The 115,343-nt window shown below is 72.4% G+C and carries 93 protein-coding genes, 1 tRNA gene and 4 pseudogenes (2 of these 98 running past the window's edge); 35 read left to right on the forward strand and 63 right to left on the reverse strand.

What is annotated here, in order from left to right:
• Positions 1-152, forward strand: the 3' end of a protein-coding gene (locus ACQP03_RS24430) for a hypothetical protein (RefSeq protein ID WP_433458627.1). It extends 337 nt beyond the left edge of the window; only the last 152 of its 489 coding nucleotides appear in the window; the start codon falls outside the window, past its left edge; the stop codon is at positions 150-152.
• A gap of 72 nt (positions 153-224) precedes the next feature.
• A complete protein-coding gene (gene recQ / locus ACQP03_RS24435; RefSeq protein ID WP_433458629.1) occupies positions 225-2,066 on the forward strand; it encodes a DNA helicase RecQ in 1,842 nt (613 codons plus the stop codon).
• A gap of 52 nt (positions 2,067-2,118) precedes the next feature.
• On the opposite strand, the gene ACQP03_RS24440 is transcribed toward recQ, so the two are convergent.
• The 5 genes from ACQP03_RS24440 to rsgA form a co-directional block, all read right to left on the reverse strand.
• Positions 2,119-2,793 carry a C39 family peptidase gene (locus ACQP03_RS24440; RefSeq protein ID WP_433458595.1) on the reverse strand — a complete coding sequence of 225 codons (675 nt, stop codon included), beginning with the start codon at positions 2,791-2,793 and terminating at the stop codon, positions 2,119-2,121.
• 1,543 nt (positions 2,794-4,336) lie between these two features.
• Entirely contained in the window at positions 4,337-6,391 is a 2,055-nt protein-coding gene (uvrC, locus tag ACQP03_RS24445) for an excinuclease ABC subunit UvrC (protein WP_357399183.1), read from the reverse strand.
• A 158-nt stretch (positions 6,392-6,549) separates the two neighbouring features.
• Entirely contained in the window at positions 6,550-7,032 is a 483-nt protein-coding gene (locus ACQP03_RS24450) for a Rieske (2Fe-2S) protein (protein ID WP_357134869.1), read from the reverse strand.
• A 153-nt stretch (positions 7,033-7,185) separates the two neighbouring features.
• A complete protein-coding gene (gene uvrA / locus ACQP03_RS24455) occupies positions 7,186-10,131 on the reverse strand; it encodes an excinuclease ABC subunit UvrA (RefSeq protein ID WP_433458632.1) in 2,946 nt (981 codons plus the stop codon).
• Between the two features lie 249 nt (positions 10,132-10,380).
• Positions 10,381-11,451 (reverse strand): ribosome small subunit-dependent GTPase A, encoded by a 1,071-nt coding sequence (gene rsgA, locus ACQP03_RS24460; protein WP_433458634.1) that lies wholly within the window; start codon positions 11,449-11,451, stop codon positions 10,381-10,383.
• A 258-nt stretch (positions 11,452-11,709) separates the two neighbouring features.
• Here rsgA and ACQP03_RS24465 point away from each other — a divergent pair, with 258 nt between their 5' ends.
• Positions 11,710-12,363 carry an MBL fold metallo-hydrolase gene (locus ACQP03_RS24465; RefSeq protein WP_357134874.1) on the forward strand — a complete coding sequence of 218 codons (654 nt, stop codon included), beginning with the start codon at positions 11,710-11,712 and terminating at the stop codon, positions 12,361-12,363.
• A gap of 303 nt (positions 12,364-12,666) precedes the next feature.
• On the opposite strand, the gene ACQP03_RS24470 is transcribed toward ACQP03_RS24465, so the two are convergent.
• Together ACQP03_RS24470 and ACQP03_RS24475 are read right to left on the reverse strand one after the other, a co-directional pair.
• Complete coding sequence (locus tag ACQP03_RS24470) at positions 12,667-13,275, reverse strand: DedA family protein (protein ID WP_357127295.1); 609 nt, start codon at positions 13,273-13,275, stop codon at positions 12,667-12,669.
• A 101-nt stretch (positions 13,276-13,376) separates the two neighbouring features.
• Positions 13,377-14,072: a class I SAM-dependent methyltransferase gene (locus ACQP03_RS24475; protein ID WP_357127292.1), complete on the reverse strand. Its 696-nt coding sequence runs from the start codon at positions 14,070-14,072 to the stop codon at positions 13,377-13,379.
• A gap of 185 nt (positions 14,073-14,257) precedes the next feature.
• On the opposite strand from ACQP03_RS24475, the gene ACQP03_RS24480 reads away from it, so the two are divergent.
• Positions 14,258-14,461, forward strand: a complete 204-nt coding sequence (locus ACQP03_RS24480) for a cold-shock protein (RefSeq protein WP_007072071.1) — start codon at positions 14,258-14,260, stop codon at positions 14,459-14,461.
• Between the two features lie 48 nt (positions 14,462-14,509).
• On the opposite strand, the gene ACQP03_RS24485 is transcribed toward ACQP03_RS24480, so the two are convergent.
• The 5 genes from ACQP03_RS24485 to ACQP03_RS24505 form a co-directional block, all read right to left on the reverse strand.
• Positions 14,510-15,790, reverse strand: a complete 1,281-nt coding sequence (locus ACQP03_RS24485) for an MFS transporter (RefSeq protein WP_433458637.1) — start codon at positions 15,788-15,790, stop codon at positions 14,510-14,512.
• Entirely contained in the window at positions 15,787-16,362 is a 576-nt protein-coding gene (locus ACQP03_RS24490; protein WP_357392809.1) for an ArsR/SmtB family transcription factor, read from the reverse strand. The genes ACQP03_RS24485 and ACQP03_RS24490 overlap by 4 nt, the downstream gene beginning before the upstream one ends.
• 110 nt (positions 16,363-16,472) lie before the next feature.
• Positions 16,473-17,345 carry a hypothetical protein gene (locus tag ACQP03_RS24495; RefSeq protein ID WP_357392808.1) on the reverse strand — a complete coding sequence of 291 codons (873 nt, stop codon included), beginning with the start codon at positions 17,343-17,345 and terminating at the stop codon, positions 16,473-16,475.
• A 159-nt stretch (positions 17,346-17,504) separates the two neighbouring features.
• Positions 17,505-19,178: a CocE/NonD family hydrolase gene (locus ACQP03_RS24500; RefSeq protein ID WP_357392807.1), complete on the reverse strand. Its 1,674-nt coding sequence runs from the start codon at positions 19,176-19,178 to the stop codon at positions 17,505-17,507.
• A 2-nt stretch (positions 19,179-19,180) separates the two neighbouring features.
• Positions 19,181-19,696: a MarR family winged helix-turn-helix transcriptional regulator gene (locus tag ACQP03_RS24505; protein WP_357127345.1), complete on the reverse strand. Its 516-nt coding sequence runs from the start codon at positions 19,694-19,696 to the stop codon at positions 19,181-19,183.
• Between the two features lie 123 nt (positions 19,697-19,819).
• On the opposite strand from ACQP03_RS24505, the gene ACQP03_RS24510 reads away from it, so the two are divergent.
• Positions 19,820-21,946: an MMPL family transporter gene (locus ACQP03_RS24510; RefSeq protein WP_357392806.1), complete on the forward strand. Its 2,127-nt coding sequence runs from the start codon at positions 19,820-19,822 to the stop codon at positions 21,944-21,946.
• A 49-nt stretch (positions 21,947-21,995) separates the two neighbouring features.
• On the opposite strand, the gene ACQP03_RS24515 is transcribed toward ACQP03_RS24510, so the two are convergent.
• Complete coding sequence (locus ACQP03_RS24515; protein ID WP_433458641.1) at positions 21,996-22,892, reverse strand: transglycosylase SLT domain-containing protein; 897 nt, start codon at positions 22,890-22,892, stop codon at positions 21,996-21,998.
• A gap of 33 nt (positions 22,893-22,925) precedes the next feature.
• Positions 22,926-24,338 carry a DedA family protein gene (locus ACQP03_RS24520; protein ID WP_357127271.1) on the reverse strand — a complete coding sequence of 471 codons (1,413 nt, stop codon included), beginning with the start codon at positions 24,336-24,338 and terminating at the stop codon, positions 22,926-22,928.
• Between the two features lie 133 nt (positions 24,339-24,471).
• Here ACQP03_RS24520 and typA point away from each other — a divergent pair, with 133 nt between their 5' ends.
• Both typA and ACQP03_RS24530 read left to right on the forward strand, forming a co-directional pair.
• Positions 24,472-26,340, forward strand: a complete 1,869-nt coding sequence (typA, locus tag ACQP03_RS24525; protein WP_357127268.1) for a translational GTPase TypA — start codon at positions 24,472-24,474, stop codon at positions 26,338-26,340.
• A 107-nt stretch (positions 26,341-26,447) separates the two neighbouring features.
• Positions 26,448-27,287 (forward strand): serine hydrolase, encoded by an 840-nt coding sequence (locus tag ACQP03_RS24530; RefSeq protein WP_357127265.1) that lies wholly within the window; start codon positions 26,448-26,450, stop codon positions 27,285-27,287.
• A gap of 11 nt (positions 27,288-27,298) precedes the next feature.
• On the opposite strand, the gene ACQP03_RS24535 is transcribed toward ACQP03_RS24530, so the two are convergent.
• Complete coding sequence (locus tag ACQP03_RS24535; protein ID WP_357170818.1) at positions 27,299-28,096, reverse strand: tyrosine-protein phosphatase; 798 nt, start codon at positions 28,094-28,096, stop codon at positions 27,299-27,301.
• Positions 28,097-28,140: 44 nt separating this feature from the next.
• Between ACQP03_RS24535 and ACQP03_RS24540 the strand changes: the two genes are divergently transcribed.
• Both ACQP03_RS24540 and ACQP03_RS24545 read left to right on the forward strand, forming a co-directional pair.
• The gene (locus ACQP03_RS24540; RefSeq protein ID WP_433458644.1) at positions 28,141-29,238 is read left to right on the forward strand and encodes a mandelate racemase/muconate lactonizing enzyme family protein; all 1,098 of its coding nucleotides are present in this window, start codon (positions 28,141-28,143) and stop codon (positions 29,236-29,238) included.
• Between the two features lie 60 nt (positions 29,239-29,298).
• Positions 29,299-30,216: an NlpC/P60 family protein gene (locus ACQP03_RS24545; RefSeq protein ID WP_357170814.1), complete on the forward strand. Its 918-nt coding sequence runs from the start codon at positions 29,299-29,301 to the stop codon at positions 30,214-30,216.
• Positions 30,217-30,242: 26 nt separating this feature from the next.
• Here the strand turns inward: ACQP03_RS24545 and ACQP03_RS24550 are convergent, their stop codons facing one another.
• The 3 genes from ACQP03_RS24550 to pnuC form a co-directional block, all read right to left on the reverse strand.
• Positions 30,243-31,241: a TerC family protein gene (locus tag ACQP03_RS24550; protein ID WP_357127253.1), complete on the reverse strand. Its 999-nt coding sequence runs from the start codon at positions 31,239-31,241 to the stop codon at positions 30,243-30,245.
• A gap of 288 nt (positions 31,242-31,529) precedes the next feature.
• A complete protein-coding gene (locus ACQP03_RS24555; RefSeq protein ID WP_357127249.1) occupies positions 31,530-32,627 on the reverse strand; it encodes an AAA family ATPase in 1,098 nt (365 codons plus the stop codon).
• Positions 32,624-33,280: a nicotinamide riboside transporter PnuC gene (gene pnuC, locus ACQP03_RS24560; RefSeq protein WP_357127246.1), complete on the reverse strand. Its 657-nt coding sequence runs from the start codon at positions 33,278-33,280 to the stop codon at positions 32,624-32,626. Before pnuC ends, ACQP03_RS24555 begins: the two co-directional genes overlap by 4 nt.
• 84 nt (positions 33,281-33,364) lie before the next feature.
• On the opposite strand from pnuC, the gene ACQP03_RS24565 reads away from it, so the two are divergent.
• Positions 33,365-33,658, forward strand: a complete 294-nt coding sequence (locus ACQP03_RS24565; protein WP_357127243.1) for an antibiotic biosynthesis monooxygenase family protein — start codon at positions 33,365-33,367, stop codon at positions 33,656-33,658.
• 102 nt (positions 33,659-33,760) lie between these two features.
• Here ACQP03_RS24565 and ACQP03_RS24570 read toward each other — a convergent pair whose 3' ends face one another.
• The 4 genes from ACQP03_RS24570 to uvrB all read right to left on the reverse strand — a co-directional run bounded on the left by ACQP03_RS24570 (position 33,761) and on the right by uvrB (position 38,881).
• Positions 33,761-34,618: a helix-turn-helix domain-containing protein gene (locus ACQP03_RS24570; RefSeq protein WP_357127240.1), complete on the reverse strand. Its 858-nt coding sequence runs from the start codon at positions 34,616-34,618 to the stop codon at positions 33,761-33,763.
• A gap of 238 nt (positions 34,619-34,856) precedes the next feature.
• Entirely contained in the window at positions 34,857-35,225 is a 369-nt protein-coding gene (locus tag ACQP03_RS24575) for a VOC family protein (RefSeq protein ID WP_357392799.1), read from the reverse strand.
• A 432-nt stretch (positions 35,226-35,657) separates the two neighbouring features.
• Positions 35,658-36,497 carry an AraC family transcriptional regulator gene (locus ACQP03_RS24580; protein WP_357170810.1) on the reverse strand — a complete coding sequence of 280 codons (840 nt, stop codon included), beginning with the start codon at positions 36,495-36,497 and terminating at the stop codon, positions 35,658-35,660.
• A gap of 275 nt (positions 36,498-36,772) precedes the next feature.
• Positions 36,773-38,881 carry an excinuclease ABC subunit UvrB gene (gene uvrB, locus ACQP03_RS24585; protein WP_357170808.1) on the reverse strand — a complete coding sequence of 703 codons (2,109 nt, stop codon included), beginning with the start codon at positions 38,879-38,881 and terminating at the stop codon, positions 36,773-36,775.
• A gap of 443 nt (positions 38,882-39,324) precedes the next feature.
• On the opposite strand from uvrB, the gene ACQP03_RS24590 reads away from it, so the two are divergent.
• Positions 39,325-40,857: a hypothetical protein gene (locus ACQP03_RS24590; RefSeq protein ID WP_357392798.1), complete on the forward strand. Its 1,533-nt coding sequence runs from the start codon at positions 39,325-39,327 to the stop codon at positions 40,855-40,857.
• Positions 40,858-40,864: 7 nt separating this feature from the next.
• Here the strand turns inward: ACQP03_RS24590 and ACQP03_RS24595 are convergent, their stop codons facing one another.
• From ACQP03_RS24595 to rpsA, 4 genes and pseudogenes are all read right to left on the reverse strand, one after another.
• Complete coding sequence (locus tag ACQP03_RS24595) at positions 40,865-41,095, reverse strand: GrpB family protein (RefSeq protein WP_433461212.1); 231 nt, start codon at positions 41,093-41,095, stop codon at positions 40,865-40,867.
• 152 nt (positions 41,096-41,247) lie between these two features.
• Positions 41,248-41,364 (reverse strand): annotated as a pseudogene (locus ACQP03_RS24600) (GrpB family protein); the annotation flags it as partial.
• A gap of 91 nt (positions 41,365-41,455) precedes the next feature.
• A pseudogene (gene coaE, locus ACQP03_RS24605) lies at positions 41,456-42,025 on the reverse strand (dephospho-CoA kinase); the annotation flags it as partial.
• A 196-nt stretch (positions 42,026-42,221) separates the two neighbouring features.
• A complete protein-coding gene (rpsA, locus tag ACQP03_RS24610; RefSeq protein WP_357127222.1) occupies positions 42,222-43,721 on the reverse strand; it encodes a 30S ribosomal protein S1 in 1,500 nt (499 codons plus the stop codon).
• A gap of 442 nt (positions 43,722-44,163) precedes the next feature.
• On the opposite strand from rpsA, the gene ACQP03_RS24615 reads away from it, so the two are divergent.
• The 4 genes and pseudogenes from ACQP03_RS24615 to ACQP03_RS24630 form a co-directional block, all read left to right on the forward strand.
• Positions 44,164-44,970 (forward strand): class I SAM-dependent methyltransferase, encoded by an 807-nt coding sequence (locus tag ACQP03_RS24615; RefSeq protein WP_357127219.1) that lies wholly within the window; start codon positions 44,164-44,166, stop codon positions 44,968-44,970.
• Between the two features lie 102 nt (positions 44,971-45,072).
• The gene (locus ACQP03_RS24620; protein WP_357127216.1) at positions 45,073-45,612 is read left to right on the forward strand and encodes a Uma2 family endonuclease; all 540 of its coding nucleotides are present in this window, start codon (positions 45,073-45,075) and stop codon (positions 45,610-45,612) included.
• 35 nt (positions 45,613-45,647) lie between these two features.
• On the forward strand, positions 45,648-45,866 hold the full coding sequence (locus ACQP03_RS24625) for a DUF2945 domain-containing protein (RefSeq protein WP_357127213.1): 219 nt from the start codon (positions 45,648-45,650) through the stop codon (positions 45,864-45,866).
• Between the two features lie 46 nt (positions 45,867-45,912).
• Positions 45,913-46,200, forward strand: a pseudogene (locus ACQP03_RS24630) (DUF3140 domain-containing protein); the annotation flags it as partial.
• Positions 46,201-46,498: 298 nt separating this feature from the next.
• On the opposite strand, the gene polA reads toward ACQP03_RS24630, so the two are convergent.
• The 8 genes from polA to ACQP03_RS24670 all read right to left on the reverse strand — a co-directional run bounded on the left by polA (position 46,499) and on the right by ACQP03_RS24670 (position 56,392).
• A complete protein-coding gene (gene polA, locus ACQP03_RS24635) occupies positions 46,499-49,198 on the reverse strand; it encodes a DNA polymerase I (protein WP_433458650.1) in 2,700 nt (899 codons plus the stop codon).
• Between the two features lie 101 nt (positions 49,199-49,299).
• The gene (locus ACQP03_RS24640) at positions 49,300-50,010 is read right to left on the reverse strand and encodes an ABC transporter ATP-binding protein (RefSeq protein WP_357127204.1); all 711 of its coding nucleotides are present in this window, start codon (positions 50,008-50,010) and stop codon (positions 49,300-49,302) included.
• On the reverse strand, positions 50,000-50,869 hold the full coding sequence (locus tag ACQP03_RS24645; protein WP_396832920.1) for an ABC transporter ATP-binding protein: 870 nt from the start codon (positions 50,867-50,869) through the stop codon (positions 50,000-50,002). Before ACQP03_RS24645 ends, ACQP03_RS24640 begins: the two co-directional genes overlap by 11 nt.
• A gap of 43 nt (positions 50,870-50,912) precedes the next feature.
• Positions 50,913-52,103: a branched-chain amino acid ABC transporter permease gene (locus ACQP03_RS24650; RefSeq protein ID WP_357127198.1), complete on the reverse strand. Its 1,191-nt coding sequence runs from the start codon at positions 52,101-52,103 to the stop codon at positions 50,913-50,915.
• Positions 52,100-53,050 carry a branched-chain amino acid ABC transporter permease gene (locus tag ACQP03_RS24655; protein WP_357127195.1) on the reverse strand — a complete coding sequence of 317 codons (951 nt, stop codon included), beginning with the start codon at positions 53,048-53,050 and terminating at the stop codon, positions 52,100-52,102. The genes ACQP03_RS24650 and ACQP03_RS24655 overlap by 4 nt, the downstream gene beginning before the upstream one ends.
• A gap of 111 nt (positions 53,051-53,161) precedes the next feature.
• The gene (locus ACQP03_RS24660; protein ID WP_357127192.1) at positions 53,162-54,328 is read right to left on the reverse strand and encodes a branched-chain amino acid ABC transporter substrate-binding protein; all 1,167 of its coding nucleotides are present in this window, start codon (positions 54,326-54,328) and stop codon (positions 53,162-53,164) included.
• 208 nt (positions 54,329-54,536) lie between these two features.
• Complete coding sequence (locus tag ACQP03_RS24665; RefSeq protein ID WP_357392797.1) at positions 54,537-55,718, reverse strand: hypothetical protein; 1,182 nt, start codon at positions 55,716-55,718, stop codon at positions 54,537-54,539.
• Positions 55,719-55,768: 50 nt separating this feature from the next.
• Positions 55,769-56,392, reverse strand: coding sequence for an ANTAR domain-containing response regulator (locus ACQP03_RS24670; RefSeq protein WP_355049623.1), 624 nt, complete (start codon positions 56,390-56,392; stop codon positions 55,769-55,771).
• Positions 56,393-56,489: 97 nt separating this feature from the next.
• Between ACQP03_RS24670 and ACQP03_RS24675 the strand changes: the two genes are divergently transcribed.
• Together ACQP03_RS24675 and ACQP03_RS24680 are read left to right on the forward strand one after the other, a co-directional pair.
• A tRNA-Leu gene (locus tag ACQP03_RS24675) sits at positions 56,490-56,566 on the forward strand.
• A 31-nt stretch (positions 56,567-56,597) separates the two neighbouring features.
• Entirely contained in the window at positions 56,598-57,347 is a 750-nt protein-coding gene (locus ACQP03_RS24680; RefSeq protein WP_357127185.1) for a helix-turn-helix domain-containing protein, read from the forward strand.
• 6 nt (positions 57,348-57,353) lie between these two features.
• Here the strand turns inward: ACQP03_RS24680 and ACQP03_RS24685 are convergent, their stop codons facing one another.
• Entirely contained in the window at positions 57,354-58,205 is an 852-nt protein-coding gene (locus tag ACQP03_RS24685; RefSeq protein WP_357392796.1) for an alpha/beta fold hydrolase, read from the reverse strand.
• 96 nt (positions 58,206-58,301) lie between these two features.
• On the opposite strand from ACQP03_RS24685, the gene ACQP03_RS24690 reads away from it, so the two are divergent.
• Positions 58,302-58,970 carry an NAD-dependent epimerase/dehydratase family protein gene (locus ACQP03_RS24690; RefSeq protein WP_357127179.1) on the forward strand — a complete coding sequence of 223 codons (669 nt, stop codon included), beginning with the start codon at positions 58,302-58,304 and terminating at the stop codon, positions 58,968-58,970.
• Here the strand turns inward: ACQP03_RS24690 and ACQP03_RS24695 are convergent, their stop codons facing one another.
• Positions 58,971-60,149 carry a trans-sulfuration enzyme family protein gene (locus ACQP03_RS24695; RefSeq protein ID WP_357392795.1) on the reverse strand — a complete coding sequence of 393 codons (1,179 nt, stop codon included), beginning with the start codon at positions 60,147-60,149 and terminating at the stop codon, positions 58,971-58,973. It abuts the gene before it with no gap.
• Positions 60,150-60,232: 83 nt separating this feature from the next.
• Here ACQP03_RS24695 and ACQP03_RS24700 point away from each other — a divergent pair, with 83 nt between their 5' ends.
• Positions 60,233-60,712 (forward strand): Lrp/AsnC family transcriptional regulator, encoded by a 480-nt coding sequence (locus tag ACQP03_RS24700; protein WP_357127173.1) that lies wholly within the window; start codon positions 60,233-60,235, stop codon positions 60,710-60,712.
• Positions 60,713-60,745: 33 nt separating this feature from the next.
• Positions 60,746-61,768 (forward strand): LLM class flavin-dependent oxidoreductase, encoded by a 1,023-nt coding sequence (locus ACQP03_RS24705; protein ID WP_357127170.1) that lies wholly within the window; start codon positions 60,746-60,748, stop codon positions 61,766-61,768.
• A gap of 199 nt (positions 61,769-61,967) precedes the next feature.
• Here the strand turns inward: ACQP03_RS24705 and ACQP03_RS24710 are convergent, their stop codons facing one another.
• Positions 61,968-64,268, reverse strand: coding sequence for a cellulose binding domain-containing protein (locus ACQP03_RS24710; protein ID WP_357392793.1), 2,301 nt, complete (start codon positions 64,266-64,268; stop codon positions 61,968-61,970).
• A gap of 240 nt (positions 64,269-64,508) precedes the next feature.
• Between ACQP03_RS24710 and ACQP03_RS24715 the strand changes: the two genes are divergently transcribed.
• A complete protein-coding gene (locus ACQP03_RS24715) occupies positions 64,509-65,948 on the forward strand; it encodes a pyridoxal-dependent decarboxylase (RefSeq protein ID WP_357392792.1) in 1,440 nt (479 codons plus the stop codon).
• A gap of 352 nt (positions 65,949-66,300) precedes the next feature.
• On the opposite strand, the gene ACQP03_RS24720 is transcribed toward ACQP03_RS24715, so the two are convergent.
• A complete protein-coding gene (locus ACQP03_RS24720; RefSeq protein WP_357127161.1) occupies positions 66,301-67,311 on the reverse strand; it encodes a sulfite exporter TauE/SafE family protein in 1,011 nt (336 codons plus the stop codon).
• Between the two features lie 132 nt (positions 67,312-67,443).
• Positions 67,444-67,908, reverse strand: a complete 465-nt coding sequence (locus ACQP03_RS24725) for an RrF2 family transcriptional regulator (protein ID WP_030334362.1) — start codon at positions 67,906-67,908, stop codon at positions 67,444-67,446.
• A 256-nt stretch (positions 67,909-68,164) separates the two neighbouring features.
• On the opposite strand from ACQP03_RS24725, the gene ACQP03_RS24730 reads away from it, so the two are divergent.
• Positions 68,165-68,794, forward strand: a complete 630-nt coding sequence (locus ACQP03_RS24730; protein WP_433458658.1) for a YceI family protein — start codon at positions 68,165-68,167, stop codon at positions 68,792-68,794.
• 9 nt (positions 68,795-68,803) lie between these two features.
• Here the strand turns inward: ACQP03_RS24730 and ACQP03_RS24735 are convergent, their stop codons facing one another.
• The 3 genes from ACQP03_RS24735 to ACQP03_RS24745 form a co-directional block, all read right to left on the reverse strand.
• Positions 68,804-69,688, reverse strand: coding sequence for an acyl-CoA thioesterase (locus ACQP03_RS24735; protein WP_357170780.1), 885 nt, complete (start codon positions 69,686-69,688; stop codon positions 68,804-68,806).
• Positions 69,685-71,133, reverse strand: a complete 1,449-nt coding sequence (gene pyk, locus ACQP03_RS24740; RefSeq protein WP_355049534.1) for a pyruvate kinase — start codon at positions 71,131-71,133, stop codon at positions 69,685-69,687. The genes ACQP03_RS24735 and pyk overlap by 4 nt, the downstream gene beginning before the upstream one ends.
• A 369-nt stretch (positions 71,134-71,502) precedes the next feature.
• A complete protein-coding gene (locus ACQP03_RS24745; RefSeq protein WP_355049533.1) occupies positions 71,503-71,868 on the reverse strand; it encodes a YciI family protein in 366 nt (121 codons plus the stop codon).
• A 227-nt stretch (positions 71,869-72,095) separates the two neighbouring features.
• On the opposite strand from ACQP03_RS24745, the gene ACQP03_RS24750 reads away from it, so the two are divergent.
• Both ACQP03_RS24750 and ACQP03_RS24755 read left to right on the forward strand, forming a co-directional pair.
• The gene (locus ACQP03_RS24750) at positions 72,096-72,410 is read left to right on the forward strand and encodes a hypothetical protein (protein WP_357127151.1); all 315 of its coding nucleotides are present in this window, start codon (positions 72,096-72,098) and stop codon (positions 72,408-72,410) included.
• Positions 72,407-72,865, forward strand: coding sequence for a hypothetical protein (locus ACQP03_RS24755; RefSeq protein ID WP_355049531.1), 459 nt, complete (start codon positions 72,407-72,409; stop codon positions 72,863-72,865). Before ACQP03_RS24750 ends, ACQP03_RS24755 begins: the two co-directional genes overlap by 4 nt.
• 21 nt (positions 72,866-72,886) lie before the next feature.
• Here ACQP03_RS24755 and ACQP03_RS24760 read toward each other — a convergent pair whose 3' ends face one another.
• Positions 72,887-76,879: a CHAT domain-containing protein gene (locus tag ACQP03_RS24760; RefSeq protein WP_433458662.1), complete on the reverse strand. Its 3,993-nt coding sequence runs from the start codon at positions 76,877-76,879 to the stop codon at positions 72,887-72,889.
• Positions 76,880-77,076: 197 nt separating this feature from the next.
• Between ACQP03_RS24760 and ACQP03_RS24765 the strand changes: the two genes are divergently transcribed.
• Positions 77,077-77,949: an aldo/keto reductase gene (locus ACQP03_RS24765; protein WP_357127143.1), complete on the forward strand. Its 873-nt coding sequence runs from the start codon at positions 77,077-77,079 to the stop codon at positions 77,947-77,949.
• Positions 77,950-77,973: 24 nt separating this feature from the next.
• Here the strand turns inward: ACQP03_RS24765 and ACQP03_RS24770 are convergent, their stop codons facing one another.
• The 3 genes from ACQP03_RS24770 to ACQP03_RS24780 all read right to left on the reverse strand — a co-directional run bounded on the left by ACQP03_RS24770 (position 77,974) and on the right by ACQP03_RS24780 (position 81,555).
• Positions 77,974-78,366, reverse strand: coding sequence for an effector-associated constant component EACC1 (locus ACQP03_RS24770; protein WP_357127140.1), 393 nt, complete (start codon positions 78,364-78,366; stop codon positions 77,974-77,976).
• A 14-nt stretch (positions 78,367-78,380) separates the two neighbouring features.
• Entirely contained in the window at positions 78,381-80,609 is a 2,229-nt protein-coding gene (locus ACQP03_RS24775) for a M48 family metalloprotease (protein WP_433458665.1), read from the reverse strand.
• A gap of 172 nt (positions 80,610-80,781) precedes the next feature.
• Positions 80,782-81,555, reverse strand: coding sequence for an esterase/lipase family protein (locus tag ACQP03_RS24780; protein ID WP_357170770.1), 774 nt, complete (start codon positions 81,553-81,555; stop codon positions 80,782-80,784).
• Positions 81,556-81,788: 233 nt separating this feature from the next.
• Here ACQP03_RS24780 and ACQP03_RS24785 point away from each other — a divergent pair, with 233 nt between their 5' ends.
• Positions 81,789-83,150 carry a pentapeptide repeat-containing protein gene (locus ACQP03_RS24785; protein WP_357170768.1) on the forward strand — a complete coding sequence of 454 codons (1,362 nt, stop codon included), beginning with the start codon at positions 81,789-81,791 and terminating at the stop codon, positions 83,148-83,150.
• A 6-nt stretch (positions 83,151-83,156) separates the two neighbouring features.
• Here ACQP03_RS24785 and ACQP03_RS24790 read toward each other — a convergent pair whose 3' ends face one another.
• Positions 83,157-83,735, reverse strand: coding sequence for a TetR/AcrR family transcriptional regulator (locus tag ACQP03_RS24790; RefSeq protein ID WP_433458668.1), 579 nt, complete (start codon positions 83,733-83,735; stop codon positions 83,157-83,159).
• Positions 83,736-83,952: 217 nt separating this feature from the next.
• Between ACQP03_RS24790 and ACQP03_RS24795 the strand changes: the two genes are divergently transcribed.
• The 3 genes from ACQP03_RS24795 (at position 83,953) to ACQP03_RS24805 (ending at position 87,153) form a co-directional block, all read left to right on the forward strand.
• Positions 83,953-85,419: an MFS transporter gene (locus ACQP03_RS24795; RefSeq protein ID WP_357127124.1), complete on the forward strand. Its 1,467-nt coding sequence runs from the start codon at positions 83,953-83,955 to the stop codon at positions 85,417-85,419.
• 95 nt (positions 85,420-85,514) lie between these two features.
• A complete protein-coding gene (locus tag ACQP03_RS24800) occupies positions 85,515-86,492 on the forward strand; it encodes an SEC-C domain-containing protein (RefSeq protein ID WP_357127121.1) in 978 nt (325 codons plus the stop codon).
• A 250-nt stretch (positions 86,493-86,742) separates the two neighbouring features.
• Positions 86,743-87,153 carry a hypothetical protein gene (locus ACQP03_RS24805; protein WP_396832879.1) on the forward strand — a complete coding sequence of 137 codons (411 nt, stop codon included), beginning with the start codon at positions 86,743-86,745 and terminating at the stop codon, positions 87,151-87,153.
• 102 nt (positions 87,154-87,255) lie between these two features.
• Here ACQP03_RS24805 and ACQP03_RS24810 read toward each other — a convergent pair whose 3' ends face one another.
• On the reverse strand, positions 87,256-87,519 hold the full coding sequence (locus ACQP03_RS24810) for a DUF6244 family protein (protein ID WP_007462863.1): 264 nt from the start codon (positions 87,517-87,519) through the stop codon (positions 87,256-87,258).
• 269 nt (positions 87,520-87,788) lie between these two features.
• On the opposite strand from ACQP03_RS24810, the gene ACQP03_RS24815 reads away from it, so the two are divergent.
• The gene (locus ACQP03_RS24815) at positions 87,789-88,838 is read left to right on the forward strand and encodes a phosphotransferase family protein (protein WP_433458672.1); all 1,050 of its coding nucleotides are present in this window, start codon (positions 87,789-87,791) and stop codon (positions 88,836-88,838) included.
• A 26-nt stretch (positions 88,839-88,864) separates the two neighbouring features.
• Here ACQP03_RS24815 and ACQP03_RS24820 read toward each other — a convergent pair whose 3' ends face one another.
• Together ACQP03_RS24820 and ACQP03_RS24825 are read right to left on the reverse strand one after the other, a co-directional pair.
• Positions 88,865-89,830 (reverse strand): hypothetical protein, encoded by a 966-nt coding sequence (locus ACQP03_RS24820; RefSeq protein ID WP_433458673.1) that lies wholly within the window; start codon positions 89,828-89,830, stop codon positions 88,865-88,867.
• A 2-nt stretch (positions 89,831-89,832) separates the two neighbouring features.
• Positions 89,833-92,388 carry an FtsK/SpoIIIE domain-containing protein gene (locus ACQP03_RS24825; RefSeq protein WP_433458674.1) on the reverse strand — a complete coding sequence of 852 codons (2,556 nt, stop codon included), beginning with the start codon at positions 92,386-92,388 and terminating at the stop codon, positions 89,833-89,835.
• A gap of 188 nt (positions 92,389-92,576) precedes the next feature.
• Between ACQP03_RS24825 and ACQP03_RS24830 the strand changes: the two genes are divergently transcribed.
• Positions 92,577-94,109: a M1 family metallopeptidase gene (locus ACQP03_RS24830; protein WP_396832881.1), complete on the forward strand. Its 1,533-nt coding sequence runs from the start codon at positions 92,577-92,579 to the stop codon at positions 94,107-94,109.
• A 466-nt stretch (positions 94,110-94,575) separates the two neighbouring features.
• Here the strand turns inward: ACQP03_RS24830 and ACQP03_RS24835 are convergent, their stop codons facing one another.
• The 4 genes from ACQP03_RS24835 to gltB form a co-directional block, all read right to left on the reverse strand.
• Entirely contained in the window at positions 94,576-95,091 is a 516-nt protein-coding gene (locus ACQP03_RS24835; protein ID WP_357127103.1) for a hypothetical protein, read from the reverse strand.
• Positions 95,092-95,149: 58 nt separating this feature from the next.
• Positions 95,150-96,535 (reverse strand): MFS transporter, encoded by a 1,386-nt coding sequence (locus tag ACQP03_RS24840; protein WP_357127100.1) that lies wholly within the window; start codon positions 96,533-96,535, stop codon positions 95,150-95,152.
• A gap of 172 nt (positions 96,536-96,707) precedes the next feature.
• On the reverse strand, positions 96,708-98,228 hold the full coding sequence (locus ACQP03_RS24845; RefSeq protein WP_357394851.1) for a glutamate synthase subunit beta: 1,521 nt from the start codon (positions 98,226-98,228) through the stop codon (positions 96,708-96,710).
• Positions 98,221-102,924, reverse strand: a complete 4,704-nt coding sequence (gltB, locus tag ACQP03_RS24850) for a glutamate synthase large subunit (RefSeq protein ID WP_357127094.1) — start codon at positions 102,922-102,924, stop codon at positions 98,221-98,223. The genes ACQP03_RS24845 and gltB overlap by 8 nt, the downstream gene beginning before the upstream one ends.
• Positions 102,925-103,078: 154 nt before the next feature.
• Between gltB and ACQP03_RS24855 the strand changes: the two genes are divergently transcribed.
• Positions 103,079-103,915: a GNAT family N-acetyltransferase gene (locus tag ACQP03_RS24855; RefSeq protein ID WP_357127342.1), complete on the forward strand. Its 837-nt coding sequence runs from the start codon at positions 103,079-103,081 to the stop codon at positions 103,913-103,915.
• A 43-nt stretch (positions 103,916-103,958) separates the two neighbouring features.
• On the opposite strand, the gene ACQP03_RS24860 is transcribed toward ACQP03_RS24855, so the two are convergent.
• The 5 genes from ACQP03_RS24860 to trpC all read right to left on the reverse strand — a co-directional run bounded on the left by ACQP03_RS24860 (position 103,959) and on the right by trpC (position 109,449).
• The gene (locus ACQP03_RS24860; protein ID WP_357127090.1) at positions 103,959-105,146 is read right to left on the reverse strand and encodes an NAD(P)/FAD-dependent oxidoreductase; all 1,188 of its coding nucleotides are present in this window, start codon (positions 105,144-105,146) and stop codon (positions 103,959-103,961) included.
• Positions 105,147-105,160: 14 nt separating this feature from the next.
• Positions 105,161-106,327 (reverse strand): prolipoprotein diacylglyceryl transferase, encoded by a 1,167-nt coding sequence (gene lgt / locus ACQP03_RS24865; RefSeq protein ID WP_357170754.1) that lies wholly within the window; start codon positions 106,325-106,327, stop codon positions 105,161-105,163.
• A gap of 237 nt (positions 106,328-106,564) precedes the next feature.
• Positions 106,565-107,368 (reverse strand): tryptophan synthase subunit alpha, encoded by an 804-nt coding sequence (gene trpA, locus ACQP03_RS24870; protein WP_357127084.1) that lies wholly within the window; start codon positions 107,366-107,368, stop codon positions 106,565-106,567.
• 1 nt (position 107,369) lies between these two features.
• On the reverse strand, positions 107,370-108,608 hold the full coding sequence (gene trpB, locus ACQP03_RS24875) for a tryptophan synthase subunit beta (RefSeq protein WP_396832883.1): 1,239 nt from the start codon (positions 108,606-108,608) through the stop codon (positions 107,370-107,372).
• A gap of 37 nt (positions 108,609-108,645) precedes the next feature.
• A complete protein-coding gene (gene trpC, locus ACQP03_RS24880; RefSeq protein WP_039906616.1) occupies positions 108,646-109,449 on the reverse strand; it encodes an indole-3-glycerol phosphate synthase TrpC in 804 nt (267 codons plus the stop codon).
• Positions 109,450-109,935: 486 nt separating this feature from the next.
• On the opposite strand from trpC, the gene ACQP03_RS24885 reads away from it, so the two are divergent.
• Positions 109,936-110,235 carry a hypothetical protein gene (locus ACQP03_RS24885; protein WP_433458679.1) on the forward strand — a complete coding sequence of 100 codons (300 nt, stop codon included), beginning with the start codon at positions 109,936-109,938 and terminating at the stop codon, positions 110,233-110,235.
• On the opposite strand, the gene ACQP03_RS24890 is transcribed toward ACQP03_RS24885, so the two are convergent.
• The 4 genes and pseudogenes from ACQP03_RS24890 to ACQP03_RS24905 all read right to left on the reverse strand — a co-directional run.
• Complete coding sequence (locus tag ACQP03_RS24890) at positions 110,236-110,802, reverse strand: Trp biosynthesis-associated membrane protein (protein ID WP_433458681.1); 567 nt, start codon at positions 110,800-110,802, stop codon at positions 110,236-110,238.
• A complete protein-coding gene (locus tag ACQP03_RS24895) occupies positions 110,799-112,352 on the reverse strand; it encodes an anthranilate synthase component I (RefSeq protein WP_433458683.1) in 1,554 nt (517 codons plus the stop codon). The genes ACQP03_RS24890 and ACQP03_RS24895 overlap by 4 nt, the downstream gene beginning before the upstream one ends.
• A 46-nt stretch (positions 112,353-112,398) precedes the next feature.
• Entirely contained in the window at positions 112,399-112,830 is a 432-nt protein-coding gene (gene hisI / locus ACQP03_RS24900) for a phosphoribosyl-AMP cyclohydrolase (protein ID WP_363660754.1), read from the reverse strand.
• Between the two features lie 228 nt (positions 112,831-113,058).
• Positions 113,059-113,697, reverse strand: a pseudogene (locus tag ACQP03_RS24905) (phosphoribosyl-AMP cyclohydrolase); the annotation flags it as partial.
• 193 nt (positions 113,698-113,890) lie between these two features.
• On the opposite strand from ACQP03_RS24905, the gene ACQP03_RS24910 reads away from it, so the two are divergent.
• Together ACQP03_RS24910 and ACQP03_RS24915 are read left to right on the forward strand one after the other, a co-directional pair.
• On the forward strand, positions 113,891-114,631 hold the full coding sequence (locus ACQP03_RS24910; protein ID WP_433458685.1) for an ABC transporter ATP-binding protein: 741 nt from the start codon (positions 113,891-113,893) through the stop codon (positions 114,629-114,631).
• Positions 114,628-115,343: the 5' portion of an ABC transporter permease gene (locus tag ACQP03_RS24915; protein WP_433458687.1), read on the forward strand. 40 nt of this gene lie beyond the right edge of the window; 716 of the gene's 756 nt are visible here — the first part of the coding sequence; its start codon is at positions 114,628-114,630; its stop codon lies off the right edge, out of view. The genes ACQP03_RS24910 and ACQP03_RS24915 overlap by 4 nt, the downstream gene beginning before the upstream one ends.

The following is a 115,343-nucleotide window of genomic DNA, read 5'->3' on the forward strand; positions in this document are numbered from 1 at the left end:
ACGCCTGGCACCACGTCGAGCCGGTGTTCTGCGGCCGGAGCGGCCCCGACAACGAAGTCTGCATGGACGTCAACGGACACCCCGGCTTCCACAGCGCGGCCGGCATCGGCGGGCTCTGCTGGGGCGACGGAGACGGCACGTCGGCGCAGTGACCGTCGCGGCGCGGCGGACGCGCCGGCCGCCGTGCGGGCGATGCTGTCGGGGAGGGCTCGTAGACTCCCCGGATGGCTTCCCCGACCGACCTGCGGACCGACGACGCGCTGGCGGCGCTGCGCCGGGTGTTCGGCTACGACGCCTTCCGCGGCTTCCAGCAGCAGGTCATCGACCATGTCGTCGCCGGCGGCGACGCGCTGGTGCTGATGCCCACCGGTGGCGGCAAATCGCTGTGCTACCAGATCCCGGCCCTGGTCCGCGACGGCGTCGCGGTCGTCGTGTCGCCGCTGATCGCGCTCATGCAGGACCAGGTGGACGCGCTCACCGCGGTCGGCGTACGCGCCGGCTTCCTCAACTCGACGCAGACCCTCGACGCCCGCCGCCGGGTCGAGGCGGCCTTCGTGGCCGGCGAGCTGGACCTGCTTTACCTGGCGCCGGAGGCGCTCGGCGTCCGGTCCACCCTCGCCCTGCTGGACCGGGGGCGCATCTCCCTGTTCGCGATCGACGAGGCGCACTGCGTGTCGCAGTGGGGGCACGACTTCCGGCCCGACTACCTGGCCCTGTCGATGCTGCACGAGCGGTGGCCGCAGGTCCCCCGCATCGCGTTGACCGCCACCGCGACGAGCGCCACCCGCCGCGAGATCGCCAGCAGGCTGGGCCTCGACGAGGCGCGACACTTCGTGGCCAGCTTCGACCGGCCCAACATCCAGTACCGGATCGTGCCCAAGCGGGAGCCCCGCAAGCAACTGCTCGCCCTGCTGCGCGACGAGCATCCCGGTGACGCGGGCATCGTCTACTGCCTGTCCCGCGCCTCGGTCGACAAGACCGCCGAGTTCCTGACCGCCAACGGCATCGCCGCGCTGCCCTACCACGCCGGCCTCGACGCGGCGACCCGCGCCGCCAACCAGCACCGCTTCCTGCGCGAGGACGGCCTGGTCATGGTGGCCACCATCGCCTTCGGCATGGGCATCGACAAGCCCGACGTCCGCTTCGTGGCCCACCTCGACCTGCCCAAGTCGGTCGAGGGCTACTACCAGGAGACCGGCCGCGCCGGCCGCGACGGGCTGCCGTCCACCGCCTGGCTGGCGTACGGCCTGCAGGACGTGGTGCAGCAGCGCAAGATGATCGAGACGTCCGACGGCGACCTGGCCCATCGCCGCAACCTCGCCGCGCACCTCGACGCGATGCTCGCGCTCTGCGAGACGGTCCGGTGCCGCCGGGTGCAGCTACTCGAATACTTCGGCGAGAGCGAAACCTCGGCCTGCGGCAACTGCGACACCTGCCTCAACCCGCCGGAGTCCTGGGACGGCACGGTCGCCGCCCAGAAGCTGCTGTCCACCGTGTTCCGCCTCGACCGCGAACGCAACCAGCGGTTCGGCGCCGGGCACTGCGTCGACATCCTGCTCGGCAAGCAGACCGACAAGATCAGCCAGTACGGTCACGACGCGCTGACCGTCTTCGGTATCGGCACGGAGTTGAGCGAGGCCGAGTGGCGGGGCGTGGTCCGGCAGCTCCTCGCCGAAGGGCTGCTCGCCGTCGAGGGCGACTACGGCACGCTCGCGCTGACCGAGGCGAGCGCCGACGTGCTGGGCCGTCGTCGTACCGTCACCATGCGCCGCGAACCGGAGAGGCCGGCGTCGAGCCGCTCGTCGAAGCCGCGCGGCTCGTCCACCGTCGTGGCCGAGCTGACCCCGGCCGCCGCGTCCGTCTTCGAACGGCTGCGCGCCTGGCGGGCGGCCACCGCCAAGGAGCAGGGCGTTCCGGCGTACGTCATCTTCCACGACGCGACGCTGCGCCAGATCGCGAGCGACGAGCCCACCTCGCTGGCCGAACTGTCCCGCGTCAACGGCGTCGGCGAGAACAAACTCGCCAAGTACGGCGAGCAGATCCTGGCCGTCCTCGCCGGCGAGTGACCTTATGCCGAAAGGGCCGGACCCCGTGGGGTCCGGCCCTTGTCGTTGGTTGTCAGCTGGTGGCGTAGCCGCGGGTGGCGATCCAGTCCGCGAGGTGCTCGACGGTGATGTCGTAGGCGGCGGTGTTCGCATCGGCGGAGTCGGCGATCCGCACGGTGTTGCCGGCATCGCGGTAGCCCACGACGCTGATGTAGTGCCCGCCCTCGAAGGAGTGCGTGTTGCCGTCGGTGTCGACGCTGGTGCCGGCGATGTTCGCGACCACGGCCCGACCGTCATCAACGGTCTTGACGATGTCGGCGCGCAACCGGTCGGTCTGGGTGGCGTCGGCGTCGGGCTTGCTGATCTCCACGCTGTGGTAGGCGTCCGACTTACCGGTCTCCTTGTTCAACACCGGCGTGATGTCGTTAATGCTGTTGGTCCCGGCCTCGGTGGTGCCCATCTCCTTGGCCATCGCGTCCACGCTGATGTCCTTGCCCTGCACACTCAGCGCGTTACGGGTAGCGGCCGGACCGCAGTAGTAGAAGTTCGGCTGCGCCTCATACCGCACACCCAACTGCCGCTCACCATGACCCTTACGCTCAGACTGCGACTGCGACTGCGACTGGGACGTCGGCTTGGCGGTGCTCTCCGCGGCGAACGCGGCCGTAACGGGACCAGCGATAGCGCCGCCGGTGAACGCGAGACCAGCAGCGGTCAGAGCGGCCTTACGAATCAGATCGGTACGCATGATGGCGTGCTCCTCTGCGTCGGGGGAAACGCGCACTCGGCACACGGGGGCGCGCCAAGGCGGGGAAAGATCGTGGGGGGATCAGCCGGCGGCCCAGCAGGGGCCTGCTCGGATGTTCCGGAGGGTGGTCCAACGGTCCGGGTCAGCGGATCATTCCCCCGCTGGTGGACCGGGGACGGCCGGTGGTGCTCGGCCGTGCGGGGATGTAACGACACCGGCCCGGAGGGTGTTCCCGGCCGCGGCTACCGGCTCTGGGCCGGCGAGCTACTCGGCCGTGCGGGGGATGTAACGACACCGACCCAGCGGGTGTTCCCGGCCGTGACTACCGGCCTGCGCTGGCGTGCTGCTCGGCCGTGCGGAGGGTGTAACGACGCCGACCCGGCGGATGTTCCCGGCCGTGACTACCGGCCTGCGCTGCTGTGCTGCTGTGCTGCTCGGCGGTGCGGGGGATGTAACGACGCCGCCCAGCGGGTGTTCCCGGCGGCTGTGGCGCACTGCGACCGGTGTCGTGCGGCTGTGACCCGAGGGTCGCGGCGGCGTGCCAGATACAACGACCCGACCCGGCCCGCGATTTCCGCCGCCTGAATGCGGCCCGTCACGGCACCCACCCCTGAACAGGACAAACCGCCCAGGCGGGACAGACAGTCAAGCCCCACCGAGGATGATCGACTCGACATCGCCGAAGTGGCGGCATCTACGCACAAAGGATGCCCCCACATCGGCGACCTGGAGTCGATCGCGGCGCGGGCACGATCGACCCGAGTACCCAAGCGCCACCCGACCACCAAAACCAGACAAATCGTGACGCCCGACCCGACCCGAGGCGACCCGACCCGACCCGAGGCGACCCGACCCGACCCGACGCGAGCCGAGCCGACCCGACGCGACCCGACGCGACCCGAAGCCGAGCGGACGCGAGCCGACCCGACGCGACCCGACGCGAGCCGAAGCCGAGCGGACGCGAGCCGACCCGAGCCGAGCCGACTCGACCCGAGCCGAGCCGATGCCGACGCCGACAGGCCACGCCTGGGCGGGTCCGATGATCTGCGCAATATCGGGGATGTTGCTGCCTCAGCCCGTCGTGAGGCAGCAACATCCCCGAAAGTGTTGTCTCACCGACCAGGGCGCACCAGCCCAACTGAGGGTGAGACGGCGCACGCGGGGCAAGATCGTGCTCGAACTAGGAAAGAGGCCCCTCGCCGCGCGGCCGAGGCCACTACAACCAGGATCGAGCACGATCATGGGGTCTGCGGCGGCGGCGCGTTCCGTATTCAGGTAGGTGGACAGGCAGCTGCTCACGGGCGACACCGCGAGCAGGCGTGCGGAGCAGCGCCCAGGCCGGCAAAGTGCCGCTCTGCCCCGGTGACCCCACTATGCCGGCCCGACAGGACGGGCCCGGATCGTCGCCTATATCAGGTTATGTCGCCCATACGGCGCGCGGCAGGAGCATGCGCGCCCCGGGCGAGGTGGTGATCCACACGACTTCGGCGATAGCGCGCTATACCAGCCGGTTGATAGCCCGATATCGCCGAAGTCGAGTCGATCATGGCGAAGGCAAGCCCTCGACCGCTGGCTCAGCGGCAGAAGCCGCCCCCGCAGGGGGTGCGCTCCCCGCGTCGGAGGTCGCCTCCGCGCCGGTGTCGGCCGGCACCCCCGTCTCCAGGGCGGCCAGGATCGCCTCGGCGGTACGACGACCGACCCCGGGTACCTCGGTGATCTCGTCGACGGTTGCCGTGGAGAGCCGCTTGAGCGAGCCGAAGTGGCGTAGCAGCGCCTTGCGGCGTACCTCGCCCAGGCCGGGGACATTGTCCAGCGCCGACTCGGTCATCCGCTTGGAGCGGCGCTGGCGGTGGAACGTGATGGCGAAGCGGTGCGCCTCGTCGCGGACGCGTTGCAGCAGGTAGAGGCCCTCGGAGGTGCGCGGCAGGATGACCGGGAACTCGTCGTCCGGGAGCCAGACCTCCTCCAGCCGCTTCGCGAGGCCGCAGAGCGCGACGTCGTCGATGCCCAGGTCGGCGAGGGCCTGCGCGGCGGCCGCGACCTGCGGGGCGCCGCCGTCGACGACCACCAGCTGCGGCGGGTACGCGAACTTTCGCGGCCGGCCGGTGGTCGGGTCGATCAGGACACCGACCTGCGGATCGACGGGGTCGACCGGGGTGGACGGGTCGTCGGCCGACTCCACACCCACCTCGCCCGTCTCGGCCCGCGCGTCGAGGTAGCGGGCAAAGCGGCGACGCAGCACCTCGGACATCGCGGACAGGTCGTCGGTGGCGCCCCGGACGATGAACCGCCGGTACTCGCTCTTGCGGGGCAACCCGTCCTCGAAGACCACCATGCTGGCCACCACATCGGTGCCCTGGATCTGGGAGATGTCGAAGCACTCGATGCGCAACGGCGAGGTGCGCATGCCCAGCGCCTCGCTGATCTCGTCGAGGGCCTTGCCGCGGGTGGTCAGGTCGCCGGAGCGTTTGAGCTTGTGCCGGGCCAGCGCGTCCTTGGCGTTGCGCTCGACCGTCTCCAGCAGGGTGCGCTTGTCGCCGCGCTGCGGCACGCGCAACGACACCCGGCTGCCGCGGTGGCTGGTGAGCCAGTCGGCGAGCGCGTCCGCGTCGGCCGGCAGCTCGGGCACCAGAAGCTCACGGGGTACGTCCGCCTCGCCGTGCTCGCCGCCGTACACCTGGGTGCAGAAGTGGTGCACCAGGTCGCCGGTGGTCAGGTCCTCGGTCTTCTCCACCACCCAGCCGCGCTGGCCGCGGACCCGGCCGTCGCGGACGTGGAAGACCTGCACGGCCGCCTCGAGCGGGTCGTCGGCGAACGCGACCACGTCGGCGTCGGTGCCGTCGCCGAGCACGACGGTCTGCTTCTCCATGGCCCGGCGCAGGGCGGCCACGTCGTCGCGCAGGCGGGCGGCCCGTTCGAACTCCAACGCCTCGCTGGCCTCGGTCATCTCGCGTTCGATCTTGCGGACCATGGTGTCGGTGCGGCCGGCCATGAAGTCGCAGAACCCGTCGACGATGGCACGGTGCTCGTCGGCCGAGACGGTGCCGACGCACGGGGCCGAGCACTTGCCGATGTAGCCCAGCAGGCAGGGGCGGCCGACCTGGCCGGCCCGCTTGAACACGCCGGCCGAGCAGGTCCGCGCGGGGAAGACCCGCAGCAGCAGGTCGAGGGTCTCGCGGATGGCCCAGGCGTGCGAGTACGGCCCGAAGTAGCGCACACCCTTGCGTTTCGCGCCGCGCATCACCTGGAGGCGCGGGTACTCCTCGTCGAGGGTGACGGCCAGATAGGGGTACGACTTGTCGTCGCGGTAACGGACGTTGAACCGGGGATCGTACTGCTTGATCCAGGTGAACTCCTGCTGGAGCGCCTCGACCTCGGTGCCGACGGTGATCCAGTCCACCGACTCGGCGGTGGTGACCATCTGGCGGGTGCGCTCGTGCAGGTTCCAGACGTCGCCGAAGTAGGAGTTGAGCCGGCTGCGCAGGTTTTTCGCCTTGCCGACGTAGATCACCCGGCCGGTGCCGTCGCGGAAGCGGTAGACCCCCGGTGACTCCGGGATGGTGCCGGGTGCGGGACGGTAGGTCGAGGGGTCAGCCACACCGCCAAGCCTAGTCCGCACCCCCGACACCCCACCGCAGGCGCGTGATCCACCCCGGCTTCCCGGAAGCCGGGGTGTCGGAGAGCCGCAGACACCCCGACTTCCGGAAACGCGAGTTGATCAATGGCCGACCGGCGCGACCGGCGCGCCCAGGTGGGTCAGGCCAGCGAGATCTGGTCGCCGGTGACCTTGATGTCCTTCGGCGGCAGCGGCTTCTTCGCCGGACCGGCCTTCACCGAGCCGTCCTCGATCGAGAACTTGCTGCCGTGGCAGGTGCAGTTGATGGTGCCGCCATCAACGTTCGACACGGGGCAGTTCTGGTGCGTACAGATCGGGCTGAAGCCCTTGAACTGGCCGGCCGCGGGCTGGGTGATCACCACGCCCTCGGCGGCGAGGATCTTGCCGCCGCCGACCGGGATGTCGGCGGTGGTGGCCAGCGACTGGGCGTTCTGCCGGTTGCCGCCGCCGGCGTCCCCGGTGCTGGGCACGGCGGGGCCGCCACTGGTGGGTCCGTCGCTGCCGCTGCCGTCGTCACTGCCGCAGGCAGCCAGGACGACGGCCGCGCCGACCGCCCCGACGCCGGTGAGCAGGGTACGACGGGTCTGCGTACCCGGTCCGGTCAGCGCCTGATCGTCGCTCATGCCTCGCCTCTCTCTCGCCCAGTGCGCCGGTCCGAAAGCCGGCCACACTTCCTTCCACGCGCAACTGTGCCGGATAGTTCACCCCGGCATCCGGGCGACCCCGGCAAAAGGGGCGGGTCGTCAGCCGACCCGCCCCGAAGAGATGCGGGAAAGTCAGCGCGCGCCGGCCGGCACCTTGCGGGTCGCCCGCGTCTTGGTCGCGCCGTTGGCCTTGGCGGCCCGGGTGGTGGCCGCCGCCGCGCCCTTGGCCTCGCCGTCGAGCTTGAGCACCTGGCGCAGGAACTCGCCGGTGTGGCTCTCGGCGACCTCGGCGACCTCCTCCGGGGTGCCGGTGGCGAGCACGGTGCCGCCCCGGTGACCGCCCTCGGGGCCCATGTCGACGAGCCAGTCGGCCGTCTTGATCACGTCGAGGTTGTGCTCGATGGTGATCACGGTGTTGCCCTTGTCGACCAGTCCCTCGAGCACCATCAGCAGCTTGCGGATGTCCTCGAAGTGCAGACCGGTGGTCGGCTCGTCGAGCACGTAGACCGTGCGCCCGGTGGAGCGCTTCTGCAGCTCGGAGGCGAGCTTGACCCGCTGCGCCTCGCCGCCGGAGAGCGTCGGAGCGGGCTGCCCGAGGCGGACGTAGCCCAGGCCGACGTCGACGAGGGTCTTGAGGTGCCGGTGGATGGCGGGGATGGCGGAGAAGAACTCGGCGGCCTCCTCGATCGGCATCTCCAGCACGTCCGAGACGGTCTTGCCCTTGTAGTGCACCTCCAGGGTCTCCCGGTTGTACCGGGCGCCCTTGCAGACCTCGCAGGGGACGTACACGTCGGGCAGGAAGTTCATCTCGATCTTGATGGTGCCGTCGCCGGAGCACGCCTCGCAGCGGCCACCCTTGACGTTGAACGAGAACCGACCCGGCCCGTACCCCCGGACCTTGGCCTCGGTGGTCTCGGCGAAGAGCTTGCGGACGTGGTCCCAGACACCCGTGTAGGTGGCGGGGTTGGAGCGGGGCGTACGGCCGATCGGCGACTGGTCCACGCCGACGACCTTGTCGACGTGCTCCAGCCCGGAGACCCGGGTGTGCCGGCCGGGCACCAGGCGGGCGCCGTTGATCTGGTTGGCCAGCACCGCGTACAGGATGTCGTTGACCAGCGTCGACTTGCCCGAGCCGCTGACGCCGGTGACCGCGATGAGCTGGCCCAGCGGGAACGAGACGGTCAGGTTGCGCAGGTTGTGCTCCCGCGCGCCGTGCACCACCAGCTCACGGTCCTTGGTCTGCGGACGGCGGCCGGTCGGCGTCGGGATCGACCGCCGACCGGAGAGGTAAGCCCCGGTGATCGACTCCTTGTTCTTCAGCAGCGCCGGCACCGAGCCGCTGTGCACGATCTTGCCACCGTGCTCGCCCGCGCCGGGGCCGATGTCGACGATCCAGTCGGCCACCCGGATGGTGTCCTCGTCGTGCTCCACCACGATCAGCGTGTTGCCCAGCCCGCGCAGCCGGATCAGCGTCTCGATGAGCCGGTGGTTGTCCCGCTGGTGCAGCCCGATCGACGGCTCGTCGAGCACGTAGAGCACCCCGACCAGGCCCGAGCCGATCTGGGTGGCGAGCCGGATGCGCTGCGCCTCACCGCCGGAGAGCGTGCCGGCCGGCCGGTCGAGGGAGAGGTAGTCCAGGCCGACGTCGAGCAGGAACCGCAGCCGGGCGTTGATCTCCTTGAGGACGCGCTCGGCGATCAGCTTCTGCCGGTCGGTCAGCTCGATGCCGGCGAGCAGGTCGGCGCACTCCCCCACGGACAGGTTGCAGACCTCGGCGATGCTCTTGCCCGCCAGGGTGACGGCGAGCACCTCGGGCTTGAGCCGGGCGCCCCCGCAGGCCGCACACGGCACGTCCCGCATGTAGCCCTCGTACTTGTCGCGGGACCACTCGGACTCGGTATCGGAGTGCCGGCGCTCGATCCACTGCACCACGCCCTCGAAGCCGGTGTAGTAGGAGCGCTCACGGCCGTACTTGTTGCGGTAGCGCACGTGCACCTGGTCGTCGGAGCCGTGCAGGATCGTCTTCTGCGCCCGTGCCGGCAACGCCCGCCACGGGGTGTCGATGTCGAAGTGCTGGGCCTCGCCGAGGGCCTCCAGCAGACGCAGGAAGTATTCCAGGTTGTGCCCGGTGGACCAGGGCTGGATGGCGCCCTCGCGCAGGCTGCGCTCCGGGTCGGGAACCAGCAGCTCCGGGTCGACCTCCTTCTTGGTGCCCAGGCCGGTGCACTCCGGGCAGGCGCCGTAGGGCGCGTTGAAGGAGAACACCCGGGGCTCGAGATCCTCGATAGCCAGCGGGTGGTCGTTGGGGCAGGCCAGGTGCTCCGAGTAGCGGCGCTCCCGCTCCGGGTCGTCCTCCGGCAGGTCGACGAAGTCGAGCAGCACCAGGCCGCTGGACAGCCCCAGCGCGGCCTCGACCGAGTCGGTCAGTCGCTGCTTGGCGCTCGGCTTGACGGTGAGCCGGTCGATCACCACCTCGATGGTGTGCTTCTCCTGCTTCTTGAGCTTGGGCGGCTCGGTCAGCGGGTGCACCACGCCGTCGACGCGGGCCCGGGCGTAACCCTTGGCCTGCAGCTCGGCGAAGAGGTCGACGTACTCGCCCTTGCGGCCCCGGATGACCGGGGCGAGCACCATGAACTTGGTGCCCTCGGCCATCGCGAGGACCCGGTCGACGATCTGCTGCGGGCTCTGCTTGGAGATCCGCTCGCCACAGACCGGGCAGTGCGGCTCGCCGATGCGGGCGAAGAGCAGCCGCAGGTAGTCGTAGACCTCGGTGATGGTGCCGACGGTGGAGCGCGGGTTGCGCGAGGTGGACTTCTGGTCGATCGAGACGGCCGGGCTCAGCCCCTCGATGAAGTCGACGTCGGGCTTGTCCATCTGACCGAGGAACTGCCGGGCGTACGACGACAGCGACTCCACGTAGCGCCGCTGCCCCTCGGCGAAGATCGTGTCGAAGGCCAGGCTCGACTTGCCCGACCCGGACAGCCCGGTGAACACGATGAGAGCGTCCCGGGGCAGGTCGAGACTGACGTCACGCAGGTTGTGCTCGCGCGCGCCACGGATGATGAGTCGGTCGGCCACGGTACGTGTACTCCCGGGTGAAGGTGAAGCGGAGGGTCTGTCCCGCTCTGTGCTGTTTCCGAGCGGTCGTAGCTGCTCATGAGCGGTCGGTACGGGCGCGGAAAACACGCCTCGGCAACTCTAGCCCCGAGGTACGACAGTTTCCCCCGCCCGCACATTCCCCCAGCTCAGCCCGGTCGGCCGCGCCGGCCGCGAGCCTTTGGCACCGGCCGTTGCCGCCGGGCACGTACCCCGACGGCAAAGCCCCGGTCAGTAACCCCCGGGCGACGGCGGGCGTGCCGCCCGGCGTCGCGCCGAGCGCCAGCCGCCGCGTCGCTCGGCGGCGAGGCGGGCGGCACGCCGCCCACTCTCGTGCGCCACCTCGCCCTGCAGCCGGCGCCAGCTCTCCCAGCGGCGGGCGGACAGCTCACCGGTCCGCAGCGCGTCCCGGACCGCGCAGGCCGGCTCGCCGTCGTGCCGGCAGTCGGCGTACCGGCAACCCTCGGCCAGCCCCGCGATGTCGGCGAACGCCCGGTCCAACCCGGCCGCGCCGTCGAGGAGACCGACCGCGCGTACGCCAGGCGTGTCGATCACCGCGCCGCCGCCCGGGATGGGCACCAGGGCCCGCCAGGTGGTGGTGTGCCGGCCCTTGCCGTCAACCCGGCGGATCGCCTGGGTCGGCATCATCATCGCGCCGGCGAGCGCGTTGACCAGGCTCGACTTGCCCGCGCCGGACGGCCCGAGCAGCCCCAGCGTGCGACCCGGCGCGACCTCGGCGCGCAGCGGCGCCAGCCCGGTGCCGTGCTCGGCGCTGACCGGCAGCACCGGCACACCGGGTGCGACGGCGGCGAGTTGGCGGGCCAGCGCGGCCGGGTCGGCCGCGAGGTCGGACTTGGTCAGCACCACGAGCGGCCGGGCCCCGGACTCGTGGACCAGGGACAGCAGCCGCTCGATGCGGGCCACGTCCGGCTCCGGGTGCACCGGCTCCACCACGGCGGCCGTGTCGAGGTTCGCGGCCAGCACCTGGCCGCTGGCGTCCTTGCCGGCGGTACGGCGGATCAGCGCGGCTCGCCGGGGCAGCACGGCCCCCACCGTGATCCGGCGGTCCGGCCAGTGTGTGAGCAGTACCCAGTCTCCCGCGCAGGGCAGCGCGGAGGGGTCCTGGACGGCGGCGGCCAGCACGGACGGGCCGAGGCTGGCGCGGACCGGGCCGTCGACGGTGAGCACCGTGCAGACTCCCCGGTCCACCCGGGCCACCCGGCCCGGGTGGCGCTCGCCACGTCGGGCGGCGTACGACGCCCGGTCGGCGTCCCAGCCGAGGGCGGTCAGATCGATGGTCATAGCATCCTCATCGGTGTCGAGCTGGTGATGGCGGAACACGCGTGCCACGTCCGGCATGAACTCCACCTCCGTCCGACGTCCGAGTGCCGCTTGTGACGCCGACGGTAGGGCGCGACGCGCCGTGCCGAAAGCGATTTCCGCGACGACGGTGCGGCGCCCGCCCGCTAGGGTCGACGCGTGCGCACCGCCGCGCCGCCCGCGCGACGCCACCGCACAGCCGCCGAGCGCCTCCTCCACCGGAATGGATGTCGACACGTCATGACCTACAGCGGAGATGTCACCCACGGCGGCCCGCCGGCGGTCCGCGAGTTGTCCGGGCTCACGATCAGCAAGCTGTCGGTCGGCCCGATGGACAACAACGCCTACCTGCTGCGGTGCTCCGGCACCGGCGACCAGGTGTTGATCGACGCCGCCAACGAGGCGCCCCGGCTGCTGGAGCTGATCGGTGACGACGGCCTGACCGCCGTGGTCACCACCCACCAGCACATGGACCACTGGGTGGCGTTGGAGGAGGTGGTCGCCAAGACCGGCGCGCGGGCGCTGGTGCACGCCGACGACGCGTCCGGGCTGCCGATCGAGGCGGAACACCTGGCCGAGGGCGACACCGTCGCGGTGGGTGACTGCGCGCTGGAGGTCATCCACATCAAGGGGCACACGCCCGGGTCGATCGCGCTGCTCTACCGCGATCCGGCCGGCACCGCCCACCTGTTCACCGGCGACAGTCTCTTTCCCGGCGGTGTGGGCAACACGGACAAGGACCCGCAGCGCTTCGCCGCGTTGATCGACGACGTCGAGCACAAGCTGTTCGGCCAACTGCCGGACGACACCTGGTTCTACCCGGGCCACGGCAAGGACAGCACCCTGGGCGCCGAACGCCCGGCCCTCCCCCAGTGGCGAACCCGAGGCTGGTAACCCACCCACCTGTCAGCCACAGGGCGAAGCCACCGGCCCGCGCAACCCCCACCAGGCCACACCCAGAGGCACCCACCCGGGCCCGAGATGCCACCCACCCGGGCCCCCAACCCGGGCCACCAAACGCTGACCAAGAGCCACTGAAGGTCGAACAACCCGACGGAAGACCGCGACCCGACCGGCGGACCAAGACCCCGACGGGGGCGGGGGCCTGCCGTGCCCGGCGCAGGGATCAAGCCTGACCGCCCGGAGCCGGGCACGGCAGGCCCCCGCCCCCCACCGCAACCACAGCCAGCAAGAAGCTCAGCCAGCCAGAGCGAACAGCCGCCGCCGCGCCCCCAGCAACACCACGGTGGCCAGCACCAACCCCACCCCCATGGTCACCAGCAACGGGCTGGGCGCGCCCGGCAGCAGCGCGGCCAGCGACCGTGACGCGATGCCCAGCGCCAGGTAGAGACCGGCCCAGGCCGCCGCGCCGAGGGCCGCGCAGCCGAGGAACCGCCGGTACGACATCCGCAGTCCGCCGGCGGCCAGCGGCAGCAGGGCGTTGAACACCGGCAGGAACGGCGCGACCATCACCATCCGCCCGCCGCCACGGCTGAGGATCCCTTCGGCCGCACTCCAGCGCGACTCGCCGATCCAGCCTCCGATGCGACTGCGGCGCAGCGGTTCGGCGTACCGGCGACCGATCAGGAAGCTCAGCGACCAGCCGGCGAGGCATCCGGCGAGCACCGCGGCGAAGGTGGCCAGCCCGGTGGCCGGGCGGCCCACCCCGACCGCGGCCAGGATCGCCACGTCGCCGGGGACGAGGACGCCGAGCAGCGGTACGGCGTCGAAGAGCATCACCAACCCGAGTACGCCCATCAGCACCAGGATGGGTAGCTCTCCGACCTGGGCCAGCCAATGCGTCATGCCTCGTACGCTATGGCCGTCGTGCCACCGTGGACATCCGGTCGCAGCCCTTACCGCCCCCTGGTGTCCACCTCGGGGTCACCCCTGAGATGGCCGGCGGGTCAGGCGGGTCGCAGCACCCGCACCCGACGCGGCGACGGGTCCACCGACGGCTCGGTGGTGGGCACCGGGTAGTCGGCCAGCACCAGCAGCCCGTCGACCGGCAGGTGCGCCCGGCCGGGGTCCCCGACCAGCACCTCGGCGCCGGAGGCGACGGCCCGTCGCAGGAACGGCAGCATCCGGGCGGCCATCGGACGGCTGTAGAAGACGTCCCCGGCGACCACCAGGTCCGCGTCGGCGCTGTCGCGGTCGAGCAGGTCGTCGCCGTTCACGTCGACGGTGACCCGGTTGGCGCGGGCGTTGACCGTGACGGCCGCCACAGCGTACGGGTCGATGTCGTTGGCGACGACCTCGGCGGCGCCGGCCAGCGCGGCGGCGATGCCCACGAGTCCCGAACCGGCGGCGAGGTCGAGGACGCGACGCCCGGCGGCCAGCTCGGGGTGGTCCAGCAGGTGTCGGGCCAGGGCCTGACCGCCGGGCCAGACGGAGGCCCAGTACGGCGCCGTCAGGGGGTGCCCGGCGAGCGCCTCCATCCGGGCCCACCAGACGATCGCGTCCTCGGCGAGGTGCAGGCGCACCTCCGGGACGAACGGGGTGGGGACCAGCCGGAGCCGGTCCAGGCCGGCGCCGGGCGCGTCGATCTCGCGCTCCAGCTCGGACAGCGCGGTGGCTGCGGGACCCCTCATCGGCGCAAGCATGCCGCACGACGAAGCGGTCGGGGCGGCTTTGGCACGCGGGCGACGCGGAGTGTTCATCTGAGTTCGAGAAAAGACCTACGGCACTTCGGCCGGCGGATCGGGGTTTTGCCCGTTACTGTCGAACAGGTACGGGCGACCATCGGCCTCGAGGCCGGTGGTCCGCCGCTTTGAACAGGGAGAGATGCATGGCAACCGGCACGGTTAAGTGGTTCAACTCGGAAAAGGGCTTCGGCTTCATCGAGCAGGATGGTGGAGGGCCGGACGTGTTCGTCCACTACTCCGCCATCGCGACGAGCGGCTACCGGGAGCTCAACGAGGGCCAGAAGGTCGAGTTCGAGGTGACCCAGGGCCAGAAGGGCCCGCAGGCGGACAACGTCCGCCCGATGTAGCTCCGTGCCGGTGACGGCGGTCGGTTCCCGGCCGCCGTCGCAGTGCACTCACGACGCTGCCGGGGCGGCGGGCAGGTCCCGCCGCCGCCGGAGCGGTCCGATCAGCAGGATCAACGGGGTGAGCGCCGACCAGGCGGTCATCACGGTGATCGCGGTGCCGACGCCGTAACGCGCGCCGAGCGCCCCGGCCAGCACGGCTGCCAGCGGGATGGTGCCGTAGTTGAGCAGGTGCATGCTCACCGTCACGCGCCCGAGCAGGTGGTGCGGCGTGTACGTCTGCCGGAACGCGCCCTTGACCACGTTGCCGATGGCGACGCCGAGGCTGACGAGCACGCCGCCGAGCGCCGGCCAGAGCAGGCCGACTCCGGGCCCGGCCAACGGGATGAGCAGGGCGGACGGGCCGGTGAGCGCCGCCGCGACGAGCAGGGCACGGGCGCTGCCGAAGCGCCGGGCGACCACGGTCGCCAGCAGCGCGCCGATGATGCCTCCGACGCTCATCACCCCGACGAGCACGCCCACCAGGCCCGGCGCGAGTCGTAGTTCGCGGACCAGGAACACGACCAGGACCGCCTGGTAGCCGGTCAGACCGATGTTGCTGGCCGCGCCGTAGAGCGTCAGCACCCGCAGGTACGGGTCACCGATGACGAAGCGGAGCCCGTCGGCCATGTCCCGGCGCAGCGATCGGGAGTGGTCCCGCCGTTCCGGACGCGTTTCGGCGGTGCGGATCCGCAGCAGGAACACCGCGGAGAGCAGGAACGTCAGCGCGTCCAGCAGCAGCGCGGCGACCGCGCCGGCGAGTTGGGCGATCAGACCGGCGATGCCGGGCCCGACGACGTAGCTCATCGTCTGGGTGGCCTGGAGCTTCGCGTTGCCGTCGGGTAGTTGCTCGGGTCGCAGCAGCACCGGCAGGTAGACCTGGTCGGCGGTCTCGAAGAAGACCCGCGCCACGCCCGCGCCGAGCGCCACCAGCAGGAGTTGCGCGACGGTGAGGCGGCCCAGCAGCGCCGTCACCGGCACGCTGACGAAGGCGAGCGCGCAGATCAGGTCGCAGACCACCATGAGCGGCCGGCGTGGCAACCGGTCCACCCACGCGCCGGCCGGCAGGCCGATCAGCAGCCAGGGCAGCCAGGCGGCGGCGGCGAGGACCGCTACCTGGAAGGTGCTGGCGTCGAGTACGGCGACCGCCACCAGCGGGAGCGCGACAACGGTGACGTTGCTGCCGATGCTGCTGACCGTCTGGCCGGCCCAGAGCAGGCGGAAGTCGCGGTGGCGCAGCAGCCCACCGGCCGGTCGGACCGGCGTGGGACCGGTCCGGGTGGCCGCCGTCACGGCCGGGCCGGTACGCCGTGGACGAACACGAACACCGGGTGCCGCTCGACGCCGTCGTCGGTGCGCTCGCGGTCCTCCCAGCGGGCCAGCAGGGCGTTGATGTCGGCGCCCAACTCGTCCAGTTCCTCGGGCGTCAGGTGCAGCCACCGGTCGGAGGAGAACGGCGCGTCGCCCCAGGCGGCCTGCGCCGTCTCCTCGGCGGCGTGCCAGGCGCGGGCCAGCGCGACGTGCCGGTCCAGGTTGAGCGAGGTGGCGGCGTCGGCGACGGCCCGGTCGGCGGGGTCGGTGTCGAAGTCGGCCGTGGACCAGCGCACTCCCCGGGTGACCAGTTTCCACCAGCGTTCGCGGCGGTCCCGGGCCAGCTCGGGGGCTTCGGTGACCAGGTCGGCGGCGGCGAGGACCTTGAGGTGGTGGCTGACGTTCGCCGGTGCCTGGTCGGTGCGTTCGGCGAGCATGCCGACGGTGGACGGCCCGTGCACCTTGAACACGTCCATCATTCGGCGGCGCAGCGGGTGTGCCATGGCCGCGAGGACCCGCGAGTCGGTGACCTGGCGTACGTCGGGCTTCTCCATACCGGCAGCATGGCATCGGCAAGAGATATTGCGCAACTGTTATTGCTCAACATCCATTGCGAACCGCCGGAAGGGTGGGGGCGGCCCGGTGGGGTCGGGCCGCCTCCCGTTCAGGCGACGAGCCGGCGGGCCAGTTCGTCGGCGACCTGCTTGGCGATGGTGGGCGGGATGGCCGCGGCGATCTCTTCCGGCGTCAGCCCGGCCAGCACGCCCTGGATGATCGCCTCCTCGTCGGTGAAGTCCTTCCCGGCCAATGCGTTGAGCGTGTTCTGCAGGGCGGTGAGTTGCGCCGTCATCGCTCGCAGGTTCCAGTTGCCGGTCACCGGGACACCGGTTTCGTCCCGGCCCTCCGCCATTCGGGTGTAGATCTGCCCGATCGGATTGCGGCCGTCCAGCACGGTCAGGTTCTTGTGAACGGTGGCCAGCCAGTTGTGCTCTTCGGGGGTCATGTCGTCGTCCTCCAGGAGTCCGATGGAGCTGAGGTAGCGGCGGAACAGGGGCCGCTGGTCGCGGCCCGCCTTGATGGCGTCGCGGAAGAAGCTGAAGTGGGTGTGCCAGCGGTGCGAGCTGTCGCCGCTGGTGCGTTTGCCGAGCCGGTCCCACCGCTTCACGGTCGTACCGTCGGGGCTGTAGATGATCTCGCGGATGTCCCGGGTGTCGGCCGCGTTCGCGGCGCACTGACCCACACACCACACCGAGAAGCTGGCCAGGGTGTGGCTACCGCCACCGGAGCGGACGTCGAACTCGCCGACGTCGATCGCCGCCGCGTCCAGGGTCAGTCCGGACCGGTCCCGGGGTGACTCGACCACCGAGTAGTCGTTCGGGACCACCCGGTCCGAGCCGCAGTGATAGCCGCCCCGGTGGGCCGGGTCGCCGACGATGCCGACCTCCGCCGGATCGAGGTCGTCCGGGCCGGGCGCGTTGTCGAGGTGAGTGAGGAGCAGACGTCGAAGGTCCAACAGATTGTCCGGGGCCCGCGTCATGGGGTCCCCCTTTCGGCTGGGGCGGGGACCGGGCGCGACGTCACACCGCGTACGCGGTGGTGGGCTGTGGGCGAGCCCGGTCTGGTACTGCACGGCGCCGGGCGTTGACCCAACCATAGCCCGCAGTTCCGATGAATGCCCAGCTCAGAGGCGCTTTGTTCAGATTGGAGGCAGAGCCGGGGCAGAGTGGACGATCGGCAACAGCAGCGCCGAGGGGTGAGCCGGGCCAGAAAGCACCTGCCGCCAACCGGCACGCAGCGTCACCGCAGTACCGAGAGGTTCGCCGGTGCCGGGGTTGCGTGCCCACCGCGGATGGGCGCCACCGGCGACCTGCACCCGCAGCCGGTGCCCGGTGGCGAACCGGTACGCGGTCGGCCAGAGCGTCACCGGCACCCGCAGCACCCCGGACGAGTCGGTGGGGAAGCGTTCGGGCGTCACCCGCACCAGACCGTCGCACACGTTCCACGACCGACCGCGCCGGTCCACATCGCACAGCCGCACGAAGACGTCCAGATGCGGCAGTTCGCTGCGGACGTGCAGCTCGGCGCGGACCGGGCCGATCACCTCGACCGGCTCGACGAGCGGCGCGCTGGTGTAGGTCAGCACGTCGGGGCGGGCTTCGACCTGCCGGTTGTCCACCGGACCGGCTCGCTGGGCGACCAGCAGCGGCCCACCCAGCGACGGGGTGGGGTCGGCCGGGTCGTACCGAAACCCGTCGGCCGTCGACGCGACCGGGGGACGTACCGCCAGCTCACCGCCCGGATGCAGGTGCCAGGCGGTCCCGACGGTCGGCGGTGGCCAGTCCGGCAGGTCCCGCCAGCCGCCGCCGGGACCCCCCACGTGCAGCCGGACGGGGGCGGCGCGGGGCGGAGGTTCGTCGTCCAGCGGCCCGTCGAGGTGCTCGTCGAGCCAGGTCAACCCCTCCCGCAGGGCCGCCACGAACAGCCCGGGGCTGCCGTGGGTCCAGGGCCCGATCACCAGGCGCGGTCGAGCGCCGGTGGCGCGCAGGGTGGCGTAGTCGTCGAGTTGGGCGGGCAGGAAGATGTCGTGCCAGCCGGTGACCATGACCACCGGCGCCCGCACCCGGGCCACCCGGTCGGCGAAGACCCGCTCGCGCCAGTACGCCGCCTCCGGGGTGTGGTGGCGCAGCCACTCCTGAAAGAACGGGATGCGGACACCGGTGGCCACCCGGTCGGCGTCCGCGAGCGGCAGATGCGCCAGCGCGGCGGCCAGCCGGGGCTGGCCACGCTTGAGTTCCCACTGCCGGGCCAGCCACGGCACGGTCTGGGCGTGTAACAGCTCGGCCCAGGTCAGCACGGTGTCGAGGGCGAACGACTCCCCCGCGTACGTCGAGTCCCGGGTGGCCGAGGCGGTCACCACCGCGACCATCGCGCGCAGTTCCTCGCCGGCGTCGGCGGCCAGCGCCCACTGGGCGAAGCCCTGGTAGCTGACGCCGAACATGCCGAACGCCCCGGACCACCAGGGCTGGCGGCGCAGCCAGTCGAGGGTGTCGACCCCGTCGTCGCGCTCGTGCACCAGTGGGGCGAAGGTGCCGCCCGAGCCGCCGGTGCCCCGGCACGACTGGATCACGGCGTGCCGGCCCCGCGCGGCGAGCAACCGGCCGAGCAGCCGCAAGGGACCACCCCGGCCGTACGGGGTGCGGATCAGCACGGCCGGCGCGGATGCGCGGTGCGGCGCGTAGTGGTCGGTGCGGAGCACCACGCCGTCCCGGGCGCGGACCGGGATGCCCCGGGTGGCCCGGACCGGGCCGGGAGGCGTCACGGGCAGCCGCAGCGCGGCGGCGGCGAGGCGGGCGACGAGCCGGCCGGGCACGGTCAGCCCGTCGTCCGGTGGGGCGCGCCGGGCCGGGCGGCGCGGACCGCGTCACGGTGCGCCCGCAGCGACTCGCCCATCTCGCCCAGGAACCGGTGCACGACCTCCAGCTCGTCGTCGTCGAAGCGGTCCATCACGGTGTCGGTACGGGCGCCCAGCGGCCGGAAGAACTCCATCGCGAGGGCGGCGCCCTGGTCGGCGTAGTGCAGCAGCACCTTGCGCCGGTCGGTGGTGTCCCGGTCGCGGCGGATGTGCCCGGCCCGTTCCAGGCGGTCGATCAGGGCGGTGACCGAGCCGGAGGACAGGTTGAGCTGCTCGCCGAGGCGGCCGGGGGTGATCGGGTCGCCGAACAGTTCGGCGTCCATGACGGCGATCAGCGCGTTCAGGTCGGTCGGGTTGAGGCCGTGCAGGGTGGCGAAGGCGTGACCGACCTGCTGGGCGTCCACCGCGTACCGCCGGAGGTTGTTGGTGATCTCGGCGACCAGCTGCTCGCGGCGCGTGTCGCGCCGCCGGTACATGCCGTGAGTCGCCACGTCGCGCCGCTTCTCCCCGTCGTCGGTCTGCCGGGTTGCAGCATAGAGCAGCCGCCGATAATCTCGGCCATCAAGATACTTGTCTTTCGAAAGACCTAGGGGTCAGTGATGTCCGTCTTCAGCAGGGTCGCGCGGGGTCGGCTGGCCGCCTGGCTGACCGTCGCCGCCGCGCTCGTCGTCGCCGCGGTCGTCTTCGGTGTCCCGCGGCCGGACAATCCGACGCCGGTCTCCGCCACCGGCCTGGACGCCACCTGGCAGTCCACCCAGGTGCAACGTCTCCAGGACCAACTGCCCACCAGCGACGTCCAACCGGCCATCGTGGTCGTCAGCCGCGAGGGCGGCGGAGCGCTGAGCGACGCCGACCGGGCCGCCCTGACCTCCCGCTCCGGCGACCTGGGCCGGTTCGCGGTGGGCGGCCGGGTGAGCCCCCCACAGGTCTCCCCGGACGGCACGGTCGCGCTCGTCGCCGTCCCGCTGGACACCTCCGGCGGTCAGCAGGAGGTCGCCACACGGGTCGCCGAGCTGCGCGACGCGCTGTCGGACCTGCCCGACCCGCTGGCCGCCGAGGTCACCGGCGCCCCCGCCCTCACCGCCGACCTGTCGTCGGTCTTCGAGGGCGCCGACGTCACCCTGCTCGCGGTGACCGCCGCCGTGGTCGCCCTGCTGCTGCTGGTCACGTACCGCAGTCCGTTCCTGTGGATCGTGCCGCTGGTCGTCGTCGCCGCGACCGAACAACTCACCCTGCGCGCGGTGGAGACGATCGTGCCGGCCGTCGGCATCAACCTCCAGCAGGGCCAGGTCACCGGCATCGCCAGCGTGCTGGTGTTCGGCGCCGCCACCGACTACGCCCTGCTGCTCATCGCCCGCTACCGGGAGGAGCTGCGGCGCGAGCAGGACCGCTTCGCGGCGATGCGGGCCGCGCTGCGCCGTACCGCCGAGCCGATCCTGGCCAGCGGCGGCACCGTGGTGCTCGGGGTGCTCACCCTGCTGCTCAGCGAGCAGGAGACGAACCGGGCACTGGCCGTGGCCTGTGCCACCGGGGTGGTCTTCGCCATGCTCTCGGCGCTGTTCGTGCTCCCCGCCGTGCTGGTGCTCTTCGGTCGCGGCCTGTTCTGGCCGTTCGTACCCCGGGTCGGCGGCCCGGCCCGGGAGGGCCGGCTCTGGGGCCGGCTCGGCGGCCTCGTACGACGCCGGCCGGTGGTGGTCGCGGCGCTGTCGACCCTGCTGCTCGGCGGCCTGGCCCTCGGTGGGCTCGGGATCCGCACCGGCCTGTCCGAGACCGAGCAGTTCCGGGCCGCGCCCGAGGCGGTGACCGGCGCGCAGACCCTGGCCCGCGCGTTCCCCGCCGGCAGCACCCAACCGGTGGCTGTGCTCACCACCCCGGCGGCGGTACGGGCGGTCACCGACGTCGCCGCCGCCGTACCCGGTGTCGCCTCGGCCCGACCGGGGGACGCCGGCCAGGCCGTCGCCCAGGTCGACGTGGTGCTGGACGCCGAGCCCGGCACGCCCGCCTCGGATCGTGCGATCGAGGCGCTGCGCGACGCGGTCGCCGCCGTTCCCGACTCCGCTCCCCCGGCCGTCAGCGGCGTCGAGTCGCCCGCCGGGGCGATCGTGGGCGGCTCGGTGGCCGCGACGTACGACTCCGACGAGGCCAATGACCGGGACCTGCGGCTCATCCTGCCGATCATCCTGCTGTTGGTCGGCGCGGTGCTGGTGCTGCTGCTGCGGGGCCTGGTCGCGCCGGTGCTGCTGGTGCTCACCGTGATCGCGTCGTTCTTCGCCAGCCTCGGCGCGGCGTGGCTGCTCTTCGACCACGTGCTGGACTTCCCGGCGCTGGACAGCGGCGTGCTGCTGCTCGCCTTCGTGTTCCTGGTGGCGCTCGGTGTGGACTACAACATCTTCCTGGTCACCCGGGCGCGCGAGGACGCCCGCAGCGCCGGCACCCGCGACGGCATGCTGTCCGCGCTGCGGGTCACCGGAGGTGTCATCACCAGCGCCGGGGTGCTGCTCGCCGCGGTGTTCGCCGTGCTGGGCGTGCTGCCGCTGATCACGCTGACGCAGATCGGCATCATCGTCTGCATCGGCGTGCTGCTGGACACGCTGCTGGTCCGTACGGTCCTGGTGCCGGCGCTGGCGTTCCTGCTGGGGGACCGCTTCTGGTGGCCGGGCCGCGTCGAGGCCGAGCCGGCCGTCGACGCCCCGGCAACGCGGGAGCCGGTGGCCGTCCGCGACTGACGCGCACGGAAAAGGGGCGGGGGTCCACCCCCGCCCCTTTTCGTCGTGTTCAGTAGCCCAGGCAGACGCACTCGGTCATCAACGCCCGCACGTTACGCACGTACGACGGATTCGGGATGGCCAGCGGCTCGCCCTCCTGCGCCACCGCCCCGTGCCCGAAGTTGTACGCGGCGATGACCGCGTTGAGCAGGCAGGAGTCCAGTTCGGCGGTGCACAGGTCCGCGTCGAGCCGGAAGTCGGACTCGAAGTACATGTCGCCGATGTACTTGGTCAGCCAGGCCAGGTAGTTGGCGCCCAGGTACGCGTTGTCCTGGTAGGCGGCGATGTCGTAGCTCTGGTCGAAGCGCTGGTTCATCCAGGTCGCGGTGGCCGGCATGACCTGCATCAGCCCGACGCCGCCGTCGCAGGCGTAGATGTTGGACTGCCAGCCGCTCTCCTGCCAGGCCGTGGCCTTGAGCAGGTTGAGCGGGATCTTGAGGTCAGGGGCGGAGCTGGGCCAGTAGGTGCGGGCGGCGGCCGCGGACAGCGCCGTCTTCACGTCGGCACGGCTCGCCTGCGTGCCCTTGTAGCTGGGCTTGCAGGACGAGGGGGCGGGCTTCGGTGGGGCCGGCGGGACCTTCGTCTCGGTGGGCGCCTTGGCGACCACCCGCGGCTTCGTGGGCGGCGACGTACGCGTCGGCTTCTTCGACGGCTTCGGGGAGGCCGACGCGCTGCGACTCGGGGCGGCGCCCATCGCCGCCACCCCGCTCGCTGAGGGGCTCGCCTCGACGGACGGCTCGTCGACCGGCTCGTCGACCGGCTCGTCGGTCGGCGCGTCGGTGACCGAGACGGGGGCGGCGGCCTGGTCCTGCGGGCGTTCCCCCTTGCCGGCACAACCCACGGTGCCGCCGGCGATCAGGAGGCCGGCGAGCACGAGCGCGCCCACCCGACCGGCTCGTTGACGCATGGTGATCCTCCCCCGTCGAACAGTCGCCGCAGATTAGCAAGGTTCGACGGGCCGGGGTTGCCCCTGCGACGGGCGGACCGGACCGCTCGACGGCTCCCGTCCGCCGACCGCACGGTCCCGGGTGGCCCAGGCGACCATGAACACCACCGTCCACAGCACGCCGAGCAGCACCGCCGCCGCCGTACCGCTCGCCGTGTCCAGGCCCAGGTACAGCCGGGCGACGCCGACCCCCAGCACGCCCGCCGCGGCGGCCGTCCACGCGGCCACCGCCACCGGCCAGCGCGCGTTGCGCGACACCAGCCAGGCGAGGGTGCAGAGGCTCGCCGCGACCACGGCGTTCTGGGTCGGGAACGGGACGGCCTCGTTCCCACCCGGGCCGCCGTGCGTGCCGGTCAACTCGGCCACCCCGGCCAGCACCACCAGCGGCACGAACGCGCCGACCGTGCCCACCACGCTCAGCAGGTCGGTACGCAGCGGGCGGCGACGCCACGCCAGTACCGCCGCCACCATCGCCACCAGCACGATCAGCGCCCACCCCCGTACCAGTGACACCACGACCAGGGTGGCGTCGGCGGCGTCCGGAGTGCGGCGGGCGGTGAACCAGACGTCGATCGCCCCGTCCAGGGCCGCCAGTCCGCTGTTGCGCACCACCACGGCGAGCAGGCCGGCGATGGCCAGCCCGGCGGCGAAGAGCAGCAGCAGCCCGACGGCCAGGTTGAGCAGCAGCGTCCAGGTCGGTCCGATCCGCATGGCCACCAGGAAGAACAGCACCCCGTAGCGGGCGCTGAGCCAGCGCACCGGCGGCAGCGCGGCGGCCCGCGACAGCAGCGCGCGCGCCGGGTCGGGGTTGCGCCCGAGCCACCGGCCGGCGAGCACCACCCCCAGCAGTCCCGCCAGCAACGCCAGTGCCGCGCCGGTGGCCCGACCGAGCACCCGGGAGACCGTGTCGTACGACTCACCGGCGAGGTGGCCGAGCAGGATCGAGCCGCCCACCCAGGTCGCCACCCCGGCCAGGTTCCAGACGGCGAACCGCCGGTACGGCATGCCGGCCGCGCCGGCCAGCCGGGGCACCAGGGTGCGGGCGAAGGCCACCCACCGCGCGGCGAACACGCCCCGCCCACCGAGGCGGGCGAGCATCGCGTCGGCCCTGCTCCACCGCTCGGGCCCGACCCGGTGACCCAGCCCGGCGCGCAGCCGGGGGCCGTAGCGCCGACCGGCGCGGAACGCCAGCGCGTCGCCGGCCAACGCCGAGACGATCATCGCGAGCAACGCCGGCCCGAGGCGCAAGGTACCGTTGTAGGTGAGGAAGCCGACGAGCAGCAGGGTAGCCTCACCCGGCACCAGCAGGCCGAAGATCACCGCGGTCTCGCCCGCCACGATCAGCGCGGCGACCAGGTAGATCCACAGGGTGGGCAGACCTTGCACCCAGGTCAGCAGGTCGTGCACTCAGGCCCCCGGGACACGGGAGCCAGCATGCCAGCCGGGGGAACCACCGGCACAGCGGTTTCACCATAGATCAGGGGCACCTGGGGGTGACCCCGACGCAGCCTGCGCGAGCGCAGGCGGAAGGATAGAGGGTATGCAGCTTCGCACCGACCTCCGCAATGTCGCCATCATCGCTCACGTCGACCACGGCAAGACCACCCTGGTCGACGCCATGTTGCGGCAGGCCGGCGCGTACGGCGCACGAGGCGAGAACACCGAGCGGGTGATGGACTCCGGCGACCTGGAGCGGGAGAAGGGCATCACGATCCTGGCGAAGAACACCGGCGTGCGGTACCTGCCCGCCGATGGTTCGGACCCGGTCACCATCAACATCATCGACACCCCGGGCCACGCCGACTTCGGCGGCGAGGTCGAGCGCGGCCTGACCATGGTCGACGGCGTGGTGCTGCTCGTCGACGCCAGTGAGGGCCCTCTCCCGCAGACCCGCTTCGTGCTGCGCAAGGCGCTGCGGGCCCGGATGCCGATCATCCTGGTGATCAACAAGGTGGACCGTCCGGACGCCCGGATCAAGGAGGTCGTGGACGACACCTACGAGCTCTTCCTCGACCTGGACGCCGACGAGGAGCAGATCGACTTCCCGATCGTCTACGCCTGCGCCCGGGACGGCATCGCCTCGCTGACCCAGCCGGCCGACGGCTCGGTGCCCGACGACAGCGACTCTCTGGAGCCGCTGTTCCGCACCCTGCTGGACACCATCCCGGCCCCCGCGTACGAGGACGACGCGCCCCTGCAGGCGCACGTCACCAACCTCGACGCGTCGCCGTTCCTCGGCCGGCTCGCGCTGTGCCGCGTCCGACAGGGCACCATCAGCAAGGGCCAGACCGTGGCCTGGTGCCGCACCGACGGCAGTACCCAGCGGGTCCGCATCTCCGAGATGTTGATGACCGAGGGTCTGGAGCGCAAGCCGGCCGAGACCGCCGGGCCGGGCGACATCATCGCCGTCGCCGGCATTCCGGAGATCATGATCGGTGAGACGCTCGCCGACGTGGAGAACCCGGTGGCGCTGCCGCTGATCACCGTCGACGAGCCGGCCATCTCGATGACCATCGGCACCAACACCTCGCCGCTGGTCGGCAGGGTCAAGGGCTCCAAGGTCACCGCCCGGATGGTCAAGGACCGCCTCGACAAGGAGCTGGTCGGCAACGTGTCGCTGCGGGTCCTGCCGACCGAGCGGCCGGACGCCTGGGAGGTGCAGGGCCGCGGCGAGCTGGCGCTGGCCATCCTGGTCGAGCAGATGCGCCGGGAGAGCTACGAGCTGACCGTCGGCAAGCCGCAGGTCGTCACCCGGGAGATCGACGGCAAGACCTGCGAGCCGGTCGAGCGGCTGACCATCGATGCCCCGGAGGAGTACCTGGGCGCGATCACCCAGCTCCTCGCGACCCGCAAGGGCCGGATGGAGCAGCTGGTCAACCACGGCACCGGCTGGATCCGGATGGAGTGGTTGGTGCCGGCGCGTGGCCTGATCGGCTTCCGCACCGAGTTCCTGACCGACACCCGGGGCACCGGCATCCTGCACCACGTCTTCGAATCGTACGAGCCGTGGTTCGGCGAGCTGCGCACCCGCAACAACGGGTCGCTCGTCGCCGACCGCTCCGGCGTGGTCACCGCCTTCGCGATGATCAACCTGCAGGAGCGCGGCCAGATGTTCGTCGAGCCGACCACCGAGGTGTACGAGGGCATGATCGTCGGCGAGAACTCCCGCTCCGACGACATGGACGTCAACATCACCAAGGAGAAGAAGCTCACCAACATGCGGGCCTCGACCTCCGACGAGACCGAGAAGCTGATCCCGCCGCGCAAGCTCTCGCTGGAGCAGGCGCTGGAGTTCTGCCGCGAGGACGAGTGCGTCGAGGTCACCCCGACCTCGGTGCGCATCCGCAAGGTGGTGCTCGACCAGCAGCAGCGCGGCCGGGCCGCCGCCCGCCGCAAGCACGCCGGCTGATCGACAACCGCACCGGGCGCGTCGGCCGCTTGCGGCCGGCGCGCCCGTGCGCTTCCCCGCCGGGGTACGTCCGCCCGACGCCGTCCTCCTCGACTACGGTCACCGGCATGACCTGGGATGATCTCGACGCCTTCCTGGACGCGGTGCCGGGCACCGTCTCGGCGTACGTGGGTCGACTCGACGCGCCCCCGAGCTGGACCCGCCACGCCCACGCCGGCCACTACGCCGCCAGCACCATGAAGGTGGCGGTGCTGGCGGCGCTGCACCGCGCCGCCGAGGCCGGCACGCTGGACCTGGACGCCGACGTCCCGGTGGTCAACGAGTTCGACTCGGCCCAGCCCGGCGCGCCCCGGTTCTCCTGCGCCCCGCACTACGACAACGACGACGCGGTCTGGGACCGGCTCGGCCGCACGGCGTCGCTGCGCTGGCTGGCCGAGCGGATGATCGTGCGGTCCAGCAACCTGGCCACCAACCTGGTCATCGGGCACGTCGGGCTGCCCGCGGTGGCGCAGGTGTGGGCCCTCGCCGACGCCCGCGACAGCGTCACCGGCCGCGGCATCGAGGACTTCGCGGCCCGCGACGCCGGCATCACCAACACCGTCACCGCCGCCGACCTGGCCGCCCTGCTGGGCGCGCTGGCCAGCGGCGTCACGACCCCCGGCCGTCTCGCCTCGCCGACCGGGTGCGCCGCCATGCTGGACGTGCTGCTCGCGCAGGAACACCGCGAGGACCTGGCCGCCGGCCTGCCCGAGGGCACCCGCATCGCGCTGAAGAACGGTTGGGTACGCGGTGTGCGGCACGGTGTCGGCGTGGTGCTGCCCGACGACGCCCCGCCGTACGTGATCGCCGTGTGCACCACCACCGACCTGGACGACGGCGACGACGACGCCTGTCGGCTGATCGCGCGCGTCTCGGCCCAGGTGTGGGCCGACCGGCACCGCCTCTGAGCCCGACGCCCTCACTCCAGCAGGTGCGCCCGCAACGCCTCGACCACGTCGTCGGTCAACCCCAACCCGTCGCGCAGGTACGCGTCGAACGAGCCGTGCACCCGGCGGACCTCCTGGTAGCCGGCGTCGAGGTACGCGGGGCGGACCTCCAGTACCGGCAGCACCGCGTCTACGTCCAGCGCGGGCTCGCGGCGGCGCATCGCCTCGACGATCACCGCGCGCAGGCTCTCGGTCAACGCGTTGTTGCGAAGGTAGTCGGCGCGGATCGCCTCCTCGTCGACTCCGAGCGCGGTGAGCAGGATGACGGTGAGCCAGCCGGTGCGGTCCTTGCCGGCCGAGCAGTGGTACAGCAGCGGCAGGTTCTCCGGGTCGGCGGCCAGGCGTACCGCCGCGCCGAAGTTCCGCCGGGCCGACTCGCCGGTGACGAACCACCGGTAGATCTCGGCCATCGCCCCCGCCGTGCCCTGCCGGGCCAACTCAGCGTACGCGTCGAGGTCGTGCCCGAGCAGCACCGCCGAGACGTACGTGAAGACCGGGTGTTCCGGATCGTGCACCGGCAGGTGCGCCACCCGGGGCTCGCCGGCCAGCCGGTCGGGCGGCGCGACGTCGATCTCCGTGCCGTCGCGCAGGTCGACCACGCAGGCCGGCGCGAGTGTCGCGAGCACCGGCAGGTCGGCGTCGGTGAGCCGGCCCAGCGCCGGGGTGCGGACGAGCTGGCCGGCGCGCACTCTGCGACCATCGGCGCCGACCAGGCCGCCCAGGTCACGGGCGTTCGGCGCGCCCACCAGTTGCCAGTCCCGTACGACCATCCGGCCCGCCCTCCCGCCGTGTTCCTGCGTATAGGGTGCCCCATATGACGATCTCGGCGGTACGCACCCACCGGGTTTCCGCCCCCTTACACACCCCGTTCGTCACGGCGCTGCGCCGCACCACCACGGTGGACACGTTGATCGTCGAGCTGGTCGACGCCGACGGTCGGTCCGGTTTCGGCGAGGCGCCGCAGGTGTGGCAGGTCACCGGCGCCTCGGTCGCCGGGGCCGAGGCCTGCGTCCGCGAACTGCTCGGTCCGCTGCTGTCCGGACGCGACCCGGACGACCTGGTGGCCCGCTGCGCCGAGGTGCAGCGGGCGGTGGTGGGCAACGAGGCGGCGAAGGCGGCGGTGGACGTCGCGCTGCACGACCTGGCGGCGCGGCGTTTGGGCGTACCCCTGGCGCGGTTGCTCGGCGGCACGACCCTGCGGGTCCCGACGGACGTCACCCTCGCCGCGGGCGACGCGGTCGACCTGGCGGCGGCCGCGCGCCAGCGGCGGGCCGACGGCTTCGGCGTGCTGAAGCTCAAGGTCGGCACGGACGCGGCCGGCGACCTGGACCGGGTACGGGCGGTACGCGCGGCGGTCGGCGCGGACGTGCGCATCCGGCTGGACGCCAACCAGGGCTGGACGCCGCGCGAGGCGGTCCGGGTGATCCGTGGCATCGAGGACGCCGGGCTGGACGTGGAGCTGGTCGAGCAGCCGGTGGCCCGCTGGGACCTGGACGGGCTGGCATGGGTCAGCGACCGGGTTTCGGTGCCGATCCTGGCCGACGAGGCGGTCTTCGGGGTCCGCGACCTGGTGGAGGTGATCCGCCGCCGGGCCGCCGACCTGGTCAACGTCAAGCTGGCCAAGTGTGGCGGGCTGCACCCGGCGCGCACGCTCCTGGAGTTGGCCCGCGCGCACGGGCTCGGCACGGTGGTCGGGTCGATGATGGAGAGTCAGGTCGGCATCGGCGCGGCGGCGAGTCTGGTGGCCGCGTACGGCACCACGGCGGTCGCCGACCTGGACGCCGCGAGGTGGCTGGCCTGGTCGCCGGTGCAGGGCGGGATCCGCTACGAGGGGCCGACAGTGGTGTTGCCCAACGCTCCTGGCCTGGGCATTTCCGGTCTGGCTGAAGTAAAGATGCAGACTCGTGGTTGAGCGCTGGCGGTTTTCTTCATAGGGTTGCCCCCAGACAGCCGACACGAGCTGGGGGTCGATGTGGAGCTTCAACCGGGCCGCGAGGCCGTCGTCCGGGTCGCGGTGGCGACGCTGTGGTCAGCGCCCGAGGCGGTCCGGACGGTCGACGGTCCCGCGCTCACGGCCGGCGTCGACATCCCGACCTGGGTCTCCGGCCTGGACACCGACCAGCAGGTCGGCGACTGCGTGTTGAGTCAACTCCTGCTCGGCGAGCGGGTGCTGATCGACGAGCTGCGCCCGGACGGCTGGGCCCGGGTCGTCGCCGTCGAGCAGCCGGCCGCCAAACTCGATCCCCGCGGCTACCCGGGCTGGCTCCCCGCCGACCAGCTGACCCCCACCGATCCCACCGTCAGCGGCGACCCGCTCGTCGTGGACGCCACCGTCACCGGGCTGCACGCCACCCCGGACGGGCCGGTCGTGCTGCCGGGAGTCGTCGTCGGCACCCGTCTCGTCCCGGCCGGTCCCGCCCGCGACGGCTGGCGGGCGGTCCACGTCCCGGGCCGGGCCGCGCCGCTCTGGCTGCCCGACGGGCACCTCGTCCCGCCGTCGAGCGGGCCAGCCAGCGCCGCCGACGCGCTCGCGGTGGCCCAGCGGCTGCTGGACGTGGCCTACATCTGGGGCGGGCTGTCGGCGTACGGCATCGACTGCTCGGGCCTCGTCCACCTGGCCTGGCGCCGGTTCGGGGTGCTCCTGCCCCGCGACGCCGACGACCAGGCGGTGGCGACGACCCCCCTCGACCTGGGCGCGGAGCGCCCCGGCGACCTCTACTTCTTCGCCCGTCCCGGCCGGAAGATCCACCACATCGGCATCGTCACCGCCGCCGCCGACGGCTCGACCGACCGGCGGATGCTGCACGCCTGCTACCGACGGCGGCGGGTGATCGAGGAGCCCTTACCGGCGGACCGGACGGCCACCCTGGTGGGCGTGCACCGGGTCTGACCGGCCGGCCCGTCGCGGCGCCCGCCTCAGCGCCGGGCCGCGGCCAGCTCGCGACGCCGGTCCCGGGCGGACTTGACCAGGCTCGCGACAGTGGCGACGCCCAGCGTGCCGATGATGACCAGCAGGGACAGCCAGATCGGGATGTGCGGCGCCCACCCGACGTGCTCCCCGCCGTTGATGAACGGCAGGTTGTTGTCGGCCAGCGCCTCCAACACGAGTTTGACGCCGATGAAGCCCAGGACGACGGCCAGTCCGTAGCTCAGGTAGATCAACCGGTCGAGCAGGCCGCCGAGCAGGAAGTAGAGCTGGCGCAGACCCATCAGCGCGAACACGTTCGCGGTGAAGACCAGGTACGGCTCCTGCGTGATGCCGAAGATCGCCGGAATCGAGTCCAGCGCGAAGATCAGGTCGGTGGTGCCGATCGCGATCATCACGATCAGCATCGGCGTGAACAGCCGTCGCCCGTTCTCGTGGGTCGTCAGCTTCGCGTCGTCGTAGCCCTTGGAGATCGGCAGCGCCCGGCGGCTCCACCGGATCAGGAGGTTCTCGGAGAACTCGTCCTCGTCCGGCTCACCCTGGCGGGCCAGGTTGATCGCCGTGTAGATGAGGAACGCGCCGAAGATGTAGAAGACCCAGGAGAACTGCGAGATCAACGCCGCTCCTGCGGCGATGAACCCGCCACGCATCACCAATGCCAGCACGATGCCGATGAGCAGCACCTTCTGCTGGTACTGCCGGGGCACCCCGAACCGGGCCATGATGATGACGAAGACGAAGAGGTTGTCCACCGAGAGGCTGTACTCGGTGAGCCAACCGGTGTAGAACTGCCCCGCCGAGCTGGCCCCGGAGGCCAGCCAGACACCGGCGCCGAACAGCAGGGCGAGGCCGACGTAGAAGGCGACCCAGAGGCTCGACTCGCGCACGCTCGGCTCGTGCGGACGCCGACCGATGATCAGCAGATCGACGAGCAGCACCGCAGACAGTGCGACGAGGGTCCCCGCCCACACCAATCCGGACACGTCCAACGTTCATTCCTCCGGCAGACACGCGGCGTCGGGCACACCGTACGCCCCTGGCGGGGCCGGCGTGCCGCTGTCGCTCACTCTGGTGACTGTCGGAGGTCTCTTCCGCCCCCGACCCGCGAACGGGACGGCGACCGACGGAGCCGGGTCGGTCGCCGAGAATCCGGCGATCGTCCGTGCTGACGACTTCGTCGCGGGGGAATACTCCCCTCCTCGCGGACCATTGTTGCCCACCACGCGCCGTGATCACACCTGGGGCCCGGGGTGCCATCGCACACCCTCTTAGCCGTCCTAGGAGGCTAGCGTGTCGGGTGCGCTGATCGGGTCGGTGAACGACCAGCCGGACGCCAGCAGGTCGTCGCAGACCCGCACGGCCCGCGCCAGCCGCTCGGCGTGCGATCCGGTCAACTCCACCACCGGCACCCCCGACCCGGCCAACTCGTCGCGGAACCGGTCGGTCATCCAGGCCCGCAGGTGCTCACCGTCGCGCAACCCGTCGTCGGCGAACGGCACGCCCCGGTGGTCGGTCAGCAGGTACCGCGCCGGCCGGCGGGCCGCCGCCCGCACCTGCGGCGACGCGCTACCCAGGTAGCGCTCCTCCCAGACCGCGGTGGCCCGCGCGTCGGTGTCGCAGAACAGCAACGGCCCCGACGACCGGGCCGCCGCGTCCTCGGCGGCCTGCTGCTCGCGGACCACCTCGCGAAAGTCGTCGCGGTTCCAGCCGACGTCGAAGATCGTCGCCTCGGGCGAGCGCTCCCGCAGCCGGGCGAGCTTGCGGGCCGTCAACTCCCGGCCGTACTCGGGAACCCAGACGGTGCCGTAGTGCGCGGCGAGCGCCTCGGCCATCGTGGTGGTGCCCGTCGACTCGGCGCCGACCACCACCACCCGCCGCACGAGAGCGGCCCGCACCGGCGGGCTCAGCCACCGCCAGTGACCCGCCGGGTCCGCGCGGACCGCCGTCCCGGAGACCGGCACGGTCCGCCGATCCGGATCGACCGACACCGGCACGGCCCCGAATCGGCGGGCCAACTCCGGTCCGTACGCCTCGGAGGAGAAGACGGCGTCCACCTGCTCCGGTCCGACCGCCTCGCGGAACACCGCGCAGTGCGCGTCCCAGACCGCCGGGTCGTCGTAGTCCACCGGATGGTCGTCGTACCGGCCGACGAACCGGACCCACGGTGTGTCCGCGTGCGCCTCGCGCAGCCAGTCCAGCCGGGCCGCGAGCGGGATGGACTCCCGACGCGACGGCGCCACCACCACCGTGACGGTGGCGCAGCGGGCGGCCGCCGCCGCGATCAGGGCATGGTGCCCGGCGTGCGGCGGATAGAACTTCCCCACCACCATCCCGTGCCCGAACTCGGGACGCCGCGCCTGCGCCGTCTCGCTCACGCGGTCACCGGGGTCGGGCCGGGCGGCGCCGGGGTAGCCGGGTCGAGTCGGCGCTCATCGGCCCGCCAGGCCCGCAACCCGACCACGCACAGCGCGAGGAAGACCAGGTACAGCACGGCCGTCAGGTGCAGCCCCTTGTAGGCGTACAGCGGGATGTAGATCAGGTCGGCCGCGATCCAGAGCCACCAGCTCTCCACCCGCTTGCGGGTCTGCCCGTACGTCGCCAGCAGGGACAGCGCCGTGGTCAGCGCGTCCGGCAGCGGCACCGTCGAGTCGGTGGCCCGGTCCAGCAGGACCCAGAGCCCGCCGGTGAGCAGCACACCCACGACCGCCAGCCACACCCACTCCCGTCGGCCGGTCCGGCTCACCGTCAGCCGGGTCCGGCGTTCGCCCCCGAACAGCCAGTGCCACCAGCCGTAACAGCCGAGCGCCACGTACACGACCTGGAGCCCGGCGTCGGCGTACAGCCCGGCCGTCCAGAACAGCAGCATGAGCAGCAACACGTTGGCGATGCCGATCGGCCAGTTGGCGACGCGCTGCCGGGCCACCAGCCACACGTTGAGCACTCCGGTGGCGAACCCCAGCAGCTCCGCCCAGGTCGTGCCGACGCCCCCGACCTGGAACGCGGTACCGGTAAGCCAGTCGATGATCATGTCGTCAGACCTTAGGACGTGTGTCGACGGCGGAACAGACCCCGCGGCACCCGCACGACCCCGGGCCGTGAAAGGCTTGCCGGCATGGTGCTTGAGGTCGCGCTGATCGACGTACTGCCCGGACACGAGGACGCGTTCGCCGCCGCGTACGGCGAGGGTCACCCGGTGCTGGCCGGCACGCCCGGCTGCCGCTCGGTGCGGATGACCCGGGGCATCGAGTCGCCCACCCGGTTCGTGTTGTTGGTGGAGTGGGACTCGGTCGAGGCGCACGAGAAGAACTTCCGGGACACCGACCGGTTCGCGCGGTGGCGCGCGCTCATCGGGCCGCACTTCGCCGGACCGCCGCTGGTCGAGCACTTCCTCGACGTACCGGCCTGAGTGGACCTGTCGTACCCCGCGGTTACCGTGCCTCCCGCACGCGCGGGTCGCCGGTCCCGACGGGCTCGGGGGCGCCGGGCCCGGTGGCCGCGCGGGCGAGTCCTACTGCCCGACGCGGCGGGCCAGGACGGTGACCGTCTCCTCCGGTGACAGCGCCGCCGCCAACAGCGCCTCGGTCATCCGCTCGTACCTGTCGACGTCGAGCACGGTCGCCAGGCGCACGTCGGTGGTCAACGCCTCCAGCATCACCGTCCGCGGGTCCTCCGGGTCGGGAAAGGCATACCAGGAGTACGGCGTGAGCGGGTGCAGCCCGCCGCCGGCCAGCCCGCGTGGCAGCAACCGCACCGTCACGTGCGCCAGCCCGGTCACCGCCACCAGGTGCCGTAGCTGCTCCCGCCAGACGTCGACCGGCAGGTCGCCCGGGTCGCATACCGCCTCGGCCAGCACCGCCGTGTAACGCGGCGGGTCGGCCCGGCGCAGCACCTCCTGGCGCAGCGCCCGCGCCCGCACCTCGGCCTCCACGTCGACCTCGGGCGTGAGCAGGACACCGGCGGCGACCCGCGAGCGCGCGTACGCCGCCGTCTGGAGCAGACCCGGCACGAGCGCCGGCTGGTACTCGACGATGTCGGCCGCGCCCGCCTCCAGCTCGGCGTACACGCGCTGCCGTTCGCTCATCTCGCCGAGCGCCTTCCACCAGCCACGGCTGGTGGCCGCGTCGCGGGCGATAACGATCAACGCGTCCCGGACCGGGTTGGGCACCTGGTAGACGTCGAGCAGATCCAGCACGTCGGCGAGATCCGGACGGCTCTGCCCCAGCTCGATGCGGGACAGCTTCGACGTCGAGGCCCAGCCCAACCGGTCGCAGACCTGTTCCAGGGTCAGCGCCTCGCGTCGGCGTAGCTGACGCAGCTCAGCGCCGAGGCGCGCGCGTCGAATGACAGGACTTGTTGGCAACGGCATCCCCGCCTCCCCATCGAGGGAGCGTACGCAGGACGATCACCCAGTGCAATAGCGCGGTGGCGCACCGCAACTGAGGCGGTCGCGCCATGCGGGGAATCCGATGCCGTCGAAGCCTCCCTTCCCTGCTCAGGGCTCAGGCCGGTAGGCGCGGTCAAGCCGGAACTCAGCTCAGGGCCGGTAGGTGGCTCAGGGCCGGTAGGTGGCTCAGGCCGGTAGGTGGCTCAGGCCGGTAGGTGGCTCAGGGCCGGTAGGTGCCGAACGACCAGTGGATACCGGCGAGGTCACGGGCGGCGTAGTCGCGGGACCCGTAGTCGGTGTCGAACGGCTCCCGGGTGATGTCCGCTCCGGCGGCACGCGCTTGGGCGCAGTGGGCGTCGACGTCGGGCACGGCCACGTAGACGGACCAGTCGTCCTCGGCCGCCGGAGACGCCGGGCCCACCCGAGGACCCAGCATGATCATGCCGGTGTCGAGGACGAGTTCGGCGTGCGCGACCGTGCCGTCCGGCGCCTCGTGCACGGCGTGCACCTCGAAGCCGAACGCGGAACAGAGCCAGTCGATCGCGGCACGCGGATCGGGATAACGAAGGATCGGATAGACGGTTCGCATAGCGACAAGTCTCCGACCCGGAGTCGACCCCCCGATTGGACGAATGTGACCCGGGCAGCCCAACCTGCGCCGGGATCGCCGCGCTGGAGCGGCCCGACCCCCAGGTTCCCGCAAACCGGGCCGTCGGCGCGCTCAGGACGCCCCCACTTCCCTGAACCCGAGTCGATCGTGAACGTTGATCCACACCAGGTCGCCGACGTGGCGGCAACCGGGCGGTCGGACACCGCCAGATCGGCGATCTGGAGTTGACCATGCGCGGTTTCAGTGGCTGTCCGTCCGTCTCACGCGCCGACGACGTCACGTACCGACGGCGTCACGCGCCGACGACCTCACGCACCGACGGCCCCACGCACCGACGGCCTCACGCGGCGACGACGTCAGGTGCCGACGGCCCCACGCGCCGACGGCCTCACGTGCCGACGGCGTCTGACGTCAGACGGGGGAGCGTGCGGCGAGCAGCGCCGCCGGTGTGGCGCCGGCGAACTGGTGGAAGTCCCGGATGAGGTGCGACTGGTCGTAATAGCCACATCGGACGGCCACCTCGGCCCAGTCGACGGCCCGTCCACGTCCGGGCGGCGATCCGGTCGCGGCGGCATCGCGCAGCGCCGCGCGCGCGTGTTGGAAGCGCATCAACCGGGCCGCCGTCTTCGGTGGCAGGCCGACGTCCTCCCGGAACCGGGCCGCCAGATGTCGCCGGCTCCACCCCAGCTCGGCGGCGAGCTCGCCGACAGCGCCGCGCCCACCGCTGGCCGTGAGCCATCGCCAGGCCCAGTCGAGGCGGGCGTCGACGGGTGGGGACGCCGCCAGGCGGTCGGCGAGTGCCGCGTCCAGGAGCGCGAAGCGCTGCGGCCAGCCCCCGGCGTCGGCGAGCCGGCCCCGCAGCCGGTCGAGCCAGCCGCCCGGGAGCTGATCGAGGCCCACCGCCCGGTTGGTCAGCTCGACCAGCGGCAGCCCGAGGACACGCCGGGCGGTCAGCGGCGTCAGCAGCAGCTCCACGCCCTCCCCCACGCCCACCGTGCGGGTGGTGCACCAGCCGTCGAAGGTGCCGGCCACGAACGAGTCCACCCGCTCGACCCCGCGCTCGGCGCCGCGCGGATCGGCCACGTCCAGCGGCGCACCCCAGCCCAGGATCAGCACCACGAAGGCACCAGCGGTCTCCCGGCGGACCAGGGGGACGTCCGCGCGTTCCCGGTAGCCGATGTACCGGTCGACGAACGGACGCAGACGGAGCTCGGGCACTCCGAGGACCAGTTCGTCGTCGATCGGCGTCATCGCACCCGACCGCCCTTCCCGCTCGCCGCACGAACCAACCACCCGGCGCGTGGCCGAGACACGCCCGCCCATGCCGGTCAAGGGTGACCAGCTCGGCACGGAGATCAACCGCGAGCGGCTGCCGGGCGCTCCACACCACAACCACGCGCGGTCACACCGGGGCCGCCCGCGCCGAGCGCCAACCGTGCCACACCCGCCCACACCAAGCGCCAACCGTGCCACACCCGCCCACGCCGCTCGTGACCGTGTCGGTCGTGCGTGGGCGGGCCCGGCTGTCACTTCACGCCGGCGGCGTCCATCCCGCGTAGCTCCTTCTTCAGGTCGGCGACCTCGTCGCGGATCCGCGCCGCCAGCTCGAACTGCAGCTCACGGGCGGCGGCCAGCATCTGGTCGTTGAGCTCCTGGATGAGCTGGGCGAGGTCGGCGCGGGCCATCCCCTCCCGCGACGTGGTGGCGGCGGTCGACCGGCTGCGACTGCGCGTCTCCTTGACCGGCGCCTTACCCCGGGAAAGCTGGCGGACCGCACCGCCGACCCGGGAGCTCTCGGTGTCCTCCGCCTCGCGGTAGATGTCGTCCAGGATGTCGTGGATCTTCTTGCGCAGCGGCTCCGGACTGATGCCGTGCGCCTCGTTGTGCGCGATCTGCTTGGCGCGACGCCGGTCGGTCTCGTCGATCGCCGCCGCCATCGACGGCGTGATCTTATCGGCGTACATGTGCACCTGGCCCGAGACGTTACGGGCGGCCCGCCCGATGGTCTGGATCAGGGACCGGCCGCTGCGCAGGAAGCCCTCCTTGTCGGCGTCGAGGATCGCCACCAGTGACACCTCGGGCAGGTCCAGACCCTCACGGAGCAGGTTGATGCCGACGAGCACGTCGTACTCACCCTTGCGCAGCTCACGCAGCAGCTCGACCCGGCGCAGCGTGTCGACCTCGGAGTGCAGGTAACGCACCCGGACGCCGTTCTCCAGCAGGTAGTCCGACAGGTCCTCGGCCATCTTCTTGGTCAGCGTCGTGACGAGCACCCGCTCGTCCCGGTCGGTCCGCAGCTTGATCTCGTGCATGAGGTCGTCGATCTGGCCCTTGGTCGGCTTGATCACGACCTCCGGATCGACCAGACCGGTGGGGCGGATGACCTGCTCGACGAACTCGCCCTGGGCCTGCTCCAACTCCCACGTGCCCGGGGTCGCGGAGAGGCAGACCATCTGGCCGACCCGCTCCAGGAACTCGTCGAACCGCAGCGGCCGGTTGTCGGCCGCGCTGGGCAGCCGGAACCCGTGGTCGATGAGCATCCGCTTACGGGAGGCGTCACCCTCGTACATGCTGCCGATCTGCGGGATCGTCACGTGCGACTCGTCGACCACGGTGAGGAAGTCGTCCGGGAAGTAGTCGAGCAGGCAGTGCGGTGGGCTGCCGGGCAGCCGCCCGTCCATGTGCATCGAGTAGTTCTCAATGCCGGAGCAGAAGCCCACCTGGCGCATCATCTCGATGTCGTACGTCGTGCGCATCCGCAGTCGCTGCGCCTCCAGCAGCTTGCCCTGGCGCTCCAGCTCGGCCAGCCGCTCGGCCAGCTCCGCCTCGATGTCGCGGATGGCCCGCTCCATCCGCTCCGGGCCCGCCGCGTAGTGCGTCGCCGGGAAGATCACCAACTGGTCGACCTCGCGGACCACGTCACCGGTCAGCGGGTTGAGGTAGTAGAGCTTCTCCACCTCGTCGCCGAACAGCTCGATGCGGACCGCCAACTCCTCGTACGCCGGGATGATCTCCAATGTGTCACCGCGGACCCGGAACGTGCCTCGCTGGAAGGCCATGTCGTTGCGCGTGTACTGGATGTCGACGAGCCGGCGCAGCAACTGGTCGCGGTCGAGATCCTGACCGACCTTCACCTTCACCGCCCGGTCCAGGTACTCCTCCGGGGTGCCCAGGCCGTAGATCGCCGAGACGGTGGCGACCACGATCACGTCACGCCGGGTGAGCAGCGACATCGTCGCCGAGTGCCGCAGTCGCTCGACCTCCTCGTTGATCGAGGAGTCCTTCTCGATGTAGGTGTCGGTCTGCGGGATGTACGCCTCGGGCTGGTAGTAGTCGTAGTACGACACGAAGTACTCGACCGCGTTGTGCGGCATCAGCTCGCTGAACTCCTTGGCGAGCTGCGCGCAGAGCGTCTTGTTCGGGGCGAGCACCAAAGTCGGGCGCTGCAGCCGCTCGATGAGCCACGCGGTGGTGGCGCTCTTGCCGGTGCCGGTCGCGCCGAGGAGCACCGAGGTCCGGTCGCCGCGCCGCACCCGGCGCTCAAGGTCGTCGATGGCGGCCGGCTGGTCGCCGGCCGGCTGGTATTCGCTGACGACCTGGAAGCGGCCGTCGAGCCGAGGAATGTCGAGCGCCATGACATCAACGGTACGCCGAAGGTCCGACATGTTCGGCCGTCGCGCAGGGTACGTGATCGGCTTCAATATTCCCATTGTGTGGCCCATGTCACCGGGACTACCCTCTTCGTGTAGGCCGCTCGCGGCGGCCGACCGGGCCGGTGGCCAGGCCGTCACATCACGGCCGGCCGCCCCCGGCACAGCGGTCGCAGCACCCGGCTCGTCCGGCGTGCGCACCCGTGTGGTCGCGCTCACGGCGCAGACCGGCCGCCGCGAGCGCCCCTGCTCCGCACTCCGGGCTCGTCACCCGATGCCGTCCCACCCGTTTCACATCCGTGGACACCTCTGGAGCCCCGGCGCCCTCCCCCGACACCACCCGGGCCGGCGCCCCGGACCGCAGGGCTCGGCACGGCGTCAGGGACGGCCGGCCCAGCCGTGCCGAGGTCAGGGACCGGAGCACCCCCGTGCCCGATACCGGCCGCGGCGTCGGGTCGGCCCGGGCCAGGCGACGCCGGCGTACGCTGCTGCTCCTGCTCGCCCTGACCGCCGTGACGTCGGCGGCGGCGCTGGTGCTCGGGCTGCTGAGTTGGGCGCCCGACCCACCCGCGCCGGCCCGGCCGCTGACCGTCGCCGAGGCCGAGCGGCTGGCCGCCATGCGGGTCACCAACCTGCGGGACCTGCGCGCCGGTGTGCGCGTCACCGCCGGCGAGGGCGCCGCCCGTACCGAGCTGGTGGGCTGGGTGGACTGGTCGCGTTCCCTGCTCTACCTGGACGTCGGCGGGCCGGGGGCGGGCGCCGACCGGGGCCTGGTGCAGAGCGCCGGCCCGGTCCTGGTGGTCCGGCCGGACCCGACGGCCGTACCCACCCCGGCCGCGCCTCCGCTGGTGCCGCCGACGGACCGCTGGCGGCTGCGTCACCTGACACCCGGCACGCGCCTGGCGTCGGTCCTCGACCTGCTCCTCGGCCTCGCCGCCGACCGCCCGGACCCGATCCCGACCGCCGGTGACGCGCGCTGGATCGCCCAGGAGGTGGTCACGGCCGGGACGCTGGACGTCCTCCAGGCGTCGCTGGGCGCCGCGACGCCCACCGCCGCCAGCACCGCGGCAACCGCCAGCACCGCGGCAACCGCCAGCACCGCGGCAACCGCCAGCACCGCGGCAACCGCCAGCATCGCGGCAGCCGCCAGCATCGCGGCCGGCACGCCGGCGGCCGGCAGCCCCGAGGCCCGGTACTGGCTCGACCGGGACGGCCGACTGCACAAGCTGGTGACACGTCTACCCGGCGTCGGACCGCTCACGGTGCTCCTCGACCGGATCGACCGTCCCACGCTGCATCCGGTGGACGCGCTCGGCGGCCGACCCGGCCTGCCCCGGGCGCTCACGGAGACCGAGCAGCGGAGGTGGAACGCGCTGCCGGCCCGGCTGCGCGGCCAGGGCGGCGCCACGCTGACGCTGGCCGCGCCGGTGGGCGTCGAGGTCAACCTGCGGGGCGCCGGTTGGCTGGGCTGGTCCGCCCGTACCGCCTACCTGGCGGTCGCCGACCTGGGCGTACCCGATCGCCGGACCCTCCTGCACCGCGACGCCGCCGGCCTGTCCCGTACCGACGTGCCCGCCGACGCCGGTGGCGGTGGCACGGCCGAGACGCCCGGTCGGCCGCCGTTCCCGGTCCCCGCCGGCACGTGGCGGACCACCCGGTCCGCCCGCGACGACCTGGACCTGCTGGTCGACGCCGCGGTGGCCGCCGCCGACCCGGCGGCCCGGCGTGGCGCCCCCGTGCGCCTCCGTGAGGACCTCGCCGACGGGCGGACGGTGGACGTCGTGGAGTTCCGCAGCGGCGCCGCGCGGCTGCGCTACTGGATCGACCGGGACGGGTTGCTGCGCCGGGTGGAGCTGCTCACCGGCCCCGGCGCGTGGGCACAGCTGGACCTCTCTCCCGCCGTGGTGCCCCGCCTCCCGCCGCCACCGCGCGCCACCGGTCGACCGCCCGCAACACGCTGACCAGGGGTCAGGGCCGCCAGTCGGTCTGCGCGGCCCACCGCTCGGCCCGCAGGTGCTCCTCGTCGAACCAGGGGTCGCGGGCCGTGCCGGAGTCACCGACGTGCGGCGCCGCGTCCACCAGATCGCGCTTGAGCAGCAGGTACGCCGCCCGTCGATCCGGGTCGGCGCGCAGGTGGTCCCGCACCAGCAACGCGTACCGCCAGCCGGGCGAGTCCGCCGCCCGTACGTGCAGCCGCACCGGGCGACCTGGGTCGGCGCTGCCGTGCAGCCGCTTCTCCCACCGCCCCCGGCCGGCCGGACGCGGATCGTCCCACCAGTGCCCCGGGACCCGGGGAACCCCGCGCCCGCCAGCCGCTCGGCCAGCGGCCCGTCGGCGTCCGCGAGGCTGGGCACGGCGAGCTGCACGTCGATGACGTCGGCGGCGGCCAGGCCGGGCACCGCCGTCGCGCCGATGTGGTCGATCCGCAGGTCCGCCGGGGCGACCGCGTGGCGGATCCGGGCGGCCAACCGCGCGTACTGCTCGGGCCAGCTCGCGTCGGCCTCCGCCGCGTCGCCGCCGCTGCCGCAGATTGTGCTCGTAGGGTCGCAGCCGCTGCCGCCACAGCGTGTCCACGGCGTCGTGCAGCGCCGCCAGACTGCCGTCGTTGGTCACCACCACGTCGGCGACCGCCCGCCGGCGATCGTCGTCGGCCTGCGCGGCGATCCGCCGCTCGGCCTCCGCGCGGGTCATGCCCCGGTCGCGCGTCAGTCGCTCCAGCCGGGTCCGCACGGCCGTCTGCACCACGACCACCAGGTGGTACGTCGGCGCGAGCCCCACCTCCACCAGCAGCGGTACGTCGTTGACGACGATCGCGTCCGGCGCCGCCGCCGCGACCAGCTCGGCGGTACGCGCCCGTACCCGCGGGTGGGTGATCGCCTCCAGCCGGCGGCGGGCGGCCTCGTCGGAGAACACCAGCGCGCCCAGCGCGGCGCGGTCCAGCGCGCCGTCGGCGTCCAGTACCCCGGCGGAGAAGGCGGTGACGATCTCCGCGAGGCCCTCGGTGCCCGGCGCGACGACCTCCCGGGCGACCTGGTCGGCATCGACGAGCACCGCGCCCAACTCCACCAACCGCGCGGCCACCGCGCTCTTGCCCGACCCGATCCCGCCGGTCAAACCCACCCTCAGCACCAGGACAGTCAACCGGATCGCGGGCCACCGGCCAAACAGGCCCGTCCCGCCCGGTGCCGCCGCACACCCCGGGCCAGACCCCGCGCCGCTCGCGAGAGCGCGGCGCCACGTGCGACACGGCCGGTGGGTACGACGAAGGCCCCGCCTCCGGCGATCCGAGGATCGCGGGAGACGGGGCCTGCCGTCGTTCAGCGGGTCACTTACCGCCGGCGAGCTTCTCCCGCAGAGCGGCGAGCGCCTCGTCGGTGGCCAGGGTGCCGGCCGGCTCCTCGTTCTGCCGGCTCGGGGCCGGGCTGGACGAGGAGGTGGTGCCGCCAGTGGCAGCCGGGACGGCGGGGGCCGGGTTGGCAGCGGCCTCGGCGTCGGCGGCGCGAGAGGTCTGCACCTGCTTGGTGTGGGCCTCCCAACGCTGACGGGCCTCGGCGTACTGGTTCTCCCAGGTCTCGCGCTGCTTGTCGTACCCCTCGAGCCACTCGCCCGTCTCCGGGTCGAAGCCCTCCGGGTAGATGTAGTTGCCCTCGGTGTCGTACGTCGCGGCCATGCCGTAGAGGGTCGGGTCGAAGTGCTCCTCGCCCTCGACGAAGCCCTCGTTGGCCTGCTTGAGCGACAGGGAGATCCGGCGACGCTCGAGGTCGATGTCGATGACCTTGACCATGACCTCGGAGCCGACCTGGACGACCTGCTCCGGGATCTCCACGTGGCGCTCGGCCAGCTCGGAGATGTGGACCAGGCCCTCGATGCCGTCGTCCACCCGGACGAAGGCACCGAACGGAACCAGCTTGGTGACCTTACCCGGCACGATCTGCTGGATCGCGTGGGTGCGGGCGAACTGCCGCCACGGGTCCTCCTGCGTCGCCTTCAGCGACAGGGAGACACGCTCGCGGTCCAGGTCGACGTCCAGGACCTCGACCTCGACCTCCTGGCCCACCTCGACGACCTCGGACGGGTGGTCGATGTGCTTCCAGGACAGCTCGGAGACGTGCACCAGACCGTCGACGCCGCCGAGGTCCACGAAAGCGCCGAAGTTGACGATCGAGGACACGACGCCCTTGCGGACCTGGCCCTTCTGCAGCTTGTTGAGGAACTCGGTACGCACCTCGGACTGCGTCTGCTCGAGCCAGGCACGGCGGGACAGCACCACGTTGTTGCGGTTCTTGTCCAGCTCGATGATCTTGGCTTCGAGCTCACGCCCGACGTACGGCTGCAGGTCACGCACGCGCCGCATCTCGACCAGGGACGCGGGCAGGAAGCCGCGCAGGCCGATGTCGAGGATGAGACCACCCTTGACGACCTCGATGACAGAGCCGCGGACGACGCCGTCCTCGTCCTTGATCTTCTCGATCGTGCCCCAGGCCCGCTCGTACTGCGCCCGCTTCTTGGAGAGGATCAGACGCCCCTCCTTGTCCTCCTTCTGGAGGACCAGGGCCTCGATGTGGTCGCCAACCGTCACAACCTCGGCGGGGTCCACGTCGTGCTTGATCGACAACTCACGAGAGGGGATGACACCCTCGGTCTTGTAGCCGATGTCGAGCAGGACCTCGTCCCGATCGACCTTGACGACGGTGCCTTCGACAATGTCGCCGTCGTTGAAGTACTTGATGGTCTCGTCGATCGCGGCGAGGAAAGCCTCCTCGGAACCGAGATCGTCGTGGGTGACCCGGGTGGCGCTCGAGGGGGCCTCGATGCTGCTCGTCATGTGGGCGGTTGCTCCGGTCGGTGGGTTGTCACAGCAGGCTGGTGTGTCGCAGTGACCTGTTCGCGCCAGCGGATCCGCCGCCGGGCACACCGAACGATCGCCTAGTGAGATCATGATGTGGCTCCGACGACCGCGCACCTGCTCCCTGCCGAGGCAACGCGATCCGCGAGCGCATCGTCTAGCCTACCGTGCGCATTACCACAGCGTGCAAGCCCTCCCGCCTCCTCGCCGCGCGATGACCTGCGAAAGCCGAACAATCGCCCGGAAATGACCCCTGCTGTCTCGTAGGTCACAGCGGACCCAGCCGTCGGCTGGTCGGACCCGGTTTGACCGACTCGGCTTCCTGGAAACCGGGCCATCCCGCCGCCCCGGAGACCCCGATTTCCCCGAAGCCGGACGCGCCGCCGTACCCAATGGGGTGGGTGGGGCCTAGCGTGAGCGGGTGGATGACGACAGCCGGGTGACCCGGCGCGGCGTGGGTGACGCCGAGGTCCGGCGGGCCAACCGTGGCTGGTGGGACACCGACGCCGACGACTACCAGGCCGAGCACGGCGCGTTCCTCGGCGACGTGGACTTCGTCTGGTGCCCGGAGGGGTTGCGCGAGGCGGACGCCCACCTCCTCGGCGACGTGTCGGGACGACGGGTGCTCGAGGTGGGTTGCGGCGCCGCCGCGGCCGCCCGCTGGCTCGCCACCCAGGGCGCGCGGCCGGTCGCCTTCGACCTGTCCGCCGGCATGTTGCGGCACGCCGCCAAGGCGGCCGAGGCCACCGGGGTACGCGTCCCGCTGGTGCAGGCCGACGCGCTCGCGCTGCCCTTCGCCGACCGGTCGTTCGACGTGGCCTGCACGGCGTTCGGGGCGATCCCGTTCGTGGACGATTCGGCGGCCCTGCTCGCCGAGGTGCACCGGGTGTTGCGTCCGGGCGGCCGGTGGGTGTTCTCGGTGACCCACCCGATGCGCTGGATCTTCCTCGACGACCCCGGCGAGGGCGGACTGAAGGCCGTGCACTCGTACTTCGACCGCTCCCCCTACGTCGAGCAGGACGAGAACGGCGTGGCGACCTACGTCGAGCAGCACCGGACCCTCGGTGACCGGATCCGGGAACTGGTCGGCGCGGGGTTCCGGCTGCTGGACCTCGTGGAGCCGGAGTGGCCGGAGGGACACGAGGGCATCTGGGGGCAGTGGAGCCCGCTGCGCGGGCGGCTCTTCCCCGGCACCGCCATCTTCGTCACCGAGAAGCCCGCGGGGTGAGCGCGTCGCACCCGCGGTCCGACCTGCAGTCCATCGATCGCCGGTAAGCTCGACCCCATGAGCGCCGAGCCGACATCACCTGGCCCCTGGTGTCCGGACCCGATGCGGCAACAGCGTGCCGACTACACGCTGGAGGACCTGCTCACCCTGCCGGACGACGCCCCCCGCGTCGAACTCGTCGCCGGAGTTATCCAGGTGACACCCTCCCCCACCCTGGGCCATCAGAACATCTCCAGCCTGCTGTGGCTCTGGCTACACAGCCACGCGCCGAAGCACCTCGGCGCCGCCCAGGCCATCGGTGTCAGGCTCAGCCACAACACGAGCCGACAGCCCGACGTGCTGTTGCACCGTGCCGGAGTGGCGTCCGCCCGTTCCATCCTGCGATCAGACGACGTCGTACTCGCCGTGGAGATCGTTTCGCCTGGCACCCGCCGCATCGACCGGTTCGCCAAGCCTGGTGAGTACGCCGCTGCCGGCATTCCCTTCTACTGGCGGATCGAGCAGGACCCGGTACACGTGTACGCGTACCGGGTCGGTCCGGGCGGTGAGCGGCAGTACGAGCTGGTCGCCGACGGTGCCGACGTGATCGAGCTGACCGAGCCGTTCGACATGAAGCTGTCGATCGCCGAGATCAGGCCGTAGCCGTTTCGCCCCGGCGGGGTCGGGTAGCCGGGGGCATGGCCGAACAGAGATTCCACCAGGGCGACCGTGTCTCCTGGTCGGCCCATGGCAGCCGCGCGTACGGCGTGGTGCAGGGCACGATCACCGAGCGGACGCGGATTCGCGGGCGGGCGGTGAGCGCGGCCCCCAACGACCCGCAGTACCGGGTCCGCAGTGACGGCACGGGCCGCGACGTGGCCCACCGCCCGGAGGCGCTGCGCCATGAGCAGAGCTGACGAGCAGGGCCGGGACACCTACCGGGAGTTCACCGACGCGGTGAACATGAAGCCCGGCGAGCTGTCGACGTGGCTGGAGACCGACGAGTCGAAGCAGGTCGGCTGGCACAAGGGTGGCCGTACCGGTGGCGGCGAGTCGGTCGGGCACGAGTCCGGCCGGAAGATCATCAACCTGCTCCGCCGCAAGCGCGCCGACCTCTCGGAGGCGGACTACAAGCACATGCGCAAGGTGGTCGGCTACGTCCGCCGGCACATGGCGCAGCGCCCGTCCGGCAACGTGCGCGACACGAAGTGGCGCTGGTCCCTGATGAACTGGGGCCACGACCCGATGAAATAGCGACCCCGACCGCCTCCCGCGGACTTCCTGCCACAGGATCCGCACCAGGCGCCGCCAGGATCCGCGCAACTTCGGCGACGTTGCTGCCTCAGACGTCCCGGATGCAGCACTTTCCCCGAAGTTGCGCGGATCATCGCGCATGCCCACCTCGTCGGGTGCGGGTGCCGCGAGAGCGGACGGGCAGCATGCAACCCGACGGGTATGGCTGCGAGAGAAGACGGACAACGACGGGACTACGCCGACCAGGTCGGGGGTTCCGGGGCAGCCCCACGGCGACCAGCGGACAACCGGAAGATCAGTGATCCGCGCTGTTCCAGTCCCGGCCCACGCCGACCGACACCTCCAGCGGCACCGACAGCGGGTACGCCCCGCCCATCTCGCGCCGTACCAGCGCCTCAAGGGCCTCCCGCTCACCGGGCGCGACCTCGAAGACCAGCTCGTCGTGCACCTGCAACAGCATCCGGGAGCGCAGACCGGCGTCGGCGAGCGCGGTGTCGACGTGCAGCATCGCCACCTTGATGATGTCGGCGGCTGATCCCTGGATGGGGGCGTTGAGCGCCATCCGCTCGGCGATGTCGCGGCGCTGCCGGTTGTCGCTCACCAGGTCGGGCAGGTAGCGGCGGCGGCCCAGGATGGTCGAGGTGTAACCGTCCTGGCGGGCCTTGCCGACCACCTGCTGCAGGTAGTCGCGCACCCCGCCGAAGCCCGCGAAGTAGTTCTCCATCAGCCCGCGCGCCTCTTCGGTGCCGATGCTGAGCTGCTGGGACAGGCCGAACGCGCTGAGCCCGTACGCCAGGCCGTAGTTCATCGCCTTGATCTTGCGCCGCTGGTCCGGCGTGACCTCGTCGACCGGCACGCCGAAGACCGACGAGGCGGTGGCGGCGTGGAAGTCGGCCCCGGAGTTGAACGCCTCGATGAGCGCGTCGTCCGAGGAGAGGTGCGCCATGATCCGCATTTCGATCTGGCTGTAGTCGGCGGTGAGCAGGCACTCGTACCCCGCGCCGACCACGAAGGCCCGGCGGATGCGTCGGCCCTCCTCGGTACGGATCGGGATGTTCTGCAGGTTGGGCTCGGTGGAGGAGAGCCGGCCGGTGGCCGCGACCGTCTGGTTGAAGGTGGTGTGGATCCGAGCGTCGTCGGAGACGGACTTGAGTAGACCGTCCACTGTCGACTTGAGCTTGGCGACGTCGCGGTGACGCAGCAGGTGGGCCAGCACCGGGTGCGGCTGCTGCGCGTAGAGCCACTGCAGGGCGTCGGCGTCGGTGGTGTAACCCGTCTTGATCTTCTTGGTCTTCGGCAGGCCCAGCTCGGTGAAGAGGATCTCCTGCAACTGCTTGGGCGAGCCGAGGTTGAACTCCCGGCCCACCGCCTCGTACGCGCCCTGGGCGGCGGCCTTCACCTCGGCGGCGAAGTGCGCCTCCAACTCGGAGAGGTAGTCGGTGTCGGCGGCGATGCCGGTGCGCTCCATGCCGGCGAGCACCCGCATCAGCGGCAGCTCCACCCCGGCCATCAGCCGCGCGGACTGCTCGCCGTCCCGGGACAGCTCGGCGTCGATGGAGTCGGCGAGGTCGAGGGTGGCGCGGGCCTGGAGCATGAGGTTCTGCTCGGCCACCCCCTCTTCGCCCAGCCCGTCGAGGGTGAGCTGGCCGGTCTCGGGCACGTCCACTCGCAGCTCGCGGTGCAGGTAGCGCAGGGCCAGGTCGGTCAGGTCGTAGGACCGTTGGTCGGGGCGGGCCAGGTACGCGGCGATCTGGGTGTCACGGGCGATGCCGGCCAGCTCCCAGCCGTGCGCGGCGCAGGCCAGCACCGCGGGCTTGCTGTCGTGCAGCACCTTGGGCCGCTGCGCGTCGGCGAGCCAGGACGCGAGGGCGCTCTCGTCGGCGGCGTCGAGCCGGCTGGGGTCGACCCAGGCGGCCGCGCCACCGGCGCTGGCCAGCGCGAGCCCGGTGATTGAGGCGGTGTGCCGGCGGTTGGGGCCGGTGTCGAGCTTGACCGCGAGCCCGACCGGGGTGCCGGTCGGTGCGTGGGCGTCCAGCCAGGCGGCGAGCGCGCCCGACTCGGTGAGCACCTCGCCGGTCAGGTCGAAGCCCGACTCGGCCTCCGGCTCGACGGCCTCCAGGTACTGGTAGAGGCGGTCGCGCAGGATGCGGAACTCGAGGGTGTCGAAGACCTGGTGCACCGCCTCCCGGTCCCACCCTGTCCAGCGGGTGTCCTCCGGGCGCAGCGGCAGCTCCAAATCGGAGACGAGCCGGTTGATCTCGTAGTTGCGGATCACGTCGGCGAGTCGCTCCCGCAGGCTGTCACCGGCCTTGCCCTTGATCTCGTCGGCGCGGGCGATCACGCCCTCCACCCCGCCGTACGTGGTGATCCACTTGGCGGCGGTCTTCGGGCCGACACCGGGCACGCCGGGCAGGTTGTCACTGGTCTCGCCGACCAGCGCGGCGAGGTCCCGATACTGCTGCGGGCCGACGCCGTACTTGGTCTCGATCGCGGCCGGGTCCATCCGGGCCAGGTCGGAGACGCCCTTGCGCGGGTAGAGGACGGTGATCTGGTCGTCGACCAGCTGGAACGCGTCCCGGTCACCGCTGCTGATCAGCACCGACATGTCCTGGTCGCGGGCCTGGCAGGCGAGCGTGGCGATGACGTCGTCGGCCTCGAAGCCCTCCTTCTCCACAACCGGGATCTGGAGGGCGGCCAGGACCTCCTTGACGAGGCTGACCTGGCCCTTGAAGTCGTTGGGGGTCTCGCTGCGGCCGGCCTTGTACTCCGCGTACTGCTCGGTGCGGAAGGACCGCCGGGAGACGTCGAACGCCACGACGATGTGGGTGGGCTGCTCGTCGCGCAGCACGTTGATCAGCATCGAGGTGAAGCCGTACACCGCGTTGGTCGGCTGACCCGTCGTGGTGGAGAAGTTCTCCACGGGCAGGGCGAAGAACGCCCGATATGCCATGGAATGTCCGTCGACGAGGAGCAGGCGCGGCGTCGTAGCTGTCACGGCAGCGACTCTAGTCCGTCGCACCGACAACCCTCGTCGTCGCCTCGCAGACGCGACGAAACGGCCGGCGATCGCCCGCCGGCCGTTTCGTCGTCGGTGACTCAGGCCACCCCGAGGTACGCCTCCTTGACCGCCGGGTCGTGCAGGAGTTCCTGGCCGGTGCCCTCTTTGACGATCCGGCCGGTCTCCAACACGTACCCCCGGTGGGCCCGGGACAGCGCCTGCTGCGCGTTCTGCTCGACCAGCAGGATCGTCGTGCCCTGCTCGTTGATCCGCGTGATGATCTCGAAGATCTGCTGGATCAGCTTGGGCGCCAGCCCCATCGACGGCTCGTCCAGCAGCAGCAGCTTCGGACGGGTCATCAACGCCCGACCCACCGCCAGCATCTGCTGTTCACCGCCGGAGAGCGTGCCACCGGCCTGCTTGCGACGCTCGTGCAGCCGCGGGAACAGCTCGAACACCATCGCCAGGTCCTTGGCGATGTCGGCCCGGTCCTTGCGGGTGTAGGCCCCCATCTCCAGGTTCTCCAGCACGGTCATACCGGGGAAGACGCCGCGCCCCTCGGGCGACTGCCCGATCCCCCGGATCACCCGCAGGTCGGCGCGCAGCCGGCTGACATCGGCGCCGTCGAACTTGATGCTGCCGCCGGAGATGGCGTGCAGCCCGGAGATCGCCTTCATCGTCGTGGTCTTGCCGGCGCCGTTCGCACCGATCAGCGCCACGATCTCGCCCTGGTCGACGTGCAGGCTGATGCCGTGCAGCGCCTCGATACGGCCGTAGAGCAGCTTCAGGTTGTCGATCTCAAGCAGCATCCTCGACACCTCCCAGGTACGCGGCGATCACCTTCGGGTCGTCGCGCACCTCGGCCGGCGACCCCTCGGCGATCTTCTGCCCGAACTCCAGCACCACCAGCCGGTCCACCACGCCCATGACCAGTCGCATGTCGTGCTCGATCAGCAGGACGGTGACGCCCGAGTCGCGGATCTTGCGGATCAGCTGGAGCAGGGCCACCTTCTCCGCCGGGTTGAACCCGGCGGCCGGCTCGTCCAGGCAGAGCAGCGTGGGATCGGTCGCCAGCGCTCGGGCGATCTCCAGCCGACGCTGGTCACCGTACGACAGGTTACGGGCCAGGTCGCCGGAGCGACCCTGGATGCCGACGAAGTCCAGCAGCTCAAGGGCCTTGGCCTTGCCCTGCCGCTCCTCCCGCCAGTGCCGCGGCAACCGCAGCAGGGCGCTCGGCACGCTGGTCCTGTGGTTGGCGTCCGCGCCGACCTGCACGTTCTCCAGCGCCGTCATCTCCGGGAAGAGACGGATGTTCTGGAAGGTACGCGCGATCCCGAGCTTGGTGATCTGGAACCGCTTACGGCCACTGACCTTCTCGCCCCGGAACCGGATCTGGCCGGTCGTCGGGGTGTAGACGCCCGTCATCGCGTTGAAGCAGGTCGTCTTGCCCGCGCCGTTCGGCCCGATCAGCCCGAGGATCTCCCCCTCGTAGAGGGTGAAGTTGACGTCGTTGAGGGCAACCACGCCACCGAACCGCAGCGTGACATGGTCGACCTCCAGCAGCGGCTTGCGGCCGTCGACCGGGGTGGCCGGCTCGCTGACGGCCTCGTCCGGCGTCGACGAGGTCTCCGCCGGGCTGCCCACCGTCGTCCGCGCGTCGATCGCCATGTCACGCTCGCTGGTGACGTCGCGCTCGCTACCCATCCGTGGCTCACTCAACGACAGCCACCTCCTTCTGCCGGTCCTTGAGCTCGGCGGCACGCCGCCGGTTCGGCCACAGACCCTGCGGGCGGAAGATCATCACGATGATCAGCAGGACCCCGAAGATGAAGTACCGCAACGACGTCGGGCTGACGTCGAAGTCGTTGCCGAAGACGGTGGCCGTCTCCGGCAGACCGAAGACGTCACCCACCGACCGCAGCCACTCCGGAATGTAGATGACCAGGAAGCCGCCGAGGATCGCGCCACCGATGCTGCCGGCGCCACCGAGCAGCACCGCCGCCAACACCAGAATCGAATTCTCCAGGGAGAACGTGGACGAGTTGACGAAGTTGGCCTGACCGGCCCACAACGTGCCGGACAGTCCGCCGACCGCCGCGCCGATCGCGAACGCCCACAGCTTGAACCGGAACGTCGGCACGCCCATCAGCTCCGCCGCGTCCTCGTCCTCACGGATCGCCACCCAGGCGCGACCCACCCGGCTGTTGGCCAGGTTCCGGATCAGGAAGACCGCACCGATGATCACGGTGAGCAGCAGCCAGTAGTACGGCTTGAACTCGAACTGGAAGATGGCCGTCCCGTCCGGGTACTTGCCCGGCGGGTGTCCCACCTGCGGGATGCCCCGGTCGCCGTTCAGGACCCAGTCCTGGTTCTTGGCGACGATCCGGATCATCTCCGCGAAACCGAGGGTCACGATCGCCAGATAGTCACCCCGCAGCCGCAGCGTCGGAGCGCCGAGGAGCACACCGGACAACAGCGCCAGCGCGATCGCGATCGGCACCGTGACCAACCACGGCCACGGGCTCTCCAGCCAGTTGTACTCGGTGATGAGCTTGCTCTCCGGCGACGTCAACAACGCCACCGTGTACGCGCCGACGGCGAAGAAGCCGAAGAACCCCAGGTCCAGCAGACCCGCGTAGCCCACCACGACGTTGAGACCGAGCGACAGCAGCACGATCCACGCGCAGTAGAACAGCACCGCCGCCATGTCGTTGCGCGTGGTGTACAGCGGAATCCACAGACCCGGGATGTTCAGGTACTCGTAGAACCACTTGTTCGGCAGGATGTAGAGGAAGGCGAGGAAGGCCAGCAACCCGGTGATCCGGGCGGACTTCGGCAGCCCGTCGACCCGCCGACCGATGGCACTCGAAGCGGAGTGCCAGCGCTCTCGCAGAGCGGTCATGCCCGCGCCCTCCCCAACGACTCGCCCAGCAGGCCGGTCGGCCGGAACATCAGCAGGACGATCAGCACCACGAACGCGATGAGATCCCGCCACTGCGAGCCGAAGAGCGCCGACCCGTAGTTCTCGACCAGACCCAGCAGGATGCCGCCGATCGCCGCACCCCGCAGGTTGCCGATACCGCCCAGCACCGCGGCGGAGAACGCCTTGAGCCCGAGCAGGAAGCCGATGTTGTAGCGGGTGTTTCCGCTCTTCATGTCACTGAAGACGGCGGCGACGCCGGCCATCAGACCGCCCAGCACGAAGACCAACGCGATCACTCGGCTCTTGTTGACACCCATCAGCGCGGCGGTGTTGGCGTCCTGCGCCACGGCGCGGATGCCCTTGCCGAACCGGGTCTTGTTAACGAACCAGTCCAGCCCCACCATCATGATGATGGCCACGCTCAGCGTCAGCATCTGGACCGGCGTGACGCTCCAGCCACCGATCTTGAACAGCGTGTCGGCGGGCAGCAGGGCCGGGGCGCCGATCTGACGCCGCTGGGTCAGCGTTCCCATCAGCTCCATCAGCGCGTACGAGGCGCCGATGGCCGTGATCAGGAAGGCCAGCGGCGGCGCGTTACGCCGTCGCAGCGGCCGATATGCGGTAACCTCGATGAGCAGAGCGACACTGCCGGACAGCAGCGCCGCGACGACGATCGCCAGCGCGATCAGCAGCAGCGAGCGGCCTACCGACGGAGCGCCGCTGTTACTGTCGAGCCCGAAGGCCGCCCAGGTCCAGATGGCACCGAACGTGCCGATCATGAAGACCTCGGAGTGCGCGAAGTTGATCAGGCGGAGTACGCCGTAGACGAGGGTGTAGCCGAGGGCGATGAGCGCGTAGATCGCGCCTTGCACCAACCCGGTTGTGGTCAGTTCCGGGAAGCCCCGGACGAGTTCTGCAAAGTCCACCGATGCTCCGAAGGGTGTTGCGTTGAGCCAATGCGGCCGGGATTTCGCAACCCCGGCCGCATTGAGACAACTCTTATCGTCACGCCCTCAAACCTGTGACCCTGGCGGGGATCAGGCCTTCGGGATCTCCACGTCCGGAGCCCACGCGCCGGCCTTCGCCTTGAAGGCCCACACCTTGACCTGGGCCGGGTCCAGCTCGCCGGTCGGCTCCCACTTGTAGGTCACGCCAGAGGCGGAACCGGCCTTGTTGTAGGTCGAGAGGAAGGCCTGGATGTCGGCGCGGGTGGTCTTGCCGGCCTTGATCGCCTCAAGGTAGATGTTGGCCAGGTCGAACGAGACGTCGGCGTACACGCCCGGGTCCACGCTGTACTTGGCCTTGAAGTCGGTCACGAAGGTGCCCTTGGCAGCGGTCGCCGGGCCACACGGGCAGGTGGCGATGGTGCCCTCGACGTCCTTCTGACCGGCGACCGACAGCATGTTCGCGTCGTTGATGCCGTCACCACCGATGAACGTGCCGGTCCAGCCCGCAGCCCGCAGCTGCTTCAGGAACGGCGCCGCCTCCTCGGTGTAACCGCCGTAGAAGAGAACAGCGGCACCGCTGGTCTTGACCTTGGAGATCTGCGCACCGAACTCCTGCGCGTTGTCGACCACCTTGTCGGTGCCGATGACCACCGAGCCGAGGCCCTTCTTGACCTCGTCGGCCAGACCCGCGCCGTACGCCGACTGGTCGTCGATGACGAACGCCTTGTCAGACTTCAGCACGTTCTTGATGTAGCTGGCGACGGCCGGGCCCTGGGAGAAGTCGTTACCCACACCGCGGTGGAAGACCTTCCAGCCCTTCGTCGACAGGCTCGGTCGCGTGGCCGACGGGCTGATGACGGACAGACCCGCGGTGTCGAAGATCGGCAGCGCGACCTCGCTCTCACCGGAGAACGCCGGCCCGACCATCGCCACGATCTTCGTGTCGGCCGCCGCGCTGGTCGCGAGACCACCCGCGAGGTCGGCCTTGCCCTGCGAGTCGAACGCCTGAACGGTGACCTTGCAGTCCGCGTTCTCCGCGTTGTACTTCTCCACGGCCAGGTCGGCACCCTGCTTCATCGGGGTGACCAGGCCGGCGTCGGCGCCCGAGAGCGCCCCGAAGAAACCGATCTTGAGGTCGCACGCCTTGCTGGCGGAACCACCCGACGTGCCCTCGTCCTTCTTACACGCGCTGGCGCCGCCGGCAACAAGCGCCACGATGGCGACGCTGCCGAGGACGCGCACGAAGTTTTGCCTCAAGGCTGGAACCCTCCTCCGTCCAGAAGCCCGGTGGCGCCTCGTAGAACGCCAAGGCCACACCGGACCGGACCGTTCACCCGGTCTGGGGCGGGACGTTATCCCACAACCACTACTCCCCGTAAGGTGTCGTAGGCGGCGTTGACTCAACCGTTACCAGAAGCGGAAAAGCTCGCGTTTAGATGTCACATCGGCGCCTGTCGACAACTCGTCAAACGGGCCCAGAAGGCCCGAACCACACCCGCGCCGCCACCCCGTCGTCGACGGTGACCACCATCCGACCGTCCGCTGCCGCGACCGCCGCCGACGTGTCCCCACCAGCGGAAACGTGACCTGGCAGGGTCACCGGCACCCACGACGAGGCGTCCTCGGCGGACCGCCACAGCCGGTGCCCGTCGCTCGCCACCGTCATCGCCAGCACCACGCCGCCGTCGCCGGCAACCGCCTCCACCCCCGCCACCGCGCCCGCGCCCGTCGCCCCGAAATCCGCGACGGCCCGCCATTCTTCGGCGCCAACCGTCGCCCCAGGCGACCATTTCCAGGCCTGGAATGCGCTCCCCCGCACCCCCAGGGCGTACACCACGGCACCCACCCGGACGAGACGCTGCGCGACCTCGTCCGCACCCGTCGCCGGCAACGCCGTCCGCGTCCACGCCCGGCCGTCGGCCGACGACCAGACGTACGGATCACGGTCCGCCCGACCCGCCGGCCGACCCCCGCCCGCGACCAGCCAGCCATCGGGCGCCGCCACCACATCCGTGGCGATCGTCGTCAACCCCGCGTCACTGGCCAGCGCCGGAGCATCGTCGACCAGCGCGAAGTCGGTCGCGTCCGCGGAACGCCACACCGCCGCCCCACCCGTGCGGGCGCCCGCGATCAGCCACCCGCCAGCGCCACCCGCGATACGACTCGCGCTGACCGCCTCCGGTCCGCCGTACAGCTCGAACTCCGCCGGCACCTCGGACAGACCACCGTCGGCGTCCTGCCGCCACGTCCGCACCCGCGGATTGCCGTGCGCGCCACCCGACCGTGCCCCGATGACGGCGATCCGACCCTCGTGACAGCCGACCGCGTACATGATCGCGCGCTCGCCGTAGTAGCTGATCGGCCGCAACGGCAACGACGTCCACCCGCGACCGTCCACACTCCGCCAGGCGGCCGGCCGGGTTCCACCATCGGGCGCGCCCACCGCGCCGACGGCGTACCACCGACCCGCGCAGGCGGTCACATCACGTGCGATGAGCCGACCCGGCGCACCCGGGGGCACCGGCAGATCGGCCATCTCCCACCGTGGACGCACCGGTTCGGGGAGCCGCCCGTCGTCGGCGGCCCGGCAGCCGGCGAGCAGTGTGACGACAACCCCGACCACCGCGACCGTACGCCGGACCGACACGCAACTGATGCTATCGATCCGATCACCCGCCGCCGAGGGTCGACCAGGGTTCAGACGGACGGTTGCTGCGCCACCTCGCCGCCGGCGGTCTCCGCGAGGATCCGCTCGGCGACCTCCTTCATGGTCATCCGGTGGTCCATGGCCGTGCGCTGGATCCACTTGAACGCCTGCGGCTCGGTCATCCCGTACGTCGTCATCAGCGCGCCCTTGGCGCGCTCCACCGTCTTGCGGATCTCCAGGCGGTCGGTCAGGCTCGCGACCTCGGCCTCCAGGGCCGCGACCTCCGAATACCGCGACAACGCGATCTCCACCGCCGGGACCAGGTCACTCTTCTGGAAAGGCTTCACGAGGTACGCCATCGCGCCCGCCGCCCGCGCCCGCTCCACCAGATCCCGCTGGCTGAACGCGGTGAGGATGATCACCGGAGCGATCCGCGCGCCCGCGATCCGCTCGGCGGCGGCCAGCCCGTCCATGATCGGCATCTTGATGTCGAGAATGACGAGGTCGGGCTTCAGCTCCTCGGCGAGGCGCACGGCGGTCTCGCCGTCGCCGGCCTCCCCCACCACCTCGTAGCCCTCTTCGACCAGCATCTCGGCGAGGTCCAGCCGGATCAGCGCCTCGTCCTCGGCGATCAGTACGCGCCTGCGCTCGGCATCCGTCGGCGTCTCAGCCACCAGCCCTACCCCCACCAGTTAGAACCCGACACCCGCCCAGCCGGGTGTCACCGCTCTCAGCGTAGTGGGTATCCTGTCAGGGCCGAATCAGGGAAGCGTCCCCGTATTCCAACTGGCAGAGAAACGGAGCTCAAACCTCCGACAGTGTGGGTTCGAATCCCACCGGGGGCACCAAATTGTCGTACGGGTGTTCGAGAATCCTCTCGTGCACCCACCTGAGATTCGCGCACGAGCACGGCAGATGTTCCTCGCCGGCAGCACGGTTGCCGACACCGCCCGCGCGACCGGAGTGCCGTACCGGACAGTCTGGCACTGGTGTACCGATCGCCCGGAGGCTCGCCTCCGAGGCACGCAGCTTCGGTGCTTCCGCTGTCGCGACGGTGTCGACAGTCCGACAGACCCCGCCGCCTACGTCTACCTGCTCGGCCTCTACCTGGGCGACGGCCATCTGGCCGTCTCACCGAAGGTGCCGGTACTACGAATCGCCTGCACGGCTAGCTATCCACACCTCGTCGACGCGTGCGAGTCAGCCATGCTCTCCGTGCTCGCGTCACGCGTACAGCGAGTCCCCAAGCAGGGCTGCGTCTCGGTCGAGAGCAGCGGCATGCACTGGCCGTGTCTGTTTCCGCAGCACGGTCCCGGCAAGAAGCACGAGCGACCGATCGTTCTGGCCGACTGGCAACTGTCGCTCGTCGAGAGCCACCCCGGCGACTTCCTGCGCGGTCTGTTCCACTCCGACGGCTGCCGGTTCGCCAACCGGGTGACCGTGCGGGGCAGGGACTACGTCTACCCGCGCTACATGTTCGTCAACGAGTCGACCGACATCATGGGGCTCTGCCAGTGGAGTCTGGACCTGCTCGGTATCGCCTGGCGGATGAACCGCCGCAACTGCCTGTCGGTGGCGCGGCGCGACGCCGTCGCCACCCTCGACCGACACGTCGGCCCGAAGTCCTGACCACGGTCACGCGCGGGCCATGGCCGGTGCGCCGATGAAGTCCATAATCGCCTTGTTGACCTCGTCGGCGTGGGTCCACGGGATGCCGTGCGGGGCGCCCTTGAGGGTGACGAGTGTGCCGTCGGGCAGCATCGGGGCGAGCCGTTGGCCGGTCACCGGGTAGGGCAGCACGGCGTCCTGGTCGCCCTGGACGATGAGGATCGGCACGTCGAGTCGGGGCACGTCGGCGCGGAAGTCGGTGGGAATGACGTCGATGCACTGGTACATGGCGCGGGCGGAGGCCAGCGCGCCGATGGCCCAGTGCGCCTTGAACGCTTCCTCGCTGACCTGCTTGCCCCTGGTCTGCTCGTAGTTGAAGAAGCTGGTGCAGAAGGCGGTGAGGAAGGCGAACCGGTCGGCCACGACGGCCTGCTTGAAGCCGTCGAAGACGCTGCCGTCGACGCCGTCGGGGTTGTCCGCGGTCTTGAGCAGGAACGGCGCGAGCGGGGCGAGCAGGATTGCCCGGCTGACCCGGTCGGAGCCGTACCTGCTGAGGTAGCGGGTCACCTCGCCGGTGCCCATGGAGTGGCCGGCGAGGATGGTGTCGCGCAGGTCCAGCTCGGTCATGAGGGTGTCGAGGTCGGCCGCGAGGGTGTCGTAGTCGTACCCGGTGTCGGGTTGGCTGGAGGCCCCGAATCCGCGACGGTCGTAGGTGATGACCCGGTAGCCGGCCTGGAGCAGGGGGTCGGCGAGCTTCTCCATGGTGGCGCCGTTGAAGGGGAAGCCGTGGATGAGCACGACGGGTTGGCCGGAGCCGTGGTCCTCGTAGTAGATATCGATGGCGGCGTTGTTTTCGGTGCCCACGGTGATGAACGGCATGTTCGTCCCCCTTGAGTCGGTTCGGCGTTGTCGGCCGCAGTGGGTTTCCCCGGGCCTTGACGGTCATGCCGATCGTGGGAGCCTGTGGCGGGACCGATGACAGGGGTGGATCTGATGCGGGTGGTCATCTTCGGTGCGACCGGCATGGTCGGTCAGGGCGTGTTGCGCGAGTGCCTGCTCGCCGAGGACGTGCGGGAGGTGCTCACCATCGGTCGCCGGCCGACCGGTCAGCGGGACCCGAAGCTGCGGGAGTTGACCGTCGCCGACGTCGGTGACCTGGAGTCGGTACGGGCGGAGCTGACCGGCGTCGACGCCTGCTTCTACTGCCTCGGTGTGTCGTCGCTGGGTCTGGACGAGGCGGCGTACACCCGGATCAGCTACGACTTCCCGATGGCTGCGGCGCGACTGTTGGCCGAGGTGAGCCCGCAGGTCACGTTCGTCTACGTCTCCGGCGTCGGCACCGACTCGACCGGTCAGGGTCGGGTGATGTGGGCGCGGGTGAAGGGCCGCACCGAGAACGCGGTCATGGACCTGCTGCCCAACGGGTACGCGGCGCGGCCGGGGTTCATCCAGCCGACGTACGGGGCGGTGTCGCGGACCCGGGCCTACCGGATCGGGTACGCGGTCACGCGTCCGCTGTTCCCGGTGTTGCGGGGGCTGCTGCCGAACCACGTGACGACCACCGACGGGATCGGCCGGGCGATGTTGCGGGTGGCGCGGGAGGGCGCGCCGACGCGGGTGTTGGGCAACCGCGAGCTGCGCTGATCAGACGATCGTGCCGAGCGCCTGGGCGAGGTCGGCGCGCAGGTCCTCGGGGTCTTCCAGGCCGACGGAGAGGCGCAGCAGCGCGCCGGTGGGCTTCGCGTCGCCCTCGACGGGTCGGTGGGTGAGCGACGCGGGGTGCTGGATGAGGGTGTCGACGCCGCCGAGGGACACGGCGTGGGTGATGAGCCGGCAGGAGGCGGCGACGGTGGCGGCGGCGGACGCGCCGCCGCGTACCTCGAAGGCGAGGAGGCTGCCGGGTCCGGACATCTGCCGGCCGACGAGCGCCGCCGGGTCGTACACCGAGGGGTGGTGCACCCGGTGTACGCCGGGGTGGTCGGCGAGCCAGCCGGCGAGTTTCTCGGCGGTGGCCTGTTGGGCGCGGACCCGCAGCGGGAGTGTCTGCAGGCCGCGGTGCAGGAGGTAGCCGCCGAGGGGGTGCAGGATCGCGCCGGTGACGGCGCGGACCTGGCGCAGGCGCGCCGCCCAGGCCTCGTCGCAGGCGACGACGCCGGCGAGGACGTCGCCGTGCCCGCCGATGCTCTTGGTGGCGCTGTGCAGGACGAGGGCGGCGCCGTGGCGGGCGGGTTGTTGCAGGACGGGGGTGGCGACGGTGTTGTCGACGAGCAGGGGCACGTCGCCGGCCGCCGCGGCGAGGGCGGCGATGTCGACGAGGTCGAGGGTGGGGTTGGCCGGTGTCTCGATGACGACCATCGCGGTGTCGGGGCGGAGGGCGGTGGCGACCTCGTCGGGGTGGGCCCAGGTGACGGTGGTGCCGAGCAGACCGGTGGCGAGGACGTGGTCGGTGCCGCCGTAGAGCGGGCGGACGGCGACGATGTGGCGGTGGCCGTCGCGGGTGGCGGCGAGCAGGGTGGCGGTGAGGGCGGCCATGCCGCTGGCGAAGGCGACGGCCTGTTCGGTGCCTTCGAGGGTGGCGAGGGCGGTTTCGAAGCGGGCGACGGTGGGGTTCCAGAGCCGCTGGTAGACGGCGCTGGCGTCGGCGGGCAGGGTGCCGCCGGTCGCGAGGTGCTCGTAGGCGTTGCCGCCGTCGTCGACCGACGGCAGTGGGTTGGTGGTGGAGAGGTCGATCGGTGGTACGTGCACGCCGAGCGTGCGCAGGTCGTCGCGGCCGGCGTGTACGGCTCGGGTGTCCACCGTCGTCATGCGGGTAGGGTCGAACATCTGCCAACCTGGGTGCAACAGTTTGGTAGATGATTCTGTTGAGAGCCCTGGTTTTGGCCGGTGGTTCGGAGGACGATGCTCGGATGCCCTCTGAGTCGAACGATGTACGGCCGTATCCGGCCCTGGACGAGGTGGACCGCGCGATCCTCGCCGAGTTGGTGGCGGACGGCCGGTTGCCGAACAACGCGCTCGCCGAGCGGGTGGGGGTGGCGCCGTCGACGTGTCTGACGCGTACCCGGGCGTTGCGCGAGCGTGGGGCGATCCGGGGCTTCCACGCGGAGGTGGATCCGGCGGCGTTGGGCCTGCCGTTGCAGGCGCTGGTGTCGGTGCGGTTGACGGCGCACGAGCGGGCGGCGGTGGACGCGTTCCGGGCGCGGTCGGTGCGGCTGCCCGGGGTGGTGTCGGTGTTCCACGTGGCGGGCGCGGAGGACTACGTGCTGCACGTGCGGGCCGCGTCGGGTGACGCGTTGCGGGACTTCGTGCTGGACCAACTGGCGGTCGATCCGGTGGTGCAGCACACGCAGACCAGCCTGATCTTCGAGCAGGCGCGTGGGGTGGGCTGAGCGGCCGTCGGAATGAACGGGCAGGCCGGGGAGTTGGCACTGCGTGTGATCACCGTACCGTTGTCTGTTCTTGATCTTGCCCCGGTCGCCAAGGGCGCCACCGCCGGCGCGGCCTTGCAGGCCACCACCGAGCTGGCCCGACGCACCGAGGAGCTGGGCTATCACCGCTTCTGGGTGGCCGAGCACCACAACATGCCGGCGATCGCCAGCTCCGCGCCGGCGGTCCTGCTGGCGCACCTGGCGGCGAACACGTCGACCATCCGGCTGGGTTCCGGTGGGGTGATGCTGCCGAATCACGCGCCGCTGGTGGTGGCCGAGCAGTTCGGCACCCTGGAGGCGCTGCACCCGGGCCGGATCGACCTGGGCATCGGCCGGGCCCCGGGCACCGACCAGGTGACCGCGCTGGCGTTGCGCCGCACCATGGAGGGCCTGTCGGCGGAGGGTTTCCCGCGTGAGCTGGCCGATCTGATGAACTACTTCAGCGGTGAGAAGCCGGGGCAGATCATCGCCACCCCCGGTCGCGGCGAGCAGCCGGCCGTCTGGCTGCTCGGTTCCAGCGGCTTCAGCGCCCAGCTGGCCGGCCTGCTGGGTCTGCCGTTCTCGTTCGCGCACCACTTCAGCGCGGCGAACACGCTGCCGGCGCTGGCGCTGTACCGGCAGAACTTCCGGCCGTCGCAGTGGCTGGACAAGCCGTACGCGATGGTGGCCGTCAACGCGGTCTGCGCCGACACCGACGAGCGGGCCGAGTGGCTGGCCGCGCCGAGCGCGCTGTCGTTCCTGAAGCTGCGCTCCGGTCGGCCGGAGCCGTTGTCGACGCCGGACGAGGCGGCGGCGTACCCGTACACGGAGTTCGAGCGGGAGTTCGTGCTGCAACGGCGCGAGGGTCAGGCGATGGGCTCGCCGGAGACGGTGCGGCGGCAGCTCACCGAGTTGCAGGAGCGCACCGGCGCGGACGAGCTGATGCTCACCACGCTCGTGTACGACGTGGCCGACCGGGTGCGGTCGTACGAGTTGATCGCCGAGAAGGTGGCCGGGGGCCTGCGCCGGGACGCGTGAAACACGATCTTCACGTCAGCGTCACTCCCGCGACCCGGACGGCGCCTAATGTTGGTGCCGGTGGTGGTACGGCATTCCCGGTCGGGACGGGTCGGGAATGCCGCGGTGTGGAGCACCGGGCTGTAGCTGTGCGGATTCCGCGGCTGCGGCCCGGTGCCTGCCACCTTAGGCGAACTCGATCAGTACCGCCAGGGTCAGATCAGCGTAGGTAGATGTTCGGGGTGGGTGGGACCGCCATCTGATCACCGATGAAGAACCCCGGGTGCGGTGGCTGGTTGTAAGCGGTGTTCTGCCACGCGATCGCCACCCGGTACTGCGGGTCGTGCATCAGGGTGTAGATCCGGGTGCTGGTCGGAGTGGGTGTGCTGTAGATCCGCAACGCCCGACTGTCGGTGGTCCGCCAGATCACCTCCTCGCGCCAGTCGCCCAGGATGTCGCCGGAGAGCGACGGCGTGGACTTGGTGCCGTTGTTGGACGCGACCCCGCTGCCGTCGAGCAGTCGGGTCTCGCCCCCGGTGCCGTACTTGTCGATCCTCGTGGCGTCCAGCAGTTCCCGGACGGGGTCACCGTCCCACCAGGCGAGGAAGTTCGTCGACGATGGCTTGCGGCCGATGTTCTGCCCACGGGTGTTGGCGAGGCCGGAGACCGCCGCCGACCAGGACTCCGCGCCGGGGCTGCCGGCCCAGATGTCCGCCGAGACGCCCCGGCCGTTGTCGCCGGAGGCCGGCGTGGACCACAGGATCTGACCGGTACGGGCGTCCGCGAACCACGAGCTGGGCTTGCTGCCGTCCTCGTCGACCTTGAACACCTCCAGGCCGGCGCGGCCCGGGTCGAGATCCCCGACGTGCAGGGCGTCGCCGTGCCCGTTGCCCGTCGAGTAGAGCAGCCGACCGTTGTCGTCGATCGTGGCGGCGCCGTAGACGATCTCCTGGCGGCCGTCGCCGTCGACGTCGGCCACGGAGAGCTGGTGGTTGCCCTGGCCGGCCGCCGCGCCGTTGCCGGAGGAGTTCGAGTCGAACGTCCAGCGCTTGGTCAGCGAGCCGTTGCGGAAGTCCCAGGCCGCGATCACCGCCCGGGTGTAGTAGCCCCGCGCCATGATCAGGGACGGGCGCTGGCCGTCCAGATACGCGGTGCCGGCGAGGAACCGGTCCACCCGGTTGCCGTACGAGTCGCCCCAGGACGACACGGTGCCGCGCGGCGGGTCGTAGTTGACGGTGGATGCGATCGCGCCGGTCTGGCCGTTGAACATGGTCAGGTACTCCGGGCCGGACAGCACGTAACCGCTGGAGTTGCGGTAGTCCGCCGACGACGAGCCGATGAGCTGGCCGGTGCCGGAGCGGGTGCCGTCGGCGGTCTTCATGGCCACCTCGGCGCGACCGTCGCCGTCGTAGTCGTACACCTGGAACTGGGTGTAGTGCGCGCCGGCCCGGATGTTGCGGCCGAGGTCGATGCGCCACAACCGGGTACCGGTCAGGGTGTACGCGTCGACGTAGACGTTGCCGGTGTAGCCGGACTGGGAGTTGTCCTTGGCGTTCGACGGGTCCCACTTGAGGACGATCTCGTAGCTGCCGTCGCCGTTGAGGTCGCCGACGGAGGCGTCGTTGGCGCTGTAGGTGTAGCTCTCTCCGCTGGGTGTGGTGCCGCCCGCCGGCACCTGCAGGGGCACGTCCAGGTAGCCGTTGGCGAACTGCAGGGCCGGCGCGGACGCCGCCTGCTCGACACCGCCCACCACGGCCCGCACGGTGTACGTCGAGCCGGCCGCCGCGCCGCTGTCGAGGTAGTTGGTGGCGCCGGTGATGGGGTTGGCGTTGACCCTGGTCGAGCCGCGGTAGAGGTTGAACGACACGCCGGAGGTCTCGGTGCCGAGCAGACGCCAGGAGACCAGGTTGCCGTTGCCGGAGCGGACGCTGACCAGCCCCCGGTCCAGGTTCTCCAGCTGTTTCGCCCCGGCCGGAGGCGTGGTGGGTGGCGGCGTGGTCGGTGGGGGCGTGGTCGGTGGGGGCGTCGTGGGCGGTGGCGTCGTGGGCGGCGGGGTGGTCGGCGGTGGCGTGGTCGGGGCCGGGGTGGTCGGGTCGCCTGTGGGGGGCGCTCCGGTGCAGGTGACGCCGTTGAGCGTGAAGCTGGCCGGGGCCGGGTTGCTGCTCGTCCAGGAGGCGTTGAACCCGAACGAGGCGGTGCCGTTGGTGGCGAGCGCGCCGTTGTAGTCGACGTTGCGCGCGCTCACCTGCGCGCCGGACTGGCTGACGGTGGCGTTCCACGCCTGGGAGACCTGCTGGCCGGCGGCGTAGGACCAGGCGAGGGTCCAGCCGTTGATCTCCTCGCCGAGGTTGGTGATGGTGACGTTGGCGCCGAAGCCGCCCTGCCACTGGTTGGTGACCTGGTAGTCGACGCGGCAGCCGACGGCGGCGGCCGAGGCGACGACCGTGCCGACGGTGCCGGCCACGACGACTGCCGCCGTCGAGGCGGCGAGCAGGGTCAGCCGTTGTCTTGACGGGTGCATGAACTGCCTCCGGGGGATCCGGTGGTGACCGCTGTTGGCCCACCTGCCCTGCCCGGGAAGCACGGTGGACGGTCCGCCGCGGCGGCGACGGAACGGCGGTCTGGTCGGGGGTTGACGCCCTGGAACTCGGATCCGGCTCAGCCGCATCGTAGGGCAAGCGCTTTCCGGTCCGCAATATCGACGACCGTCACCCCGTACGGCTCTTGACCCCGCCCCACACCGCCTGATCGACTCGACCGGATGAGCGCCCCGCACATGGACCCGGACGAGTTCCGCCGCGCCGGCCACGCCGTCGTCGACTGGATCGCCGACTACTGGACGACGCTGCACCAACGACCGGTCACCTCCGCCGACCCGCCGGGCACGGTGGCGAAGGCCCTACCGGGCTCGCCGCCCACCACCGGCGGCGAACCGGTCGAAGCGCTCCTCGCCGACCTGGACACCATCGTCCTGCCCGGGCTGACGCACTGGCAGCACCCCGGCTTCTACGGCTATTTTCCGGCGAACACCTCCGGTCCGAGCCTGCTCGGTGACCTGGTCAGCTCCGGGCTCGGCGTGCAGGGCATGATGTGGGCGACGAGCCCGGCCTGCACCGAACTCGAGACGGTCATGATGGACTGGCTGGCCGAGCTGCTCGACCTGCCGCCGCGCTTCTCCTCCACCGGGCCCGGTGGCGGCGTCATCCAGGACTCGGCGTCCTCGGCGACACTGGTGGCCACCCTCGCCGCGCTGCACCGCGCCAGCGGGGGTCGTTGGCGCGCGACCGGCATCGACCGGCGCTACCGCGCGTACACGTCGGTGCACGGGCACTCCTCGATCGAGAAGGCCGCGCGGATCGCCGGACTGGGCGCGGACGGCATCCGGTCGATCGACGTCGACCCGGACACCCAGGCGCTGCGCCCGGACGCGCTGCGCGCGGCGATCGAGGCGGATCTGGCCGTCGGGGACGTACCCGCCATCGTGGTCGCGACCATCGGCACGACCTCCACCACCGCCATCGACCCGGTGGCGGAGATCGGAGCGATCTGCGCCGAGTACGGCATCTGGCTGCACGTCGACGCGGCGTACGCGGGCTCCGCCGCCGTCTGCCCCGAACTGCGCTGGTCGCACACCGGCCTGGAGTACGCCGACTCCTACTGCTTCGACCCGCACAAGTGGCTGCTCACCGGCTTCGACTGCGACGCGTTCTGGGTGGCCGACCGCCGAGAACTGGTCGAGGCGCTGACCGTGCTCCCCGAGTTCCTGCGCAACGCCGCCTCAGATTCGGGCGCGGTGCTCGACTACCGGGACTGGCAGGTGCCGCTGGGTCGCCGTTTCCGGGCCCTGAAGCTCTGGTTCGTGTTGCGCTGGTACGGCGTCGAGGGGCTGCGGGCGCACATCCGCTCGGGCGTGGCCCTGGCCGCCCGGTTCGCCGATCACCTGCGCGCCGACGACCGGTTCGAGCTGGCCGCGGCGCACCCGTTCTCGCTGGTCTGCTTCCGGCTGCGGGCCGACGACGGCACGAACGCCGAGCTGCTGGCCCGGGTGAACGCCAGCGGGCGGGCACATCTGACCCACACCCGGGTGGCCAGCCGGTACACGCTGCGGCTGGCCGTCGGCTCACCGCAGACCACCGCGGCGCACATCGACGAGACGTGGGCGCTGCTCGCCGAGGCAGCGGACAAGCTGCTGACGCGCTGACGGCCCGGACGCTACCGCCCGCCAGGTCGCCGATGTGGCGGCATCGCGACGCGGAGACCCCGCCAGATCGCCGACGTCGCGGCGTCGCCGCCTGCAGACACCGCCACATCACCGATCCGCAGTCGACCTCCCGCCGCGACGGCGGCAGAGGAGCCGCGTCCCGGCAGCCCGCCGGCAGGGCTGATGGCCGGCGGCAGCGCCGCCTGCGGGGCGAGGACCCAAATGAGCGTGATGCCTGTGAGTCATCAAGATGACTCACAGGCATCACGGTCACAGGGGGGTAGACACTCCGCCGCGAACACCGACGGGAGAGCACCAAGTCGACCGACGTCACCGGAAGCCGCCGCGCGAGTCAGCGCCCTCCCGGGGTGCCCGCCACGCTGAGATCGGCCGGTGCGCTGCCGTCGGCAGCGCCGGTGATGACAGAGACCGACTCAGGAAGCACCGGCAAGACAGCGCCGGCTGCCGTGGCCGTCTCGGTGGCGGTGGCAGCGGTGGCGCGGGCTCGACGGGTGCGCCGCAGGGCGCGTACGGCGAAGAGCAGCGCGGTCAGCCATCCGGCGGCCAGCAGGACGTAGAGGGTGGGGCGGAGCGGGCCGCCCAGCTCGGCCGACCGGATCAGGGTGCGGGCGTTGGTCAGCACGATGACGCCACCGACCGCCGCGCCCAGCAGTTGGGCGGGCACGATACGCACCAGCCAGGCGGCCAGCGGGGCGGCGACCAACCCGCCGATCAGCAGGGCGACGACGGTGGGGAGGAGGAAGCCCTCCGTTCCCAGCCCGATCAGGAAACCGACGCTGGCGGCTCCGGCGACCACGAACTCGGCGGTGTCGACCGAGCCGATCACCTTGCGGGGCTCCAGGCGACCGGAGACCAGCAGCGCCGGGGTGGCGACCGGGCCCCACCCGCCGCCGCCGGTCGCGTCGACGAAGCCGGCGACCAGGCCCAGCGGGCCGAGGAAGCGTCCGCGCAGCCGTCCGCCGACCCGACCGGTACGCAGCGGTCGGGCGAAGCGCACCAGCAGGTACGCGCCCAGGGTGAAGAGGATGGCGGCCATCCACGGCGCGGCCGACTCGGTGGAGATCGAGCTGAGCAGGGTGGCCCCGGCGAACGCGCCGATCGCGCCGGGCAGGGCGATGCGGGTGACCACCCGCCAGTCGACGTTGCCGAACCGCCAGTGCGCGATCCCGGCCGCGAGCGTGGTGCCGATCTCGGCCAGGTGCACCGACGCCGAGGCGGCGGCGGGCGCGACCCCGACTACCAGCAGCAGGGTGGACGAGGTCAACCCGTACGCCATGCCGAGTGAACCATCGATCAACTGCGCGACGAGCCCGACCAGAGCGAGGACCAGTAGCTTGCGCACGAGCGCCCCCTGACTTTTCGGTATCTCCTATCGACTTGGTCGACAATGCGGCACGGCAGAGCCGGGGTCAAGTGTCTGATCGGTGGATGGGACGCCCGCAGGTCGGCGTCGAGGCGTCCGCCCGGGGAGGCGTCAGATCCAGGCGCGCGGGTCGGCGGCCAGCTCGGTGACCCGCGCGGGCAGCGCCCCCGCGGCCACGTCGGCGACGCTGACCAGTTCCAGGATCTCGCGCTCGCTGGCGCGCAGCGCGATCCAGACCTCCTGGAGGGCGCGGGCCGGACCGTGGTAGCCGAGCTGTTCGGGGCGCTGCCCCCGCACGTGCGCGAGCGGCCCGTCGATCACCCGGATCACCTCCGCGAGAGAGATCTCCTCGGCCGGGCGGGCCAGCCAGTAGCCACCCTCCGGACCGCGCTGGGCGTGCACGATGCCACCCCGGCGCAGCTGCAACAGGATGCTCTCCAGGAACTTCGGCGGGATCTCCTGCGCACGGGCGATCTGGTCGGCGGTGACCGGCCGGCCCCGCCCGGGGCCGCTGGCCGTCGCGGCCAGCTCGGCGGCCGCGCGGAGGGCGTAGTCGACCCGGGCGGAGAGACGCATGCCGGCAAGGTTAGCCCGCAGGTCATCCGCCGGTACCGGCGACCCTCAACCGATCGGCCACGCATCGACCGACAACCAATTACGCCGCGCACCTTGATCCATTAACCGGTGGGGCCCGAAAGGCCGATTCCGAACGTCCCTATGCTGGGCGGGTAGTACGCCTGTCCGGCCGGTTGATGGAGTTCGGACCGGACGTTGATTAACCCCGGGGGAAGGCAACACGATGACCGATGTCGCCACACGCACCTGGGATGGCATGACCATCCCGATCGCCGGCACCTACCGCCTCGATCAGGCGCACAAGCGGATCGGTTTCCTGTCCCGTCACATGATGGTGAGCCCCGTGCGCGGCGAGTTCGCCGAGGCGACCGCGGAGATCACGGTCGGGGAGGATCCGCTGCGTTCCGGGGTGACCGCCACGATCGCGTCGGCGAGCATCTCCACCGGCAGCGCCGACCGGGACACCCACCTGAAAAGCGCCGATTTCCTCGACGTGGAGCGTTATCCCACTCTCGAATATCGAAGCACGGGCATCACGTGGCAGAGCAACGACGACCCGATTTTCTACTGGGCGCGCCTGCGCAACCACCGACTCGGCGGACGAGGCAGAAGTCACAATCCGCCGCCGCAGTCCGAGCCCAATCGTTTCGTGCTCGCCGGTGAGTTGACGGTGAAGGGAATCACCCGTGCGGTGGACCTACAGGTGAATTTCGGCGGCGCGCGGCGTGATCCGTACGGGCAGAACATCTTCGGATTCAGCGCGACCGCCGAGATCAACCGTGAGGACTACGGCCTGCTCTGGAACGTCGCCCTGGAGAGCGGCGGCGTCCTCGTCGGCAAGACCGTGCAGATCGAGATCGCCGGTGAGGCCATCCACCAGGCGTGACCGGTCGGGTCAGGCGCCGACGCGGCGCAGCAGACCCTCCTGGACGGCGCTGGCGATCTGCCGGCCGTCCGTGGTGAACATCCGCCCGGTCGCCAGCCCTCGCGCGCCGGACGCCGACGGGCTCCAGCAGTCGTAGAGGAACCACTCGTCGGCACGGAATGGCCGGTGGAACCACAGCGCGTGGTCCAGGCTCGCGCCGACCAGGCCGCCCGGCCCCCACACCTCGCCGTGCACGGACAGCACCGAGTCCAGCAGGGTGAGGTCGGAGGCGTAGGTGAGCGCGCACGCGTGCAGCAGCGGGTCGTCGGGCAACTTGCCGTCGATGCGCATCCAGACCCGCTGGTGCGGGTCGGCCGGTCGGTCGCCGGGGCGGACCCAGCCGGGCTCCCCCACGTAGCGCACGTCGATCGGGCGGGGGATCTGCCCCCACATGCCGAGGCGCTCGGGGTAGCGGGAGAGCCGGTCGGACATCGTCGGCACGTCCTGCGGCGGCGGCACGTCCAGCGGGGCCGGGGCCTGGTGGTCCAACCCCTCCTCGGCCCGCTGGAAGGACGCCGACATGAAGAAGATCGGCCTGTCGTGCTGGAGGGCGACCGCGCGACGCACCGAGAACGACCGGCCGTCGCGGATGTTCTCCACCTGGTACTCGATCGGCTCGGCCGGATCGCCGGGGCGGACGAAGTAGCCGTGCAGCGAGTGCACGAAGCGCTCCGGATCCACCGTGCGGCCGGCGGCGACCAGGGCCTGACCGGCAACCTGGCCGCCGTACACCCGCTGTGGACCGACCGGGGGGCTCATCCCCCGGAAGGTCATCTCCCCGGTCGGGTCGAGATCCAGCACCTCCAGCAGCTGGTCGACAGCCGCCTGGCCGACCGCGACCCGACCATCGCTCACTGCAGCGCCCGCGCCGACGCCGCGTCGACCAGCGAGCCGAGCTGGTGCACGCGCAGCGTGTTCGTCGAGCCGGGGGTGCCGGGCGGGCTGCCCGCCACGATCACCACGTAGTCACCGGGGTTGGCCCGGTCGAGGCCGAGCAGCGCCTGGTCGACCTGACGGAACATGTCGTCGGTGTGCTGCACGAACGGCATCAGGAAGGTCTCCACGCCCCAGGTGAGGGCGAGCTGGTCGCGCACCTCGGGGACCGGCGTGAAGGCCAGCAGCGGCAGGTCGCAGTGCAGGCGGGACAGCCGTCGCACGGTGTCGCCGGTCTGCGAGAACGCGACGAGCGCCTTGGCGTTGATGGCCCGGGCGATCGACGAGGCGGCCACGGTGAGCGCGCCGCCGTGCGTACGCGGGTCGTGCTGCAACCGCGGCACGCCGATCGAACCGGCCTCGGTGGTCGTCACGATCTTGGCCATGGTGCTGACGGTGAGCACCGGATACTTGCCCACGCTGGTCTCGCCGGAGAGCATGACCGCGTCCGCGCCGTCGAGCACGGCGTTGGCCACGTCCGAGGCCTCCGCCCGGGTGGGGCGGGAGTTCTCGATCATGGAGTCGAGCATCTGGGTGGCCACGATGACCGGCTTGGCGTTCTCCCGGCACAGCTGCACGGCGCGCTTCTGCACCAGCGGGACCTCGTCCAACGGCATCTCGACACCGAGGTCGCCGCGGGCGACCATCACGCCGTCGAAGGCCAGCACGATGGCCTCGAGGTGCTCCACGGCCTCCGGCTTCTCGACCTTGGCGAGCACCGGGCGGAAGACGCCCTCCTCGGCCATGATGTTGTGCACGAGCTTGATGTCCTCGGCCGAGCGCACGAACGAGAGCGCCACCAGGTCGACACCGAGGCCCAGGGAGAAGCGCAGGTCCTCGGCGTCCTTGTCCGACATGGCGGGCACGCTGACCGCCACGTTCGGCAGCGAGACGCCCTTGTTGTTGGAGACCGGGCCGCCCTCGGTGACGAGGCAGCGGATGTCGTTGCCGGTGACGTCGGTGACCTCGACGGCGACCCGACCATCGTCGATCAGCAGCCGGTCGCCGGGCTTCACCTCGTGCGGCAGCTTGGTGTAGGTGCAGGAGACCCGCTCCTTGGTGCCGAGGATGTCGTCGCCGGTGATCACGACCGAGTCACCGGTGCGCCACTCGTGCGGGCCGTCGGCGAACTTGCCGAGCCGGATCTTGGGGCCTTGCAGGTCGGCGAGGACCGCCACCGGCTTGCCGGCGGCCTCGGACGCCTCCCGGACCAGCCGGTAGACGGCCTCGTGGTCCTCGTGGCTGCCGTGGCTGAAGTTGAGCCTCGCCACGTTCATGCCGGCCTCGACGAGACCCCGGATGCGCTCCGGGGACGAGGTGGCGGGTCCAAGAGTGCAGACGATCTTCGCGCGGCGTGTCACGCCCATCAGGCTAGTCTCTCCTTCAGGTCGGACTCGGGGCCGACCCCTTGCAGGCAGTGGAACAGGTGTCCAACGACGCGTGGCACGCGTCGGGCCGGCGGGCGCAAGCGCACCGGAACGTTGTGGCGACGGGCAACGGCGACCGCGCGCCGGGAATCGTACGCCTCCGCGCGGAGCCGGTGTCGGGCCGCTCCCGGCGACGGCCCTCTGCGACGCCCCCGGGACGGGCCGAGCGGGCACGGCGGTGAGCAGGTCACGCGGCTCGTGCGTCGCCTGGACGGCCGGGGACGGCCGGCCCACGCCGTACGCGCGACGGTAACACCGGCGCCGGCCCCGACGCCGTCAGCGGCCTGACACCCGTCTCCGGATCGACGGTCAGTTACCGGCCTTGACCAGCGGGAACTCCAGCGAGCCGGCCGGGCAGAGGAAGGTCAACACGTCCACCCGGTAGAGGCCGGCCTGCACCGCCGGGTCGGCCTCCAACACGCTGCGCACGTCCTCGACGCTGCCGGTGCGGGCCAGCCCGAAGCCGATCGGCGGCTCCGGCGTACGGGCCGGGCCGTCCACCGAGCCGGAGACCAGGATGATCCCGCTGCGCTGTAGCGCCCGCATGTGCTCGGCGTGCTCGGCCTGCAACCGCTGCACGGTCTCCGGGGGCAGGGCCCGTCCGGCGGCTCCGGGATAGATCACGATGCACTCGTACGTGTCGAGCGCGAAGTCGACCTGCGGCACCTGCGGCATGGCCCTCCCTCCGCCGTCGCGCCGGCCCGGTCCGACGCCGACGCCCGAGCCGGCGTCACCGGCACGCGCCCAGCCTCGCACGTCGAAAGGGGCGGTACCCGTCGCTCCGCGCAACTCCCCCGGGTCGGTCACCGGGACGGACGGCATCCGGACACGGGCACGTGGGCGCACCCGGTGTGGTCACCGGCTACGGTGGACGGTCCAGATGTCGGTGGCGGGAGGTCGGGATGAGTGACGACGGGCCGACGTCGAGCCCTCTGTCGTACGCCGAGGTGACCGACGAGGCGTACGCCACGCGGGCCGCGGCGGACTTCCGGGCCCAGGAGTTCGAGTTCGCGGTGGTGCTCAGCGGGCGCTGTCCCCGGTGCGGCCACGCGAGCGCCACCACGCTCGTCGACGCGATCTACCGCAAGGACGCGGCGACCTCCGACCCGGGCTACCGGACGCTGCTGTGCGAGTGCGAGGCCGAGCACCCGGGGTGCCCCGCCGGGCTGCGGGGCTGCGGGGCGTACTGGACGCTCTGGCTGGAGGTCGAGGCGTGATCCGTCTCCGTCCCGGCCCGCCCGCGACCGTGGCCGACCTACGCGGCGCGCAGCAGCTCGCCGGACTGCTGCGCGGCGAGCTGGAGCGGGTACGCGCGGCGGCGCTGGCCTGGCGCAACGGCCTGGGTGGCCTGCTGGTGGCGCTGGTCGGGTTCAGCCTGATCCGGGGCCGCTCCGACGTGACCACCCTCGCCGCGGGTTGGGGCGCGCTTGTCGGGTTGCTGCTGCTCGCCGCGCTGGCCGCGGGCGTGGCCGGAGCGCTCGCGCTGCTCCGCGCGGCACACGGGCCGCTGACGGTGACCCCGGTGGCGGCTCTCCCGCCGGCCCCGCTCGGCGATCACCGGGAGGCGATGGCGGCGGTCCGGTCCCTGCGCATCGGGGTGGGGCTGGTGCTGCTGTGCACCACGCTGCTGGTCGCCGCCGTCGGCGTGACCTGGTACGCCCCCGGCCGCTGATCCTCCTACGCTGAGCGGCGCTCAGGGGCCCAGGTGCGCGTAGCCGGCCCAGGTGTCCGGATGGTCGGGTAGGGCGGCGCGCAGGCGGCGGACGGCGGCGTGCAGGGCCACCGCCGCGCGGTCCGGAGCGATCCCTCCGCTGACCGCCAACCCGTCGTACAGGTCGACGCAGAGCCGCACCGTCAGCGCGTCCGAGATGGACCACAACGCGCCGATGACGTGCCGGAAGCCGGCCAGTTGAAAGGCCGTGCCGAGGGTGAGCGCCTCGTCCGGCAGGGCCGCCCCGCCACGTACCGTCTCGCAGGCGGAGAGGACGGCCAGCGCGGCCGGCCGCCCCGCCGGCCGCCACAGGTCGCGGACGCTGAGCGCGCCGCCCGCCAGCTCGAGGCGTCCCCGGGTCGGGAAGCGCAGGTCCTGCGTACCGTGGCAGGACAGGTGCGCGACGGGCTGCTCGGGCAGGGCGTCGAGCACCGTCGCCGGGCCGGCCGCCGGGCCGATGAGCGAACGCACCCGGCCGAGGTGCCGTCGGACGATCTCCTCCTCGCGCGCCACGCCGGGCAGGTCGGCCAGGCCGGGCGTCTGTGGCATGCCGACGAAGAGCGCCGCGTCGACCGGTCCGGGAGCTGTCGGTCCGGCCCGGCGGGCGTGCGTCAGCGCCCGTAGCGAGGCCGTGTAGGACGGCACCACCCGGTCGAGCAGCCCGTCGCCGCCGTCGGCCGGGCCGGCCGCGTGCAGTGGTAGGAGGGTGAGCACGCCCGTGGGGCACCACCACAGCCGGGGCCAGCCGCCGTCCGCCGGCTCGGCGTCGGCGGCCGGCGGGGTGGGCAGGGCCACCTCCAGGACGGGTACGGCGATGACGCGCCACAGCCAGTCCAGGGTCTGGGCGACCTCGGCGCGGGCCACCGCGTGCCGACGTTGTACCTGCGGCGGGGTGACGTCCGCCGCTGAGGGCCCGGTGAGCACCGCGATCGCGCTCAGGAAGCTCGCCGTACGCACGATCAGCTCGGCCAGGGTCAGCTCCGGCAGGGGCACGACGGTGACCCGGCCGTCGGCGACGACCAGCGCGTCGCAGCGCCGGTCGGCGACGTTCACCAGCACCACCGGTCCGTTCGCGGCGGCCCGGGCCAGATCGTCGAAGGGCGGCGGGCGGAGGAAGTCGGCGAAGCCGGGCCGGTCGCGGATCTCGGCCAGCAGGTGGCGGCGGCGGGTGGCGAGGTCGTACCGGAGCTCCGGCGTCGTTCCGGTCGCGGCGACCGACCCGCCACGTTCCCACCCGTCCGGCGACACCACCTGGCCCGGCGGCCGCGACCCGAAGCCGTCGAGGGCGGCTTGGAGGTCGGCGAGGCGGTTGGCGAGGCGGGGCGCCCGCGCGCGGAGCGCGGCCAGGTCCGCGCCCGCGTCGTGGGCGCGGGTGAGCAGGACTCCCCGGCCGTATTCGAGCAGCTCGACCGCGCGCTCCGGGCGGTCCAGGGCGATGGCGACCGCCGCCGCGTCGCTGGCCAGGCCGGGGAAGCGTCCGAGCAGGCGGGTCTGGTCGTCGGGGTCCATGCCGTGCCAGGCCACCAGGTCGATCAGCTCGATGGCGGTGGTGTACCCGTCGAGCGCGGCCGGCAGGTCGCCCGCCTGGGCGGCGTGTGCCGCGTACCGGCCGGCGGCGGTCGCCCGCAGCAGCGACGGCGCGGACTCGACGTGGGCGGCGGCGCGCAGCGCGGCGGTCGCCTCGACCAGCGCGCGGGAGTCACCCGCGCCGGTCTCGGCGACCCGCTCCAGAGCGGTGGCCAGGTTGCTCAGGCACATGGCGCGGCCGGGATGCTCGGGGGTCAGCTCGTCGACCGCCTCCCGGTAGGCGGTCAGCATGGCGCTGGCGTCGGCGTCGGCGTGGCCGGCCTGGTGGCGCAGCAGGAGAGCGTTGCCGAGGTTCGTGAGGATCCGGTGCCGGTCCCCGCCGGCCGACGGCCGTCGGCTCAGCCGATCGAGCAGCCGAACCGCCTCGTCCAGTGCCGGCAGGTCACCGTTGAGGCGATGCCGCAGCAGGTGGGCCAGCGCGTGGGTGGCGACCGTCTGGGCGTACTCAATGGGGTCGGCCTCCTGTTCGGCCAGCTCGGCGGCCTCGCGCAGCGCGCCCACGGCGGTGTCGGAGTCCTGGGCGATACCGGCCGCGACCTCGTCCGTGGGCCCGCCGCTCGCGGGCAGCGCGCCGCCGAGGAAGAGTTCGACCCGGCGGTTCAGGGCGGAGCCGTAGTTGGTCAGCGCCGGCAGACGGTCCGGATGCCCCGGTGGCGTCGATTCGACCACCCGCGCCAGCACCTCGATCGCCTCGGTCAGGGTCGCCAGGTCCTGCGTCGAGGCGAAGAGCGCCTGCAGCACGAGACCCAGGTTCGAGCGGTACCGGGGCAGCGACGCGGTGTCCGAATCGGCGGCGGCCACGGCCGATCGCAGCGCGACCGCGGCCGGCTCCAGCAGCGTTGGCTCGCCGGCCAGGTCGGAGAGTTCGCGCAGGGTGTTGCCGAGGTTGTTGAGCACGTGGGGGCGCAGCGGGTCGGCGCGGGGCAGCAGCCGTTCCGCCTCGGTCAGCGCGTCGCGGCCGGCGCGCAGCGCGCTCACCCCGCCGAGGTCGGCGTGGCCCAGGGCGAGCGCGTGGCCGAGATCGGCGAGCCGACGCGCCCGCTGGACGGGGTCCCGGGCGGCGCCCACGGTGGCGCGCAGCACCCGTACCGCCTCGGTGATGTCGTCGGCGCGTCGGCGCCGCTCGTACCGGGTCACCAGCAGACCGCCCGCGACGTGCCGCAGGTCGTCGCCGTCCGTCCCGTCGGGCGTCGACCCGGACGCGGTGGCGGCCCGGTACGCGTCGATCGCCGCGTCGAGGTCGGCCGGGTCGGCGGTGGTGTGGTGCCGCTCGGCGAGCAGGGTGGCGAGGCCGAACTGGGCGGTGCCGGCGAGATCCGGGGCGAGGCCACCGAACCCGGTCAACGCCGACCGGTAGGCCTCGATGGCGGTGTCCCGGTCGGCGGGCGTCCGGTCGCGCAGGAACCGCTCGGCGAGCGCGGCGCCGTGCAACGCGGCGACCCGGGGGTCGGCGCTGTCCCGGGCCGCGGCGAAGGCGTCGACGGCCTCGTCGAGGTCACCCGGTCGCCGGTGCAGCCGCCACCGGTCGCGCAGCCGTTGGCCGAGGTTCATCCGCGCCATCGTGCGCACCGGTGTGCCCGGCGCGGCGACCCGGACCGCGTCCCGCAGCGCGGTGATCGTCTCGTCCAGCGCGGCGGGGTCGTGGTCGACGTCGTACGTGTCGCCCAGGACGTTGCCGAGGTTGAACAGCCGTACGGGACGTTCCGGGTCGCCGACGCCGGTCGCCTCCAGGCTCTCCCGGTGCGCCTCGACGGCCCCCGCCAGGGCCCGTCGCCGGCCGAGATGCTGGAACTGGTCGCGGTGGACCCTGCCGAGGGCGGACAGGTAGTGCAGGCGCTCGGGCGCACCTGCCGGCGTACCGGCCAGCGCCTGCCGCAGCAGCGCCTCGGCCTGATCAGCCGCCCGGTAGTCGCGGCTGGTCTCGGCGGCGGCCATCAGGAGGACGGCCTCGACGTACCGGGAATTCGCCGTCGCGTCGCGGGCGGTGGTGTCCACTCGGGCGGGCCGGGGGCGCGGCGGCCGGCCCGCCGCCTCAGCGGAAGCGGGCCGGGAGCGCAGCAGCTCCAGCAGCGGCGGCGGCACCCGTTCCGGCGCGAAGCGCAGCAGAAACTCGGTGAGCCGCAACGCCTGGTCGAGGTCGTCGGCGTCCTCACCCGACGGCAGTAGCTGATAGCGGTACCAGTGCAGGCCGGCCAGGAGGGACATACCCTCGGCGACCCGCTCGGGCAGCGGCCCGTCCGGGGACGTCGCGGTCACCAGGTCGGCGACGGCCTCCGCGTCGCGGATCGCGCCGGAGTCGAGGACCGCCCGTCGATCGCCGGTGGCCCCGAAACGTTCCAGCCGCTCCCGCAGCCGCCCGATCGGGTCGGGTCTGAACCGTCGCCACATCGCGCCTCCCCCGCGCCGGCCGCGCCGACTCGGATCAGGCGTAGCAGACCGGACACGGAGCGCGCTAGCCGTCATCGTGTCCCGGCACACAATTGGGCGGGCCGCGGCATGGTGGACGGATCCCGGGGGACGATCACTGGGGTCGGCGGAGTGTCGTCCGGCCCCCGCCACGGCAAAAGACGATGAAGGATGTGCGTATGGCGACCGACATCAGTAAGCAGCCCGCGAAGGCGTCCGGCACGTACCGGATCGGGGGCGACATCACGGTCAACCGCCTCGGCTACGGGGCGATGCAGATCACCGGCCCGGGCGTGTGGGGCGATCCGAAGGACCCGGCCGAGGCGGTACGGGTGCTGCGTCGGGCGATCGAGCTGGGCGTGACGTTCATCGACACCGCCGACTCGTACGGGCCGTTCGTGTCCGAGATGCTGATCCGCGAGGCGCTGCACCCGTACGCCGACGACCTGGTCATCGCGACCAAGGCCGGCCTGACCCGGTCCGGCCCCGGCGACTGGCGTGCGGTGGGCCGCCCGGAGTACCTGCGTCAGCAGTGCGAGCTGAGCCTGCGTCACCTGGGCCTGGACAGCATCCCGCTGTACCAGCTGCACCGGATCGACCCGCTGGTTCCGCTCGCCGACCAGCTCGGCGAGCTGGCGCTGCTGAAGCAGGAGGGCAAGATCCAGCACATCGGGCTGTCCGAGGTCAGCGTGGAGCAGGTCGAGCAGTCGCGGGCGATCACCGAAATCGTCTCCGTGCAGAACCTGTACAACCTCGCCAACCGCAGCGCCGAGGACGTGCTGGACTACTGCGAGCGCAACGACCTGGCGTTCATCCCGTGGTACCCGATCGCCACCGGCGAGCTGGCCCGGCCGGGCGGCCCGCTGGACGCGATCTCCAACGCGCACGGCGCGTCGCCCGCGCAGCTCGCGTTGGCCTGGTTGCTGCGTCGGTCGCCGGTGATGCTGCCGATCCCCGGCACGTCGTCGGTGGCGCACCTGGAGGAGAACGTCGGCGCCGCCGACGTACGGCTCACCGACGACGAGTTCGAGGCGTTGGCCAAGGCGAGCTGATTCGCTGGTCCGGACGCCGCCGGTTCAGTCGACGGCGTCCGGGCCGATCTCGCGGGCGGCGCGCAGCGCCTCGGTGGCCTGGGCCAGCAGACGGGCCGAGTCGGTGCGCCCGCTGACCTGCAACTCGACCTCGGTGTCCCCGGACTGGATCCGGATGCTCGCCTCCGTACGCTGCTGGTCCACCCAGGACTGCAACAGGTTGAACAGCCCCGGCAGCAACCCCTGGGCCAGCACCGCGATGATCACGGCGTCGCTGAAGCCGGGCCGTCCCCCGCCACCGCCGGCCGCCCGGACCACCGGCCGGTACTCCGGACGGCGGTGGATCCAGGTCAGCAGGTCGACCGCGGTGGGCTGTCGTTGTCGGGGGTTGATGGTCAGCCGGACGGGCAGCCGCGCGGCGGCGTCGCTGTCGGTCACGGTGGGTCTCCCGGTCAGTCGGAGTCGGAGGCGGCTTGGAAGGTGACGGCGTCCCCGTCGGCGGTGGCGAGACCCGCGACGGTCAGCGCGCTGTCGTCGCTGAACGGTGAGCTGGTGCCGAAGTACGTGGTGGTGCCGCTGACCTGCACCCGGCCCTGCCCGTCGACCGGCGTGGACACCCGGGCGGTGCTCGGGCCGGTCAGCTCGACGGCGACCTTCGGGTACTCCAGGATCTTCCAGGTGACCTTCTGCGCCGACCCGCCGTAGTAGCGGAACGGGCAGCCCGGCGGTGCGGCGACCGTCTGCTTGGCGCACTCGTCCAACCAGGCGCGTACCCGGGTCTGGACGGCCTCGACCGCCGTCGGCTTGAGCACCGGGGCCAGTTCCAGGATCGCCGAGCCCTCCCCCGGGCCGACCAGCAGGGTCTCGGCGGGCGTCTCGCTCAGCGCGCTGGACGGGCCGGTCGCCGTGTACAGGCCGGGCAGCAGCACCAGCGGCGGACCCTCGGTGGCGACCGGTAGCTCCACCCCGTTGAGGCGTACGCCCGACTCGGCGATCGACGAGTTGAGCGGGATCGGCCCACCGGCCAACCGCCAGCCGTGGAACAGACCGGCGGTGGTCTCCTCCTCGCGCCGCAGGGTGAGGGTGGCCGTCTTCGGCGCATCACCCAGCCGGTACGCCACCGTGGCGGTGGCCGTGTCGTCGTCACGCTCCAGGGAAGTGATCTCGACGTCGGTCGGTGGCTGGTAGCCCTTGCCGTGCAGCAGTTGGGCGAGGAGCTTGTGGTCGGTGCCGTCGCCGGAGTCGGCGAGGTGGTCGAGCGCGGCCTCGCTGTCGCGGTCGGCGAGGGCGGAGAAGAATCCGTCGACCGTCGCCTGGGGGCGGAAGAACGCCCACTGCACCACGCTCAGCCCGCTGGCGCCGAGGCAGGCGACGAGGGCGAGGATGCCGACCAGCAGCCAGGTGCGGCGGGTGCCGACCGGGCCGCTGTGGCCGAACAGCCGCTCGGCGGTGACCGACGCGGCGACGTCGGCGGGTACGCCGGCCTGGGCGGGCGCACCCGCCACCGACGCCCGCTCCAGCGCGTCGAGCCGCAGCTCGTGCGGCGGGTGGGTGGCGCAGACAGCCTCGTCCCAGCCGCTGCGCCCGCTCTCGAAGGAGAGCCGCCGCTCCAGGATGCGTCGCAGCCCGTCGACGTGCCCGGTCAGCACCGCGCCGAGGTCGGCCCGGTACTCGGCAGCCCGTACGTCGCGGGCGTGCAGGGGCAGCACCACGTACCGCATGGTGAGCAGCACCGGCCAGAAGAACAGGAACACCACGAAGTTGGTGGCCGGGTGCGGGAACGTCCGCATCAGCCAGGTCGGCAGGGCGTGGGCGAGGGTGAGTGGCAGGCCGACGCCGCGCACGAAGGCGCTGGTGATCTCGTCCCCGGTGCGCCAGTGCACCAGCTCGTGGCTGAGCAGCGCCGCGACCTCGTCGTCCGGCTCGCCGAGCACGGCGGTGGTGACCACCACGTGTCGGGCGTACGTGCGGGCGTTGCTCAGGACCGGGTCGTCCTCCATGAGCAGCCGGGGCACACTGGGCAGGCCGAGTCGTCGCGCGCAGTCGTCCAAGATCGGGCGCAGTCGTGCGTTCTCGCGGCGGCTGGGCTGGCGCGCGCCGGACACCACCAACAGGCTCGGCTCGAGCAGCACCCGGTACAGCGTGTAGACGACGCCGATCAGCGCCGCCGCGACGACCGTGCCGATCAGGCCGGTGAACAGGGCGAGAGGCTCGTCCACAACGGTCAGCCAGGGCAGCACCAGCACGGCGAGGAAGCCGGCGAGGAAGCCGACCACGAACCCGGCCACGCCGCCCAGCATCCCGCCGGAGCGGCTGAGGAACGCGTCCAGCAGCGAGCCGATCAGTGGCGCGTCGCGCAGCACCGTGGGGAGCTGGTCGTCCGCGCCGGCGCCGCCGGCGAAGAGGCCGACGACGGCGAAGCCGAGACCGCCCCAGAACGCCAGGAGCAGCGCGATCGGCAGGTAGAACCAGGTGGCGACGAACGCGCCGAGCACGCCCCGCCAGTCCCGCAGGATTCCGGCGCGCAGCCAGACCAGGGCGTTCGGGTAACCCGGTGGCCGGTCGGCGAACCCGCCGGTGGGTGGCGGGGTGTCGGCGGCCGGGGGTTCGGCGGCCCGGACGTCGAGCTGCGGCACTGTCGGCGGTGTGCTCTCCGGCGGCACACGCTGCGGCTCGGTCATGCCTGCTGCTCCCTCTCGACGGGTGACGCCCACTGTCGGCAGTGGACGGCCGGAGCAGGTTATCGAGGACGTCTGATGTCTGCCACACCGTTTCCGAGGATCGTCACCCAACCGACACTCGTCGTCGCGGGCCCGGTGCGGCGGTCCCCGCAGGACCGCCGCACCGAAGGGCTCAGACCGCGAGGCAGTTGGGTCGCACCGGGCCGTCGACCAGGGCGCCGCGCACGATGGTGTACGCCGTGCCGTCGAGCACCAGGCCCAGGTGCCCCACCACCCGCAGCGGGCAGTACGCCTGGATGAGAACGTTCGTCGCGCCGTCGTTGACGGTGGCGTTGCCGGTCGGCCGCACCAGTTCGTCCTGGAGCGTGCGGATGGTGGTGTAGCGCACCGAGCCGGGGGTGTCGTCGCCGGAGTTGAGGTCGGCGAGGAACGCCGATCCGATGGTCATCTGTTGGCAGGCGACGATGCCCGCGCAGCTCCCGAGGCCGAGGAACGCCACGATGTTGGCGACGTACGTGCCGTACTGGGGTGTGCCCAGGCTGACGTAGCGGCCGATGGTGGCGGTGCCGCCGAGTCGTTTGAGGTAGTAGCGGCTGACCAGTCCGCCCTCGGAGTGGGCGACGACGTCGACGCTCGCCGCGCCGGTGCTGGCGCGCACCTGCTCGACGTACCCGGCGAACGCGCGGGCCGAGGCGGGGATGTCACCGAGGCCCAGTCCGGGTAGCTGGTAGATGAAGGTCCGGTAGCCGTCGGCGCGCAGCCGGGCGGCGATCGGTTCGTACGCGACGGCGACGCCGCTGAGCCCGCCGACCACGATGACCGGGTTGGCGACGGCGGCGGCGGTGGTCGCGGCCGGGACGACGGGGGCGGCGATCGCGGTTCCCGCCGAGGCGAGGAGGGCGGCGGTGGCCAGGGACACGACGAGGACGGTCTTTCGGAGCAGCATGGCTGCACCTCCGGGGGGAGGCGCCCGACGATCCGGGCAGGTGGGTGGGGGTGTCCGGTCGACCGTGCGACGATGATGCCCGCAACAATTCGGCAACGTCAATGACTTGTTACGCGCCAGTAACCCGTTGTCCCGTCGACGGCGCAAACCGGCAAATCGGTCGCACTCCACAACGGACACCGAGGGGCACCCGCACACCCCCGCCCGTCGACAACCGGTGGCATGCTGTGGCCGTGGCCGCCGACGAACCCCCCGACCGCCAGTTGCGGGTGATGCCCTGGTGGCTGGTCCTGGTCGGCCTGCTGCTCGCCGCCGTACTGGGCTGGCTGGTGCTCGGCCTGCTGCTCACCGAGGCCGACCGGGCCGTCCAGCAGGACACCCGGGCCACGCTGCGCATCGACGCGATCCGCACCGGCCTGACCGTGGTCGCCGGCACCGGCGGCGGGCTGGCCCTGCTGCTGGCCGCGCGCCGGCAGTGGATCGCCGAGCGGGCCCAGCGCCACCAGGAGACCGTCGCCGCCCGCGACCAGGCCCACCGGGACCGGGTGCAGGCACACGCCGAGTCGGTGGCCGAGGCCGCACAGCGCCAGCAGGACCGGCAGTCGACGGCCGCCGAACACGACGCGGCCGAACGTCGGCTCACCGAGCTCTACACCCGGGCGGTCGAGCTGCTCGGCAACGACAGCGCGGCGGTACGCCTCGGCGGGCTGCACGCGCTGGAGCGCCTCGGGCAGGACAATCCGTCACAGCGGTCGACGATCGTGGCGGTGCTCTGCGCGTACCTGCGGATGTCCCCGCCGGACGACGAGCCGCGCGAGACGGAGGTCCGGCGCACCGCGCAGCGGGTCCTGACCCGGCACCTGCGCGAGCACGACGAGACGGCGCACTGGCCGGGCGTCGTGCTGGACCTGAGCGGCGCGGCGCTCGTCGACTTCGACGCGGCGGGCTGCACGCTCACCGACGCGACCTTCACGGGAGCGACGTTCACCGGCGCGACCAGCTTCGCGGGCGCGACGACGACGGGACGGCTGCTGCTACGAGCGGCGAGCTTCGGCGACCTGGCCCTCGACGGCCTCACGGCCGGCGGCGAGGTGGTCCTGGACGACGCCCGCGTCCAGGGCCTCGCGAGCTTCGAGGGGGCCGATTTCGCCGACGGACTGTACTGCCGGCGGTCCCGCTTCGCCGGGCAGACCTCGTTCCGCGGGGCGACGTTCGGTCAGCCCAGCAGCTTCGACGCGACCCGCTTCGAGAACGACACCACCTTCCGGGAGTCGGTCTTCGACGGCGCCCTGTCCATGGAGCACAGCGAGTTCGGCGAGTCGGCCAGCTTCTACTCCGCCCGTTTCGCGAACATGGCGCTGTTCCGCTGGACGGTCTTCGAAGGGGAGGCGTCGTTCGACCGTGCCCGCTTCACCGACGCCGCGAACTTCGGCCGGGCCCGGTTCCACCGCATGGCCAGTTTCCGCGACACGCAGTTCAGCCGGCCACCCCAGGTGGAGCAGGCCCGGGCGGTCGTCGATCCCGGCCACCGGTGGCCGACGGGCACGGTGGTCAGACGCTTGGACGACGAGTGGCTGGTGCTCGTCGACGAGTGAGCCCCGTCAGCGGGTGGCGGCCTTCGGGCGCAACCCGTCGAGGGCCACACCGAGGACCCGGTCGCGCTGCTCGGGCGAGGGGAACTGGGCCATCGTGAGCCCGCTGATCAGGCGCACCACGTCGTCGAAGCCGACGTCGTCGCGGACCACGCCGGCCGCCTGGGCGCGACGCATGAGCGGCTCGCCGGCGGCGTAGATCTCCGTCCGGCAGGTCCCGAAGATCTCCGAGTCGTGCAGCAACTGCTCGGCGAGCGCCCGCTTCGTGGCGACGTACCCGACGAAGCGGTGCAGCCAGGCGACGAGGGCGTCCCACGGGGGCAGCTCGGCCAGGTCCTCCGCCGACCGACTGAGCGCCCGGACCTCCTCCACGTAGACGGCCTCGAAGAGGTGCCGCCGGGTCGGGAAGTTGCGATAGAGGGTCCCGATGCCCACCCCGGCCCGGCGGGCCACGTCCTCCAGGGAGGCGGCCGCGCCGTTCTCGGCGAACGCGTCACGTGCCGCGGCGATCAGGGCGTCGTAGTTGCGCCGCGCGTCGGCCCGCTTGGGCCGCTGGGCGAAAACCTCGGGCACCCCCGCGCTGGTCATGACGTGCGTCACCTCATCCTGGTTGCATCCGGAGGCAACCCTCCGCTACCTTAGTGGAGGCACCCCTCCGGAACTCCCGGAGGCCTGCCTCCGGATAGCTTACCTCGGGAACCGCCCGATCCGCCTGGCCACCCGATCGCCCGGACCCGACAACCCGCCCGCCGCCGACGACGGGTGACAGACGCCTCCTTCCGTACCATTTCAGGAGTTTTCTCTCGTGGCAGTGACCTCCCGACGCAGCTCGCGTCGGCTCACCTTCACCGTGCTCGCGGCCGGCGCCGGATTCTTCGCGATGCTCCAGTCGCTGATCACCCCGGTGCTGCCGACCATCCAGCAGGACCTGCACACCTCCCAGAACACCGTGACCTGGGTCCTGACCGCCTACCTGCTCTCCGCCTCGATCTTCACGCCGATCCTCGGACGGGTCGGTGACATGGTCGGCAAGGAGCGGATGCTCGTCGTCTCGCTCGCCGCCCTCGCCCTCGGCTGCCTGGTGGCCGCCATCGCGCCGAACATCGGCGTGCTCATCGTCGCCCGGGTCGTGCAGGGCATCGGCGGCGCGGTCTTCCCGCTGTCGTTCGGCATCATCCGCGACGAGTTCCCCGCCGCGCGGGTCTCCGGCGCGGTCGCCGCCATCTCGGCGATCGTCGCCGCCGGCGGTGGCCTGGGCGTCGTCCTGGCCGGCCCGATCGTCACCGCGCTGGACTACCGGTGGCTGTTCTGGATCCCGCTGGTCGTGGTGGGGCTGACCGCCGTCGCCGCGTACCTGTTCATCCCCGAGTCCCCGGTGCGTACCCCCGGTCGGATCGACTGGCGGGCCACCCTGCTGCTCTCCGGCTGGTTGGTCGCGCTGCTCCTGCCGATCAGCCAGGGCGCGGCCTGGGGCTGGACCAGCACCCGGGTGCTCGGCCTGCTCGCCCTCGCCGTGGTGCTGCTGGCCGGCTGGCTGACCGCCGAACTGCGCTCGGCCAACCCGCTGATCGACATGCGGATGATGCGCCTGCCCGGCGTCTGGACCACCAACCTGGTCGCCCTGCTCTACGGCGGATCGATGTTCTCCGTGTACGCGTTCCTGCCCCAGTTCGTGCAGACCCCGACCGCGGCCGGCTACGGCTTCGGCGCCAGCATCAGCCAGGCCGGTCTGCTCATGCTGCCGATGCTCGTCGCGATGTTCGTCGCGGGCATCCTCGCCGGCCGGCTCCAGGCCGTGTTCAGCGCCAAGGCGCAGCTCGCCACCGGCGCGGCGTTCAACGTGGCGGCGTCGGCGATGCTCGCCGCCGCGCACGCCACCCGCTGGGAGGTCGCCGTCGCCGGTGGCCTGGTCGGCCTCGGCATCGGCCTGGCCTTCGCGTCGATGGCCAACCTCATCGTCGCCAGCGTGCCCGCCAGCCAGACCGGCGTGGCGACCGGCATGAACGCCAACATCCGGACCATCGGCGGCGCGATCGGCGCGGCCGTGGTCAGCGGCGTGATCACCGCCCACCCGCAGGCCAGCGGCCTGCCCCGGGAGGCCGGCTTCACGGCGGGGTTTCTCCTCCTCACCGCGATCGCCCTCGCCGCCGCGCTCGCGGCCCTCGCCGTCCCGTCCGCCCGGCGGGCGTCGGCCGGTCGCCGGCCGTCCGCCACGACGATCGTCGAGTCCGAGCTAGCCGGCGAGTTCGCCACCATGCCGGCCACCCGCTGAGGCCCGCGTCGCAGCCCGGGCGGTTCGCCGCCCGGGCTGCGCCGTGTGTCGGAGTACGCTGGCCGGTCGTCACCCGTCGTTCGTCAGGATGTGCCATGCCCGACTTGCTCACCGCCGACCGTATCGACGAGATCGGCGCCCTCGGATCGGGGAGCCCCGACCCGGCGGCGCTGGTCACCGAGCTGGTGAGCGCCGTCGACGAGGGACGGGTGGCCGACCCCGCCGACACCGGGTACGCCCTGCTGGTCGCCGCGGACATCCTGGACCGGGCGGGTGACCTGGCCGACGCGCTCGCCCTGGCCACCCGCGCCATCGCCGAACAGCCCGACGACAACACCCATGTCCGCGCCGTGCGCGGCGGCCTGCTGCTGCGCCTCGGCCGAGTCGACGAGGGCCTGGCGGAGCTGTCCGAGCTGCGTCCGCTGCTGGAGACCGACCCCGACGCCGTCCACCTGGTCGACAAGCTGACCGAAGCCGGCCACGCCGAGATGGCGGTCGAATGGCTCACCGCGGCGCTCGACGCGATGGTGGACCGCAGCCGCACCCACCAGCACGAGTCCGAGGACGCCCAGGACACCGCCGCCGCAATGATCTACGGGTTGGCCCAGCGGCGGCACGACCTGCGCGAAGAGTTGGGCCTGCCGCACGACGAGCACGACACCCTCGCCGACCGGCTGCGCGACGTGGCCAGCCATGCCGCAGACACGCTCGACGACGGTCCGGCGACGCTGCTGTTCTGGCCGAAGCCGGAGTTCGACGCGCTGCTGGCGCGCTGGCCGGCCCTGGCCGAGAGCTATCCGAGCACCTGGGACGAGCACCGCGCCCAGATCGAGCGCGCCCTCGTCGACGCGTCCGGGCTCGGCGGCGGCGACCTTGGCATCGTGGCGGGCAGCGTCGAGACTCTGGCGGCCTTCGCGGGCGCCGACCCCATCGACGAGGAGACCCTCGACGAGTACGCCGACAGCCTCGACGACGCGGGCATCACCTCCTGGCCACCGGGCCGCAACGACTCCTGCTGGTGCGGATCGGGCACCAAGTACAAGAAGTGCTGCCTGCCCCGCTCGCGCGCCTGACCGCGCGCCGCGCCTGACCGCGCGCCGCGCCTGATCGCTGCCGCGCCGTTGCGCGGCTCCCGGGGAGTGATGTCCCCCGAGTCTCTGATGCCTGTGAGTCATCAAGATGACTCACAGGCATCACGCTCACCCGTCCAACCGCCCCCAGCCGACGGCCAGCCGGCACCGGCACGATCGATCGATGGTGGCGAGTCCCGGCGATGGCTACCGTGACCGTGGAAACGCACCCACTCCATCGAGGAGGACCGCCGTGCGCCGCGTCACCACCACCATCGCCCTGCTCTGCCTGTCCCTGTTCGCGCTGCTCGTACCGACCCCGGCGAGCGCGGCCAGCACCGTCGAGGTCACCTCGGCGAAACTGATCGCACGCGGCGTCGCCGTCGACCTCACCCTCACGGTGACCTGCGAGGCCGGCCGATCCGCCGGCGCGGAGATCAGTTTGCGTCAGCGCTCCGGCGACAACGTCGCGTACGGCAGCGGCGGGCTGCTCTTCAGCTGCACCGGCGTTCCGCAGGCCGTGACCGGCCGGGTGTACGCGGAGAGCGGCGGCTTCGCCTTCAACCGGGGCATCGCGCTCGCCACCGGGAGCGTGTCGCTGTGCACCCCAATCGACTGCGACTACTCGCCGCGTATCGAGGGCGAGGTCCGCGTCACCCGCTGACCGTCACCGGAGTGCTCGCGGTAACTCCCCCGCGAGCACTCCGGCCTCGTCAGCTATCCGTCGGCTGAGGTGGTGGGTGGGTTGTGCCACCACCACTCGTGCTCAGTTGCCCAGCGCGCGGACCTTGGCGATCGTCTCCTGGACGTGCTGCTTGGCCGGCTCGCCGCCCTGGGAGGCCTGCGCCAACGCCTGCCGGTACGCGTCGATCATGCCGACCAGCGGCCCGGCGGCGACGCCCTCCAACGCGCCGGCCACGAGGCTCCGCGCCTCGGCCGCGTCCTGTGCCGCCGCTGCCGTCTTGGCCTTCGCCTCGTCGAGCTTCTGCGACGCGGCCGCCAACCTCGCGATGATCTGCGCTGCGCTCACGCGCACCCTCCCCCTGGTCGACCATCGCCTCCACCACCACACCGGCGGAGACCACAAGGGAGCGTACGAGATCCGCGCACAGAGTGCGACCGCTCGATCGCCCAGTCGTTCGCGAAGATCACCTGATGCTGACCAGTCACCGCCGGCGTCCGACGAACTGGTACGCATCAAGTGATCAAGACTCGCATCACCCGGTGGCGGCGCCTCGGCCATTTTCCGCCGGATCTGGCACTCTGGCGGGCGTCACGACGGGGAGGAAGGTACGCCGGGTGGAAGCGCTGAGCCGCACGCAGCGGCCACTGGACCGCGATCAGGTGCGTCGCTACGCGCAGGCGTCCTTCGGCGCGGGCCACCCGATGGCGGACTGCGGGCCGATCACGGGTGGCGGCTTCGCGTCGGTGTGGTGGGTGGCGCTCGACGACGGGCGCGAGGTGGTGCTGAAGGTGGCGCCCCGGGCCGAGGTGCCGCTGCTGCGCTACGAGCAGGGTCTGTGCGCGGCCGAGGCGCGGTACTTCCGCCTCGTGTCCAGGCGCGTGCCGCAGGTGCCCGTGCCGCCGTTGCTGCACCACGGCGACGATCCGGAACTCGGCGAGTGGCTGGTCAGTGGCCTGATTCCCGGCCGTTCGCTGCGGGAGTGGGCAGAGTCGGAACAGCACCTCGACGACGCCCCCGCCCGGTACGAGTTCGGAGCCGCGATCGCCGCGCTGCACCGGGTCAGCGGCGACCGCTACGGGTACGACGGTGGCCGGGCCAGCGGCGCGACGTGGCGCGAGGCGTTCACCGCCATGCTCGACGGGCTGCTGGCCGACGCGGCGGACTGGGACGTCGGGCTGCCCACCTCGCCGGAGAAGATCCGGAAGCTGCCCGAGCGGTACGCGTCGATTCTGGACGAGGTACGCCGGCCGGCGCTGCTGCACTTCGACGGCTGGGACGGCAACGTGCTCGCCGAACCCGAACCCGAGCCCGAGGCCGACGGCAAGCTGCGCCTGCGCGGGATCGTCGACGGCGAACGGTTCCTCTTCGGCGACCCGCTGATGGACCTGGTGTCGCCCCTGATCTACCGGCGGGTGGAGGACGAACCGGACAACCCGTTCCTGCGGGGCTACCGGGCCGCCGCGACCGATCCGGTGGTCTTCGACGAGGCCACCCTGCGTCGGCTCAGCCTGTACCGCCTGCACCTGTACCTGTTGATGACGGTCGAGATGCCCAGCCGGGGTATCACCCGCCAGAACCGGCCGGACCGGTTCGAGCGACTGGCCGACCTGCTGGACCACGAGCTGACCGAGCTGCGGCGGGCGAGCCCGTCGGCCCTCGGCTGACGGCAGCGCGGCTCGGACGACGGTCGTCAGCGCAAGGCGCGGAACAGTAGCAGGTAGCCGCAGTAGCCCAGCGGCACCAGCAGGAAGCAGATAGCGAACCCGAGCGGCAGGTACCGCGGCGGCGTGCCGGCGACCATGGCGGGCCTCCCCCACCGCCCCAGCACCAGATAGCCCGCGAAGAACGCCAGCGCCGGCAGGCCCGCGCAGATCCACGCGCCGAGGGTGAAGCCGTCGACCGGCCCGATCCCGGACGCGAGCACCAGCGTCAGCATGAACACCCCGGCCGCCGCCCCGCAGGCCGCGTAGACGGCGACCGCCCGCGCCAGCGGCGACCACGTCGGCAGCAGCGCCGGTCGCTGGGCCAGCAGCTCGGCCTGCTGCCCGTGCCGGTCGGCCTCGTCGGCCATCCGCCGGGCCAGCTCCAGCTCCACCACCGGGTCGACCGCCGCCGCGCGCTGCGTGGGCACCCCGCCGCCCGCCGGGCTCACGGCCGTCGGCAGCGCCAGCCGCGCCTGGCCCGCCGGCAGTTCGGGGTACGCCCCGACACCCGCCCGCCCCGGCGCGCCGGCTGCGCCGGCGAAATCCCCGTCCCCAGCCTCGGGCGCCGCGGACGGACCGAACCCGACAGGCGGGCCGGGTGCCGCAGACGGACCGGACCCGACAGGCGGGCCGGGCGCCGCAGACGGACCGGACCCGGCAGGTGGGGCCGGCCAGGTGGCGGGGTCACTCGGTGGGCCGGGCGGGAACGGTGGGCCGGGCGGGGCACCGGCGGCACCGGCGTCCGGCGGCGGAGCAGCCGGTGGCTGGTCGACGCCGATCGCGCGACCGAGCTGGTCGAGACGCTGCCCCTGGGCGGTCAGCCGCTGGTGCAGGTAGTCGGCGGCGGCGTGCAGGTCGCGGCGGCGCGCGGACTCAGCGGCGGCGTCCCGCTCACCGGCGCGGCGGTGCTCGGCGAGCTGTCGGGCCAGCGCCGCGTACTCCTCGAAGGACACCGTCAGCGCTCCCCGTCCGGCTCGTGCCCGTCGCGGGCGAACGGCACGATCAACCTGGTCCGCTGGTCGTGCCGGTCGACCAACAGCGCCCGGTCAGCGCGGGGCGTGTAGGCCAGGTCATGCACCCCGAGGTGCAGGGCCAGTTCCGCACCGGGCACGTTGAGCGCGACGAGGCAGGCGACGTCGTCGCGGTTCTGGGTGCCGCCGAGGTCGTCGGAGAGCCGGCGCAGGCCACGCCACCAGGCCAGCAGGTGCACGCCCTGGGCGGGCCCCTGGCGCAGCACGGCCCGCAGGTCGTCCAGGCCGGAGCGGAACGTCACCGGGTCGGCCGCCCCGAGTACCGGCGCGGCGGCGTCCATCCCGAACACCACCAGGTATTCCCGGCCGGCCGGTTCGGCGGCCAGCGCGGCGATCCGGTCGCGCAGCCCGGCCGCGTCGAGGCGGTGCACCGGATGACCGGCGGCCCGGAGCGTGGCCTCGGTCTCGGCGGCGACCGGGTCGGCGGCGGTGACCAGGGAGGCCACCTGGAACCGGACGTCACCGGGGGTGTGTTGACGGGCCAGGCTCAGGGCGGCGGCGCGCAGCACGTCCGCGCCGGCCGGTGCGGTGCCGACGACGGCGAGGTGCCGGCCGGGGGTGGTGTCCATGAGGAACAGCGCGGTGGTGCCGTGCACGTCGACGGTCCGGCCGACCAGCGCCATGGGGCGTCGGCCACCGGGGCGCAGCCCGGCGAAGGTGGGATCGTCCTCGACACGGGCCGCCTCGTACCCCTTGAAGACCGCCGGTGCCCGCGAGCCCGGCGGGCGGGCCTGCCACAGCTCGTGGCGCAGCGCGGCGAGGTCCCCGGCGGCGGCGTGCGCGTCGGGGAAGCGCAGCACGGTGTCCGCGCCGACCGCGCCGGCGGCGGTGTTGATGACGGCGGCGCCGATGGGCAGGGCGGCGGCGGCATCGTTGAGCTGGTCGAGGACGCCGCCACCGCCGGGCAACGCCACCCGCAGGGCGAACTGCCCGAAGATCGCCTCGGCCCGACCGTAGAGCGCCTCGATCCCGGTCATGCTCTGGCTGGCCAGCACCAGGTGGATGCCGTACGAGCGGCCTTTGCGGGCCAACTCCTCCAGCAGGTCGACCGATTCGCGGGCCAGGGCGTCGTTGCCGGCCAGGAGCACGTGGAACTCGTCGATGACGGCCACGATGCGCGGCAACGGGCTGTCTCTTGGCAGGTCGGCGAGCTTGGTGACGCCGTGCCGCTTCAACGCGGTGGCCCGCCGCTGTGCCTCGCGGCGCAACTCCCGCAGCACCGCCAGGCCGTACTCGCGGTCGGACTCGATGCCGACCGCGCGGGCGTGCGGCAGCCAGGACGGGTCGCGGCCGGTGGGCACGAACTCGCTGAAGCTCACGCCCTCCTTGAAGTCGAGCAGGTAGAGCTGCAACTCGGCGGGCGAGTACCGCGCGGCGAGGCCGTACAGGACGTCGAGGAGGAAGACCGTCTTGCCCGCGCCGGTACGCCCGCCGACCAGCCAGTGCGGGGTGACGTCGTCGAAGGCGACCGTCAGCAGAGTGTCGAAGGCGACCGTCAGCGGCGTGCCGCCGGCCCGGCCGACCACGGTGCGCAGGCCGTTGGCCGCCGACTCGGCCCAGCGCCGCTCGGGCAGCAGCGCGGCGAAGGGCAGCGCGTCAGCGCGTCGGGCGGCGGCGCCGACGTGCTCGGCGAGCGCGCGGACCGACGCCGGCGGCGGGTCGCCGTCGAGCAGCACGGGGGCGGCGAGGCCGCTGCCGTCGGCGCTGAACGGGGCGCCGGGCGGGTCGCCGACGTGCGCGTACCCGTCGCTGAGCCGGATGGCGGTGGTGCTGCCCAGCGGCGGCGACGTCTCGCCGGGCAACCGGGACGGATGGCCGGCGAGGAGCACGCAGACGGCGGCGGCCGGGCCGGCGTGGGTGAGCGCGGCGAGTCGGGCCAGCTCCCGTGGCGCGGGGGCGGCGGTGGCGACCACCAGCAGCACCTGCCGGGTGGCGGGCTCGGCGTGTTGGGCGGCGCGGGCGTGCCGTTCGGCGGCGTCCAGCAGGGCGGTCACCTCGGCCTCGCTGGTGGCCGGCGGGTCGAGCACCCCGGCGTCGAGCAGCGGGCGCAGCGGGCCGAAGGTCGCGCCCAGCGCGGCGGTGTCGATGCCGGCGACCCGGACCCGGCCGGGCGGCGCGGTGGCCACGAGTCGCAGCACCAACGCCCGCAGCAGCGCGGCGACCCGCCCGTCCCGGGCGTCGGTGTCCAGTGCCAGGTGGTGGCCGCCGCCGAGTGGCACGAGCACCGCGAAGCCGCCGTCCTCGGTGGACGCCTCGCCGACGCGCACCGCGACCGGGTCGTCGGTCAGGGTGGCGACGCCGGGAGTCGGTGTGGCCAGCGCGCCGCCGAGGCGCGCGAGCCGGGCGACGAGGTCGGCCCCACCGGCGCGGGGCGTCGGAGGCGGCGCCGCGCCGAGCACGGCCCGGGCCGCGTCCAGATGGGTACGGGCCGCCCGGTGGGCGGTGACCGCCTGCCCGTACGCCGACGCGAGCCTGCCCACGCATCGCCTCCCACGCCACGGCCGTCCGGTTCGCGCAAACCCTAACGGACAGCGGTGACGCCGGGACAGTAACCGACCCCCGCTTTCGGATCGTGGCGACGACGCCTCCCCCCGCGCGCCAGGCCAGCGACGTTCACAGTTGTCGATTAGGTTGGCGGTGCGAAAACCCGATGGAGGGAGTGCACCTCGTGCGTCGAGTCCTCACGGCGGCCACCGCCGCCCTGACCCTCACCACCGCCGGCACCATGCTCACCGGCGCGCCCGCCGCCGCCGCCCCGACGGCCTGGGGCCGACCGGTCGTCACCGCCGCGCCGCAACCCGGAGCGGCGGGCCTGGGCGACACCTATTACCCCGACTACGGCAACGGTGGCTACGACGTCTCGCACTACGACGTCCGGCTGCGCTACGAGCCGGCCACCGACCGACTCACCGGCACCACCACGATCCTCGCCACCGCAACGCAGGACCTCTCGACGTTCAACCTGGACTTCCTGCTCGACGTCGAGTCGGTGCGGGTCAACGGATGGGAGGCCGGCACCAGCACCGCGGGCACGCACGAACTGGTCGTCACCCCGGCCCGCACCATCAGCCGGGGGCAGCAGCTCACCATCGTGGTGCGCTACGGCGGCATCCCGTCCGAGACCCTGGTCGGCGGCTACACCGGCTGGACGCGTACCGACGACGGGGCGCTCGCGGTCAACGAGCCCGAGTCGGCGTGGTGGTGGTTCCCGAGCAACGACCACCCGCTGGACAAGGCCACCTTCGACATCTCCGTGTCGGTGCCCACCGGCGTCGAGGTGATCAGCAACGGCGTGCAGCCGAGGCCGCCGGTGGCCGAGGCCGGCAACCGCACCCGCTGGATCTGGCGGACCACCTCCCCCACCGCGACCTACCTGGCGTTCATGGCCATCGGCCAGTACGACATCGTCACCGACACCACCCCGGGCGGCCAGCCGGTGATCAACGCGTACAGCACGTCGCTGGGCGCGCTCGGGCCGGCCGCGCGGGCCAGCATCGAGCGCACCGGTGAGATCGTCGACTGGGAGAGCGGGATCTTCGGCCCGTACCCGTTCGAGGCGCTGGGTGGCGTGGCCGGCCCGGTGGACGGCATCGGCTTCGCCCTGGAGACGCAGACCCGCCCGGTGTACGCCGCGGGCTTCTGGCGGCGCGGCGCCAACACGTACGTGGTGGCCCACGAGAACGCCCACCAGTGGTTCGGCGACTCGGTCTCGGTGGCCGAGTGGCGCAACATCTGGCTGAACGAGGGCTTCGCCTCGTACGCCGAGTGGCTCTGGTCGGAGGAGCAGGGCGAGGGCACCGCGCAGGAGGTCTTCGACTTCACCTACGCGAGCTACCCCGCCGACGACGAGTTTTGGCAGGTGCTGCCCGGTGACCCGGGCGCCGACCGGGTCTTCGACGACGCGGTGTACGACCGGGGCGCGATGACGCTGCACCAGCTCCGGCTGGCCGTCGGCGACGACGCGTTCTTCGCGATCCTGCCGGCGTGGACGGCCGAACACCGGTACGGCAACGGCACCATCGAAGAGTTCCAGGCCCTGGCCGAACGGATCTCCGGCCTGGACCTGGACGACCTCTTCACCACCTGGCTGTTCACCGCCGGCCGTCCCGACGTGGCCAGCGCCGCGCGCAAGGCCACCCCGCCGGCCGAGCCGAAGTCCTGGGCCAAGATCCGCGAGTCCCACCAGCTGCTGTCGCACTAGGGTCTGGGGCCGGGAGCGCCCGTCGTGTGGCGGGCGCTCCCGGCCTCTTGCGGTCGTGCGGGGTGTGCTGGGTGCCTGTCGAGCTGCCCCGTTTGTGGGGCAGACGGCGGCACCGATACCACGAGCGCGCATGGAACGACCGCAGCGCACAGCTCGACCCCACCCGCACGGGCACAGGCAAAGGCAAAGCCGCGGGCACGAGCGCGGGCACGAGCGCGGGCACGAGCGCGGGCACGAGCGCGGGCACAGCGCGACCGCCGTGCGGAGAGCAGCCGTCCCGGCCATTGCCCCACATTCGGGGCAGCTCGACAGGCACCGCACGGGCACAGGCGCGGGCACGAGCGCGGGCACAGCGCGACCGCCGTGCGGAGAGCAGCCGTCCCGGCCATTGCCCCACATTCGGGGCAGCTCGACAGGCACCGCACAGGTAGTGCTCACCCGCCCGGCGGCGTCCGTGCGCGACCGATCACACGGTCGCTGGCAGGCCTGTCGCTTCGACACGATTCGCCTCGACGGCGCGGATGTGCCGGTAGGCGAACCAGAGCGGCGGGAACGCCCCGACCGCGAAGGACAGGTCGACGAGCGTCCAGAACCACGGGATGTCCCGGATCGGGCCGCAGATCAGCGCCAACGGGACGATGCCCACGCAGGCGATCATGCCGACCTGGACCACCCACACGTTGCGCACCGGGTCACGCAGCGGCCCCCAGAACGCGACCGCCAGCACCAGGTGGGCGAAGGCCAGCCAGTCGGTGCCGTAGAGCAGGAACGGGTAGTCCCGGTCCGCCGTCACCAGACCGCTGTGGACCCGTTCGATCCAGTCGACGAGCGCCGGGAACTGGCCGGCGAGCGGGTCCAGCGCACGCAGCAGCCAGCGCACCTCGATCTCCAGTGGAAACGCGGTGGCCCCGCTCAGGAAGAGGCCGATCAGCACGATCCACAGCCACCGGCGGGTACGCCGCAACCGCTCCGCGTTGTCCATGATCGCAGCGTAACGATGATCTTCGTGTCGCCCGGTCCCGGAATCGGTGACCGCTGTCTCAGTGCCGCGCGGTCTCGCCCGCGAGGGCCAGCTCGCCCAGTCGGAGCGGACGCGTGGCGGTGCCACCGGTGGCGACGACGCACACCGCGCCGGCGGGCCGTACGACGCGGGCCGCCCGCCACGCCGCTCGACGTACCGGATGGCGCGGCCGTGGGACGACCAGCGTGAGGGGCGCGGCGCGGCCGTGTTGCCGGTCCAGGGCGACCGCCGCCGCCGTGGTGGCGATCGCGGCGACCGAGCCGGCCAGGACGAGCGTCTGCCGTGGCCCGGCATGCTCGGCCAGCCAGCCCAGCAGCGGGGCGCCGACCGCGGCCGAGATCGAGCCGGTGACCGCGAGCGCGGCGAGCACCCGGCCGCGCATCGCGCCATCGGTGTCGAGTTGGGCACGGGTGCCGACGGTGGTGTCGATGACGACCGCGGCGGCGGCGATCGGGAGGATCACCGCGGCGAAGCTCCAGACGCCCGGGACGAGACCCGCGACGATCTGCAGACCGCTGGCCAGCAGGCCGGCGCCGACCAGGGTCCCGTAGCTCAGCGACCGCCTGCGCGCGGCGGCGAGCGCGCCCACCACCGTCCCGACCGCGAACACCGTGGACAGCAGGCCGTAGCCGGAAGCGCCGGCGGCCAGCGGTCCGTCGCTCATCGCCGCCATCGTCACCTGGTAGTTGCGACCGAGGCTGCCCAGCACGAACGACAGGGCGAGCGCGAGCAGCAGGACCGGTTGTCCGCGCAGGTAGGAGAACCCGGCGCGGACACCGTGGCGGGTCGGGCCACCGGGAGCCTCCGCGCCGGCCACGACCCCCGGCCGTACGGCGAACAGCGCCACCACCACGGCGGCGAAGCTCGCCGCGTTGATGCCGAAGAGCAGCGCCGGGCCGACGACGGCGACGCCGACGGCCCCGAGGCTCATGCCGAGGATGCGTCCGGCGGAGTTGGTGAGCGACCCGAGCGCCAACGCGTTGCCCAGCGTCTCGCGGTCCACCAGGGTCGAGGACCAGCGGCCCATGACCGGCCCCTCGATCGCCGAGACAGCGCCGCTGGCCAGGGAGATCGCGAAGATCAGCGGGAGGCCGCCGACCCCGGTCAGGGCGACCGCCGCGAGGCCCGCGGCGAACGCGGCGTGGGCCACCTGGGCGGTGATCAACAGTGGACGGGCGGGGAGACGATCGGCCAGCACACCGCCCCAGACGCTCAACAGCAGCGTGGGGGCCGCCTGGAGCAGCACGGCGATGCCCATCGAGGTCGCCGAGCCGGTCTCCTTCAGCACGTACCAGTTGACTCCGAGCACCTGCATCCAGGTTCCGATGACGGAGACGAAACCGGCGAGCGCCCAGATCCGGTAGTTACGGTGGCGCAGCGCGGCGAAGGTGGCACCCGTGGCCACGACGAACCTCCAGCGATCGACGACAGAACAGCGAGCCGATCGCGGCGCGGTTCGGCAGTCGACAAGTCTTGCCGGCCTAAACCTTTTTGCCCAGATTTGTGAAGGTTCTCACCTCGGGGAATGTCCGGTCGGCACGGCGACTCGCCGTCGCGCCGACCGGACCCCCCTCAGCTCAACGGGCGGCCAGTGGCTGCGCGGCCGGCCCGACCGGGGCGGGCAGCGCGCCGACACCACCGAGGTAGCCGTGGATCGCGGCGGCAACCGCGCGCCCCTCCGCGATGGCCCACACGATCAGCGAAGCGCCCCGGTGCATGTCCCCGGCCACGAACACGCCGTCCGCGTCGGTCTGCCAGTCGTCCCGGGCGTCGACGGCGCCCCGGGCGTTGCGGGCCACCCCGAACTGCTCCAACAGCGGCTGCTGCTCGGTGCCCTCGAACCCGATCGCCAGCAGCACCAGGTCGGCGGGCAACTCCCGCTCGGACCCCGGCACCACGGTCAGCACCCGCCGGCCGTCCACCTTCTCGACCGTCACCTCGGCGATCCGTACCGCACGCACCTGACCGGTTCCGTCGTCCACGAACTCCTGCACCGCCACGGCGAAGACCCGCTCTCCGCCCTCCTCGTGCGCCGGGTAGTTGCGCAGCAGCCACGGCCAGGTCGGCCACGGATCCCGGGCCTCGTCGCGCTCGGTCGGCGGCTGCGGGTACAGGTCGAGCTGGTGCACACCGGCGGCGCCCTGCCGGTGCGCGACGCCGAGGCAGTCCGCCGCCGTGTCACCGCCACCGATGATCACCACGTGCTTGCCGGCCGCGTCGATCGGGGTGCCGTCCGGCAGCACCGCCTGCGCCAACCGACGCTCGGCGGCCTCCTCGGTGGTCGCGGTCGCGACCGCCCGGTTCGCCGCGACCAGGTGCGCCATCGCCTGGTGTACGCCCCGAAGCGCCCGCCCCGGCGTCTCCGGCGTGTCCCGGCCCTGCAACGCCCCACAGGCCAGCAGCACCGCGTCGTGCTCGGCGCGCAACTGCTCGGCGGTGACGTCGACGCCGACGTGCACGCCGGTGCGGAAACGCACCCCCTCGGCGGTGAGCTGGGCCAACCGGGCGTCGATATGCCGCTTCTCCAACTTGAAGTCGGGGATGCCGTACCGGAGCAGGCCACCGATCGCGTCGTCGCGCTCGTACACCGTCACGGCGTGACCGGCGCGGGCGAGCTGCTGGGCGGCGGCGAGCCCGGCGGGCCCGGAGCCGACCACGGCCACCGACCGGCCCGACGGCGTCGGGATCGGGCGCGGGGTGAACCCGCGGGCGGCCGCCGCGTCGGCGATCTCCACCTCGACCTGCTTGATCGTCACCGGTTGGCCGCCGGCGATGCCGAGTACGCACGCCGCCTCGCAGGGCGCCGGGCAGAGCCGCCCGGTGAACTCCGGAAAGTTGTTGGTGGCGTGCAGCGACTCGACGGCGGCGTCCCAGTTGCCGGTCCGCACCAGGTCGTTCCAGTCTGGGATGCGGTTGCCCAGCGGGCAGCCGTCGTGGCAGAACGGGATGCCGCAGTCCATGCACCGGGTGGCCTGCTCGCGGACCAGCTCCTCACCGGCCGGCGGGTAGACCTCCCGCCAGTCGCTGATCCGCACCGGCACCGGACGGCGGGCCGGCAGACGCCGGTCGTAACGCAGGAAACCGTTCGGGTCAGGCACGGGCCACCTCCGGGGTGGCCGCCCGCGGCGCGGGCGGCACGGACGCGGCCGGCGCGCTGAGTGCGCTCATCACCGCGTCGTCGACGTCGTGGCCGGCGGCTTCGGCGGCCTTCATGATCTCCAGCACCCGGCGGTAGTCGCGGGGCACCACGGCGGTGAACTCGGCCACCGCCTCCGGCCAGCGCTTGAGCAACTCCTCGGCGACCGCCGAACCGGTCTCGGCGACGTGCCGCTGGATCAGCTCGTGCAGCAGCGTCTGCTCCTGCTCGCTCAGCGGCGCCAGGTCGACCAGCTCCGCGTTGACCCGGGACCGGTCCAACCGGTGCACGAACGCGGTTCCGCCCGACATGCCGGCGGCGAAGTTGCGGCCGGTCGCGCCGAGCACCACCACGGTGCCGCCGGTCATGTACTCACAGCCGTGGTCGCCGACGCCCTCGACGACGGCGACCGCGCCGGAGTTGCGCACCGCGAACCGCTCCCCCACCCGGCCGCGCAGGAAGACCTCGCCCGCCGTCGCGCCGTACAGGATGGTGTTGCCGGCGATGATCTGGTCCTCCGCGCGCTGCCCCGGCTCGGCGTCGGGGTCGAGGAACGGCGCGGCGGCGTCCGGACGGACGACGATGCGTCCGCCGGAGAGGCCCTTGCCCACGTAGTCGTTGGCGTCGCCGTGCAGCCGCAGGGTGACGCCCCTCGGCAGGAAGGCGCCGAACGACTGGCCGGCGGTGCCGTGCAGCACGAACTCGATGGTGTCCTCGGGCAGGCCGTCGCCGCCGAAGCGGCGGGTCACCTCGCCGCCGAGCATCGCGCCGACGCTGCGGTGCTCGTTGCGCACCGCCACCTCGACCCGCACCGGCGCGCCCTCGGCGAACGCCGGGGCGGCCAGCGCGATCAGCTCGTTGTCCAGGGCATGCTCCAGGCCGTGGTCCTGGGCGCGGACCCCGCGTCGGACGGTGCCGGCGGGCAGCTCCGGCAGGTGCAGGACGGGAGCCAGGTCGAGACCGTGGGCCTTCCAGTGCGACAGCGCCGGGGCCACGTCGAGCAGCTCGCTCTGCCCGATCGCCTCCTCGATGGACCGCAGGCCCAGCTCGGCCAAATATCCCCGGACCTCCTCGGCGAGGAACAGGAAGAAGTTCTCGACAAACTCCGGGGTGCCCGTGTACCGCTCGCGCAGCACCGGGTTCTGGGTGGCGATGCCGACCGGACAGGTGTCCAGGTGGCAGACCCGCATCATCACGCAGCCCGAGACGATCAGCGGCGCGGTCGCGAAGCCGAACTCCTCGGCCCCGAGCAGCGCCGCGACCAGGACGTCCCGGCCGGTCTTGAGTTGGCCGTCGACCTGCACGGTGACCCGGTCACGCAGCTTGTTGAGCAGCAGCGTCTGCTGCGCCTCGGCCAGGCCAAGCTCCCACGGGGTGCCGGCGTGCTTGAGCGAGTTCATCGGGGACGCGCCCGTGCCACCGTCGTGACCGGAGATCAGGATGACGTCGGCCTTGAGCTTGGCCACGCCCGCGGCGACGGTGCCGACGCCCACCTCGCTGACCAGCTTGACGTGCACCCGGGCCGCCGGGTTGACGCACTTCAGGTCGTGCACGAGCTGCGCCAGGTCCTCGATCGAGTAGATGTCGTGGTGCGGCGGCGGCGAGATGAGGCCGACGCCGGGGGTGGCGTGCCGGGTACGGGCGATCCACGGCCAGACCTTGTTGCCGGGGAGCTGGCCGCCCTCGCCGGGCTTCGCGCCCTGGGCCATCTTGATCTGGAGGTCGTCGGCGTTGACGAGGTATTCGCTGGTCACGCCGAACCGGCCGCTGGCGATCTGCTTGACCGAGGAGCGGCGCAGCGGGTCGTGCAGCCGATCGACGTCCTCGCCGCCCTCACCGGTGTTGGACTTGCCGCCGAGGCGGTTCATCGCGATGGCGAGCGTCTCGTGCGCCTCGGCCGAGATCGAGCCGTACGACATGGCACCGGTGGCGAACCGCTTGACGATCTCGGTGGCCGGCTCGACCTCCTCGATCGGCACCGCCGGACGGACCCCGGTGCGCAGGGTGAACAGGCCCCGCAGCGAGCCGGCCTGCGCGGCGAGCCCGTCCACCTTGGACGTGTACTGGCGGAAGACGTCGTACTGCCGGCTGCGGGTGGCGTGTTGCAGCAGGAAGACCGTCTCCGGGTTGAACAGGTGCAGCTCACCCTCGCGACGCCACTGGTACTCGCCACCGACCTCCAGCCGGTCCGAGTCGGCGGTGCCCGCCGGCGGCCAGGCCAGCGCGTGCCGGGCGGCCACCTCGGCGTGCACACCGGCCAGCCCGACGCCGCCGATCCGGCTCGGGGTGCCCCGGAAGTACCTGTCGATGAGCCGGCTGTCCAGGCCGACCGCCTCGAAGACCTGCGCGCCGCAGTACGACGAGACCGTCGAGATGCCCATCTTGGACATGATCTTGAGGACGCCCTTGCCGAGCGCCTTGGCGTAGTTGCGCACCGCTGCGGCCGGCTCGACCCCGGCGAGCGCACCAGTGGTGATCATGTCCTCCACGGACTCGAACGCCAGGTACGGGTTGACCGCCGCCGCGCCGTACCCGATCAGGACCGCCGCGTGGTGCACCTCGCGGCAGTCGCCGGACTCCACGATCAGCGCCGCCTGCGTACGCGTCTGCTCGCGGACCAGGTGCTGGTGCACGGCGGCGGTGAGCAACAGCGACGGGATCGGCGCGAGATCGGCGTTGGAGTCCCGGTCGGAGAGCACCAGGATGCGCACGCCGTCCTCGATGGCCTCGGAGACGTGCCGGCAGATCTCGATCAGTCGCGCCTTGATCCCGGCCGCGCCGTCGCGCAGGCGGTACAGGCCGGACACCCGAACGGCCTTGAAGCCGGGCAGGTCACCGTCCTCGTCGATGGAGAGGATCTTCGCCAGCTCGTCGTTGTCGATGATCGGGTGCGGCAGCACGATCTGCCGGCAGCTCGCCGCGGTCGGGTCGAGCAGGTTGCCCTCCGGCCCGATCGTCGACGCCAGGCTGGTCACCAGCTCCTCGCGGATGGCGTCCAGCGGCGGGTTGGTGACCTGTGCGAAGAGCTGGTGGAAGTAGTCGTAGAGCAGTCGCGGCCGCGTCGACAGCGGCGCGATCGGGGTGTCCGTGCCCATCGAGCCCAGCGGCTCCGCGCCGGTCCGCGCCATGGGCGCGAGCAGGACCTTCAGCTCCTCCTGGGTGTAGCCGAAGGTCTGCTGACGGCGACGCACCGAGTCGTGGGTGTAGACGGTGTGCTCGCGGGCCGGCAGGTCGTCCAGCTCGATCAGCCCGGCGTGCAGCCACTCGGCGTACGGCTCGGCGGCGGCCAACTCGGACTTGATCTCGTCGTCGTGCACGATCCGGCCGGCCACGGTGTCGACCAGGAACATCCGGCCCGGCTGGAGCCGGCCCTTGGCCACCACGTGGGCGGGGTCGAGGTCGAGCACGCCCGCCTCGGAGCCCAGCACCACGAGACCGTCGTCGGTCTGCCACCAGCGCCCCGGGCGCAGCCCGTTGCGGTCCAGCACCGCGCCGACGATCTCGCCGTCGGTGAAGGCGACCGACGCCGGCCCGTCCCACGGCTCCATGAGGCTCGCGTGGAAGCGGTAGAACGCCCGCTTGTCCGGCTGCATGCCGGGGTCGTTCTCCCACGCCTCCGGGATCATCATGAGCACCGCGTGCGGCAGGCTCCGACCGGCCAGGTGCAGCAGCTCCAGCACCTCGTCGAAGTTCGCCGAGTCCGAGGCGGCGGGGGTGCAGACCGGGAAGACGCGCCGGATGTTGCCCGGCACGTTCGGCGAGCGCAGCAGCGCCTCGCGGGCCTGCATCCAGTTCCGGTTGCCGCGGATCGTGTTGATCTCGCCGTTGTGGGCGATGAACCGGTACGGGTGCGCCAGCGGCCACGAGGGGAACGTGTTCGTGGAGAAGCGGGAGTGCACCAGCGCGATCGCGCTGTCGACCCGCTCGTCGCGCAGGTCCGGGTAGAACGCCGGCAGCTGGTCGGGCGTGAGCATGCCCTTGTAAACCATCGTGCGGCTGGACAGCGACGGGAAGTACGCCGGCACGCCCCGCTCGGCGGTCTCCCGCTCGGCCTGCTTACGAAGGCAGAACGCCACCCGGTCCAGCTCGATGCCGCGCAGCGGGGAGCCGGCCGGTCCGGCGGGCGAGTCGGTGAGGCGGTGCGCGGCCACGAAGACCTGGCGGACCCGGGGCATGGCCGCCAGGGCGGTGTCGCCGAGCCCGTCCGGCGCGATCGGCACGTCCCGCCAGCCGAGCAGGTCCGCGCCCTCGACCAGCGCGTACTTCTCGACCACCCGACGGGCGCGCGCCTCGGCGGCGTCGTCGTCGGGCAGGAAGACCAGGCCGGTGGCGTACTCGCCGGCCGGCGGCAGCGGAATGCCGGCGACGGCGCGCAGGAACGCGTCCGGTACCTGGATCATGATGCCGGCGCCGTCGCCGGTGTTGGGCTCCGCGCCCCGGGCACCCCGGTGGTCCAGGCGGCAGAGCGCGCCGAGCCCGTTGGCGACGACGGAATGGGACCGTCGGCCGTACAGGTCCGCCACGAAGGCGACCCCACAGGCGTCGTGCTCCTGCGCCGGGTCGTAGAGGCCCTGGGCCTCGGGGCGGGGGCCGGGCGTCGGGGACGCCTGCGGGCTGTGCGGGTGCGGCTGTGTCGAATCCGCGTACGGCTGAGCCACCGGGCCTCCTGTCGTCACTCAGGTTGGATCATGGGTGGGGACGACGTCGGCCCGTGGGTCTATTGAGTCTACGTTAGGGCTGGGGGGACAAGGCCACTCAAGATTGATCACACCGTCCAGAGTCTGGGACGTGTAGTCTCGCGCGGTGGATTCGGTGCACAAAGACATCTTCGACCAGTTGGAACGTTTCTACGACGCGGTGCCCCGCGACGTCGCCGGTGTCGAGGAGCACGGCGGGTTGGCGCTGTTCGTCCGCGAGGGTGCCGGCTGGCCGTTCTACGCCCGCCCCCGGATCGACGCCACCGAGCCGCCGTCGCTGGCCGACGTGACCTCGGTACGGGAACGCCAGCGCGAGCTGGGCCTGCCGGAGGCGTTCGAGTGGGTGCACGAGACGACGCCGGAGCTGCTCGCGGTGGCCCGCTCGGCCGGGCTGTCCGTGCTGGAGGCCCCGCTGATGGTCCTCGACCCGGCCGCCCTGCCCGACCCGGCGACGCTCTCCGACGTACCCGTGCGGGTGCTGGCGGCGGACTCACCCGACTTCGCCGCGGACGTGGCCGCCCGGCGGGCCGTGGCGGCCGTGGCGTTCGGCGTCCCCGGCACCGCGCCCGGCGAGGCCGGACCGGCCGAGCGGGACGCGGCCGTCACCGAGCTGGAGGTGGCCGCGCTCGACGAGGAGCGGACCCGCATCGCCGACGGTCGACGGATCTCCGCGCTGGCCGGCACGCCGACCGAGGGTGCGCTGGCCAGCGGCATGGCGATGCGCGTGGATGATGTCGCCGAGATCGCCGGAGTGGCCACCCTGCCGGCCGCCCGCCGACGCGGAATGGGCGCCGCGCTGACCGCCACCCTCGCCCGGGAACTGCTCGCCGCCGGGACCGGGCTCGTCTTCCTCTCCGCCGGCAGCGAGGAGATCGCCCGGGTCTACCTGCGGGTCGGCTTCCGCCGCATCGGCACCGCCTGCATCGCCGAACCCGCCGCCCTGATTCCCTGAGCCGCCCGGCCGCTGTCACGCCGGCCGCACCGGCGCGAGTCGGTCAGGCCGGCGGACGCCACTGGGCCGCGGAGGCGGCGGCGCTGGAGAGCAGCCGCGAGTTGATCGTGCCGAGCGCGGCGTCCCGGGCACGCAGCGCCAACCGGCCCCGGGTCTGCAGCACCGCGGACATCCGCCGGGTCTGCCGGACCACGGTCGCCGCCCGGGGACGGCGCACGCGGTCGTACGTCTGCACGGCGTCGGGTAGCCGGGCCTCGCGCAGCAGGGAGGCGAGGGTGGCGGCGTCCTCGAACGCGAGGCAGGCGCCCTGCCCGAGGTGCGGCGGCATGGCGTGCGCCGCGTCGCCGAGCAGCACCACCCCGCCCGGCCCGACCCCGAAGCCGTACGCGCGCGGCAGCGGGCGGAGCTCGCGCACCTCCTGCTGGACGAGGTCGCTCGGGTCGGTGGCGTCGAGCAGCGCGCCGATCGGCGCGGGCCAGCCGGCGTACCAGCGGCGCAGGAGAGCGAGCTGGGTCTCCGGCGGCTCCGGGCGGGGAGCGCCGGCCGCCGTGGCCACCCAGTAGATGCCACCGCGCGTGGAGCCACCCGAGGAGCCCCGCTCGCCCAGCGAGGCGGCCACGAAGCGGTAGCCCGCGCCGAGCACCTCGCCGCCGATCGGCTGGTCGGCGGGCAGCCGGGGCGCCCGGTACCAGGGGATGACGGCACGCCAGGCGGCGCAGCCGGAGCTGACCACCCGCGACTCGGGGGCCAGTTGGCGGCGGATGACGCTGTCCGTGCCGTCCGCCGCGACCACCAGGTCGGCTTCGATGGTGTGCCGTCCGTCGTTCACACCCGGTCGTTCGCCCGGATCGACGCGGACGTGGCGTACGGTCACCCCGGTTCGCAGCTCGACCCGGTCGCCGAGGCCGGCGATCAGGGCGTCGTGCAGGTCCTCGCGGTGCACCACCACCGGCATCCGGTCGGCCGGCGTCGGCCGGGGCTGCACGAGCCAGTGCCCGTCCGGACGGCGTACCCCGCCATCGGGCAGCGGTGTGGCGATGGCGGCCAGACCGGCGCCCAGGCCGAGGGCCTGCAGGGCGCGCACACCGTTGGGCCAGAGCACCACGGCGGTCGGCTCGGGTCGAACCCGCTCGGCACGGTCCAGCAGGGTTACCTGCCACCCGGACCGGGCCAGCGCGCCGGCGACCGCGAGGCCCCCGACCCCGGCGCCGACCACCACCGCGCTTCGCATCGGGCCGCCCCCGCTCAGCTGTCCCGGTCGGCGGGGCGCACGCCGGTGGCGTCGGCCCGGGCCCCGTCGCGCCCCTCGGGCGTACCGTCCGTCGACTCGGCGGCGCGGTCCTCGTCGGCGGACGACTCGGCGCCCTCCGGGAGCACGTCGTCGGCCGGCTCCGGTGGCGCCACACCGGTGTCCCGCCAGGTGGCGTACTGCTCCTCGCTGACCACCCGGTAACCCTCGGGGGCGGCGGCGCGTGCGCCGGTCTCGCGTGCGGAGACGTCGACCTGCGACAGGTCGGACGTCGTGGGCGGCGTGGCGGTGGCCGCCGCGCCGATCGGGATCAGGAACTCCCGGGGGCCACGAACCCGCACGAAGTAGGCCAGCGCGCCGAGGAAGACCAGGGCCGCGGTCCACACGTTGAGCCGTACGCCGAAGATCTGGTTCGCCTCGTCGGTGCGCATCAGCTCGATCCAGAACCGGCCGGCGGTGTAACCCATGACGTACAGCGCGAACGCCCGGCCCCGCCCGAGCTTCAACCGCCGGTCCAGGACGAGGACCAGCCCGGCCACCCCGACGTTCCACAGCAACTCGTAGAGGAACGTCGGGTGGTAGAGGCCCGGTTCGAGAATCGGCTGGCCGGCGTCGTCGCGCAGGGCGTGCCCGGGGCTGTCCGGGTCCATCCGGTGGATCTCCAGACCCCACGGAAGGGTCGTCCGGCCGCCGAACAGCTCGTTGTTGAACCAGTTGCCCAGCCGGCCGACCGCCTGGGCCAGCGGCAGCCCGGGGGCCAACGCGTCGGCCACCACGCCGAGCGGGATGCCGAGCTGGCGGGCCGCGATCCAGGCGCCGACCGCGCCGCCCGCGACCGCGCCCCAGATGCCGAGGCCGCCCTCCCAGATGTAGAACGCCTTCAGCGGCTCGCCGCCGGCGCCGAAGTACTTCTCCGGCGAGGTGATCACGTGGTAGACCCGGGCGCCGATGATGCCGGCGGGCACCGCCCAGACGGCGATGTCGAGCACCGCCCCGGGCGCGACGCCACGCTGGCGCAGCCGACGCTCGGTCACCCAGCAGGCCAGCACGATGCCGGCGATGATGCACAGCGCGTACGCCCGCAGCGGGAACGGCCCGAGCTGCCAGACGGCGGTGCTGGGACTGGGCAGGGCCGCCTGGGGAGATAGCGAGGCGATGGTCACGGGTGCACACGCTACCGCTGCGCACCCCCGCAGCGGCACCCCGGGCCGCCGTACCGCGCTCGGAATGACGTCTGGTTCGCGGCGCCGGAGCCGCCGGAGAGGCCGGGCGACGGACGGGCGGCACCCGGTCGAGCGTGATGCCTGTGCGTCATCAAGATGACGCACAGGCATCAGAGTTGTCGCACCTGTACCGCAGGAGCGGCGAGCGACGCGGGCCGGGTCGGCCCGCGGCGGCGCTCAGCGGGCCGGGTTGCGGACGCCCTCGGCGAGTTCGGCGCTCAGGGTACGCAGCGCGGCCAGCCCTTCGGCCTCGGAGGAGGCGTCCAGGACGCACCGCACCAGCGCGCTGCCGACGATCACCCCGTCGGCGTACCCGGCGACGGTGCTGGCCTGCGCGCCCGTGCCCACGCCCAGGCCGACCCCGACGGGCAGGTCGGTGGCCCCGCGCACCCGCGAGACCAGGGTGGGAGCGGCGTCGGAGGTACGCGCCCGCGCGCCGGTCACCCCCATCACCGCCGTGGCGTAGACGAAGCCCCGGCAGTGCTCGACGGTCATCGCGAGCCGCGCGTCGGTGGACGACGGCGACACCAGGAAGGTGCGGTCCAGCCCGTGGGCGTCCGAGGCGGCCAGCCACTCCGCCGCCTCGTCGGGAATCAGGTCCGGCGTGATCAGGCCGGTGCCACCGGCGGCGGCCAGGTCACGGGCGAACACGTCCACGCCGTACCGCTCGACGGGGTTCCAGTAGGTCATCGTGACGACCGGCGCGCCGGTCGCCGCGACGGCCTCGATGATGCGCATCGTGTCGGCCGTACGGACCCCGCCGGCCAGCGCGATGTCGCTGGCCTTCTGGATGACCGGCCCGTCCATCACCGGATCGGAGTACGGGATCTCCACCTCGATGACGTCGACGCCGGCCTCGACCATCGCCGTCATGGCCGCGATGCTGCCCTCGACGGTCGGAAACCCGGCCGGCATACAGCCCACCAGCACGGCCCGCCCGTCGGCCCGGGCCTTGTCGAAGGCCACCCCGATGCGACTCACCTCAGCGCTCCTTGTCGAGGATGCCGAAGTAGTCCCCGGCGGTGTGCACGTCCTTGTCGCCCCGGCCGGAGAGGTTCACCACGATGGTGGGCTCCCGGCCCAGCTCGGCGGCGAGCTTCGGGGCCAGCGTCACGGTGCCGGCGAGCGCGTGCGAGCTCTCGATCGCCGGAATGATGCCCTCGGTGCGGCAGAGCAGTTCGAAGGCGGCCATCGCCTCCTCGTCGGTCACGGGCAGGTAGCTGGCCCGGCCGGTGTCGTGCAGCCAGGCGTGCTCGGGCCCGACGCCCGGGTAGTCCAGGCCGGCGGAGATCGAGTGCGACTCCAACGTCTGCCCGTCGGCGTCCTGCAACACGTACGTGCGGGCACCGTGCAGCACGCCCGCCGACCCGCCGGTGATGCTGGCCGCGTGCCGACTGGTGGTCACCCCGTCGCCGCCGGCCTCGAAGCCGTACAGCCGCACGTCCTCGTCGGGAACGAAGGCGTGGAAGATGCCCAGCGCGTTGGAGCCGCCGCCGACGCAGGCGGTGACCGCGTCCGGCAGCGCGCCGGTCAGGTCGAGGCACTGCTGCCGGGCCTCGTCACCGATGCCCCGGACGAAGTCCCGCACCATCGCCGGGAACGGGTGCGGCCCGGCGGCGGTGCCGATCAGGTAGTGGGTCGCGTCGACGTTCGCCACCCAGTCGCGCATCGCCTCGTTCATCGCGTCCTTGAGGGTGCGCGAACCGGTGGTGACCGGTACGACGGTGGCGCCGAGCATCCGCATCCGGGCCACGTTGAGCGCCTGCCGCTCGGTGTCGACCTCACCCATGTAGACCACGCACTCGAGGTCGAACAGGGCGGCGGCGGTCGCGGTGGCGACGCCGTGCTGGCCCGCCCCGGTCTCGGCGATCACCCGGGTCTTGCCCATCCGCTTGGTGAGCAGCGCCTGGCCGAGCACGTTGCGGATCTTGTGCGCGCCGGTGTGGTTGAGGTCCTCGCGCTTGAGCAGCACCCGGGCGCCGACCTTCGCGGAGAACCGGCGGGCCTCGTAGAGCAGCGACGGCGTGCCGGCGTAGTCGCGCAGCAGCGCGCCGAACTCGGCTCGGAAGGACTCGTCCGCGATCGCCGTCCGCCACGCCCCGTCGAGCTCGTCCAGCGCGGCCACCAGGGCCTCGGGCACGAACCGACCGCCGAAGCGGCCGAAGTGGCCGGCGGAGTCGGGCTGCGAACCGGCCACCGGGGCCAGCGCGTCGGCGCTCATCGGACAATCCTCTCGGTGGGGCGTCACACCGGCGCGGTCAGCGCACCGGCCGGGGCGTCGCCGGGTGGTTACCGGCGTTGACCAACTCGGCCACCGCCTCGCGTGGGCTCTTCTGGGTGACCAGTCCTTCGCCGACCAGGACCGCGTCGGCGCCGGCGGAGGCGTACCGGATCAGGTCGTGCGGCCCGCGAACGCCGGACTCGGCGATCTTGACGACGCTGCTCGGCAGGCCCGGCGCGATCCGCTCGAACACCGAGCGGTCCACCTGAAGGGTACGCAGGTCGCGGGCGTTGACCCCGATCACCTGCGCGCCGGCCTCCAGGGCCCGGTCGGCCTCCTCCTCGTCGTGGACCTCGACGAGCGCGGTCATGCCCAGCGACTCGATCCGCTCCAGCAGGCCCATCAGCACGTTCTGCTCGAGGGCGGCCACGATCAGCAGCACCAGGTCGGCGCCGTGTGCGCGCGCCTCGTGCACCTGGTAGCTGGAGACCACGAAGTCCTTGCGCAGCACCGGCACGGTGACCGCGGCCCGGACGGCGGCGAGGTCGTCCAGCGAACCGCCGAACCAGCGCCCCTCGGTCAGCACGCTGATGGCCCGCGCGCCACCCGCAGCGTAGTCGACGGCGAGGTCGGCCGGATCGGCGATCTCGGCCAGCCGGCCCTTGGACGGCGAGGAGCGCTTGACCTCGGCGATGACCGCGACACCGGGCTTGCGCAGCGCGGCGTACGCGTCCAGCGGCGGCGGCGCCGCCGCGGCCAGTTCACGGATCCGTTCCAACGGAACCTGCTCCTGGCGACGGGCGACGTCCTCGCGCACGCCAGCCAGAATCTCGTCGAGCACGCTTACGGACGCCGCCTGACCGGCCTCGTCCCCCTCCGCGTGCGCATGCTCAGCAGTCACCAACGGACTCCCCTCTCCGGGTGTCATGGGCCGATGCTAGGGGCACCCGACCGAGGCCGGGAGCCGGGGGTATGGCGCTGCTCACGAAAAGGCCTGCGGCATAATGGCCGACTTGCCGTGAAGGGGATGTCACGCAGCGCCACCTCCGTATCGACCGCCGTCACACGACGACAACCCGGCGGCTCCGGTTGAACCGGGCCGACCCATCGATCATGCCACCCACCGCCGACCGCCGCCCGACGACAGCGACAGCAGTCGATGTTGTGAGCAAGCTCAAGGCCGAACGGCCCCTCCCAGGTCGCGGGCGCGGCGGGACAGTTGACGGGGTGGTCACCCGGACGAAACGTCGGCCGGTGAGCATCGTCCTCGGGCAGACTCGATGACGCGCCTGCCCGACCGTCGCCGACTCCTCGTGTGGAGTGAGCCATGAACACTGCCGAGTCGAACTCCAGCATCGGACTGACCAGCATCTCGCGGACCATGGCGTCGTTCGCCGTCGGGGTGGTGCACACCCTGGAACGGGCCGTCGTCGGTGAGGGCCGGATGCGCACGGCACGCGGTAACGCCTGGGAGGCGGTCTGCGCCGACCGGGCCCGCGCCGACCGACGCGCCGAGCTGGACCGCCTGGTGGCCGAGCTGACCGCCACCCGCGCCGCCGCGACCCGCCCGCAGCGGGACCGGCAGCCGGTCGTCCGGGAGCGGGACCGTCGTCAGCCGGTCGGCTGATCAGCCGGCCGTGGGGTCCTCGCCCCGGTCCAACGCGTCCCACGCCTCGGTGGTCCGCCGACCGGCCATCGGGCCCGGGGTGGCAGCCGTGCTCGGCCTACTCTCCGTGACGGTCCGCGTCGGCCGTTCGTACCGGGCGCCCATCGCCGGCCACCCGCCGCCGCGCAGTGCCGTCCACCCACCACCCACGGCGACGAGCAGACCGCCGACCAGGCAGAGCGCCGGCCACTGCCGACTCACCACACCGTCGAGGTCGGCGACCAGTCCGTAACCAGCGCCGGCCGACACCGCCAGGCCCAGCGCGCCGAGCAGCACACCCAGCAGCCGCCGTACCCGACCCCGGGTGGCCAGCACCGCGCCACCACCGGCCAACGCCACCACGGCCAGCGCCGGCAGCCACGGCAGCAGGGCGGCCCCGCTGCGCGCCTCGCGCACCGGCGGCAGCGGCGCCGGCCGCGCGGTCAGCTCGACCGACCAGCCCCGGGTCGCCATCCACAGCGCCAGGCCCGCGCCGGCGAGACAGAGCAGCATCGCGTACGTCAGCTCGCGCCGACCCTTCACGTTCATCGGGCCGCCCGCAGCGTTTCGGCGGCGGCGATCGCGGCCAGCACCGCGGCGGCCTTGTCGCGGGTCTCCTGCTCCTCGGCGGCCGGATCCGAGTCGGCGACCACTCCGGCCCCGGCCTGCACGTAGGCGCGGCCGTCACGGATCAGCGCGGTCCGGATGGCGATCGCCATGTCCAGGTCGCCGCCGAAGCCGAAGTAGCCGACCGTCCCTCCGTAGACGCCACGGCGTACCGGCTCCAACTCCTCGATGATCTCCATGGCGCGCACCTTGGGCGCGCCGGAGAGCGTCCCGGCCGGGAAGGTCGCGGCGAGCGCGTCGAACGCCGAGCGGTCGTCACGCAGCGTGCCGGTCACGGTGGAGACGATGTGCATCACGTGGCTGTACCGCTCGATGGTCGCGAACTCGGGCACCTGGACGCTGCCCGGCTCGCAGACCCGGCCCAGGTCGTTGCGGCCCAGGTCGACCAGCATGACGTGCTCGGCGCGCTCCTTGGGATCGGCGAGCAGCTCGGCGGCGAGGCCCGCGTCGGCCGCCGGGGTGCCGCCGCGCGGGCGGGTGCCCGCGATCGGGTGCAGCAGCGCCCGCCGCCGCCCGTCCGCGCCGGCGGTGACCTTCAGGTGCGCCTCCGGCGACGAGCCGACGATGTCGAACCCGTCGAAGCGCAGCAGGTACATGTACGGGCTGGGGTTGCTGGTGCGCAGCACCCGGTAGACGTCCAGCGGGTCGGCGTGCGTGGCCCGCTCGAACCGCTGGGACAGCACGATCTGGAAGCACTCGCCCGCCCGGATCGCCTCCTTGGCCGCCTCCACGGCCTTGACGTAGCCCCCCTCGGGCGTACGACAGACAACCTCGCCGGCCGGTGGACGCGCGACCGTCGAGATCATCGGCGGGATGGGTCGGGACAGCGCGGTGGTCATCGCGTCGAGGCGACCCACCGCGTGGTGGTACGCGGCGGTGACGTACGCGGCGCGGTCCGTCGCGTCCAGCGGTGGCAGTACCGCGTTGGCGACCAGGATCGCGGAGCCGTCGTAGTGGTCGAGCACCACCAGGTCGGTCGCGAGCATCATGCCCAGCTCCGGCACGCCGAGGTCGGACTCGGTCAGCTCGGGCAGCCGCTCGAAGCGGCGGACGAGGTCGTACCCGAGGTAGCCGACCATGCCCCCGGTCAGCGGTGGCAGGCCGTCACCCGGGCCGGGCGGCGGCCCGGCGAGCGCCGCCACGGTGTCCCGCAGCACCCGCACCGGGTCGCCGTCGGTGGGCAGCCCGGCCGGGGGCTGCCCGAGCCAGGTCGCCGCGCCGTCCCGCTCGACGAGGGTGGCGCTGCTCCGTACGCCGATGAACGAGTACCGCGACCAGGCCATGCCCGCCGAGCCGACCCCCTGCTCGGCCGATTCGAGCAGGAAGGTGCCGGGCCCGCCGGCGAGCTTGCGGTAGACCCCCACCGGAGTCTCGGCGTCGGCCAGCAGCCGGCGGGTGACCGGTACGACACGCCAGCCGTCGGCCAGTTCGGTGAAGGTGGCCAGGTCGGGGCTCACCGCGCCGTCGGTCATGCGTCGGCCCGCCTCTCGGTCCCGGCGGGGCTCCGCCGCACCGTGCTCACCGGGCGTCCGGCGCGGTGATCGGCAGCTCGGTGAAGAAGCACGTCCGGTGCCCGGTGTGGCAGGCCGCGCCGACCTGGTCGACGCTGACGAGGAGGGCGTCGCCGTCACAGTCCAGGGCCACCGAGCGCACGTACTGGTGGTGCCCGGAGGTAGCGCCCTTGACCCAGTATTCGCGGCGGCTGCGGGACCAGTAGGTGGCCCGGCCGGTGGTGAGGGTGCGGTGCAACGCCTCGTCGTCCATCCAGGCGACCATCAGCACGTCGCCGGAGTCGTGCGCGCGTACCACGGCGGCGACCAGGCCGTCGGCGTTGCGGCGCAACTGGGCCGCGATGGCCGGATCGAGCCGGGACGGACGGACCGGCGTCGAGGCCACCGGGCCGCTCGGTTCGCTGGGGACGCCGGTCACCGGCGCGTCAGGTACGGGCACAGTTGCCCATTGTCCCGCACGTGGGCTGGGCACCGGCGACGGCTCCCGCCGAGGGTTCGGCCGGTGGGCCACGGGCCGCGCGAGCTGGGCCACGTAACGGTCGAGGCGGCCGTCGACCAGGGCCTCGGCCAGGTCGGGTCCGGAGGATTCGGCGATCTCCCCGGCGTACGGGCGGATCAGCGCCACGGTGCCGGCGACCAGCCGCACGGCGGCGGCCCAGAGTTGGCCGGTGGCGCCGGGGCGCAGGCCGAGGCAGAGGAGCATGTCCTCGCGGTAGCCGGCCGGGGCGACCGGCAGCTCCAGGGCCGCCGCGAACGCCGCGCGGCGGGACGACACCCGCACCGACGGGTTCGCCGGACGCAGCACCGACGGGCAGATCCGGGCCAGGTCCGCCACGGCGAGCCGGACCCCGAGGCGGTCGGTGGCGGCGCGGGCGGCAGCGGCCTTGCCGAGCAGGGCGATCAGCTCCTCCAGCCGGGGCGGCTCGGCGGGCTGGCAGAGCACCGGCAGGTCGATCCGGGGCCGCCAGTGCGGGTCCGCCCAGAGCAGCCGGGCCGGCGCGGTGACCGGCAGTCCGAACGCCCAGTCGGCCGGCTCGCCGAGCCGGTGCACCCAGGAGCGGACGTCCCGCGCCGCCACCGACACGTGGGTGACCCGACCGGCGGTTTCGGCCAGGTACGCGCGACGGGCGGCGTACGGCGAGCCACCGACGAGCACGTCGAGGTCGACGTCGCTGTGCGCGGTGGCCGCCCGCCGGGCGTGACTGCCGCGCAGCAGGATGCCGACGACCGGTCGTTCGGCGGCGTCCCGCAACCGCGCGGCCCAGTCCTCGAGAAATCCGCTGTGCGGTAACGGAGCGTGACCCACGGCGTCATCGTGCCGTACGTCCGATCGGCACGCAATGCCCGTTGCCGGACCTGCTGTCCGGTCCGAAGCCTACTGCCCGTTGTCACGCTGGGCGCGAGGGCGGGCACCAGAGGACAGGCCGGCCGTTGCGCGGGCCGCACACTCCCCTCTAGCGTTGGAATTCAACGAGCGATGAGTTTCTTGGAGGTGCGCGATGGACGACGCGATAGGCGTCCACGACCTGGTGGTCGATCGGGGCGGGCGGCGGGTGCTGGACGGCATCACCTGCGCCGTTCCACGGGGCGCCGTCACCGGTCTGCTGGGGCCCAGCGGCAGCGGCAAGACCACGTTCATGCGCGCCGTGGTCGGCGTGCAGGTGGTCACCTCGGGGACGGTGACCGTGCTGGGCCAGCCGGCGGGGGCCCCGGCGCTGCGGCACCGGGTGGGCTACCTCACGCAGGCGCCGAGCGTCTACGCCGACCTGACCGTGCGGGAGAACGCCCACTACTTCGCGGCCCTGTACGGACGTGGGCGGGCCGAGGCGGACGAGGCGGTGAGCGCCGTCGGGCTGGCCCAGGCGGCCGGTCAGCTGGTCGCCACCCTCTCCGGCGGCCAGCGCAGTCGGGCCTCGCTGGCCTGCGCCCTGGTTGGCGACCCGGAGCTGGTCATCCTCGACGAGCCGACCGTCGGTCAGGACCCGGTGCTGCGGGCCGACCTGTGGGCCCGGTTCCACGCCATGGCCGCCGCCGGCACCACCCTGCTGGTGTCCAGTCACGTGATGGACGAGGCGGCCCGCTGCGACCGGCTGCTGCTGATCCGCGAGGGCCGGCTGATCGCCGACGACAGCCCGGACGCGATCCGCGCCGCCGCCGGCGTGGACGACCTCGACGAGGCGTTCCTGCGGCTCATCCGAGCCGGCGAGGCCAAGGCGACAGCCGGGCGGGAGAACTCATGAACGTGCGGATCCTGGCGGCCACCATCGGCCGCGTCCTGCGCCAGCTCCGGCACGACCGGCGGACGATCGCGCTGCTCGTGGTGGTGCCGACCGTCCTGCTCACGCTGGTCTACTACATGTACGCCGACAAGCCGACACCGCCGGGACAGCCGTCGGTGTTCGACCGGGTCGCGCTGGTGATGCTGGGAACCTTCCCCTTCGTGATCATGTTTCTCGTGACCAGCATCGCGATGCTGCGCGAGCGCACGTCCGGCACCCTCGAGCGGCTGCTCACCACCCCGCTGGGCAAGCTCGACCTGCTCTTCGGGTACGGCATCGCGTTCGGGCTGGCCGCCGCCGTGCAGGCCACGTTGGCGGCCGGTCTGGCGTACTGGGCCTTCGACCTGCGAACCCTCGGCAGCAGCGGTCTGGTGATCGGGATCGCGGTGCTCGACGCGGTGCTCGGGGTCGCCCTCGGCCTGCTGTGCAGCGCCTTCGCCCGCACCGAGTTCCAGGCAGTACAGTTCCTCCCGGTCGTGGTGATCCCGCAGCTCCTGCTGTGTGGGCTGTTCGTGGCCCGGGACGAGATGGCCGGCTGGCTCCAGGGCCTCAGCGGCGCCCTGCCGCTGACGTACGCCATCGAGGCGTTGCAGGAGGTCGGCGCCCACGCCGAGCCGACCGCGACCATGTGGCGGGACGTGGGTGTGGTGTTCGGCGCGGTGGTGTTGGCGCT

The organism is Micromonospora sp. CA-248212 (genome assembly GCF_050948405.1).
Lineage (GTDB): Bacteria > Actinomycetota > Actinomycetes > Mycobacteriales > Micromonosporaceae > Micromonospora.

What these genes read in the sequence shown, in the direction of transcription:
- recQ (WP_433458629.1), top strand. Translation starts at nt 225, where the DNA reads ATGGCTTCCCCGACCGACCTGCGGACCGACGACGCGCTGGCGGCGCTG.
- ACQP03_RS24440 (WP_433458595.1), bottom strand. Translation starts at nt 2,793, where the DNA reads ATGCGTACCGATCTGATTCGTAAGGCCGCTCTGACCGCTGCTGGTCTC.
- ACQP03_RS24450 (WP_357134869.1), bottom strand. Translation starts at nt 7,032, where the DNA reads ATGAGCGACGATCAGGCGCTGACCGGACCGGGTACGCAGACCCGTCGT.
- rsgA (WP_433458634.1), bottom strand. Translation starts at nt 11,451, where the DNA reads ATGACCATCGATCTGACCGCCCTCGGCTGGGACGCCGACCGGGCGTCG.
- ACQP03_RS24465 (WP_357134874.1), top strand. Translation starts at nt 11,710, where the DNA reads ATGACCTACAGCGGAGATGTCACCCACGGCGGCCCGCCGGCGGTCCGC.
- ACQP03_RS24470 (WP_357127295.1), bottom strand. Translation starts at nt 13,275, where the DNA reads ATGACGCATTGGCTGGCCCAGGTCGGAGAGCTACCCATCCTGGTGCTG.
- ACQP03_RS24475 (WP_357127292.1), bottom strand. Translation starts at nt 14,072, where the DNA reads ATGCTTGCGCCGATGAGGGGTCCCGCAGCCACCGCGCTGTCCGAGCTG.
- ACQP03_RS24480 (WP_007072071.1), top strand. Translation starts at nt 14,258, where the DNA reads ATGGCAACCGGCACGGTTAAGTGGTTCAACTCGGAAAAGGGCTTCGGC.
- ACQP03_RS24490 (WP_357392809.1), bottom strand. Translation starts at nt 16,362, where the DNA reads ATGGAGAAGCCCGACGTACGCCAGGTCACCGACTCGCGGGTCCTCGCG.
- ACQP03_RS24495 (WP_357392808.1), bottom strand. Translation starts at nt 17,345, where the DNA reads ATGACGCGGGCCCCGGACAATCTGTTGGACCTTCGACGTCTGCTCCTC.
- ACQP03_RS24505 (WP_357127345.1), bottom strand. Translation starts at nt 19,696, where the DNA reads ATGTACCGGCGGCGCGACACGCGCCGCGAGCAGCTGGTCGCCGAGATC.
- ACQP03_RS24510 (WP_357392806.1), top strand. Translation starts at nt 19,820, where the DNA reads ATGTCCGTCTTCAGCAGGGTCGCGCGGGGTCGGCTGGCCGCCTGGCTG.
- ACQP03_RS24515 (WP_433458641.1), bottom strand. Translation starts at nt 22,892, where the DNA reads ATGCGTCAACGAGCCGGTCGGGTGGGCGCGCTCGTGCTCGCCGGCCTC.
- typA (WP_357127268.1), top strand. Translation starts at nt 24,472, where the DNA reads ATGCAGCTTCGCACCGACCTCCGCAATGTCGCCATCATCGCTCACGTC.
- ACQP03_RS24530 (WP_357127265.1), top strand. Translation starts at nt 26,448, where the DNA reads ATGACCTGGGATGATCTCGACGCCTTCCTGGACGCGGTGCCGGGCACC.
- ACQP03_RS24535 (WP_357170818.1), bottom strand. Translation starts at nt 28,096, where the DNA reads ATGGTCGTACGGGACTGGCAACTGGTGGGCGCGCCGAACGCCCGTGAC.
- ACQP03_RS24540 (WP_433458644.1), top strand. Translation starts at nt 28,141, where the DNA reads ATGACGATCTCGGCGGTACGCACCCACCGGGTTTCCGCCCCCTTACAC.
- pnuC (WP_357127246.1), bottom strand. Translation starts at nt 33,280, where the DNA reads ATGATCATCGACTGGCTTACCGGTACCGCGTTCCAGGTCGGGGGCGTC.
- ACQP03_RS24565 (WP_357127243.1), top strand. Translation starts at nt 33,365, where the DNA reads ATGGTGCTTGAGGTCGCGCTGATCGACGTACTGCCCGGACACGAGGAC.
- ACQP03_RS24570 (WP_357127240.1), bottom strand. Translation starts at nt 34,618, where the DNA reads ATGCCGTTGCCAACAAGTCCTGTCATTCGACGCGCGCGCCTCGGCGCT.
- ACQP03_RS24575 (WP_357392799.1), bottom strand. Translation starts at nt 35,225, where the DNA reads ATGCGAACCGTCTATCCGATCCTTCGTTATCCCGATCCGCGTGCCGCG.
- ACQP03_RS24580 (WP_357170810.1), bottom strand. Translation starts at nt 36,497, where the DNA reads ATGACGCCGATCGACGACGAACTGGTCCTCGGAGTGCCCGAGCTCCGT.
- uvrB (WP_357170808.1), bottom strand. Translation starts at nt 38,881, where the DNA reads ATGGCGCTCGACATTCCTCGGCTCGACGGCCGCTTCCAGGTCGTCAGC.
- rpsA (WP_357127222.1), bottom strand. Translation starts at nt 43,721, where the DNA reads ATGACGAGCAGCATCGAGGCCCCCTCGAGCGCCACCCGGGTCACCCAC.
- ACQP03_RS24620 (WP_357127216.1), top strand. Translation starts at nt 45,073, where the DNA reads ATGCGGCAACAGCGTGCCGACTACACGCTGGAGGACCTGCTCACCCTG.
- ACQP03_RS24625 (WP_357127213.1), top strand. Translation starts at nt 45,648, where the DNA reads ATGGCCGAACAGAGATTCCACCAGGGCGACCGTGTCTCCTGGTCGGCC.
- ACQP03_RS24640 (WP_357127204.1), bottom strand. Translation starts at nt 50,010, where the DNA reads ATGCTGCTTGAGATCGACAACCTGAAGCTGCTCTACGGCCGTATCGAG.
- ACQP03_RS24645 (WP_396832920.1), bottom strand. Translation starts at nt 50,869, where the DNA reads ATGGCGATCGACGCGCGGACGACGGTGGGCAGCCCGGCGGAGACCTCG.
- ACQP03_RS24650 (WP_357127198.1), bottom strand. Translation starts at nt 52,103, where the DNA reads ATGACCGCTCTGCGAGAGCGCTGGCACTCCGCTTCGAGTGCCATCGGT.
- ACQP03_RS24685 (WP_357392796.1), bottom strand. Translation starts at nt 58,205, where the DNA reads ATGCCGTTCATCACCGTGGGCACCGAAAACAACGCCGCCATCGATATC.
- ACQP03_RS24690 (WP_357127179.1), top strand. Translation starts at nt 58,302, where the DNA reads ATGACAGGGGTGGATCTGATGCGGGTGGTCATCTTCGGTGCGACCGGC.
- ACQP03_RS24695 (WP_357392795.1), bottom strand. Translation starts at nt 60,149, where the DNA reads ATGTTCGACCCTACCCGCATGACGACGGTGGACACCCGAGCCGTACAC.
- ACQP03_RS24700 (WP_357127173.1), top strand. Translation starts at nt 60,233, where the DNA reads ATGCCCTCTGAGTCGAACGATGTACGGCCGTATCCGGCCCTGGACGAG.
- ACQP03_RS24710 (WP_357392793.1), bottom strand. Translation starts at nt 64,268, where the DNA reads ATGCACCCGTCAAGACAACGGCTGACCCTGCTCGCCGCCTCGACGGCG.
- ACQP03_RS24715 (WP_357392792.1), top strand. Translation starts at nt 64,509, where the DNA reads ATGAGCGCCCCGCACATGGACCCGGACGAGTTCCGCCGCGCCGGCCAC.
- ACQP03_RS24725 (WP_030334362.1), bottom strand. Translation starts at nt 67,908, where the DNA reads ATGCGTCTCTCCGCCCGGGTCGACTACGCCCTCCGCGCGGCCGCCGAG.
- ACQP03_RS24730 (WP_433458658.1), top strand. Translation starts at nt 68,165, where the DNA reads ATGACCATCCCGATCGCCGGCACCTACCGCCTCGATCAGGCGCACAAG.
- pyk (WP_355049534.1), bottom strand. Translation starts at nt 71,133, where the DNA reads ATGGGCGTGACACGCCGCGCGAAGATCGTCTGCACTCTTGGACCCGCC.
- ACQP03_RS24745 (WP_355049533.1), bottom strand. Translation starts at nt 71,868, where the DNA reads ATGCCGCAGGTGCCGCAGGTCGACTTCGCGCTCGACACGTACGAGTGC.
- ACQP03_RS24750 (WP_357127151.1), top strand. Translation starts at nt 72,096, where the DNA reads ATGAGTGACGACGGGCCGACGTCGAGCCCTCTGTCGTACGCCGAGGTG.
- ACQP03_RS24760 (WP_433458662.1), bottom strand. Translation starts at nt 76,879, where the DNA reads ATGTGGCGACGGTTCAGACCCGACCCGATCGGGCGGCTGCGGGAGCGG.
- ACQP03_RS24765 (WP_357127143.1), top strand. Translation starts at nt 77,077, where the DNA reads ATGGCGACCGACATCAGTAAGCAGCCCGCGAAGGCGTCCGGCACGTAC.
- ACQP03_RS24775 (WP_433458665.1), bottom strand. Translation starts at nt 80,609, where the DNA reads ATGACCGAGCCGCAGCGTGTGCCGCCGGAGAGCACACCGCCGACAGTG.
- ACQP03_RS24780 (WP_357170770.1), bottom strand. Translation starts at nt 81,555, where the DNA reads ATGCTGCTCCGAAAGACCGTCCTCGTCGTGTCCCTGGCCACCGCCGCC.
- ACQP03_RS24790 (WP_433458668.1), bottom strand. Translation starts at nt 83,735, where the DNA reads ATGACCAGCGCGGGGGTGCCCGAGGTTTTCGCCCAGCGGCCCAAGCGG.
- ACQP03_RS24800 (WP_357127121.1), top strand. Translation starts at nt 85,515, where the DNA reads ATGCCCGACTTGCTCACCGCCGACCGTATCGACGAGATCGGCGCCCTC.
- ACQP03_RS24835 (WP_357127103.1), bottom strand. Translation starts at nt 95,091, where the DNA reads ATGGACAACGCGGAGCGGTTGCGGCGTACCCGCCGGTGGCTGTGGATC.
- ACQP03_RS24860 (WP_357127090.1), bottom strand. Translation starts at nt 105,146, where the DNA reads ATGCGAAGCGCGGTGGTGGTCGGCGCCGGGGTCGGGGGCCTCGCGGTC.
- trpB (WP_396832883.1), bottom strand. Translation starts at nt 108,608, where the DNA reads ATGAGCGCCGACGCGCTGGCCCCGGTGGCCGGTTCGCAGCCCGACTCC.
- ACQP03_RS24885 (WP_433458679.1), top strand. Translation starts at nt 109,936, where the DNA reads ATGAACACTGCCGAGTCGAACTCCAGCATCGGACTGACCAGCATCTCG.
- ACQP03_RS24890 (WP_433458681.1), bottom strand. Translation starts at nt 110,802, where the DNA reads ATGAACGTGAAGGGTCGGCGCGAGCTGACGTACGCGATGCTGCTCTGT.
- ACQP03_RS24895 (WP_433458683.1), bottom strand. Translation starts at nt 112,352, where the DNA reads ATGACCGACGGCGCGGTGAGCCCCGACCTGGCCACCTTCACCGAACTG.
- ACQP03_RS24910 (WP_433458685.1), top strand. Translation starts at nt 113,891, where the DNA reads ATGGACGACGCGATAGGCGTCCACGACCTGGTGGTCGATCGGGGCGGG.